This window comes from Actinoplanes sp. NPDC023714 (genome assembly GCF_040639855.1).
In the GTDB taxonomy this organism is placed as follows: Bacteria; Actinomycetota; Actinomycetes; order Mycobacteriales; family Micromonosporaceae; genus Actinoplanes.
Window position 1 is genome coordinate 1,362,681 of sequence record NZ_JBFAAR010000002.1, and the last position, 110,457, is coordinate 1,473,137.

Sequence of the window (110,457 nt, forward strand, 5' to 3'; positions counted from 1 at the left end):
ACGACACCGGAACAGCAGCCGTCACCATCGACGCGGTGCTGGCCGGGCGCCTCGTCCGCCCGCTGTTCCAGCCGATCGTGGAGCTGTCCACCCGTACCGTTGTGGGGTTGGAAGGTCTTGCCCGCGGGCCGGCCGGAAGTGATCTGGAGTTCCCGGATCGGCTGTTCGCCGCGGCCGGCGCCGCGGGTGTCCTCGGCGAGCTGGACATGCTGTGTTTCGAGCGTGCCCTGGAAGGCGCCATGGCCGCGCCGGTAGCCCCGCCGCTGCTGTTCGCCAACGGCGAACCGGCCGTGATGGATCAGCCGCTGTCGCCCAGGTTGCTGGAGCTGCTCGCGAGCGGGCCGTCGTTCCGCACCATCCTCGAGTACACCGAGCGCGCGCTGCCCGCCGTGCCCGGCAGCCTGCTGCGCCTGGCCGGTCAGATCCAGCTGTTCGGCAACGCGGTAGCCCTCGACGACGTCGGCGTGGACCCGATGTCGCTGGCGTTCCTGCCGGTCCTCGAACCCGAAGTGATCAAGCTCGACATGAGCCTGATCCGGGATCCGCACGCGGCGCACACCCGCACGGTCGCCGCCGTGGTCCACGCCGAGGCGCAGCGGACCGGCGCCCTGGTCATCGCCGAGGGGATCGAGACCGAGGACGACCTGGTCACCGCCCGCGACCTGGGCGCGCACTGGGGGCAGGGCTGGCTGTTCGGCCGGCCGGGTCCGCTCGACACCGTGCGGCACCCCTACAACCCGGAGGCCGCCGCCGCCCTGCGCCGTCCCCGGCCCGGCTTCCACCAGCCCGCCGGGACACCGTTCGAGATCGCCGCGGCGCGGGCGCCGCGGCGGGAGGCGACGCGCGAGGCCGTCGTGGCGGAGCTGGCCCGGGTACGCGACATCGCCGCGCGCGACGACGCCACGGTGGTCGTCGCCTCCTGCTCCGAGACGATCGCCGCCCGGCTCGGCGTCCCGCTGTACGAGCTCGCCGGCCGCGCCCGCTCCACGATCATCCTGGACCGCCCGGTCGACGGCGAGCTCGCCGTCGCGATCATCGGCGCCGGCCACGGATACGCCGCGACCCTCGCCGGCGCCGACCTGGTCACCACCGGCGACCTCCCCACGGTCGCCGCCGTCGCCCGGGTGCTGCTGAACCGGCACACGCGCGGCTGAGGAAAGCGGGCACGGTACCCTTTCCGGCCGGAAACACCGTACGGAGGGAGCCGCCACGATGACCGACGAGACGCCCGGCAGCGCACGCCCGGGTGGCACCGTCTACGGGCGTGGCGGCGTCGACGCGCGCCCGGCGCGGCCGGCCGGGCCGCCCCGCGCCCTCACCGCGATCGCCGGGGCCGGGATCGTCGCCGTGATCGGGCTGGCCTTCGTGGCGTGGAACAGCACCGGCGGCAAGGCCGAGACACCCGCCGCGATCCCGGTGCCGGCCTCGGCGGCCGTCTCCTCCCCCTCGCCCTCCGCTTCCCCTTCCCCCGAGGCTCCGCCCACGCTGGCCGCCGGATCGTGGCTGGTGTCCCCGCACGGCGAGCCGGGCGCCTACCTGACCGTCGCCGGCGACTTCGCCACCGTGTCCGCCGAGCCCGCGGCGCTGACCGTGGTGACCGGGCTCGCCGACGACACCTGCTTCTCGTTCCGCACCGGCGACGACCGCTACCTGCGGCACTTCGACTACCGGCTGCGGTTCGCCACGGCCGGCGACTCCGACCTGTTCCGCGCCGACGCCACCTTCTGCCGGGAGGACGGCGCCGAGCCGGGCGCGTTCCTGCTGCGCTCGAAGAACTACCCGCAGCACCTGCTGCACCGCCGCGACGACGGCACCCTCTACATCGACGAGCCGACCGGCGACGCCGCCGCCTTCACCTTCACGGTCCAGCCGGCCGGCTGAGGCCGCTCAGGTCGTGCTGAAGCGCCGCAGCAGCAGCTCGAGGCGCCGCGGGTGGCCGTCGCGGGGCAGCCGGCCGCCGCGGGTCAGCGTCACCAGCCCGTGCAGGCTCGCCCAGAAGACCTCGGTCTCGGCGTCCAGGTCGTCGGAGCCGATCACGGGCCGCAGCGCCTCGCGCAGCTCGCGGAACCCCTCCCGGAGCGGGGCCGGGGTCTCCGGGCTGGCGAAGGTGAGGTCGACCGCGCCGGTGAACATGGTCTCGTAGAGCACCGGCTGCTCCTCGGCGAACCGCACGTAGGCGGCGGCCACCGCGGCCGGCCCGCCGGACGACCCGGCCCGGGCCTCCCGCAGCGCCGCGGCCAGCTCGGCGAAGCCCTCCAGCGCCACCGCCGCCATGATGGCGTCCTTGCCCTTGAAGTGGCTGTAGAGCACCGGCTGGCTGTATTCGATCTGCTCGGCCAGCCGGCGCGTGGTGACCGCGTCCCAGCCCTCGGCCTCGGCGAACTCCCGGGCGGCCCGCACGATCAGCCGTTCCCGGTCCTGGCGTTCGCGCTCCCGGCGCTCTCGAATCGACATGGCAGGGATTCTAGCGGCGCTAGGCATCCTGTCGATGTCATGCTAGCTTCGCTTTCATATCTAGCAGCGCTAGCAACAGGAGTCGTCGTGATCACTGCCCTCGCCTACGGGCTTGCCATCGTGCTCAACCTCTTCATCGTCTTCATCGGCGCCCGGTTCCTGCTGAGCCCGGCGCAGGCCGCGGCCGGCTACGGCGTCCCGTCCGAGCCGAGCGCCTACCTGACCGTCAAGGGCGTCCGCGACCTCACCTACGGGCTCGTCGGCCTGGCGCTGCTCGCCTTCGCCGGAGCGCAGGCCGAGGCGTGGTTCATGCTCGTGGTCGCGATCGCCCCGCTCGGCGACACGCTCATCGTGCTGCGCCACCACGGCAGCCGGGCCATCGCCTTCGGCGTCCACCTCGCCACGGCGGTCGTCGTCCTGATCAGCGCCGCCCTGCTGTTCGCCGCCTGACAGTCCGTCGACAGCGGGCGCCGGCCGCCGCCACCATGACGGACATGACGACGATGACGCGGCTCCACACCGACGCCGACGGATGGGCGCGGTTCCAGGACGTACCCCTCGAGTTCCTCCCGGCGGACCCGCCGCCGGACGTCATGAGCGTGTCGGCGCCGCTGCCCGCCGCGGCCGTGCTGTTCGGACGGGGACCCGCCGGCGGCAGCCATCCGGAGCAGCCCGAACACCGCCGGCAGCTGATCGTCGGCATCGCCGGCACCGTCGAGATCACCGCCACCGGCGAGACGCGCACCTTCGGGCCGGGCGACGTCCTGCTGGTCGAGGACACCACCGGCCGGGGCCACTCGAGCCGGTCCGCGACCGGCTTCACGGCCGCGGTCGTGGTGCTCGCCTGAAGTTTCACACCGAATTCACGACGGTCTCTCTAGTTTGATCACCACGCGGGGCCGGAGCCTCGCGCTGCGTAGTCAACCATGGGGGAACGAATGTCTGTCGTACACACGAGGTGGATGGCGCGGCTCGGCGTGATCGCGCTGGCGGTGACGGGTGCCGGGGTGATCGCGGCGCCGGGCGCCCAGGCGGCGTCCGCCGGTTCGGCCCGGATCATCTGGGAGCGCGACGAGCAGGTGGTGCTGGTGAAGGCGGCCACCGGCAAGGCGAACAGGGTCGTCGTCAGCACCGCGAAACACGGCGTCGTCGTCGACGACAAGTACCGGATCAAGGCCGGTAGGGGCTGCAAGGCGATCAAGGGCGACCGGACGAAGGTCTACTGCGGCGTCGGTGAGTACACCCAGCGGGTCCGGGTCTACACGTACGACCGGAACGACACCGTCACCAACAAGACCCGGCTCGTCCTGGCCGCCTACGGCGGAACCGGCAACGACACGCTCACCGGCGGCCCGGCCGGCGACTTCCTGCACGGCGAGTCCGGCCGCGACACCCTGCACGGCCGCGGCGGCGCCGACTACCTGGTCGGCAACTCCGGCAACGACAGGATCCACGGCGGCGCCGGTGGCGACCGGCTCTTCGGCTACGCCGGCGACGACCGGCTCTACGGCGGCGCCGGCCGGGATGCGCTGAGCGGGGACCAGGGCCGCGACAAGCTCTACGGCGGCACCGGCGACGACATCCTGTCCGGCGACGACTTCGGCAAGCAGGCCGCCGACCTGCTCGACGGCGGCGCCGACGGCACCCCCGGCGGCGATTGGTGCCAGGCCTGGGGCGCCGACGTCAAGAAGGCCTGCGAGCGCTGACCGCAGAGCACTTCTAGATCCAATTCAAGAGCTTTCGGTACGGCCGGAATAGCCTAGGCTTTCCGGCCGGCCACCGAATACGATGTTCTCCCGTATCGACTTCGATCGTGACCAGCTCGAAGGCCGGGGACGCAGCATGAGCGCTAGGGTGCAGCCGGCCGCCACCGAGTCGAGAAAGGTGGTGACCGTCCTCTTTTCCGATGTGGCCGGGTCGACGGCCATCGGGGAAAAGCTTGATCCGGAATCGCTCCGCCGTTTGATGACCCATTACTTCGAAGAAATGAGCGCCGTCGTCGAACGGCACGGCGGGATCACCGAGAAGTTCATCGGCGACGCCCTCATGGCGGTGTTCGGCGTGCCGAAGCTCCACGAGGACGACGCCCTCCGGGCGGTGCGGGCCGCCGTCGAGATGCGCGACGCCCTCGATCAGCTGAACCACGAGTTCCAGCGGCTCTGGGGTGTGCAGATCGCGGCGCGGACCGGGGTGAACACCGGCGAGGTCGTCGCCGGGGACGCGTCGCTGCGCGAGGCGTTCGTGGCGGGCGACGCCGTGAACGTGGCCGCGCGGCTGGAGCAGGCGGCCGCGGCCGGGCAGATCCTGATCGGCGAGTCGACGTACCGCCTGGTCCGCGACGCCGTGACGGTGACCGCGGTGCCCGACGTGGTCGCCAAGGGCAAGACCGCGCCGCTGCGGGCCCTGAGCCTGACCGCCATCATCCCGGACGTGCCGGGGTGGCGACGCCGGCTGGACACTCCGCTGGTGGGCCGGGAGCAGGAGCTGGCGGCGCTCGAGGAGGCCGGCCGCTGGACCGTCCGCCACCGCGGCTGCAAACTCGTCACCGTGCTGGGCGCGGCCGGGGTCGGGAAGTCCCGGCTGGCCGGCGAGTTCCTGAGCAGGTTCGCCGGCGAGGCGCGCGTGGTCACCGGGCACTGCCTGTCGTACGGCGAGGGCATCACGTTCTGGCCGGTAGCCGAGGTGGTGCGCAACGCCACCGGTATCAGCGGCACCGCGTCACCGGACCAGATCCGGCCGAAGATCGCCGAGCTGCTCGGCGGCAGCGAGCACCGGCAGCTGATCTGCGAGCGGATGGCGGCGCTGCTCGGCATGCCGGGCACCACGCCGGGGATCCAGGAGACGTTCTGGGCGGTCCGCCGGTTCCTCGAGGCGCTGGCCGCGGAACGCCCGCTCGTGGTGGTGTTCGACGACATCCAGTGGGGCGAGCCGACCTTCCTCGACCTGCTGGAATACCTGGTCGACTGGATCCACGGCGTCCCGGTGCTACTGCTCTGCCTGGCCCGCGGCGACCTGCTGGACACCCGCGGCGCGTGGATGGCGGGCAAGCCGGACGCGTCGATGATCATGCTGCATCCGCTGACCACGCCGCAGATCGAAGGGCTGGTCGGCAACCTGCTCGACGGCACCTGGCCACCCGACGCGACGTCGGCCCGGCTGGTGGAGACGGCCGAGGGCAATCCGCTGTTCGCCGAGGAGATGCTGCGCATGCTGGTCGACGAGGGCCGGCTGCGCCGGGTGAACGACCACTGGTCGACCGCCGGGCACGACTCCGCCATGGCGGTGCCGCCGACGATCCACGCCCTGCTCACGGCCCGGCTCGACCGGCTCGATCCGCGCGAGCGCGCCGTCGTCGACCGAGCCTCGGTGGTCGGCCTGCGGTTCTCCTGGCGGGCCGTCGCCGAGCTCTCCCCCGTCGACCAGCGCGCCGGGGTGGGCGGGTGCCTGCAGTCGCTGACCCGCAAGGAGCTGATCCACCCCGACCTGGCGGCGCACAGCGACGACGACTGCTTCCGGTTCGCCCACATCCTCATCCGGGACGCGGCCTACCGGCAGATCCCCAAGGCGGTCCGGACCGACCTGCACGAGCGGCTGGCCGGGTGGATGGCCGAGCGGTTCGGCGAGCGCTCCGGAGAGTACGAGGAGATCGTCGGCTACCACTTCGAGCAGGCCTACCGGGGCCTGGCCGACCTGGGGCCGGCCGGTGAGCGGGCCACCGCGCTGGGCCGGCGCGCGGCGGGACCGCTGGCCTCGGCCGGCCGCCGGGCGTTCGCCCGCGGGGACATGCCGGCGGCGAGCAACCTGCTGTTCCGGGTCGCCGGGCTGCTGCCGATGAAACACCCGCAGCGGCTGCGGCTGCTGCCGATGCTGGGCAAGGCGCTGCGCGAGACCGGCCGGCTCGGGTGGGCCGACGACGTGCTCACCGAGGGCATCGAGCTGGGCGGCGCGGCCGGGGACCGGCGGGTCGAGTCGCTCGCCCGCATCGAGCGGGCCTCGCTGCGCGACTACACCAACCCGTCGGGCGAACCCGACGAGCTGCGCCGGGTCGCCGAGCACAGCATCGGCGTCTTCGCGGAACTCGACGACCACGCCGGGCTGGCGCAGGCCGGCAGCCTGCTCGCCGAGGCGCACTGGACGCACGGGGAGTTCGCCGCGATGGAGGAGGTCCTCGAACGGGCCCTGCGGCACGCCCAGCTGGCGAACGACGTGCGCGGCCGGTCCTTCCTGCTGACCTCGCTGGCCCGGGCGGCCCTGCTCGGGCCGGCGCCGGTGGAGGCGGCGCTGCGCCGGTGCGAGGAGATCATGACGGAGGCCGGCGACGACCGCGTGCTGATCGCGGCGGTGCTGCCCCCGGCCGCCGGCCTGCACGCGCTGCGCGGCGACTTCGACCGGGCCCGCTCGATGCACCGCCGTGCCCGGGCCGATTTCACCGAGTTCGGCATGACCTCGGCGCTCGCCGCCCTGCCGCTCTACTCCGGCCCGATCGAGCTGCTGGCCGGGGACGCGCCGGCCGCCGAGCGGGAGCTGCGCCGCGGCTACGAGCTGCTCACCGGCATGGGCGACCGCAGCCGGTACTCGACGGTCGCCGCGTTCCTGGCCCAGGCGCTGTACGCGCAGGACCGGTTCGGCGAGGCCAACGAGCAGGCCCTGTCGGCCGCCGCGACGGCCACGGCCGACGACTTCTACACCCAGACGGTGTGGCGCGGCACCCGCGCGCTGATCCTGGCCCACGCCGGCGACGCGGAGCAGGCGCTCGCGCTGGCCCGGCACGCGGTCGCGCTCACCCAGAACACCGATTCGCTGAACCTCGCCGGCGACGCGCTGCTGGTGCTCGCCGAGGTGCTGGTTGCCGCCGGGCACCGGGACGACGCGGCAGTTTACGCCCGGGAGGCCCTGCGCCGGTACCGCGACAAGGGCAATGCGGTCTCCTCCCGCCGGGCGGAGGATATCGCGAGCCTTGACCGGAACCGACCACCGGCGTAGCGTCCTTAAGCTATCCAAATACTTCAATTCCAGAGGTCATCATGAGTGACGCGGAATCAAACGTACGAATCAATATCAGCCCGCAACAAGCCAGGGAGTTGCTGGACGGGCTGGCCGGCGACGACGATTTCCGGAAGCGGGTCGCCGCGAATCCGGTCGCCGAACTCCGCCGTTTCGGGATCACCGTTCCGGCGGATCTCGTGCCGGAGAATGTCGAGCTGCCCTCCCCCGCGGAGATCCGGCAATTGAACAGCTCGATAAACGCCGAACAGTCGTCGCAGCTCGATCCGACCACCCCATTGATCAAATTCGGCCCGCTCGTGCCCGCGCTGGCGTGGGTCGCGAAGATGCCGAGCTGACGGCGGGTGCCGCGCTTCCGGCGGACCGGGTACGTGTTCCTCCGCTGCGAGGACCGTTCGCTGATCGACGTCGCGGCGCTGCTGCGCGGCCGGGCCGAGCTGGCGACGCATCCCCAGATCACGGCCGTCTCGGCCCTCACCGCCGTCGAGCGTGCGATCTCCCGTACCCAACTGGATCTGATCCTGTCCCTGCCCGCGCGATCGTGGACGCGGCGGGACGCGGACGACGCCGAAGCCCTCCGCCGGCTCGCCACCGACGGCCTGGTGCTCAGCGACGAACCCGACGACCACCTGAGCGAGCTGCGCCGCCGCGACGAGACGCTGACGGCCGGGCAGTGGGACGTGCACGCCGCGCTCTACCACTTCCTGACGCAGTGGCGCGACGTCGACGCCGGCGGATCCCCTGCCGAGGCCGACCCCACCGGCGCGCTGATCGGCGCCCACGGGCCGCCTCCCCCGCACTTCGCCCCCGCCGCCCGCCCCCTCGCCGTCACGGAGCTGGCTCTGGAGGAGCGCCGCGGCGGCCTGTGGGACACCCTGGCCCGGCGGCGCACCACCCGCGTCTTCACCCCCGAGCCGCTGACCGCCGGGGAGCTCTCGCTCGTGCTGCGCTACACGGCGGGCTGCCGCGGCTACAGCCGGATCGCCGAGGACGCCGTGATCCTCAGCAAGACCAGCCCGTCCGGCGGCGCCATGCACCCGACCGAGCTGTACGTGCTCGCCCGCCGCGTCGACGGCGTCGAGCCGGGCCTGCACCACTACGACGCCGGACGGCACACGCTGGAGCTGCTCTCCCGGCACACCCCGGACGCGATCGGCAGCCTCGCCCTCGAACTCTCCGCGGGCCAGGCCTTCACCCGGGACGCGGCCGCGCTGTTCCTGGTCACGACGCGCTTCTCCCGCAACTTCTGGAAATACCGGCAGCACCGGCGGGCGTACGCCGTGCTGCTCATGGACGCGGCCCACCTCGGCCAGACGTTTTCCCTGGTCTGCGCGGAACTCGGCCTCGGCGCGTTCGTGACCGCCGCCGTGAACGGGGCCAACATCGAGGAACGGCTCGGCCTCGATCCGTACAGCGAGGGGGCGCTGGCGCTGTGGGGGTGCGGCCGGCCGGGCCCGGGACCCGACGGCCCGGTCTTCGAGCCCTACATCCCCCGCACGACGACGATCTGAGTCAGTCTCCCCGCAGGGGTGACCGGTCACCGACGAGCCAGAGATGCCCGTACGGATCGAAGAAGCCCCCTTGCCGGTGCTTCCCCCACGGCGCCTCATGATCGCGCACCGGATCGTGGTATTCCGCCCCGGCCGCCGCGGCCGCCTCGGCGAACGCGTCCGGGTCGTCCACGAACACCTCGACCCGCACCGTCGTGGAACCCAGCGCGCCGGGCGTCTCCCAGCGGTTGTTCGCCGGCTCGGCCAGGAAGATCGGCGCGCCGCCCACCTCCAGGCCGATCACCGAGCCGAGGTTCCACAGCTCGGTGGCGCCGAGGGCGCGCTGGTACCAGGCGGAGGCGGCGGGAGCGTCCGGCACCGCGAGCATCAGGGAGATGGCGGTCACGAGCCGGACGATACGCGCGGGGACGGCCTGCCCGCAGCCCCGTGCTCGCCGAGGAAGTCGAGCAGCAGCGCGCCGATCTCGTCCGGGGCGTCGAGCTGCAACCAGTGCCCGGCGCCATCCACCCGCTCGTACCGCCACGGCCCGGTCACGTACTGCGACGACCCCGTCATCCCCTCCTCGATCAGCGCGAAGTCGCCGCTGCTCCACACCCCCATGGCCGGCACCGTGATCGGAGGCAGCGGCGGCCGCGGTCCGACCGGGGACTCCGGCGGCAGGATCGCCCGGTAGAGGGCGAGGCTGGCTCACCCGGCCACTGCGGCGAGCAGTTCGGCCCGGGACGGGCCGGGCAGCGGATAGCGCGGGGCGCCCATGCCGAGCGCCACCACCCGGTCGGCGACGCCGGGACCGCCGAACACCTCGTCCGGGGTGGCGATGAACGCCGTGAGCGAGGTGTACCCGCGGGCCAGGTCCGGGTCGGCGAGGCTCGCCGCGAACAGGGCCTTCGCCATCGACCACCGCGGGTCGTCGGGCTGGTAGGACCGGCCCTCGGCGTCCGCGGCCATCTCGGCGAGCCGGTGCCGGTCCTGCCAGACGGTTCCCCGGTGCAGCGGCTCGACGACCTGGGTGCTCACCTCGTCGAAGCGGCGGGCGACCTTGTCGTGGTCGGCCGGGTCGACCTCGCGCAGCAGGTCGCGCAGCAGCACCGCGTGGATCATCGCCATCGAGGCGCCGCGGCCGACCGACGGGTTGGTGCAGGCCCAGGCGTCACCGACGGCGACCACGCCGGTCGCGACCGGCTCGCCGCCGGCGACCAGGCGCCGGTACCGGTCCTCGATGCCGGCCATCACGTCGACGCCGGAGATCGGCTCGCCGTCCGCCCAGTGCGCGACCATCGGGTAGCGGGCCACGGCCGCGTGCCAGCGGTCCGGTTCGCGCAGGCCCCGCAGCTCCCGGTCGCGGCTCGCGGTGGCCAGCACCACGCTCCACGTGCCGTTGTCGCCGGGCAGCGTGATCGCCGACAGCGAGTCGTGGTTGTGCAGCAGGTTGCCCTTCGCCACCGGCAGCTCGCCGGTGCCCGACCGGAAGTGCCGGCAGTGGTAGACGAACCCGGAGTCGTCGCGTTCCTCGGCCGGGGCCCGGGCGCCCGCCGCCTGCAGCCAGGACGACAGCGCCGACCGCCGACCGCCGCAGTCCACCACCAGGTCGGCCGGGATCGCCGTGCCGCCGGCGGTCAGCACGCCGGTGACCCGCGGCACCCGCGCGCCGCCGTCCGTGGTCAGGCCGGTGACCGCGACACCGCGCCGGATCGTCACCCCGGCGTTCCCGGCGGCGGCCGACAGCACCGCCTCCAGCACCGGCCGCCGGGCGGTCACGGTGTCGAACCGCTCGTCGCCGGGCCGGATCGGGCCGCGCCGGTCGGCCGGCAGCATCGCGATCAGGTTGAGCTCGCCGGCGCCGGCCTTCCGCAGCGCGTCGCCGGCCTCCGGCAGGTGCTCGCGCACCAGGTGCCACCAGCGCGGCAGCATGAAGTGCGGCAGCCGGAACTGGTTGACGCCGCGCCGCTGCCAGTCGTTCCAGGCCGTCTCGGTGTCGGCGGGCGGCGGCGGCCCGGCCGGGTCGCGCTCCACGACCACCACCTCGTGCCGGTCGCCTGCCAGGAGCATCGCCGTGGTCAGGCCGGCCAGCCCCGCACCGAGTACCAGAATCCGTGCCATGTCGTCCCTCCATCGATGTGCCGATGGCGGCATCGTGGTCCGGACGGCTGCCCACTTCCCAGGTCAGTCGGTGCCCAATTCCCGCTCGACCGGGGCGGTGCCGATCTCGACGGCCCAGAGCAGCTCGGTCACCTGCTCGACCGCCCGCGCCAGGTGCCGGCGGTAGGTGCTGAACGGCAGCCCGAGGACCTCCGCGGCGGCCTCCTGGCTCGGGGCGGCCCGCACGAACGTCCGGTTCAGCACGGCCCGCGACTGCTCGCCCTTCGGCGTCCCGGCGAGCCGGCCGATCGCCGCCTCGACGCTGGCGCGCACCTCCCCGGCGCTCGTGCCGAGCCGGCTGCCGGCGAGCGGGCACGCGGCGAGCCGGTCCGGGCGGTGCAGATCGTGCAGCACCCGGCGGACCGCGTCACCGAACGCCGCCCGGCTCAGCGGCAGCGGGCGCAGCGCCGAGTCCGGCGGCGGCCCGGTGCCGCCCTGGTGCTCGCGCTCGCTCATCATCGCGAGCCAGTCCTCGACCGGGAAACGGCGCCAATCCATTCCGTACGCGACGTGCCGCCTGCCGCCGGCCGTCACCTCGACGAGCGGCCGGAACCCGAGGTAGCCGAAGAACGGCCCCCAGTGCTCCGGTTCGACCGACACCACGAACGACCAGGCGAGCGGTTCGGTGCACCAGGTGATGATGGAGGTGACGGTGCCGGCCAGCTGCGCGTACATGTCCCGCTGGCCGTCGCGCACCCCGGCCCAGAACCGGCCGATGTCGACCCGCTCGCCGGGGCGCGTGGGTGCGGTGCTTCCGACGTACTCCAAGATCTTTTTAATGACGGGATCCCGGTTCTCCATCGGAGAACCACAGGGGCAGAAGATTCCGTACGTGAAACCGACGATCCCGTCGCCGGTGCGCACCACGTTCACATGATCGGGTTCGTCGGCGAGCCAGCCCTCGGCCAGCACGGCGCTCTCCCGGCCCTCGGTCCGCTCGATCAGCTCCAGGACCGTGGCGTGCTCCTCGGGCACGGCCGGCAGCACCACGGCCGTGCCCTGGCTGCGCAGGGTGAAGTAGGTGTCGGTGAGCGGGCTGCGGCGATGCAGATAGGCCAGCTGCTGGGCGAGCATCTGCCGGTCCACGCCGGTGGTGGACCGCACCCCGGCCACCGCATGGTCGTGCACGATCCGATGCAGTTCCCGGTAGCGCTCCGGCGACCGCCGCTCGAACTCCGCCTCCAGGATCTCCCGGGTCAGATCGTGCGGGGTCAGCCCGGCCGGCCGGCACTGCACGAACGGCCGCCGCCGCAGCCACTGCCACACCTCGGGCGCGTCCGCGCCGACCGTGCGGCGCAGCAGGTCCTCGGTCGTGAGCCAGGCCCGCGCGCAGGTCGCCAGCCCGGTCATGTGCGCCTCCGACGGCGCGTCGCGCAGCAGCGACTCGAGCAGCACCGAGATCAGATCCGGCACCTCGGCCAGGCTCGCCGGCACCGCCCCACCGCCGGCGACGTCGGCCAGCAGCGCCAGCGTCAGCGGGTGGCCGCGGCCCAGCGCCAGCAGCCGCTGCCGGGCCGTCCCGGTCACACCGGCCCGGGCCAGCAGATCCGCGCTGTCGCCGGCGTCGAGGTGCTCGACCCGGTGCACGGCGACCACCTCCCGCCAGCCCGGGTCGACGCGCCAGGCGGCCGGCGGCGGCTCCCGGCCGGCGAAGACCACGACGCCGTCGGCCGGCAACGCCGGGACGAATGCGCGGCGCAGCCAGACGTCGATGACCCCCAGGTATTCGTACGAATCGACGAGCAGGATCCCGGCTTCCATGGCCGGCACGGCCCGGGCGAATCCGTCCGGTGAGGGGTCGATCTCCCGGCCGTCCAGCAGCACCGGATCCCGCCCGGCCGCCCGGGCCCGCGCCGCCATCTCCAGCAGCAGCGTCGTCTTGCCGATCCCGCCGGCGCCGTGCACGAACAGCACCCGCCGCGGCGACCGCCCGCTCAGCGCGTCGTCGAAGGCCCGCAACTCCGCACGCCGGCCGACGAAGTCCCGCCGCCGCGCCCGCTCGATGACGTCCCCGAGGACGTTAGCCGCCACCGGCCCAGTGTCGACCTCTCCGGCCGTGGCGGGCCAGCACCCGTCAGCGGCCCGACACTCCCCACGCCCCCGAACCCGAACTCAACACACACCGCGAAACCACCCCGCGCGTGTTGAATACGGGCGCGATCCGAACCCGAACTCAACACGCAAAGCTAGGTCGCTCTTAGGTGCGGCCTGGAGTCCCGATCAGCTCGGCGAAGTCGCCAGCCGTGCCCCGGAAGGCGTTGGCGTCGCCGCCCCGCGGAACGCAGATCGTGGTGCCGTCCCGGTCCCTCTCCGGCCGGCCACGACGCGCGCGAACCGATCACGGTCTGGTCACCGAACTGCCAGAAGACCGCGATGTCTCCGGCGTCGCGGCGGTGACGCCCGGATGCTCGAGATCCGTCTGCGGGAGGAACGCCGGATCGGTGCGCCATGGCCGGAACGCCTCGTCAAGGGTCGCCTGGAAGATCGGTCATGACACGACGCTGTCAGGCGACCGCGCCGGTCCGCCGCGATCCGGGATGATCGTCTACCGTCCGTGGCCGGGGAATCAGGCCTTGAGGGAGCCGACCGCCTCGTCGACAGTGGCATAGGTGGGGAACTCCGACGTGAGCCGCATCGTCTCGAGGACCGTGCGCAGGAAGGTCGAGGGCCCGGCGAGCACCAGCTCTCCCGACCGGGTCCGGGCCGCGTTCCGGCCGCGCACCAGCGCGCCGACGCCCGTCGAGTCCACCACCCCGGCGTCGCTGAGGTCGACGACGACGCCGGGCCGCGCCGACACCGCCTCCTCGAGGACCGCCCACAGCTCCACCGCCGTGTCGAGGTCGACGTCACCGGACACGCGGACCACCGCCACCGACGGCTCCAACGTCAACGACACGTGCTCACCGGTCGCCATCTGCCCGCTCCCGCCTCTCGTCCACCGCATCAGCCTTACGCTAGCCGCGCGACGGAGGCCGGTCGCGTCACCTCCCGCCCCGCTGTGATCCGGAACGCCCTTCCGGCGTGACAGCGGGGTCCCGGTCGGGCAGGCCGGCGGCGGGATGCCGGTCGGGCAGGCGGGCGGCGGGGTGCCGGGTCGGCAGGCGGACGGTGAAGGTGGTGACGGCCTCGTCGGGTTCGCTCACCGCGATGGTGCCGCCGTGCTGGTCGACGATGGCGCGGGCCAGGGTGAGGCCGAGGCCGGAGCCGGGCACGCCCTGATGCGCGGCCGCGCCGCCGCGGAAGAACAGGTCGAACAGGTGGGCACGTTCGTCGCCGGGGATCGGCGCGCCGGTGTTGGACACGGCCAGCGAGGTGGTCCGGTCGTCGGCGTGCACCTGGACGCCGACGACGCTGCCGGCGCCGGCCCAGGTCAAGGCGTTGGCGAGGAGTTCGTCGACGACCTGGCGCAGCCGGTCGGGGTCGCCGTCGAGCGGGACCGTGTCGGGGGTGTTGACCTCGATGACGACAGGAATATCCGTTTCATCCCGTGCGGCGTCGACGGCGGCGTGCACCACGGCGGCGAGATCGGCTCGCTGGATGTCCAGGTCGGCCCGGCCGGAGCGCATCCCGGCGACGTCGAGCAGCTTCAGGACGATGGTGTGCAGTTTGGCGGAGTTGCGCCTCACCACCTCGAGCATCTCCCGGTGCTCGCCGGTCAGGCCCGGTTCGTCGAGCATCATCTCGGCGTAGGCCTGCATGCTGGTCAGCGGGGTGCGCAGTTCATGCCCGACCAGCGCGATGTAGTCGTCGCGGGTGCGGTCGAGCTCGGCGACGAGGCGTTCGGCGCGGCGGCGTTCCAGCATTTCGCCGATGTGGGCGGAGATGCCGACGAGCACGGCGGTCCACACGTCGTCGGCAGCCTCGGTGGTCCCGCCGTAGCAGACCAGGACGCCCAGCACCGTGGAGCCGCTGGGAATCGGAACGGCGAGAGCGGCGCCGCCCCGGTCCTCGGCCCAGACGGGTTGGGTGGTCTGCCACGCCCGTCCGGGCAGGCCCTGGCCGTACGACAGCGGTTCGGGGAGGCCCGCGGGCGGGTTCCGGCCGGCCTCGGTCCATCTGGCCATCCGCCGGAGCACACCGGCCACCTCGTCGACGTCCCAGAACTCGGTGGCCGCCCATCCGATCATGCCGCCGATCACCCGGACGGCCTCGTGTATCAGCTCGTCCGCCGGGTCGGGCCGGGACAGCAGGTCGGCGACCGTGAACTCGCATTCCCGGAGCCGGGCCGCGCGGCGGTGCACGGTCACGTCGTGCATGGCGACGACCGCGGCCAGCCCGGGGCGGCCGGTGACCGGACGGCCGTTCACCCGGAAGATCCGCTGCGGCTTCCCGGGCGGGCGCACCACGACCTCGACGTCGCGCACCCGCTCCCCCGCCAGCGCCCGCACCAGCGGCTGTTCCTCCCCGGCCATCGGGCTGCCGTCCGGGTGGTGCAGGTGCAGCCGCCGGGGCCACTGTGCCACCGGCACCCCGTCGAGCCGGTCACCCACCAGCCGGCGGGCCGCCTCGTTGGTGAGGACCGGACGGCCGTCGCCGTCGCAGCCGACCACTGCCACGTCCAGGCTGTCGACCACCGCGGTCAGGGTCTGCTTGTCCTGCTCCAGCCGGCGCCGATCGAACACCGCGGCCTCCAGCAGCGCGCCGGCGCGTTTGTCCCGCATGTAGGCGGTGACGTCCTCGGTGCGGTGCACGATCCATCGGATCTCGCCGTCCGGGCCGAGGATGGGCGCGTTCACCGGCGCCCAGTACCGCGTGGCGAACCCGCCGGTGACCTGGGGGATGTCGTACTTCTGGATCGCCATGACGTCGGTGACGCGCTCGCGCAGCACCCGGCGCAGCGAGGCGCCCCACGCCGCCGGGCCGCCACCGTCCGGATCGTCCGGGTTGTCGGGGAACGCCTCGTCGAACGGCCGGCCGACGAGATCGTCCCGGGACCGCATCGTCGCCGCCAGGTAGGCGTCGTTCGCCTCGACGAACCTCAGGTCCGGGTCGAGGACGACCACCGGTGTCGGTGTGCCGCGGAACAGCGCCTCGTAGTCCAGCCGATCGGACGAATCGCCCATAAAGCCACTTTATCCGTACTCGTCGCATCGGGCAGGTGTTACCGCCCGCTCCTGCCGGCAGGCGTCCAGGCCGATCTGCACGACCCGGGCGAGTCCTTCCCGATCCAGCACGACCAGCCCGGACTCCTCCACGCGCACGAGGCCGATCGCCGCCATCTCCGCGACGCAGCGTTGGGCTCTCCTCCGGCGCCGTTCGTCGAAGAGGGCGTCGAGGTCGACGTCCTCCCTGGTCAGGAGCTCGTGGGCCAGCCTCCTGCCGACCGTGCGCAGCGCCTCCGGCACGAAGCCCCGGGTGGTCAGGTGCCAGGCGAGGCCGCCCGGGCACCGATAGACGGTGACGACGCCGCCGTGCGCTTCCCGATCGCCGGCGGCCGCGGCGAGCGCCGACGCCTCGTCGCGGTAACGCTTCTTGCCGCACCGGCAGTTGTAGCGCCGGCCGGGCATCAGGCGACCAGCCTTCGCAGCGCCAGGCGGGCGAGCGGGAGGTAGAGCAGCACCACCGGCATCGGCCCGCCGACGGTCAGCCCCGTCCGCGTTCCCTCCTTCGTCGCCTCGACGGTGTGCCGCAGCCGCAGCCGGATTCCGGCCATCGAGACGGACCAGGACCACATCCGTACGGGGCCCGAAGCGACCACGTCCAGCACGGCGAAACCGGCCCGCAGACCCCCGGCGGCGCGCACGACGCCGGCGGTCCGCGGTCGCAGTTCCTCGTGCGGGTAGGTGACCGACCGGATCTGCGGCGACCACTCCGGCCACCGGTGCGGGCGCACATAGCGGTCCCACACCTCGTCCGCCGGGCACGGCCCGGTCACTGCCACCCGCATGAACCGTCCTCAGGACCTAGGCGACGTCGATCGCGTCGAGCTCCGCGAACCCGGTGCTCTTCCCGTACGAAATGATGTTGTTCCCGCTCTTGAGGGTGACGACGCGTTCGGTGGTCTGCCAATTGTCCCAGCCGGTGAAGGGGTAATCGACGGTGCCGGACGCGACGCCGTTGACGGTCAGGCTGTGGCTCGCCGCGCCGGAGTCGGTGCCGTTGGCGAAGCGGGTGAAGAGGCGGTAGTCGCCGGCGCGCGGCACGTAGACCGTGAACGACACCCGGCTGTCGGCGAAGTCGATGCCGCCGACCACCACACCGTTGCTCGCGCCGCCCGCCGCATACCGGGCGTTCGCGCGGGCGAAGTCGGCGTCCTCGGCCTCGTACCGGATCTTGGCGCCTTCGACGATGGGCCGGCTGCCCTGCCAGTGGAGCCGCTGCGAGTACACGGCCCGGTAGGTGAAATCGGCGTTCCAGCCGTGGAAGAGGATCCGGTCCCTGCCGTCCGGCCCGGTCACGACGTCCTGGCCGCCGGGTCCCCGGACGGCTCCGGCGAACGCGTCGGTGGTCATCAAGGGCGCAGGAGCCTTCGTGTACGGGCCGCGCAGGCTCGGCGCCGTCGCATAGCTGCTGACGTAGCTGCCGTTGCCGAAGAAGTTCGCCGAGTAGAACAGCACGTACGTGCCCGCCCGCTTGACCAGCGTCGGCGCCTCGACGAGGGTGCCCTCGAACGGCTTGTTCTGCTTGATCAACTGGATCTCGGCGCCGATGCGCCGCAACCCGTCGGCGCTGACCTGCTGCAGGCGCAGCCAGGTGTCCTGGGCGCAGCAGTTGCCGTCGTTCTTCCACAGGATGTAGCGGCGCCCGTTCTCGGTGTACGAGGACGCGTCGATCGCGCCACCGATCTCCGGGGTGCAGACCAGCGCGGTGTCGTGGGGCGTGAACGGCCCGCCCGGCGTGGTGGCGGTCGCCGCGCCGATGCACTGCTTGCCGGACGCGCGGTCGTGCGCCGTGTACCACATGACGAAGCTGCGCGGCCCGGCCTGGAACACCTCCGGCGCCCAGACGCCGTGGTCGTCGGGCCCGCCGGGCGGGAACGACCAGTCCGGGTCGGCCCACGCGCCGAGCTGCGGCAGCGCGTCGGTCTGCTGCACCTGCCAGGTGACCAGGTCGGTGGAGGTGGCCCACTGGATGTTGCGGCCCGCGCTGTTGGTGGCGTAGGCGTAGTAGGTGCGGCCGGCCTTCATGACGTCCGGGTCGGCGAAGTTCTGGTCGATGACCGGGACGATCGGCGAGGGCGCGGCGGTTTTCTCCGTGGTCGCCGGGGCGGCTGGTGCCGCTGAGGTGGCGGCCTGGGAAGGGCCGACGGGCAGGCTCGCGGCCAGGGTGAGCGTTGCGGCGACGGCGGTCACCGAGCGAAGGATCATGTCATCTCCACGGGGGTCGATGGATTCCCAAGCACGATCATGCCCCGGATTCGATGATCGATACTGATGTGGTGCTTCCCGCTTTTGAACTCGCCGTCCAGGACATCCACGGCCTGTCGGTGGCCGCCCGCCTCCCCGTCGACCGGATCGAGCTGTGCGCCGCGCTCGCGGTCGGCGGCCTGACCCCGTCGCTCGGCCTGGTCGAGGCCGCCGCCGGCACGCCCGGCATCCCGCCGGTGCACGTCCTCGTGCGCCCGCGGCCGGGCGGTTTCGACTACGACGCCGAGGAGTGCGATCTGATCGTCCGCGACGTGCGCCACGTGCTGTCGGCGGGCGCGCACGGCGTCGTGATCGGCGGCGTCCGCGGCGACCGGATCGACACCGACCTGCTGAAACGGATCATCGAAGAGGCCGGCGGCGCCGACGTCACCTTCCACCGGGCCTTCGACACGCTCCCCGATCCGGCATCGGCGCTCGACCTTCTGGCCACGTCGGGGGTACGGCGGGTGCTCACCTCGGCCGGCGCCGACGCCGTGGGCCACGCGTTGCCGGCCCTGGCCTCCCTGGTCCGCGCGGCCGCGGGTGGCATCGAGATCATGGCGGGCGGCGGCGTCCACCCCGAACTCGTCCCCGACCTGGTCGCCACCGGCGTCGCCGCGATACACGCCTCCGCGAAACGCACGGTCGCCGACACCGTGACGGTGGGCCTCGGCACCGCCGCCCCGGCCGGCGCCCCCACCCGCGAGACCACCGACGAGGCCCAGGTCGAGCGGATCCTGGCGGCGCTGGGCCGCTGACCCCGGGTCCGGCATCCGACATCGACGCGGGTCCGGGACCGGTGTCTTACTGAGGGGATGGACTGGTCCGGCTGGGACACCGCCCTGAAGGTGCTGCGCGATCCGCTGACCGCGCTCTTCGCCGGCGTCTTCCTTGCCCTCCTCGCCGCCCGCGCGCTGCGCCTGCTGGTCCGCTGGACCCTGATCATCGCGGCGCTGGGGCTGTTCGTCTGGGCACTGATCCGCTACGAGGCGGTCCGGGACGTCACGGTCACCGGGCTCGGCGTCGGGCTCAAGGCGCTGCTGGCGCTCTTCTGCCTGATCGCGGTGGTCGCGGTCGCGGCGATCGTCGCGGTCGTGGTGATGTATCTGCACGCCGAGGCGGCGGGCCGGCCCCGCGACCGCGGCACCCCGCTGCGGCACCCCGCCCCGGAGCCGGACGGCATCGAGGTGGATCCGGGTGACGCCGGCGCGGCCACCGAGTTGGTACGGGCCGCCGAGCAGGTGAACCGGCTGTCGGAGCGGCTCATGGCGATCCTGGAGCGGGTCTTCGAGGGCGCCACCGACACCGACCGGGCCCCGCAGGCCGCCGGGATCCTGCTGCGCGGCTACTTCACCGGCCTGCGCCCCTGGCAGCCGGAGATCCGCCGGATCCACCACGACGGCGACCTGCTGCTGCGCCGGCTCGCCACCACCCTGCCCGGCATCGCCGACCAGGACCGCCGCACCCTGATCGCCATGTCCCGGGAGCCGGTGTGGCTGCCGGACCGGCACTACTGGCAGGAGCTGGCCGACGACGTGCCGGTGCCGTACTTCGCGGTCCGGGTGCTGTGCCTGAACCGCCGGTGGCGGGAGGTCGCGACCGTGCTGTTCAAGACCTACTACGCGGGCTGCCTGATCGCGGAGTACGCCGAGTCCGCCTGATGGCCGGAAAACGCGGGCCTCTAACGGGGAACCCCCGGCGTGTGCGCGAAGAAAAATGCGCAAATCGGCTCTAACGTTCTCGAAACGGCCAGATCACGAGGCCGTTCCGTCACACGAAAGGGAGTCGATCCATGAAGAAGACCACCGTGAAGCGCCCGTACGAGGCCCCCACCGCGAAGGCGCTCGGTGAGTTCCGGACCGAGACCGGCCTGCTCGGGCGGCACGGCAACGACCGCCTCATCCTCTCCAAGAACTGACGTTCGACCCGTCCTCATGTCAAACGTGATCGACATGCTGGGAAACGGCGAGTCCTTCTTCGTGGTCCTTCCGGACCACGACGGGGGCCTCGCCGTGGCCCGGCGTCTGAACTCCCCCGGCATCCGTACCGTCGCGCACGCGTCCGGGCGGCCCTGGCTCGTCGGCCGCTGGCCCGATGACCAGGTCACCGTGGCGCGGGCCGGCACCGCCCGGCTCGCCGTGATCGGCACCTGCGCGACCACCGAACTCGAACTGACCCGCTGCGCCGGGCGGCTCACCGGCGTCACCGGGCTCGACACCTTCGCCGCGGCGCTGAGCGGCAGCTTCCACCTGGTGGCCGCCGTCGACGGCCGGCTGCGGGTCCAGGGCAGCGCCTCCGGGCTGCGGCTCGTCCACCACGCCGTGATCGGCGGCGTCCGGGTGGCCGCCGACCGGGCCGACGTGCTGGCCGCGCTGCTCGGGGCGGCGGTGGACGATCGGCAGGTCGCCGTCCGGCTGCTCTGGCCCACACCGCACCCGCTGCTGGACACGCCGATGTGGCACGGCGTGCACGGCGTCCCGGCGGGCCGCTACCTGCTGGTGCACCGCGACGGCCGGGACGTCGACCTGCCGCAGTGGTGGGAGCCGCCGGAGCCGGTACGGTCGCTGGCCGAGGGCGCCCCGCTGGTCCGCGACGCCCTCGCCGACGCGGTGCGCGCCCGCACCGCCGCCGGCGGCTCGGTCAGCTGCGACCTGTCCGGCGGCCTCGACTCGACCTCCCTGGCCTTCCTGGCCGCTTCCGTCGGCAGCACCCCAACCGGCAGCGGCGGCGCGGCGGGCGGTGGCCGGCTTCGGCTCATCGCCAACACCTGGCCCGGGCTGGACCCGGCCGACGACGACCTGGTGTGGGCGCGGCGGGCGGCGGCCCGGCTGCCCGGCGTCGAGCACGTGGTCTGGCGGGCCGAGGAGTCGCCGCTGGTCTACGAGGGTCTGCTGGACATCGACGACCCCCTGGACGAGCCCACCATCGGGATGATGGACCGGGCCCGCGTCCTCAGCCACCTGCCCCGCCTCGCCGCGGCCGGCAGCCGGCTGCACCTGACCGGCATCGGCGGGGACCACGTCGCCTGGTGCTCGGAGGCCTACTACCACCGGCTGCTGCGCCGGGCCCCGCTCACGGCGATCGGGCAGCTGCGCGGGTTCCGGGCCCTGTTCGACTGGCGGCTGCGCCCGATGCTGGCCGCGCTCGCCGACGGCCGGCCGTACCGCCGCTGGCTCGCCGACGCCGCCCGGGACCTGCGCGAGCCGATGCAGCCGCCGGTCGCCGGCACGCTCGGTTGGAACGCCGCGCCACGGCTGTTCCCGTGGGTCACCTCGTACGCGGCGGGTCTGGCAGCGGACGCGCTGCGCGAGGCGGCCATCACGGCGCGGCCGATCAGCGACGACCGGGGCCTGCACACCGACCTCGAGCAGATCCGGACCACCGCCCGGATCCTGCGGCAGTGGGAGCAGATGAGCGCCCGGATCGGCCTGCCGATGGCCTCGCCGTTCCTCGACGACCGGGTGATCGCCGCCTGCCTGTCGGTGCGCCCGCAGGAGCGGGTCACCCCGTGGCGGTACAAGCCGCTGCTCGTCGAAGCCATGCGCGGGATCGTGCCGGACGAGTGCCTGGCCCGGACCACCAAGGCGCAGGCCGCCCTCGACGCGGCACGGGGACTGCGGGAGAACCGGGCTCCGCTCATCGCGATGTGGCAGGAGTCCCGGCTCGCCGGGATGGGCCTGGTGGACCGTGACCACCTGATCGGGCTGACCGACCGGGGCGACGACCCGGCACTGCGTCACGCCGTCCTGTATTCGACCATCGGCTGCGAAGTGTGGCTGCGCGGGCGCCCGCCCGGCGCCGCACCGGAGAGGAGCCTCGGCGATGTCGCTTCGGCTGCACCCTGACCTGACCACGGCGTCCACCGACTACGGCACGGTCCTGCTCGACGGCCGGGCCGGCCGGTACTGGCAGCTCAACCCGACCGCCTCGGTGATCGTGCAGGTCATCGCGGACGGCGGGGACCGCACGCTGGCCGTCGACGTGCTCTGCGGCCAGTTCGACGTGGACGCCGAGCACGCGGAGCGCGACGTCGACGCGTTGGTCGCCGAGCTCACTGCGGCGGGCCTGGTGATCGGCTCATGAGCACCCCGGCCGCGCTGACCCGGCCGGCGCGGCCGGGGACCCCCGGCCGGCGGCTGATGGCACGCTCCGCCGTCCTGGCCGCGCACGGGCTGGCGACGCTGCCGCCGGCCCGGCTCCGGGCGGTGCTGGCCGTGCTGCGCCGGGGCGCCGGGCCGGCCACGTACGCCGAGGCCGAGGCGGCCCGGAACCTGGTGCTCGCGGTCAGCCTGCGCTGCCTGGGCCCGAAGGGCTGCCTGCCCCGCTCGCTCGCCACCGTCCTGCTGTGCCCGGCCGCCGGGCGCTGGCCCACGTGGTGCGTCGGCGTCCGGGTGGCGCCGCCGTTCGCCGCGCACAGCTGGGTGGAGGCGGAGGGCCGGATGGTCGGCGAGCCGATGCCGGCCGGCTATCTGGCGACGCTGTTCACCCTGCCCCCGCATGTTCGCTGAGTCCGCCCGCGGTCTGCTCGGTCTCGTCGCCGGGCACCGCCGCCGGATCGCGGTGGCGGTGGCGCTCACCCTCGGCGGGTCGGCGCTGGGCCTGGCCCAGCCGCTGCTGGTCCGGGAGATCGTCGAGGCCACCGGCGCCGGCCGTCCGCTCGCCGTCCTGGTGACGGTGCTGGTGGCGCTCTTCGCGGCGCAGGCCGTGGTCCAGGCGGTCGCGAGCTACCTGCTGGCCCGGGCCGGGGAGCACATCGTGCTCGGGATCCGGCTCAACCTCATCCACCACCTGCTGCGGCTGTCCATGCCGTGCCACGACCGGTACCGGACCGGGGATCTGATCTCCCGGGCCGGCACCGACAGCTTCGCCCTGCGCCGGGTCGTCGCCGACGGCTGCGCCGACGCGGTGACCGGTGTGGCCGGGCTGGCCGGCGCCGTGGCCGTGCTGATCTGGCTCGACCCGGTGCTGTTCCTCGTCGTCGCGGTGCTGGTCGCGACCGGCCTGACCACGCTGGTGCCGGTGATGCGCGGCCTCGGGGCGGCCGCGCACGCCGGTCAGCAGGCCGTCGGCGAGATGGCGGGCGACCTGGACCGGGCGCTGTCGGCGCTGCGCACGGTCCGGGCGAGCGGCGCCGAGCAGCGCGAGGCCGAGCGGATCGGGGCCCGCGCCCGCACGGCCTTCGAGCAGGGACTGCGCACGGCACGCCTGAACGCCGCGGTCGGGCCGGCCGGCCACCTCGCCGTGGACGGCTCGTTCCTGACCGTGTTGCTCGTCGGCGGCGTACGGGTCAGCACCGGGCAGAGCACGCTGGCCGATCTGGTCGCTTTCCTGCTCTACATCACCTACCTGGCGGTGCCGATCAGCTCGGTCTTCCAGGCGCTGAGCGCGGTGCAGGAGAGCGGCGGCGCGCTGCGCCGGATCAACGAGGTCCTGGCGCTGCCGGTGGAGGCCGACACGCCCCCGCCGGTGATCGCCGCCCGCCGTCCCGAGCCGGCGCCGATGCTCGAGTTCCGCGACGTGAGGTTCGGCTACGACCCCGGCCGGCCGGTGCTGCGCGGCGTCTCGTTCCGGCTGCCCGAACGCGGGCACATCGCGCTGGTCGGCGGCTCCGGCGCCGGCAAGTCCACGATCTTCGCCCTGGCCGAGCGGTTCTACGACCCGGACAGCGGCGAGATCCTGCTCGGCGGCGCCGACGTCCGCACCCTGCGCCGATCCGCGTGCCGGGCCATGATCGGCCTGGTCGAGCAGCACTCCCCGGTGTTCCACGGCACCCTGCGCGAGAACCTCACCTATGCCGCGCCGGACGCCCCGGACCACGAGATCGACCGGGTGCTGCGCCTGGCCAACCTCGACGACCTCGTCCGCCGGCTGCCGGACGGCACGGACAGCCCGCTCGGCGACCGCGGCGTGCGGCTCTCCGGCGGGCAGCGCCAGCGCATCGCCGTGGCCCGCGCGCTGCTCACCCGGCCCGCGCTGCTGCTCATGGACGAGCCGACGGCCCACCTCGACCCGGACAACGAGCAGGCACTGCGGCGCGCCGTCGCGCAGGTGGCCCGGCACTGCGCGCTGCTCGTGGCGGCGCACCGCTTCTCCACGGTGCGCGACGCCGACCAGGTCGTCGTCCTCGACGAGGGCCGGGTCGTCGCGGTCGGCGACCACGAGGAGCTGCTGACCCGCAGCCCCTACTACCGCCGGCTGGCTAGGGCCGGGGCGCGGGGGTAGACCGCAGCCGGGAGGTGGTCGCGTACTGCAGCAGCGGCCGGTAGACGCGGATCGAGTCGGTGAGGCTGCCGAAGTGCGAGCCGGCGTTGCCGTCGAGGTAGGTGGCCGGGATCGTCACCTCCTCGATCGGCCGGCCGCGTCCCACCGCGTCGAGCAGGACGTTCATCTCGTACTCGAAGCGCTCCCCCGGAATCGTGCGCAGGTGCTCGATCGAGTCCGCCGGGAAGGCTCGCAGGCCGGTCTGGGTGTCCGACACGTCGTGGCCGGTCGCGGCCCGGAACAGCGCCCGGGTGAGCGTGTTGCCGAACCGGCTGCGCGGCGGCATGTCCTCGAACGACCGGACGCCCAGCACGACGGCGCCGCGTCCGGTGCGGGCGGCGATGCGGCCGATGTCGCCGGCGTGGTGCTGACCGTCCGGGTCGGCGCAGATCACGTCGGTTCCCGGGTGCTCCGTCACGGCGTACCCAAGACCGGTTTTGATCGCAACGCCCTTGCCCTGATTGACCTGATGCCGCAGCACGGCACAGCCGAGCCGGCGGAGAACGCCGAGGGCCGTGTCCGCATCCGGGCCGCTGCCGTCGTCCACCACGACGATCCGGGCCGGCGCGAAGCCCTCGGCGAGCAACGCGGTCACCAGATCGTGCAGGGAGGGCTGGGGCCGGAACACCGGCAGCAGCACGACGGGCTTCTCTTCCACACGATCCCCCAATGTCGACATCCGGTCGGCCGCTTCATACCCCGCCGGCGCGACGGTCACGCTGCCCCTACCCCCGATCGGGTGGTCAGCACCAGTGACCTGCCCGGACGGGCTCGGCAGAGTCGGCTCATGACATCGATTCGCTTCATCGCCGCCGCGCTCTGCGGCGCGCTGCTGGCGGGTGCGGCCCCGGCGCCGGTCTCCGCGGGCGGCATCCTTCTCTCCGCCACGACGGTGGCCCGGTTCGACGCCGGACAGGTGGCCGGCTATCTCGACGGTCACGACCTGGACTCCTCGAAGGTCCGCTTCGGCGTCGACGCGTCCCGGATCGTCTACCGGACCGTCGATCCGGCCGGCCGGCCCACCACCGCGAGTGCCCTCGTGGTGCTGCCCCGCCGGGCGCAGCGCACCCTTCCGCAGGCCACCTGGTTGCACGGCACGACGGCCTACCGCGGCTCGGTCGCCTCGGTCGCCGACGGCAGCGACCGGGCCGCGGCGCTGCTGTTCGCCTCGGCCGGTTTCCTCACCACGGCTCCGGATTACCTCGGCCTGGGCGTCGGTCCGGGATTCCATCCGTACGCGCACGCCGCCTCGACGGTCACCGCCTCCGTCGACGCGCTGCGGGCCGCCCGGGAGTTCGCGGCCCGGCACGGTCATGACCCGGCGCCGCGCGTCTTCGTCACCGGCCATTCGCAGGGCGGGCACGCCACCATGGCGCTCGGCCGGGCCCTGCAGCGGGGCGCCGATCCCCGCCTGCGGCTCGGCGGGCTCGCCCCGATCGCCGCGCCGCTGCGCCCGAGCACGCTGATCGCCGACGCGGTGGACGGCGAGATCGCGAACGGGGTCGCCTACCTCGCCTACTGGACGGTCGCCTGGAACCGCATACACGGCTGGTACGGCGCCCCGGCCGAGGCGTTCCGGGACCCGTCCGTGGAGGCGCTCTTCGACGGCGACCACCGCAACGAGGACATCTTCCCCCGGCTGCCCGCCACGGTGGCCGACCTGTTCACCCCGGCCCAGCTCGACCGGGTACGCCACCCCTCCGGCGCAATCCGCGCCGCCCTGGCCGAGGCCGACGCGTTCTGCGACTGGCGCCCCCGCGTGCCGGTCACCCTCTACGCCTCCGGCGGCGACCGCGACGTGCCGATCGCCAACTCGGCCGGCTGCCGCGATCGGCTGCGCGGCCACGGCGCCCGCGCCGCGCTGGTCGACCTCGGCGCCGGCGTCGACCACGGGATGGCGCCCGAACTGGCCCTGCCCCGCATCCTGACCGATTTCCTCCACTCCTGACCCGAATGGTCACGATCGATGGACGTGTGATTTGATGATCGCGAGGCCGGACATCTCCCCCCGTGGATGTCCGGCCTCCCTTCAGGATCGCCGGCATGCCTCTGCTGTGGCGCGACGACGGGGCCGGCAGCTTTGAGGAGACGCCGGAGATCCTCCGCCGGCGGAGTCCGCCCGGTGGGGCGCTCGCGGTGCCGGCGACGGGCCGGTCAGTTCGCCGAGGAAGGCGTTCGGGTCGTACGGCCGCGCCGCGCCGGCCGCCCGCCACGGCCGCGCCCTCACCCCCGGCGAGTCCCCTCGCCGCAGCGCTCCCCGGTGAGATCGTCGCCGTGAGCGACGCCCGGGGGCGCGTGCTCGCCGCGCCGATCCACGCCCGCACGCCCGTACCCGCCTTCGACACCGCGGCGATGGACGGATACGCCGTCGCCGGATCGGGCCCGTGGACCATCACCCGGCAGATCGCCGGCCGTCCCGCCACCCCGCTGCCGGTGGTCGCCGTCACCGGCAGCGCCGCCCTGATGAAGGGCGGCGTCCGGATCGTGCCGGTACGCCACCACGGGGAGGCCGCCCGGATCGTCGCGGTGAAGGGCTCCGCCGGCCTGCGGGCGGCGGCCGTGGCCGACGCTCTCGCCGTGCTGCCCGGCGACTGGGCCGATGACCGGCCCGCCGCGCTGCTGACCATTCCATGACCCGCCGCGGCGGTCCCACGACCTGCCTCGACGGTCCCAAAGCCCGCCCGGCGGTTCCACGACCCGCACCGGCGGTCCCACGACCTGCCGCGGCGGTGACCGGCGGTGCGCCGGCGCGGCGGTGACCGGCGGTCACCGGCGGTGCGCCGGCGCGGCCACCGTCAGCGAGTGGCCGGCGGGCCGAACAGCAGGGTCACCGCGCCCGGCGCGTGGACGAACTCGTCGACGATCGGGAGCCCGCACCGGCGGGCCGCGGCGGCGGTGCGGCCGTACATCTCGGTGTTCCAGATGATGACGGCGACGACTCCGCCGTCGGTCAGGCTGTCCCCGCACCGGCGGACCAGGCGGGCGGCCGCCCGCAGCGGCAGGTAGTAGATCACCTCGCGGAGCAGGATCAGGTCGTAGCGGCCGGTGATCGGGTAGGACACCACGTCGGCGACGTCGTAGGCGCTGTCGGGGCGCCCGAGGGCCCGGGCCCGCGCGATCGCGTCCGGGCTGATGTCGACACCGTGGTAGAGCGCGTAGCCGCCGGCCTCCAGATGCAGGTTCTGGGTCGTGCCGCAGCCCAGATCCAGGATCCTGCCGCCGTCGGCGAACTTGGTGATCAGCGTGTTGGGCAGGTCGTCCTGGCTGGTGTCGAGGAAGTCCCAGCGCCCCGCGGCGTACTCCGAGTCCCAGAGCCGGCGCCGGACCGTGGCCGGCGCCCATCGCTTGACGGTCCGGACCGCGGTGAGGACGATACGGCGCCGCAGAGGCGGCGTCTGCGGGGCCGTCATCGCACCGCCCCATTTTCCGAACTATTCGCCATGCGGCATCCTCCCCCGTTGTGGAATCCCATTCGCATCGACGCTAACGAATCGTGGAAATGCGGGCAACGACGCTTGGACGGGTCACTAGAACCGCAATTCGAGAGGAAGTATCACGCCGGCCGCGGTGGCGCCCCACGGCATCTCCTGCCGGCGCAACCCCAGCAGCAGGGCGAGCGGCCCGGACCGGTGGTGGGGATCGTCGAGGCGGTGCCAGGGGATCTCCACCCGGATCACGTCCCGCCCTTCCTCGCGGTGGGCCGAGGCGGTGGCATCCCGGCCGGCGCCGCCCGCCGGCAGGTCGGCGATCGAGTAGTCGTCGAACTGCACCGGCTGATCCGGGCCGTGGAAGAACACCTCCCACCGGTGATCGCCGAAGTTGCACGAGACGGCGGTCATCCAGCCCGGCTCCGCGGCGGAGACGGACAGCTCGATACTCAGCGCGTGCCGGCCGGCGGACAACTCCACATGGCCGGTGAGAGGCTGGCCGGGCCGCGATCGGTGGATGACACGCGGAGCCCGCGCCCCGCCGTCGCCGGGCACGGCGACCGTCACCGCGGGCCCGCCCACCGGCACCGTCAGCGCGGCCGTGCCCAGCCGGCGCAGGACGTCCAGCGGGCCCTCCCGCCGCACGACCAGCTCGCCGGGGTGCCAGCCCAGGTCCGTCAGGAACCCCTCGACACCGTCCCACCACAGGTCGACCGGGAGTACGGCGGGCCGCTGGAAGGTGCCGAGCGCCGCGGCGAACGGGTCGTGGCCGAGCAGGTCCAGCGAGGCGGCCCGGAGGAAGCCGACGATGTCGGCGCTGCGGGTCACGTCGATCAGCGCGCGCAGGACGGCCGGATCGAACCCCGGCAGCGCGCACATCCGGCGCACGCTCGCCAGCTCGTCGAGGCGAATGGTCCCGGCGGGGAGCGGGAACACCGTCCGGACGTAGTCGCCGAACAGGTGCGCGGCCTGGATCAGCACGGCGGCCTCGGGGCGCAGGACGGCGATGCCGGGGGGCAGCAGGGCGGTGCCGTCGGGCGCGGTGACCGGAGCCGACGGCACCAGGTGCGGGGCGAGGTCGGTGAACCGCACGTGGTGGTGGGGCAGCGCCACCTCGTGGGCCCAGGCTCCCGGATGAGCCGCCGGATCGACGGCGCCCGCCGGCAGCGGGGACCAGTGCGGGACCGGGAAGTAGGAGTGGATCTCGATCATGCCGTGGTCCGGCGCGACCATCCGGGCGTACTCGTCGAGCACCTCGGTGGGACCCTGCACCGCGAAGCCGAGCCCCCGCGCCACCCGGGCCAGGGCCGCCGGGTCGTCCGGGACGACGTCGAGGTCGCCGCTGTAGCGCACCGCGTCGGGATCCCCGGTCAGGGCCATCAGCGTGAACCCCTTGAGCGGGATGAGGGGCTGCGTGCCGCCGTCCTCGCGCAGGGCGGCCGCCAGCCGCCGCGTCAGCTCGGCGCGGCGGCGCACCTGCGTACGGATGTCGCGGATCCGCTCCTCCGCCCGGCGTGCCAACCCGGGGTGGCGCCGGCCGTGCTCGCTGTCCCGGATCCGGGTCCAGAAGCGGCCGTCGAGCCGGTGCGCGTGCAGGGCCGTGAACAACTCGTCCGGATCGACGGCGCCCAGATCGGGTGTCACGTCGTCGCGGCCGGCGGCCCAGAGCAGCGAACTCACCTTCGGGTCGTCGATGGCGCGCGGGGGCGGTGCCGTCACTGTCATCCCGTGGTCCCCTTTACCTCGTCCGAGCGGGCGTCACCGAGCGGCCACGCTAACAGCGGACGGGGCCCGGCCGGCGGTCATCGGCGGGCCGCCACGGGGGATCTGGATGGTCGTCTAATCATCGGCCCATCCGCGCGTCGCCGGCGGATGCCCGCGCGCGATGTGGATAGGTTGCGTTCGATGCGCGCGCCCGTTCCGGGCGGCGGCGCGGACGTGACGATGAAGGGACAGCGCCGGGATGCACGACGACGACCGATGGTTCGGCCGGTTCCGGGAAGTACCGGTGGCGGTGTCGGCCGGGGTGCTGGTCAATGCGGTCTTCACCGGCCTGGTGACGGTCACCCTGCCGCTGGAGCTGGCCGGGCAGGGCGCGAGCAAGGGGCAGATCGCCGCCTTCTTCATCATCGGGGCGCTCACGGCCGCGACCCTGGTGCTCACGGTCGGGCCGGTGGTGCGCCGGATCGGCGTACCCCGATGGAGCTTGACCCTGTGCGCGGTGGTCTCCGCCGGAGGGCTCGTCGTGGTCGCCGCCGGCGGACCGGCATGGCGGCTCCATCCCGCGGCGGCGCTGGTGATGACCATGAGCTTGACGTATCCGCTCTACGTCGCCGTGGCGAGCAACCTGGCCGGCGCGTCCGCGGCGCGGATCGTCGCCGTCCTGCGGACGATCTTCGTGGCCGGGTATCTGGGCGGGCTGGGGGTGTTCTCGCTCGCCGCGGCGGCGGAACAGGCGTTCGGCCCGGTGGCCGCACCGATCCGGTGGGCGATCGGGCTGGCCCTCGGCGCCGCCCTGGTCGCTCAGCTGCCCCGGCCCGCGGCAGCCGGTGGCGCCGCCGCGGCGGACGGGAGCGCGGCGGCCGGCGCCGCGCGGACCACGAAGCTCGTCGTTCTCGCGGCCGCGCTGGCGGTGCTGCTCATGCGGGCCGCCGACAGCCTGCGGCAGGTGTACCTGCCGTTGTACGCGCTCGGCGAGGACATCCCCCAGCCGCTGATCTCCACCCTGTTCGCCGTCACCGTCGCGGTCGAGGTGCTCGTGCTGGCGCCGCTGAGTTCGATCAGCGACCGTTTCGGGAGCCGGTGGACGCTGCTCGGTGTCTGCGTCACCGGCGTGTTGTCCTTCGCGACGGTGGCCCTGGGCGGCGGCTATCCGATGCTGGTGTTCTCCCAGGCGTTGTACGCGGTCTTCGCCGCCGGTTTCCAGAGCATCGGCATGGTGCTGCTGGGCGACTCCCTGAGGTCGGGGTTGAGCGGCGGAGCCGGCGCCTACACCGCGGTGATCCAGGTCGGCGCCACCGTCGGCATCGTCGCCCCACTGGTCGTTCCCGGCTACAGCGTCGCGGTGTTCTGGATCGCGGTCCTGTTCTGCCTGGGGGCGGCCGCGTTGCTGCTGGCGGATCCCCTGCTGCGCGGCCGGCGGCGGCGCCCGGCCCACGACCACGCGCACTGATCGGCTCAGCGTCCGGAGAACAGGATCCGGTCGCCCTCCACGGCCGCCCGGACACCGGTGAGGTCGGCGACCCAGCCGTCGCTGAGCGGCACCGCGGGCGCCCCGCCACCGACCTGGATCCGGTGTGCCCCGGCGCGCGCCGCCGCGAGCAGCCCGACCTCGGCGTCCTCGAAGACCACGCAGTGCCGCGGCAGCACACCGAGCTTCTCCGCGGCCAGCAGATAGCCCTGGGGGTCGGGCTTGCCGGCCAGCACGTCGTCAGCGGTGATCATCAAATCCGGGACCGGCAACCCGGCCGCCTCGATGCGTGCCCGGGCGATGCCGGCGGCGCCGGAGGTCACCACGGCCCACGAGCCCGGCTCGAGCACGTTCAGGAGGTCGGCGGCGCCCGGCACGGCACGCACCTTCGGCAGTGCCGCGACGTCGAGTTCCGCGATGCGGTCCAGCTCCGGGCCCGGGTCGGTGCCCGGCAGGGCCAGCGCCAGGATGTCGGTGTCGCGCCGGCCGTGCGACAACGCGATGACATGGTCCGGGTCGAGGCCCCGTTCCACCGCCCAGGTCCGCATGCACCAATCGATCGCCGCCATGGAGTCGACGAGCACGCCGTCGAGGTCGAATAGGGCGGCGGTAACGGGTCCGATGGTCCACCTGGCCAATGTCGCTCCCGTGTGTCTGCTGTTTCGGATAGGCGCCGGGCAATTCCGGTGACCCGGTCACGGTATCGCCGGAAGGAATTGTGAAACGACATCTCAGCACCCATATTGAACGGTTCACTAAGGCTGGCTTCACCTCGATTCCGGCGCCCCTGAATCGTGTTATGTTCCGTCACCGAATGCTTTCATCGGCAGGAAGGATCGGGAGATGCGCCAGAACGGTGGCACGCCGGTATTCGTGATCCCCCACTACTGCCGGTCGGCCGCCTCCTGGGACCATCTGCACGCCACCGTCGACAGCCTGCTGCGGCAGAGCGACCCCGGCTGGCACGCCGTGGTGGCCGACGACGCGTCGCCCGGACCGGACGTCCAGCACGGCCTCGAGAGGATCCGCGCGATCGACCCGGAACGCATCACGGTCATCCGCGCCGGGAGCCGGGGCGGGCCGGGCGCCCGGCGCAACGACGGCGTGCGGTGGGCGGCGCGGCGGGGCGCCCCGTTCGTGCTCTTCCAGGACTCCGACGACCTGGCGCATCCGGAGCGGCTGCGGCGCACCCGGCGCCTGCTCGACGAACGGCCGGACATCGACATGGTGTACTCCAGTTTCTCGGTCATCGACGAGACCGGCACCGTCGTACCGAGGCGGGAGCTCACCCCCTCGGTGCAGGAGATCCTGGAGTCGCACGAGAATCCCCTGCAGGGGCCGGCGGCGTGGATCCCGATCGGCGTCGAACGCGGTTACACGACGCTGACCTCGACGGTGTCGGTGCGGACCGCGCTGGCAGCCCAGCACCCGTTCCCCGCCACCCATGTCGCCGAGGACGACCACGCCTGGTTCCGGCTGCTGGCCGCGGGCGACGGCCTCGGCTTCCTGCCGGACACCGAGGCCGCCTACCGGATCCCCCGCGCCGGCCAGGGCTCGGCGAGCCGGGACGAGCACGGATCCTCGTTCTATTGGGCGTCCGCCCTGATGGCGGCCGACGGCTTCAGCCGGGCCCTGGCCATCGCGGAACGACGCGGGACGGTCGACGCCGCCGAGAGCGAGTCCCTGCGGCGGCGCTTCCACGACCGCCTGGCGGTGACGATGCACCGGGAGGGTGTCACGGAACTGGCCGCGGCGCTGCGCGCCCTCACGCTGCCCTGAGCGCCCGGCCGGCACCGGGCGTCAGGCCAGTTGGAAGACCATGACGCCGGCGACCACGGCGCACGCCGCCGCGACCCGTCCCGGCGTCACCCGCTCCCGGAAGACGACCGCGCCGATGACCAGGCTCACCACCACGCCGGTCTCGCGGAGCGCGGCGACGGCGGCCAGCGGCGCCATCGACTGCACCACGATGACGGCGCCGTAGCTGAGGGTCGAGATGACGCCCGCGCCCATCCCGGTTCGCCACTGCACGGCGACGGCATCGAGCAACCCGCGTCCGCGCAGCAGCAGCGCCCACCCGATCGCGACCGGCCCGAGCCCGGCGAACAGCCAGGCCGCATAGCCGAGAGGATCGCCGGACAGGCGCACCCCGACACCGTCCAGGATCGTGTACGCCGCGATCGACACCCCGGTCGCCAGCGCCGTCCACGGCCCGCGTGGCCCGCTGCGGGCGGCCGGCACGGCCAGCGCGAGCAGCCCCGCGGTGATCGCGGCCAGGCCGAGCAGCTGCGACCCGCCGAACCGCTCCCCGATCACCGCGATGGCGACGGACCCGCTGAACAGCACGGCGCTGCCGCGTGCCAGCGGATACATCTGCGAGAAGTCGCCGACCCGGTAGGAGGCCGCCAGCAGCGACAGATAGACGACGTGGACGATGATCGAGGCGCCGAGCCAGGGCCACGACGCCGGCGCCGGCGCCGTGACGAAGCCGAGGCACACCAGGCCGATGACCGCCTGGCCGGCGCCGATCAGCGCGAACCCGGCGTACGGATCGGAGGTCGCCTTCGCCAGCGCGTTCCAGGCGGCGTGCAGCGCGCCGGCCGCCAGCACCGTGACGAACGGCAGCCACCCGGTCAGGCGGCGCTCTCCGCGGGCTCGCCGCTCACAACGCCTCCCGCACGATGGCGCGCAGGCGCCCTTCGTCGATCTCCGGGATCGGATCGTTGTCAAGGTTGCCGGACACGGCGGCCAGGATCGCGTCGACGTGCCCGTCCCCGATGCCCGACGCGCGGAGGCCTCCCGTCACCCCGACGGCGCCACGGAACCGGTCCACGAGGTCGTGCACGTCGCCACCGCCGAGCCGCGCCGCGATCTCGGCGAACCGCTCGCCCGCGTGCGGCCGGGCGTGCCGCAGCCATACCGGGTACAGCGCGGCGAGGCCCCGTCCGTGGGAGATCGGCACGCCGAGCCCGCCCATCGCCTGCTGCAGCCGGTGCGGCAGGCAGGTGCTGGCGTTGGCGACGACGATGCCACCGAGAAGCGCGGCGAAGGCCAGGTCGTCGCGGGTCGCCGGATCGTCCGGCGTGCGCAGGATCGCGTCCCGGCGACGTGCCAGCAGCTCCAGCGCACGGCCGGCGCACCAGCGGGTGAAGTCGTCGGACCGGCGTGCCACGTACCCCTCGACGGCGTGCGCCAGGGCGTCGAAGGCGGTGTCCGCGGCGACCGCGGCGGGCACCGATCGGGCGAGCAGCGGGTCGACCAGCGCGAGGCGGGGGAAGAGGTCGTCACCGCGGATGCCGGACTTGAGGCCCCGGCGCGGGTCGGTGAGGATCGCCCCCCGGGTCATCTCGGCGCCACTGCCGGCCGTGGTGGGCACGGCCACCACCGGCACCGGGCCGGGAATCCGGTCCAGCGTCCGGCCCACGAGCGGGCCGACCGGGCCGAGCCGCATCCCGGCGGCGACCGCCTTCGCGGTGTCGATGGCGCTGCCCCCACCGATTCCGATGATCACGTCGCAGCCGGCCCGCAGCGCCGCCTCGACCGCGAGGTCCGCCTCGGTGGCGGTGGGCTCGGGCAGCACCGCGTCGAAGACGGTGGCGGTGATGCCGGCGTCGGCCAGGCTCTTGAGCGCGCCGTCGAGGATGCCGTGCCGGCGTACCGCTCCGCGTCCGCACACCAGCAGCGCCGACGTGCCGAACGGCTGGGTCCGCCGCCCGAGTTCGCCGAGCCGGCCGCGCCCGAAGACCACGCTGGTCGGCAGATCCAAGTTGATGATCATGTGTTGTCCTCGTGCGTCGTGGTGGCACGCAGCTCGTCGATGACGGGGGTGCTGCCGTGGGCCAGGTAGTGCAGTGCCGATCCGCCGCCGGTCGAGGTGGGTCCGTCCCACGGCAGTTCCCGGACCGTGTCGCCGCCCATCAGCAGGGTCTCCGCCCCGGGGCGGCCGACGACGTCGAGGACGGCCTCGCTCGCGGTGCGGTGCCCGTCGAGGTACCGCGACGGTGTCCCGGCGACCACGCAGCGGGCGCCGGCGGCGGCGTGCCCGGCGAGGATGTCACGCCAACGCGGCGGCACCTCGAAGTCGACGATCGCGTGTCCGGCCGGCACGCCGTGCTCGACCGGCACCGCGATGCCGGGGCCGTATCCGGTCCGCCCGCGGCGGGCCACGATGACCCGTTCCGGCAGCACCACCGTGGCCGTGCCGTCGCTGAGCGCCCGGTGCGCGGCCCGCAGGCACCGCTGCGGCTGCTCGCCCAGGTCCGAGTCGGCCACGTCCACGCCACGGGCCCGCAGGATCGTGGTGAGCACCACCCCGCCCGGGACGACCACGTCGTAGCGGCGGCTGAGCGCGGCGAGACCCACCAGCGTCTTCTCCGGCTTGAGCCCGCCGAGTACGGCGATGGACCGGCGCCCGGCCGGGTTCGCCCACGGTTCCAGCCGTGCCAGTTCGCCGAGCACGCCGTCGGTCAGCCAGCCGGGCCGGTACCGCAGGATGCCGGTGCTGGAGGCGTGCGAGCGGTGGGCCTTGCTGAATCCGCCCACCGCCACCAGGTCACCGAGCGCCGCGAACCGGCGGGCCAGCGCGGGATCGCCGGCTTCCTCCCCGGCATGCCACCGGGTGTTGCCGAAGACGACGGCGGTGCCCTCCGGCATGGCGCCGGCGATGGCCGCGGCGTCCGGTGTGTCGTTGTCCGGCAGGTACCCGACCGGGCGGCCGAGCCGATCGGCGAGGTAGCCGGCGACGTGGTCGAGATGTCGCGCCGACCCGTCCCGATGCCGGCCCTGATGCGACAGGATCGCCACCCGGGCGCCCGCCGACAGCAGCCGTGCCAGATCCGCCAGCTCGACGTCGATCCGGCCGGTGCTGGTCAGGCTCTCGTCGACGTTGAACCCGGCGCAGTAGATCCAGCGTTCGCCGTGGCGGATCGGACGGTCGCGCAGCAGCGGCACCCCGGCCGGGGCGACGGTGTCAGAGCGCATACGCGCTGATTCCGGCGGTCTCGGCCAGCCCGGCCATGACGTTCATGTTCTGGATGGCGGACCCCGCCGCGCCCTTGACCAGGTTGTCGGTCACGGCGATCACCTTCGTGATGCCGCGTGCCGGGTCGTGGTCCAGGCCGATGTGGCAGAAGTTGGAGCCGATCACCGCGGCGAGGCTGGGATACAGCCCGTACTCCTTGTCGTTGAGCTTCCCCCTTCGCGGTGTCGTGACGATGTGTACGAAGTGCTCCTTGTCGTGCCCGGCGCCGTAGAACTCCAGGTAGCGGTCGAGCAGCCGGTCCCGGTCGAGAGGCGTCCGCGTCCGCAGGTTGACCTGCAGGTGGATGCCGCGGGCGAAGGTTCCGTGGGTGGTGTTGATGTCGACCTCGACCGGGTTGCCGGCCAGCGCGCCGAAGTGGTGCTCCAGCTCCGGGCCGTGCCGGTGGCCCTGGAGGCTGTAGGCCAGCGGCGAGGTCGCCATCTCGGCGTGCATGATCTCGCGCCGCGGCTTGCTGCCGGCCCCGCTCGTGCCGTTGAGGGCGTGCACGGCGATCGGCCGGTCCGCGTCGACGAGATCGGCCTGCAGCAGCGGGGCGCTCGCCAGGATCGCGGTGATCGCGTAGCAGCCCGGATTCGCCACCAGCCGGGCGCCGCGGATCTTCTCCCGGTTCAGCTCGGTCACCCCGTACACGGCCTCCGCCGCCAGATCGGGAGCGGCGTGCGGGCGGCCGTACGTGCTCTCGTAGAGAGCCAGGTCGCCGAAGCGGAAGTCGGCGCTCACGTCGATCACCCGGGCGCCGTGGTCGAGGAAGTGGCGGGCGCCGTTCATCGCCTCACCGGACGGCGTGCAGAAGAACACCACGTCGATCTCGGCGGCGCGCTCCCTGACCTGCTCGAGGGTGTGGAACCGCAGTCCGGACGCCGCCAGGTTCGGGTGGACCTCGCCGAACGGGTCGCCGGTGCGGGCGCCGGGGATCACCGTGGCCACGTCGGGATGGCCGAGCAGCAGGCGGCACAGCTCTCCCCCGGTGTATCCGCTCGCGCCGAGGACGGCCGCGGTCAGTCGTGCGCCGGTCATCGCTGTTCTCCTGTCGTCGTACGAAGCATCACCTTGCCGACCTGGCCACCGTTGCCGTCGAGGGCCCGCATCGCCGCGTCGGCCTCGGCCAAGGTGAACCGGTGGGTGATCAGGGGCGCCGGGTCGACAGTGCCGTCGGCCAGCCAGCCGATCACGTCGGCGAAGTCACGCGGGGTGGACAGCGCCGAGAAGCGGACGGTCAGCTCCCGGGAGACGAACGGGTTGAGATCGATCTCCTGGGGCCGTTCGAAGTAGCTGACGACCACCACCGTGCCGCCGGGCCGGGTCACGGCGCAGGCGTCGCGGAGGACGCCCGGATGCCCGGAGGCCACGAACGTCACGAACGGCGCGTGACCGAGCCGGCCGGCGATCGCCGACACCGGATCCTCGCGGCCGGCGTCGACGTACCCGGCCGCGCCGAGGCGAGTGGCGATCCGGCCCTTCGGCTCGCCGCGGTCCACGCACACGACCGGCCCGAGACCGGCGGCGCGCGCGGCGATCAGGCAGGACATCCCGATCGACCCGGAACCGAGGACGGCCACGCCCGGGTGCGCGGGGGTGCCGGCCAGCCGGACCGCGTGCAACCCGATCGACAGGGGCTCGGCCAGGGCGCCCTTCTCCGCCGCCAGCCCCGGCGGGAGCCGGAACGTCATGTTCTGCCGCAGGATGACGTAGTCGGCGAACGATCCCTGCCAGCCGTCGTGCGAGAGATTGCTGCGGTCCGAGCACAGATGCGGTTCGGCCCGCCGGCATGCCGCGCAGCTGTCGCACGGCGAGAACGCCGCCGCGCAGACGCTGTCGCCGGCGGCGAGGCCGGTGACACCCGGACCGGTGGCGACGACCGTGCCGGCCAGCTCGTGGCCCAGGGTGATCGGCGCCTTCTTGTACGGGTGGGTGCCGCGGTAGGTGGCCAGGTCGGAACCGCAGATCCCGGACGCGGCGACCCGCACGAGGAGTTCGCCCGGCCCCGGCACGGGGATCTCGACCTCGCGCAGCTCGATCCGTCCGGCGCGGGTCAGCACCGCCGCCGACATGGTGGCGCTCATCAGCAGACCCGGTTCGCGGCGTCGCCGCCGCCGAGCGCGATGCGCAGGTTGTCGACGACCAGACGCCCGATGGCCCGCTGGGCGTCCAGCGACATCCCGCCCAGGTGCGGGGTGAGCACCACGTTGTCGAGGGCGGCGAGTTTCGTCGCGCCGCCCTCGGCCTTGAACACGTCCAGGGCGGCGCCGGCGATGGTGCCGTCGGACAGGGCCGACACGAGATCGTCCTCGTCGACCACGCCGCCGCGCGACACGTTCACCAGCACCGCGGTGCGCTTCATCAGGGCCAGCTGCGGTGCGGCGATCAGACCTCGGCTCCGCTCGTCCAGCGGCAGGGCCAGGCACACCACGTCCGCCCGGGTCAGCAGGTCCGGCAGCGGCATCAGCGTGACCCCGCGGTCCGCCTCCCGGCTGCGCCGTTGCGGGTCCATGCGTACGGCGGTGGCGATGGTGCGCATCGAGAGGCCCTGGGCGAGCTCGGCGACCCGGGAGCCGATGGCGCCGAGCCCGACGATGCCCATCGTGCGTCCGCGCAGTTCCCAGCCGCCGAGCTCGGACTTGCGCCACTGTCCTTCGCGCAGGAAGCGATCGGCCCGGGTGATGTTGCGGGCGAGCGCCAGCAGCAGGCCGAGGACCAGTTCCGCCACGGCGTTCGCCGAGCCGCCCGGGACGTTGAACACCTGCACTCCGGCCGCGCGGGCCGCCGCCAGATCGATGTTGTCGGTGCCGGAGCCGGCGCGGGCGATGACCTTCAGACGCCGGGCCCCGGCCAGCGCCGGGCCGGGCAGGCCGACCCCGCTGCGCAGGATCACCGCGTCGGCGTCGCGGATCGCGGCCGCCACCTCCGCCTGCGCCAGGCCGATCCGCACCTCCACGTCGTACCGGCTGCGCAGGACGGCCAGAGCCTCGTCGTCGATCGGGTCGAGTAGCACCACGCGAGTGGTGGAGACCCTGTCGGGGGTCGTACGCAACGTCTCTCCTCTGCTCGGCCGGTGACCGCGGCGGCCGGTCGGCCCCTTCTGCATTGTCGAGACGGTCACGCACCGATTCCAGGTCGTCCGGCGCCCCTTAGAGAACCGTCTAGGAGCGGCGCCGGCGGCAGCATTAGAGGCGCTTCTAAGGGCCTTCCCGCCTTCGGCGGAAAGGCCCGATGCCCGTGCCATGCTTCGGTCCTGCCCGGCCCACGCGAGAGCTGAAGGGAATCCCATGCTGCAGGAGCCCACCGTGCCACCGGCCGCGTCCACGCTGCTCAACCCCGGACCGGTGAACGTGCACGCGGACGTCCGGGAGGCGCTGACCTATCCGGACATCTGTCACCGCGAGGCCGAGGTCGCCGCCCTGATGCGCCGCGTCCGGCGCAATCTGACCGTGCTGGCCGGCGGTGGCGAGGACGACGACACCGTGCTGCTGACCGGTTCCGGAACCGCCGCTCTGGAGGCGGCCGTGTCCTCGATCGTGCCGGCCGGCGGCCGGATCCTCATCCTCGACAACGGCAACTACGGCGAGCGGCTCTATCGGATCGCCGCGGTCAACCGCATCGCGCACACCCGGCTCGAGTTCGGATGGAACGAGCCGATCGACGTGACCCGGGTGGACCGGGCGCTCGCCGCCGATCCGGCGATCACTCACGTCGCGATGGTGCAGCACGAGACCAGCACCGGCATGCTCAACCCGGTCCGCGAGGTCGGCGCCGTCGTCGCCCGGCACGGCAGGTCGCTGGTGGTGGACGCGATCAGCAGCCTGGGCTGCGAGGAGTTCGATCTGCACGCCGATCATGTCGACTGGTGCGTCGGCACCGCGAACAAGTGCCTGGAGGGGCTGCCCGGGATCAGTTTCGTGACCGCGCCGAAGGCGCGGTTGCGCGCGCTGTCCACCGTCGAGCCGCGCAGCTACTACCTGGACCTGTACGGCCACTACATCTCGCAGGAGGAGCGTGACGCGCCGCTGTTCACGCCGGCCGTGCAGGTGCTGTACGCCTTCGACCGGGCGGTGGACCGCGCCTTGGACGAGACCGTCGCCGGCCGGTCCGCGCGCTACGCGGGCCTGGCCCGGCAGCTGCGCGACGGCCTGCGGTCCCGCGGCCTGCGGCTGCTGCTGGAGCCGGAGCACTTCAGCAACAGCGTCACCAACGTCCACCTGCCCGGCGGCGTCGCCTACGCCGACCTGCACGACGGGCTCAAGGCCGAGGGCTTCACCGTCTACGGCGTGCAGGCGCAGCTCGGTGAGGTGTTCCGGGTCGCCAACATGGGCCAGGTCGACGCGGAGCGCATCGACGCCTTCCTCGGCGCCCTGGACCGGGTGCTGGCGAAACTGGGCTACTCCCCCGCGCCCGTCCGGGTCTGAGCGCAGCGGTGGCGCCGGCCCGCGGGCCGGCGCCACCCACGGCGGTCAGGGCTGCAGGCGCTGAGCCTGCCAGCCGCCGTCCGACAGCTCGTACGCGAGCCGCCGGTGCAGCCGGTCCGGGCTGCCGTGCCAGAACTCGATGCGGTGCGGAATCAGGCGGTAGCCGCCCCACCCGGCGGGACGCGGCACGGGAGCGTCGCCGGCGGCCAGCTCCTCCGCCCGGTCCCGCAGCTCCTGCGGATCGTTCAGCGGACGACTCTGCTGCGAGGCCGCGGTGGTGGCCTGCGCGGCCCGCGGCCGGGCGTGGAAGAGCTGGTCCGACTCCTCGTCGCTGATCTGCTCGATCGGACCGTCGACGGTGATCTGCTGCAGCGTCTCCCGCCAGTAGAAGGTCATGGCGCCCCACGGTGTGGCGGCGAAGTCGCGTCCCTTGCGGCTGCCGCGGTGCGATCCGAACAGCAGGCCACGGTCGCTGACGCCCTTGAGCAGGATCATCCGGCTGGACGGACGGCCGTCGGCGTCGGCCGAGGAGAGGCTCACCACCTTGGGCTCGCGGACCTGGCGCTCGGCGGCGGACTCCAGCCACGCGGTCAGCAGCGCCACCGGGTCGGCCGGCGGGGCGTCGAACTCCGGCAGCTCCAGGCTTGCGTCACCGCTGAGGGTCTGGGCGTGTGCGGTCATGTGTCCTTCCTCTGTTTCTCGTCCGTGCCCGGGGAACGGGCATCGATCACGGGTACGGGAACCAGCCCGGCAGCGCCAGCGCGGTCTGCGGGTCTTCCGATTCACGGACCCAGCCGGGCTCGCCGGGTGTCCGGCCGAGCAGCCAGGCGAGCAGGTCGTGGTCGCGCGTCGCCACGACGTGCTGGGCCGCCGCGTCGCCGGGCACGACCTTCGGATCGCCGGTGGCGTCCACCAGCCAGCTCTGCCGCGTGGTCGCCCCGCGGAGCAGCCAGGTCTGCGCCGGCGGCGCCGCCGCGCGTCGCGGAAGACCGGCGACGACGCCGGGCAGCACGGCGGTGACGTAGTCGTCCGGCCAGTCGGCCGGGCCGTAGCCGATCCCCAGGTCGGCGTGGTGGACCTCGACCTCGGTCCAGCGCGACAGCACCGCGGCGCCGAGCGGGCGCTCGCCGCCGGACGACCGGGTCGGTCGCTGCCAGACGTCCTCGCCCAGTGAGCTCCAGCGCTCGTCGAGGGCTCCCACCGCGTCGGCGAGCTCGCCGGACAGCGCGGAGGCCGGCCGCGTGGCGGCCGCTTCGATCTCCCGGGCCCGGCCCTCCGATCCGCCCGGATACGGATCCACCAGGTCGCCGCGCTCGGCGGCTTCGGTGACCCGGATCAGGCCGCGGGCGTGGGCGGCGAGATGACCGACGACGTGCGCCCGGGTCCAGCCGGCCAGCGACGACGGGCGGCGTATCCGCTCGTCGGTGAGTTCCCGGACGCCGGCCAGCAGGCGGTCCGTCGACCGGCGCAGGGCGGCCAGCTGTGACGGCACGACGATCATGTCCATACCCTTCCATGGATGGTGACGCGGTGGGGCGTCCGGTACGCCGGGTCAGTGTAGTTTTCCGGCGTAACGCCGGTTTCCCCCGACCGGCTCCGCACGCCCGGTGAATTTACCGGCGGACCGGTCCGGAATACGCGGGCGGCCGGAACATTAGTCGGTCGTCCAACACCGCCAACTAGTGCCTCTTCTAATCGGCGGGAACGGGCCCGCATTCACCTTGCCGGATAACGGCGTCGCTCGATAACTTTTCCAGCGTCCGCATCCCGCGGATCCCCCTTTCCCTTTCCGCGTTGGAGGAAACGTGTCCGGCAGCAGCGACGTGACAACGGCGGCCGCACTCGCCACCCGCGCCACCACCCGGCTCCGTGATTCACTGATGCAGCCGGAACTCACCTTTCTCATGGAGGCGCACGACGGCCTGTCCGCCCGCATCGCCGCAGGTGAGGGCTTCCAGGCGCTCTGGGCTTCGGGTCTGTCGATCTCGACTGCACTGGGTGTGCGCGACAGCAATGAGGCGTCCTGGACCCAAATGCTCGACGTCGTGGAATACATGGCGGAGGCCACCGACGCCCCCATCGTCGTCGACGGCGATTCAGGACATGGGAACTTCAACTCGGCACGACGTTTCAGCCGTAAGGCCGAACGCGTCGGGGCGGCCGGCGTGTGCTTCGAGGACAAACTGTTCCCGAAGATGAACTCCTTTGTCGGAAGCGACCATGATCTCGTTCCGGCGGAGGATTTCTGCGCGAAGATCGCGGCCGCCAAGGACGCCCAGACCGATCCGGACTTCCTGGTGATCGCGCGCACCGAGGCGCTGATCGCCGGCCTCGGCCAGGACGAGGCTCTGGAGCGGGCGGAGGCCTACCGCAAGGCCGGCGCCGACGCCGTGTTCATCCACTCCCGGAAGAAGACGTTCGACGAGATCGGCGCGTTCGCCCGGGAGTGGGCCGGCCGGGCGCCGCTCGTGATCGCGCCCACCACCTACGCCGCCACCACGACCGACGAATTCCAGCAGGCCGGCATCTCCGCGGTCATCTGGGCGAACCACAGCATGCGTGCCGCCTTCCACGCGATCCGGGACACCTGCCGGCAGATCCTGCACGGCCGCTCGGTGAACGGTCTCGACCGGCTGGCCACCCTGCCCGAGGTCTTCGGTCTCCTGGACTACGACGAGCTGGACCGCTCGGAACGCCAGTACTACGGCCAGCCGGCCAACTAGGAGAGCGCATGCGACCCCTTCGCCTGGCCATCGTCGGTGGTGGCCCGAGCGCCACCTATGTCATGGAGCGGCTCGCCGCGACCGCCCCCACGCGACCCGCCGGGACGCCCCTGGTGATCGACGTCTTCGACCTGTCCGGCCGGTTCGGGGACGGGCAGGTCCACAGCGCCGAGCAACCCGTGACGAGCTTCCTGAACCGCATCGTCGGGCAGGTCTCGTTCGCGGCCGATCCGACCGTCACCGACGCCGGACCGCTGCTGGACCCGGCACTGCGTCCGACGCTGTACGAATGGTGCCGGCTCAAGTTCGCCGAGACCGGTGACCCGGTCTTCGACGTCACGCCGGAGAGCTGGCCGAAACGCTACGTCCACGGGCTGGCGCTGCGGGAGAGCTTCAGCCGGTACGTCGAGCTGCTGCGCGGCGCCGGCGTCACCGTGAACCTGCGGCACGCCGAGGTGACCGACGTCGAGAAGCACGACGACGCCTACCGGTTGCGGCTGTCGACCGGCGATCCTGTCGCCGCCGACCATGTCCTGTTCCTGACCGGCCACTCGGCCAACGACCCGCGGCGGTTCCCCCGCACCCGCCCGCTGGCCGAGTTCGCCGACCGCCACCCGGTGACGTTCGTGTCGGCGGCCTATCCGCTGGAGCGGCACCTGACCGACCAGGTCGTCACCACCGAGACCACGGTCGGATGCATCGGCATGGGCCTGACCGGCATCGACGTCATCCTGCATCTCACCGAGGGACGCGGGGGCCGCTTCGCCGACATCGGCGGCGGCCGCCTGCGCTACGAGCCGTCCGGCCGCGAGCCACGCTCGATCGCGGTCTTCAGCGAGGCCGGGCTGCTGACCTTCGCACGGCCGTACAACGCCAAGGAGCGGGATCCGCAACGGCTCGAGCACCGCGGGCTGTTCCTCACCGAGGAGACGGTCGACGTGCTGCGGGACGCCGTCGGCACCCCCTGCTCCGTTCCCGGCGCCGGCGTGCGCAACCAGCTCGACTTCGAAGCGCACCTGCTCCCGGTCGTGCTCCTGGAGATGGGGCACCTCTACTACCGCACCCTGCTCGGACCCGGCTTCGCCGATCACCTCGAGCAGCGGGTCCGGCCGGCGTTCGAGCGCTTCGCGCACGGCCGCGACGCCACCTACGCGCGGGAGGACCCGGAACGGCTGCTCGCGCACGTCGACGCGGTCGTCGACACGGCGCAGGACCTGGTGGACGGCGTCTGCACGGCCAAGCTGAGCTGGGCGGCCGCCGAACTGGGCGCGGCCGCCGACGGATGGCAGCTGGAACCCGCACTGCGTCAGTACCTCAGCGTCGTCTTCGGCGCCGACGCCGCGCACGAGGCGATCCAGCGGCTGCGGTCCGCGCGCCGGCCGATCGACGTGGTGTCGGGCCGGCTGTCGCCGTGGCGGCACGCCGGACGGCTGCGCGACAACCGGTTCTCCTGGCCGGCGACGATCGACCCGCTCGGCACGGCGGAGGCCGGCTCGGCGCAGGAGTACCGGGCCGCGCTGCTGGACTTCATCGACCGGGACCACCTGTTCGCCGCGCAGGGCAACGTCGCCAACCCCGCCAAGGCGGCCGCCGACGGTGTCTGGCGGGACCTGCGCCCGGTGCTGGCGCACGCGGTGGACTTCGGTGGGCTCACGGCCGCGTCGCACCGCCGCTTCCTCGACATCTATCTGCGTCACCACAACCGGCTGTGCAACGGGGCCGCGCTGGAGGTCATGGAGAAGATCCGCGCGGTGATCGAATGCGGTCTGGTCGACGCCGCGGCCGGGCCCCGGGCCCGGGTCGCCGCCGACGAGGCGAGCGGCCGGTTCCGTGTTCACGGGCCTCGCACCGGCGCCGACATCCCGGTGGACGTGCTCGTCGACGCCCGGGTCCACGCGTTCGACCCGGAGCGGGACACCCTGCCGCTGTATCCGAACCTGCTGCGCCGCGGCATCGTCCGCAAGTGGCGCAACCCGGCGGTGGACGGGCCGGACTTCGAGCCCGGCGGGCTCGACCTCGATTCCCGGTTCCACCCGGTCGGCGCGGACGGCCGTGCCGACCCGCGGCTGACGTTCCTCGGCCCGCCCAGCGAGGGCGTCATGTTCTTCCAGCTCGGCGCTCTGCGCCCCAACCAGGATCACCACGTCATGCAGGACGTGCTGACCTGGCTCGGCGACTTCTGGCGGAGCGCGCAGAGCTCCGCCGACGTCCGGCACGCCGCCGCGGTGGCGTCGCCGGCCTGACCCGATCACGAGGCGCCGCCCCGGCCCGGGGGCGGCGCCTCACCATTCAGCCTGGAGGACAGATGCTCTTCGCCGTAGTGGGCACCGACGGAGCCGGCAAGTCCACCGTCACGCGCCTCGTATCGGAGGCGCTGGAGAGCGACGGGCAGTCCGTCGCTCACATCGATCGCTGGCACATCGTCGACAACCCGCTGTATCCGGCCACCCGGTTCATGCGCCCCGACGTACCCGACACCCGGTTGTGCGTCGCCGAGATGCCGAACCCGGCCCGGTTCCTGTTCCTGGTCTGGTCCATCGGCATGGCCCTGCTCGGCCGCAAGACCGCGTCCGGTGACGCCGGCCGGCACACCGAGATGCTGGACGGCTACTGGATGAAGCACGCCGCCAGCGAGATCGTCTACGGGCTCGACCGCGTCTGGGTGGAGAACGTCGTGTCGGCGCTGCCGGTCCCGGACGTGACCATCTATCTGCGCATCACGCCGGAGGCCGCCTGGCAGCGCAAGGCGGGTGACGTCGTGCCCTACGAATGCGGGATGGACGAGTCGTGCTCGCGGGACCGTTTCCTGCGTCATCAGCACGCCATCCAGGTTCTTCTCGACGCCTGGGCCGCGCGCCACGGCTGGATGGTCGTCGACGCGGACCGGCCCCTGGCCGATGTGGTGACGCAGGTTCAGGGGGCGATCCGCGCCGCGTCCCGGCCGGCGGCCTCAGCGGGACCGGGCGATCCTGGTGTACGGCTTGACGGGAGCCCAGCGCACCACGGGGTCCAGTAGGAACCGGAGGTCTCCCGCTCCCGGATCGCCCTTCAGGATGAGGCACTCGGCGCCGGCCCCCGCCAGCGCGCCGAGTGCCCTCACCTTGCCGGCCATCGCCCCACTGGTGTCGTGCGGAGCCGCCGGCCACAGGAATCCGGCCACCGCGTCGAGGTCGTCCGGATCGAGATACGGGATGCTGCGGCTGCCGCCCGGGCCGTCGGCCAGCACACCGGGCACGTCGGTGAGCACCGCGACCCGGACATGCCGGCCCGCCCGCGGCCCGCCCAGGAATATTCCGGGCACCCGATCGCTGCCGAAGATCTCCAATCGGCCACTCGGCGTCAACACACAATCACCGGAGAGCACCGGCAGGGCGCCGGCGCGCAGCAACTCGTCGATGACCGTCGTCTGCGGAACGACGACGTCGTCCTGAAGCGCGCAGATCGCGCCCACTTGAACCGGGAAACATCGAACGCCCCGGGACCGGAGCGCCTCGATCCACGCCCATTTCACCGTGAACGTGGCGAACGTCAGATCCAGCGACGCGAAAGGGTCGCCGGGCTCCAGATGCCGGACGGCCCCGTGGCCGATGGCGCCGCCACCGGCGACGAGCGCGACCCGGCCGGGCGCCGCACGCCACAGGTCCGCCACCTGATCGGCGTAACGACCGAGTTCGTCGGTGTCCAGGTGGCCGGCCCGATCCTTCTGGGAAACGAGACTGCCGCCGATCTTGACAATGACGAATTGAGGGGCCGACGCACTGCCGGGAACGTATTCAGCAGCGATTCCATCCGGAACTTTTGGCCACGTAGTGGTCATGAAATTCCTCATCTCCGATTTTGGTCGTCGGCTAGGATGCTAACCGCGCACGACCCCTATCGGAGCACCGCGACTAATGCGTTGGACTCCCGACTAATTGTCATTTCTATTCAACCGGCTTGTAGCCCGGATCCGATTCGGATCGGCAACAGGCCGTTCTCGTACGCCGTCGCCACCAGGGCGGTGCGATTCGGAACCCGATACTTGCTCAGCAGCCGGCTCAGGTGGTAGCTCACCGCCTGCTTGCTGTAGTGCAGCTCGTCGGCGATCTCCGAGGACGACTGGCCGTAGGCGAGCCGGCGGAGGATCTCGCGCTCCAGCCGGGACACGTCGTCCTCGTCACCGGCCACCCGCGATTCGTCGGCCCCCGCCCCCGGCTCCAGCAGCGAGGCGATCACGTCGTGGACCACCATCAGGGAGTACTTGGACATCCGGAGGGCCCGCACCGCGTCCAGGTTGCGCTCGACCGAGGCGACCTGCCGCTCGGTCATCGCCACCACGGCCCGCGTGAGGTCGATCATCGCCGAGCGGGGCAGCCCCATCTCGGCGAGCCTGCGGGCGGCCGACTTGAGCTCGGCGCGCGTCGGCTCGTCCAGGGACCGGCCGGTCAGGCAGCACCGGCGAAGCTGCGGCCAGACGCGGCGGAACACGCCCGAAATGACGTAGCCGGCTTCGTCCACTGTGTTCTGCGGAATCGACCGGAGGGCGACGGTGCGTACCGCGGTCAAGTACAGGTGGTCTACATGGGTGGATGCCGGACGGCGCAGCCGGACACGGTGAGTCAAGATCTAGCCCCCGTTTATCGAAAGATCAACATCGCGTCCACGCCGACGCCCACGGGCGACAGGGCGAGATCGAAAGCGATCTACGCCCGCCCAACCAGCACGACTTTAGCCGCTGACGGCGCGTACGCCAGAGCCGCATGGTTCCGAAAGTTTTAGAACTCGCAACATCCGGGCGTTGACTAGCCACGCAGCCTTCACCTGCGGGCCACCCGATTAGGTGATCGACTAAACCAGGACGCGCCATGGACCGAACACACGTTCGACCGTCTACTGTCGAGAGACGACGAACGGGAGGTCGCGGCATGTCCGTCTCGAGCATCATCGACGTCACGTCCGCCGGCGAACTGCGCGCCATCCTCGGCACACCGCAACAGCGTGTCGCCGAGAAGGACCGCCCTCGCCTGCACGAACTCGATCGGCGATGGCTCGCCGCATCCCCGCTGTGCCTGCTGGCCTCGTCGAATGCCGACGGCAGATGCGACATCTCCCCCAAGGGTGACCCGCCGGGCTTCGCCGTCGTGCTCGACGACACCACCATCGCGATCCCCGAACGACCGGGAAACCGGCGCGGCGACACGCTGTTCAACATCATCGGCAACCCCTACCTGGGAGCGCTGTTCCTCATCCCCGGGCGCGGCGACGCCCTGCGGCTCGACGGACGGGCGCGCATCGTCCGCGAGGCGCCCTTCTTCGACCGGATGACCCTGCGTGGCCACCGCCCCGCCCTGGCCATCGTGATCGAGATCGAGCACGTCTTCTATCACTGCGCGCGTGCGCTGCTGCGGTCCGCGGTCTGGGAGGAGCAGACCTGGGCACCGGACGCCGTCCCGCCGCGCGCGGTGATCGCCAAGGCGGTCGAGCGGCAGAACGAGTCGCTCGCCGACCTCGAGGAGTACTACGGCGAGCGCTACAGGGACACGCTGTACTGAAAGATCTGGGTGGCGGTCGCAAGTTTCAGCGCGGGTGGTCACGATCGGCCGCGGTGTGGTTTGATGATCGTGAGGCCGGACATCTTCCCCCGTGGATGTCCGGCCTCCTTCGTCAGCAGGTCCGCCGGTACGCGAGCTCCGGGATGTACTGCGACCACTCCTCGGCGGTGAGGCCGCGGCCGGTCATGGCGCAGGCGTACGCGTCGGGCTCGGACAGCAGTTCCCGGGGCACCGTGTAGTCCCAGAGCGTGACCGAACGGGTGCCGCCGGCCGCGAGGGTGCGCCCGTCCGGGCTGAACGCCAGGTCGGCGGTCCTGAGCTGGGCGTGCGCGAGCGTGGCGAAGCGGACCGGGGTGGTCCGGTCGGTGACGTCCCAGAGCCGTGCCTCGCCGATCCCGCCGGTCGCCAGGGTGCGGCCGTCCGGGCTGAAGCCCACCCAGCTCGCCGTGTTGTCGGTGGACTGGACGACGGTGACCCGGGTCGGATGCTCCGGATCGGCGACGTCCCAGAGCGCCACCTTCCCGCCGAAGCCGAGACCGGCGGCGAGGGTGCGGCCGTCCGGGCTGAACGCCACCGACATCACGGTCTCGCCGAGGGACGGCTGCGCCAGCAGTCGCGGCGCGGCCCGGTCGGCGAGGCCGTAGAGCGACACGTTGTAACCGGCGGCGACGGCCATGACCTGGCCGTCCGCGCTGAACGCGACAGAGTCGAGGATGCCGCGGTCGGCGACGGCGGCGAGGCGGGCCGGGCGGGACCGGTTGGTCGTGTCGAACAGCGTCGTCGTGCCGTCCGCGCGGCCGACCGCGAGGGTGTGGCCGTCCGGGCTGAACCGGATCGCGTACACCAGGGCCTTGTCGTCGTCGATCGTCGCGAGGGTCTCCCCGCTCGTGTCCAGCAGCCGCACCACGTGGTCGAGGCCGGCGACGGCCAGGGTGCGGCCGTCCGAGGTGGCGTCCATGAGCTGGATCCACCCGGTCGCCAGCGGCTTCGCGGCGCCCTCGACCGGATGGGCGGGATCGGTCAGATCCCAGGACACCGCGGTTCCCGGCGCGTCCGCGGCGAGCAGGGTGCGGCCGTCCGGGCCGAACGCCACCCCGATCACGTCGGCGGGCGCCGGCCGGATCATGGCGGCGACCGCGTCCCGGGCGAAGGCGCCCTTGGCCCGCCACAGCGTGGCCGACCGGCGTTCGCCCGCGGTGATCAGCGTCTTGCCGTCCCGGGTCAGCGCGACGGCCCTGGTCGATCCGTCGCGGCCGGTCACCGTGGTGAACCGGCCCCGCGGCACCGCCTGTCCCGGCACCGCGCCGAGCGTGAAGTTCGTCAGCGTCGTCGTGCCGCCCGAGTCGCTGAGGGCCAGCACGAGACCGTCGGCGCTGAACGCCATCCGGGTCGGGGTGGCGTCGCCGACCGCCGCCTCGGCCGAGATGCCACGCTTCGGCACGGCCGGGTTCCGCAGATCCCAGGGGGCCATCCAGCCGTACTCCTCCTCGACCGCCACCACGGCGAACTTCGGGTTGGCCGCGATGGCGCCGCCGGCCTTGGCGCCGGGGAGCGCGGCGAGCCGGACCGGGTGGGACCGATCGGCCAGGTTCCACACGACGGTCTCCGCGCCGCCGGTCACCGCGGTCTGCCCGTCCGGGGTGAACACCAGCGAGGACGCCGCCGGCACGGTGCTGAGCAGGCCACTCGTCAGGTCCCACAGGGTCGTTTCGGTGTTCCGGTTCGAGGTGGCGACGGTTCGCCCGTCCGGGCTGAACGACACCGCGAGGATCCCTGCTTCATCGTGGAGGGGCTTCATTCGTACGATGGAAGCCGGGTCTTCGATGTTGAGAAGTGTCGCCTCAGCGCCTCCGTCGGAGATCGCGAGGATCCGCCCGTCGGCGCTGGTCGCGAGCGTTTTGTCGCTCGTGCCGGTGGCCGGAAGCCGGGTGAGCCGGACCGGTTTCGCCGGATCCGCCACGTTCCACAGCGACACCGTCCCGCCCGCCTCGGCGGTGGCGAGCAGCCCGTTCGCGACGGCGACCACATCGGTCACGCCGCTGAGCGCGCCCGCGTAGTTCGTCGCCATGACCAGGTGGCCGAGCTGGTCCGCGGTCGCCGCGTCGGCGTGCAGGTGGTGCGCGGCCACGCCGAGCATGAGCGCCTTCTTCGGGTCGTCCGCGATCATGGCGCGGGCGCGGGCCACGAGGCGCTGGTTGGCCACGGTCCGCCGCTGCAGATCGGCCGCCTCACGCTCGCGGCGGGCCTCCGCGGCGGCCTCCTCGGCCAGCAGCTGCTGCTCGCGGGCGATCCGCTCCTGGCGCTTGCGCTCCTCGGTCGCCCGCTCGGCCAGCTCCTGGTGGTGCTTCGCGAGTCGCTCCTGTTCGCGGGCGCGGTCCTCGGCCCGGTCGGCGAGCTCCTGCTGGCGCCCGGCGTTCTCCTTCTGCTTCTCCGCCTCGTTCTCGTAGTGCTCGGCGTTCTCCTTCTGCCGCCGCGCGTCCTCCTCTTTCCGGCGCGCGTCCTCCTCGAACCGCCGGGCGTCCTCCTCGGCCCGCCGGGCGTTCTCCCTCTGGCGGCGGGCGTCCTCCTCGTGGCGGCGGGCGTCCTCCTGCTGCCGGCGCGCGTCCTCCTTGGCGCGGCGGGCGTTCTCCTGCTGGCGGCGGGCGATCTGCTTCTGCCGTTCCGCGTTCTCCTGCTGGCCGGCCGCGTCCGCCGCCGCCTCGTCGGCCAGCGCCCGCTGCTCCGCGGCGAGCCGTTCCTGCCGCTCGGTCTCCGCCGCGGCGCTCTCCGCCCGCTGCTCCTGGGCCGCGGCGTTCTCCTGCTGCCGCAGCGACTCCCGGGTGGCCCGCTCGGCGCTGCCCCGCTGCTCCGCGGCGATCCGCTCCTGCCGCAGCGCCTCCACGGCCGACGCGTTGGCCCGGCCGGCGGCGCGCATCGCCAGGACCCCGGTCATCGACGCCACCAGCACGAGCACCAGCACCGCCGCGGTGGCCGCCGACCACAGCCGGCGGGCGCGCCGGTGCTGGCGGACGTCCTCGCTCTCCAGCTCGTCCTTGCTGACGCCGTGCATCGGCGCGGCAAGCTGCGCGATCGAGTCCCGGAACCGGGCGTGCCGCAGCGTCAGGTGCAGGTCGTCGCGGGCCCACCGCAGGTCCAGGTAGAGCGGCTCCTCGGCGAACACCCCGCGCAGCGCGGCCGGCACCGCCGTGGAGTCCTCGGTGAAGTCGCCGCGCCGCTCGTCCCAGTGCCACTCGCCGTCGGTCAGCACCGGCAGGATCCGCTGCGGCGACTTCGTCGCGACCCAGTGCTCGATCTCCTTGTTCACCCACGGCGAGCGGGCCGCCTCCGGGGAGGCCAGCAGCACGAAATACTGCGAGCCGTCGAGCGCCGTCTGGATCGACGACCACAGCCCCGGCGTCACCGCCAGCCCGGTCTGGTCCCTGAAGATCCACAGTGCCCGGCGCCGGTGCCACGGCCGCGCCAGCCGGTGCAGGCCACGCTGCACGGCGGGCGCGAGACGCCCGTCGGCGGCGTGGCTGTACGAGATGAACCCATCGAAAGGCATGGCCCGGTCCCCGTGGTCGGAATCATCGGCGGCGACCGATTCTGCACGCCGGGACCGGCTCAGTCCAGGCCGGTGTAGGTCCAGTGCAGCGTCGTGCGGCCGGTCTCCCGGCCGTCGTCGTGCACGGTGCGGGTGACGCTGACGCCGAAGCCGCCGTTCCGGCCCGGGCGGCGCGGGCCGGTCGTCGACACCACCTTCCGGTCGCCGGTGTGGCCGTACAGGGCGACCGTCACCGACGTACCCGTGGTCGCCACCCGGATGACCACGGGCGCCTCCGTGTCGTTGCGGATCACCTGGTCGATGTGGCCCCAGTCGAGGGTCGCCTCCCGGCCCGGCGGGTAGCGCGAGATGTACTTGCTGTGCGGCTGATGCTCCAGCACCGGCAGGCCGGCGAACCAGGCGGCGTTGAACAGCGTCGTCGAGAACTGCGAGACGCCGCCCCCGAGTTGGTCCTCCAGCTCGCCCGCGACGATCGCCGGCGCCGCGACGAAGCCCCGCTCCCGGGTCCGCTCGCCCACCTTCGCGTTCAGCGAGAACGTGGTACCGGGCGCGATCACCGTGCCGTCCACCATCGCGGCGATCAGATGGATGTTGGTGACCCGCGGCTCGCAGCAGGCGTGCCGGGTCGTGAAGGTGCCGATCAGCTGATCCACACCGGACAGACCGGCCGGTTCGGTGCCGGGCGGCGCCGGCGTGCGCGGGATCGTCGCCTCGGTGCGGCCGCCGCCGATCGCGGTCCGCAGCACCGGCGCGGCGGCCGCCGAGTCGAGCGTCCAGCCGGCCGTCCCCTCGCTCCGGTCGACCCCGCGCGAGGACGCCGTGAACGACGCGTCGCCCTTCGCTTCGAGCCGCGGCTTCGGCGCGGCGAGCTTCACCGTCGCCGGGCGGGCCGCCCGGTCGTGGGCCGCGAGAGCCGCGCCGAGCTTCGCCGGGTCGATGCGGACCGCCGCCGGGATCGTGCTGTCCGTCGCCGCGAACGCGGCTCGCACGGTCGCCTCGGCGTCGAGCGTGATGCCGGCCGCCGCCGGATCGAGCCGGAACGTCTCGCCGGTTCCGCCGATCCGGACGGTGACCGGCTGCCCGATCCGCGCCCGCACCGAGGACTCGACCGCGGCCCGTACCTCGCTCTCCTCGAGCCCACCGGCCGGGACCCCGGCGATCGTCCGTCCCGCGGGCGTCAGCCGCGGCCGCCGCTCGGTCGCACAGGCCGCCGCCACGGCGACGACGGCGGTCAGGACGACGGCCACCGTCGTTACGATCACGGGTCGCCGGGGCGCGACGGCGTATGTCGTGCCGGTCATAGGGGTTGTGCTCCTTCAGGCGTGTTGATCACGCCATTGCAGCAAGCGGAGGCGCCGCACACCATGAAGAAGTCACGCAGTTCTGCTGTTCTGCTCACTCGACGAGGTTCAGGCCGCGACAGGCGAGGACGAACGCATCCACCACGTGGTGCTCGTCCTCCGCGGTCGCTTCCATCAGCTCCTCGATGAGCCGGCTCCAGGCACCGGCAGCCGGATACTCCTCCATGGTTCGGATCAACTCGGTCAGGTCGAGACCGGTCTCCGCGGGCTCGATGACCAGACGCGGAATCGGGTCGGGCAGCTGCCCGATGATCCATTGCGCACTCGCCAGCTCGGTCATGACGGGGATCGCCATCAGCCGCTCGACGAGATCCTGGACGTCACTGCGACTCAATGCCACGGCATGAGCACCAGGGGCACGAGGTGCCGCCTGCCGGTCGAAGCCGGGATGGCAGGCGTTGAACGCCAGCCACGGTTTCGAACTGTAGGAGGAGCCGTTGAATTCGTCGGTGACCGGTCTCTGACCCGGCGTACGGGGGCGAACCACGTCGATGACCGATGCGGCGGTCAGATGGACCGGGCACGAGTCGTCGACCTTCGCGACGCCTTCCCGCAGCACCTCGGCCAGAGCCGTGCTGAACCGCAGTCGGTATGCCGGCTCGTTGGGCGCGGCCCCGGCGAGAGCCGCGACGTTCTTGGAACCGTGTTTCGCCCGCGCGATCAGGGCGGTCGCCGCCATCGGCAGCGCCTCGCCCGCATGGCAGGTGTCCACGATGACGGCCAGGCTCTCCACCCCGGGCTCGAAGATCGCCTCGTTGAGCAGTTGGCTGACGTTCACGGACTTGCGCAGAACGTCGGGTTCCGAGCCCTGGCACATGAAGTACAGGGCGTTGTCGTCGCCGGTGAAGCCGTGCCCGAGGAACGCGAGGATCAGCGTCGCCGACGAATCCCGGGCACGCTCGATCGCGTGACGGACAGCTGCTTCGACATCGCGTGGTGTCAGTTCTCCTTCGGGAGACGGCTGCGGGTGATCGTCGACGGCGTCGGTGCAGAAACCGAGGCGAGGATCCAGCAGCACCTCACGCAGGTTCCGGGCCGCCTCGTCCAGGTTCTCCAGCCGGCCCATGGGCTCGCACTGCGACGCGACGACGAGCGCCAACCGGTTCATGGGGCCTTCATGGCCTCGGCCACCGGGCCGGCGACGTCGGCGTGGGCGAGGTACTTGATCGCGTCGTGCACCCACAGACCGTCGGAGTCGACCCGGTTGCTGACCGGCAGGACACCGGAGCTGCTGGGACGGACGCGCCTCTCGAGGATCGGGTTGACCGCGATGATGTCGTCACGGTCCCAGAAGTTCAGCCACCGTCCGACGCACTCGGGCGTCCGGGGCGGGCGCGGACGGACCCGGGGCCATACCGCCGAGCGCATCCCGAGAGGCGAGCCGACCGTCACCAGCAGCGGAATCGCCGTGCTCGTCTCGTGCAGGGCTTCCAGGGTGACGACCGAACCCAGCGAGTGCGCGACCACCACCGCCGGCCGGTCGTCGACGGTGTCCAGCAACATCTGCCGGATCCGCACGTCCAGCGCCGCCCCGTCGCGTGGCTCACCGCGGCCGAGATAGCGGGCGACCTGCTGGAAGTCCCAGACCATGGCCTTCGCCGTGAGCCACTGACCCGCGCGGCGCATCGGCGGCACCGCCAGCAGAGTGGTGGCCGCGTTGATCAGGGTGTTCACCGGCGCGCCGACGCCCTGCGGCTGATCGGGCGGATCGAGCCGGGCCGCCACGTCGTCGAGGATGACCCGTTCCCGCGGCGCGGCTTCCTCTCTCCGGGCGGCGACGATCTCGCGGAAGAACTCCGTGGCGATCTCCTGCTCGTCCGGCGGCAGTGTGAGATCGGCTCCCTGGGACTGGTCATCGCGCGTGAACAACGATCCGTACGACACGAACTCCACGTCATGGACGCCGTCGCGCAGGGCCGTGGCGAAGTCACCGTGTCCGGCCCGGGTGGCGCCGTCGGCAAGAGCGTCCACCCAGATGTCCCGGAACTTCGCAGCCTCCCGCGGTTTCCCGATGCCGTGGGTCAGGATCAACCTCGCCATGACACCACCGTCACTTCCGCTCGTCGATGTCGATCGTCTGGCGCAGCTTGAAGAGGGTCGCCGCCGAGTAGAGCCCCTTGCGCAGGGTGGCGTTCGGATAGATGAGCGACCGCGGGCCGACCACGACGCCCGGGTTCAGTACGGCGTTGCACCCAACCTCGACGTCGTCACCGAGAACGGCGCCGAGTTTGCTCAACCCGGTGTCCACCTGCTTTCCACCCGCCGGAATGAGGATGCTCCTGCGCCGGCCGTCCGGCTGCCGGCCACCCACGATCGGAAGGTTGCTCAGCTTGGTGCCGGCGCCCAGATTGACCCGGCGGCCGAGGATGCTGTCACCCACGTAGGCGAAGTGCGGCGCCTTCGCCCCCGGCAGGAACAGCGCGTTCTTGGCCTCGCTGGCGTGCCCCAGCAGGCTCCCGTCGAGGAAGACGCAGGCCTCACGCACGTAGGCGCCGTGCCGGATGGTCACCCCCGGACCGATGTAGGCCGGGCCTTTGACGTAGACGCCCGGCTCGATGGTCGCGTTCTCCGCGATGTAGACCGGCCCGTCGTCGACGACCGCCGTCCGGGCGACCGAGCCCTTGATGATCCTCTGGGACCCGAGCAGGGTGTCCACCAGCTCGGGCAGACTGCCGAGGATCTCCCAGACGGTGGCGAAGTCACCGAGCGGCCGACCCACGTCGATGCCCGCGACATCGAAGAAATTAGCGGGGTGAAACATCGCGCTCCTTTCGATTGTGGCCGACCCACGACTGCACGGCCTGCTCGGCCGCGTGCACGACGACGCGCCGCGGATCCTCGTCGGGTCGGCCGGTGACCAGCTCGTGCACGAAGGTGGCCATGAAGCGGCCCTTCGAGCCGATCCCGTGGGGCGGGGGCGCGCCCTGCCCCGCCACCTCGAACACTTCGCCGCCGAATAGAACGTGCGCCAGCGCCGTGCCGTCGCCAGCCCGGCTGCGGACCACGACGATCTGCGGCGGGGTGCGCTGACGAGCGAAGTAGGTCAGCGCCGCCGCGGGCCCGTTGCGCCGGTCCACCACGAGGCCGCACGCGGACATGAGCTCGCACAGTTCGGCGTCGGTGCACAGGTAGACGTCGACGAGCTGTTCCTCGAAGGCGAGTTGCAGCGCGGCGTTGGCGCTGGGATTCGCCTTCGCCTTGAAGCGTCCGTGCTCCAGGCAGACCAGCAACTTGTAGGGGAATCGCGCCAGCGTCTCGCGGAGATCGACGCAGAGTCCGGTGCGGAAGAAGCCGGCGATGTAGAGCACGCCACCCCGCTGCGCCCGCCGGCCGATGTGGTGCTTGATGTCGGACCAGCTCAGCCGGGCCACCACGCCGGTGTGGGTGAACGTCGTATGGAACTGCCCCTCGTCCTGGATGAGGTGCAGGGAGACCCCGCTCTGCCCGCCGCGATCGATTCGGGGGCGCCGGCCTCGGATCCAGGGTTCGCGCCGGATGATGGCCCGCAGCTGGTCGGACTTGCCCAGCCGGGTGTAGAGGCGGCTCTTGATCCCGGCACGCCGGTACAGCTCCTGGCCGAAGTGCAGAGCCGAGCCACCGCAGCCGACCACCGGAGTGTCCAGGTCGTAGAACTCGTTGTCCTCGAGCTTCGAAACCCGGACCGGGCGGATGCTGATGTCCAGATAGACCCCGCCGACCACCAGAAAGGGCGGTTTTCCCAGCTTGCGGAGTTCGCTGATGCGCCATGCCGCCGAGTAACGACTCCGCGGCCAGCCACTGTCCCGGCGCCAGTCGGGGACCAGGGTGTCGGCGACGGGTCGCAGCGCATCCCGCATCCGCGGCGACGGGCTGAACCACCGGTACAGGGTACTGATCGCCTGGGCCCGGTTGATCCACAGCGCGGTGGCGGACGCTCCGAGGAGCACCAGGAGCGTTATTCCGACGGGAGAGAGAATCGAGGAAGCGTCCATCACTTCCCTATCCACTGGAAGGGTTCGCCGGCGATGACGGCTTGACCGCGCGTCGAGAGCCGGGAGTCACGATCATCCTATCTGGAGTACCCAGGATGGATGACATCCATCGTTCCACCGATAGTCATCTGGTCGACGCGTGCTGGCGGATTCGCCCCGCTGCTGCTCCAATGAGCAGATGCCGCCGAGGACAACTCCGACCGGGGCCCCTGAGCCGACCACTGTGCCTCCTCCTGGCCTGGGCTACCGGTCGACGCCCCACCTGCGTGGCCCGTCGGCCGCGGTGGTGCTGTCATCCCTGATCGCCGGTGTCGTGATCGGCATCCTCGCGATGATGCTCGGCGCCACGCTCGTCGCCGGCGTGGGCATCCCGTCCGGCGCCGCCGGCACCCTCGTCGTTGCCGTCATCTCGGTGGCCTGCGCCTCCGCCGGCACCTGGTGGACGCAGACGACCCTCTTGCGGCGGTTGCCGGCACGCCGGCGCTGAAGCGCGGGCGCGATGCCTCGCCGCTGTCAGGCACTTTCGATCAGGGTGCTGACCAGGCGATCGGTGTCGGCCGGGGTGATGTGCAGGTGCGGGGATATCCGGATGGCGTCGCCGCGGCGGGCCACGAAGCAGTGCGCGGCCTTGAGCGCGGCGGCCGCCCGGTCCGCGCCGCCGCCGGGGACGCGGACGCCGAGCAGGTGCGGGCCCCGCGGTTCGGTGACGCCGAGGCCGGCGGCGGTCAGCCGGCCGGCGATGTCGCCGGTGATCGTGGCGAGGGTGGCGGCGATCCGGGCCGGGTCCCAGGCGAGGATCTGCTCGAGGGCGGCGATCGCCATCGGGGTCAGCTCGAAGAGGGTCCGGGCGCCCTGGTCGTAGCGGCGGGCGCCGGGCAGATAGTCGTCGCGGTAGTCGACGAGCCGGGCGAAGTCGTCCGAGCCGGCCCGCAGGATCCAGTTCTCCTCCAGCGGCCGTCCGTCCCGGTGCTGCTCGGCCACCCACAGATAGCCGCGCCCGAACGGTCCGAGCAGCCACTTGTAGCCCACCGAGATCACGAAGTCGGGCCGTACCACCGCGACGTCGAGCGGCATCACGCCCAGCGATTGGCTGGCGTCGATGACGAGAGAAGAGCCGACCTCATGGGTACGGGCGGAGACCCGCGCCAGGTCGACCACACCTCCGTCGGTCCAGTGCACGTTCGGCACCGACACGATGCCGATCCGCTCGTCGAGGGCGGCCAGCACGGCGTCCGTCCACGTCTGGCCGGGCTCGCGGGTCACGGTGCGGATCTCCGCGCCGGTGCGGCGCCAGGTGTAGATCCCGGACGGATACTCGTCGGCCAGGACCAGGATCCCCTTGCCGGCCGCCAGGGGCAGGTTGGCCGCCGCGACCGCGAATCCGTAGCTGGTCGCCGGCACCAGCGCGATCCCCTCGGCGTCCCCGGCCACCAGCCTCGCCGCGAGCGCCCGCAACCTCTCCACGTCGTCGAACCAGCCGGCCTCGGCGATTCCCCACGGCCGGGCGCGCCGCCGCAGCGCCGAGTCCCCCGCCTCCCGGACCGCGTGCAGCATCGGCGACAGGCTGGCCGCGTTGAAGTACGCGACCTCGTCCGGGACGTCGAACAGCTCCCGCTGAACCCCCCACGTATCGACCATGCCGGATGGTAACCCCGGCCCCGCGGCTCCCCGGCCCGCCGTGTTCTGATCGGTACATGATCTTCGACGTCGCACGTGCCCGGTCCGGCTATCCCGCCCTCGCGGAGGGTTTCGTCCAGCTCGACGGGGCGGGCGGCACCCAACCGGCCGCCGCGGTCATCGACGCGATCGCCGGCGTGATGCGCACCGCCGTGTCGAACCGCGGCACCGCCCACGAACCGGCCCGCCGCTCCGGCGAGATCGTCGCGGCGGCGCGGTCCGCGGTGGCCGACCTCGTCGGCGGCGTACCCGAGGGGGTGGTCTTCGGGCCGAGCGCCACCGCGCTGACCTACCTGGTGGCCCGCACCCTCGCGCGGGGCTGGGAACCGGGCGACGAGGTGGTGCTGTCCCGGCTCGACCACGACGCGAACGTGCGTCCGTGGGTGCAGACCGGCGCGACCGTGCGGTGGGCCGAGGTCGATCCGTCGACCGGTGAGCTCGACCCGCGGCAATACCGGGAACTGGTCGGTCCCCGTACCCGTGTGGTCGCTCTGACCGCGGCCAGTAACGTCGCCGGAACCATGCCGGCGGTGCGCGAGATCGCTGATCTCGCGCACGCCGCGGGTGCGCTCGTCTACGTCGACGGCGTGCACGCCACCGCGCACCGCCCGACCGACATCGCCGCGCTGGGCGCCGACTTCTACGTGACCAGCGCGTACAAATGGTCGGGACCGCACTATGCCGCGGTCGTGGCCGCGCCCGCGCTGTGGGAGACCCTGCACCCGGTCAAGCTGATCCCCTCCCCCGCCCGCGTCCCGGACCGCTTCGAGCAGGGCACGCTCAGCTTCGAACTGCTCGCCGGCATCACCGCGGCCGTCGAGCACCTGGCGTCTCTCGTTCCCGGGGAAGGTGACCGCCGGTCCCGGCTGCTGGCGAGCATGGCGGCGGTTGCCGAGTACGAGGACCGGCTGCTCGACCGCCTGCTCACCGGACTGTCCACGATCGACACGATCACGGTGCTCCCGGCGCCGGCCGGCCGCTGCCCCACCGTCTCCTTCCGCGTCGCCGGCCAGACCCCCGCCGCGACCGCGCAGGCCCTCGGCGCCCAGGGCATCTGCGTCTCGCACGGCGACTACTACGCCGTCGAATACTTCACCGCGGCGGGCCTGCGCGACTCCGGCGGGGCGGTGCGCGCGAGCCTCTACCACTACAACACCGAGGCCGAAGTGGACCGCCTGCTGGGGGCGCTCGGCGGATCCTGATTGGTATTTCGAGGGGTTGGGTACAGGTGGGTCGGCGGGAGAGACCCGCCGACGAAACGGAGCACAGTCATGCTGGTACTCGGACTCATCCTCTTGCTGTTGGGCATCCTGCTGAAGGTGTCGATCCTCTACACGATCGGCATCATCCTGTTGGTGGTCGGCGCGGTGCTCTGGATCCTCGGTGCGGTCGGCCGCCCGGTCGGTGGTCGAAAAGTCTGGTTCTAGCTTCTCCCTCCCCCTGGCTTTCCTGCGACTGGCTTTTCTGCGACGACAAGGGCGGCCCGCTCATCGGCGGGCGGCCCTTTCGCGTTTCTTCAGCAGGTTCGCGACGGCCGGTTCCAGCTCGGGATACTCGAAGCCGAAGCCGGCGTCCTGCAGCCGGCGCGGGACGCAGTGCCGGCCGGACAGCGCCAGCATCGGGTCGGCGCGCAGCACGACCGAGCCGAGCCGGACCAGCGGCGCGGGCGCCGGCAGGCCGACGGTTCGCCCCATCGTGCGGCGCAGCGTCGCCATCAGGTCGGCGTTGCGGACCGGATGCGGCGCGGTGGCGTGCACGACGCCACTCAGGGCCGGGTCGTCGAGGCAGCGGCGGACGATCGCGCACATGTCGTCGATGTGCAACCAGCTGATCCATTGGCGACCGGTGCCCATCGTGCCTCCGAGGCCCCAGCGTACGAATCCCGTCAGCCGATCGAACGCCGGCGTGCCGGGGTCGAACACGATGCCGGTCCGCAGCGTCACCCGGCGCCCCGCCGCGATCCCCGCCGCGGCCTCCTCCCACGCTCGCGCCACCCCGGCCATCTGCGGCGGCCCCGCGGCCGGCGGCGCGCTCTCGTCGAGCACCGCCTCCCCGGCGTCGCCGTAGATCGCCAGCGTGCTCATCTGCACGAGCACCGGAACCGGCCGATCGAGCCCGGCGCTCGCCGCGGCGAGCGCCCTGGTGGGTTCGGTGCGCGAGCGGGTGAGCAGCGCGACGCCGGCCGGCGTGGGCCGCCGGAAGACCAGCTCACCACAGAGATTGACGACGGCAGCACCCACAAGCTCGGCGGCCCAGCCCCCGACGGTCCGCCCGTCCCAGTGCACCTGCCGCCCCCACTCGACCCGCCGCACCGACCGGCTCAGGATCACCACCTCGTCGCCGCGCCCCACCAGGTCCCGGGCGATCCGCTGCCCGAGCGACCCCGAGCCACCCGCGATCACCACCTTCATCGAGCCCACCTCCCCCTCCCGGCGACTTGAGCAGTCGCTCAAGACGGAGGCTACGCGCTCTTGAGCGATCGCTCAAGAGCGCAGATCGGCCTGGTCCGGCGCTGGTACGAGACCGCGGCGGCGACGAGCGCCCAGCCGTACCCGCCGAAGGCGAGCGACGCGGCCCCACCCAGTCCCAGCACGCCGTACTCGGTGAAGAAGGCGTAGACGAGGCTGCCGGTGCCGCACAGCGCCAGGGTCGGCGCGACGCCACCCATCGACCATGCTCGAAGTCTCGGCGACCCCAGCCGTGCTACGGCTGAGCGAGCACGCGGCCTTTGACTTTCCGTCTTGGAATGTGATTGGCTTTCCGTCATGGAAAACGATGCCGCCGCCCAGCTCGCCGCCATCACCGACGCCCGCGCCGCGGTGGCGGACCGGCTGGTCACGCCGTGGTGGTACCACCCGGTGCTGGGCCTCGCGGCCGCTGGCTACGTGGTCGGCTACAGCTTCGGCGGGACCGTGGTGCGGCTGGTCACCGTGGTGCTGTTTGTGGGGGTGGCGTTCGCGCTCGTCAGCGCCTACAAGCGGAAGACCGGCGTGTGGGTGTCCGGGCTCAACGCCGGCCGGGCGAGCCGGTGGGCGATCGCCATGGGCGTGGTGCTGGGTGTCGTCGCGGTGGCCGGGCTGGTCGTCGGGATGTACACCGATCTGCGGTGGCCGGTGTGGTGCCTGGCCGGCGTCACGTTCGTGGCGACCGTCCTGCTCGGCCGGCGGTTCGACGCGGCGCTGCGCGCGCAGCTGCGGGCCGGCGCGTGACCGAACCGCTCCCGGCTGCGGACCGGCGCGGGACCGAACCGTTCGACGAGACCATTCACGCCCCGAACCGGCTGCGGATCTGCGCCTTCCTAGACGCCATGAACAGCGCCGAGTTCAGCGTGCTGCGCGACATGCTGGGCGTGGCTGACTCCGTACTCAGCAAGCACTTGAAGGTCTTGCAGGACGCCGGCTATGCGAGCGTGGCGAAACCGACCGGCCGCGGCCGGGTGAAGACGTGGGTGAGCCTCACGCCGGCCGGGAAGAAGGCGTACGCCCGGCATGTGGCGGCGCTGCGCGCCCTCTTCGACGGCTGACCCTCAGGTTCCAGTTCGGGCAGCCGATTGCAGCGGCCGTGAGCACAGAGACGCTGCTGCACAGCGGCCGGCAGGCGCTCGACGCCGGGCACTTCGCGACGGCGCGGGTGATGGCCGAGGAGGCGGTCCGGACCGCGGGTGACGATTTCGCGCTGGCCGGTGCGCTGACCCTGCTCGCGGCGGCCCTGCACCGCACCGATGCGTACGCGGAAGGGCTCGCTACCGGCACCCGGGCGCTGCGTCTCTGGCATGAGCTGGGCGACCAGCGCGGCGAGTCGCTGACGCGCTCGACGCTCAGCCGGATCCTGGTCCTCGCCGGTGACATGGACGAGGCGCTCGGCGAGGCGATGGCCGCGCTCGAACTGGCCGACCTCGCCGCCGACCTGGACGCCCGCCGGGTGGCGCTGACCGCGGTCGGCATCGTCCACCTGTCGCTGCGCAAGCACGAGAGCGCGATGCAGTACACCGAGCGCGCCGCCGAGACGGCCCGGCTCGACGGTGCGGTCACGGCGCACGGGAACCTGATCGACACGATCGGCTGTGTCTTCCTGAGCATGGCGTACGAGGCCCGGGAGCGCGGCGACTCAGCGGCCGCGACCGCCTACGCGACCCGGGCCGCCGAGGAGTGCCGGCGCGCCGCGGAGATCGCCCGCGGGGCCGGGCACCGCTACTACGAGGGGACCGCGACCGGCAACCTGGCCGAGGCCCTCGCGGTGGCCGGGCGGCCGGAGGAGGCACTCGCCGTCATGGAGTCGTTCCGGGTCGACCCGGCCGTCGACGTGATCTCCATGGTGACCCAGTACCTGGACTGTCACGGCTGCATCTGCGCGGCGCTGGGCCGCTACGACGAGGCGATCGCGCTCTACACCGAGGCGCTGCGGCTGGCGGCCGGCGACAACACCGCGATGTGGTACTGCGAGCACCTCGCCGAGGTCTGCGAGCGGGCGGGTGACCTGCGCGCCGCCCTCGACTACCACAAGCGCTTCCACGCCCTGTTCAAGCAGGTCGCGTCGGAGAACGCCCAGCGCAGCGCGGACGTCGCGGCGATCCGGCTGGAGACGGCGCAGGCGATCAGCCGGGCCGAGGAGCTGCTGCAGCAGAGCCTCGAGGATCCGCTCACCGGGCTGGCGAACCGCCGGTTCCTGGACCATATGCTGGTGGCGGGGCAGCCGGGCCTGGCCGTTGCGATGATCGACGTGGACCACTTCAAGTCGGTGAACGACCGTTTCTCGCACCAGGCCGGGGACGAGGTTCTGCGGCGGCTCGGCGATCTGCTGCGTACCGCGTGCCGGCCGGGCGACACGGCGGCCCGGTACGGCGGCGAGGAGTTCGCGGTGCTGATCGGCGGTGACGCCGGGGAGTTCGCCGATCGGATCCGGGCGCGCGTCGAGGCGTACCCCTGGGCTGAGGTTCATCCGGAACTGGCGATCACGGTGAGCATCGGCGTCGCGGAGAGCACCGAGGCGGCCGGGCCGGAGGCGCTGCTCGCGCTCGCCGACAGCCGGCTCTACGCGGCGAAGCGGGGTGGGCGCAACCGGGTGGTGAGCCGGTCCTGAGATCCGGGCGTGCGAAGATCTGATCATGAGTACGGGCGTCGCCGTGGTCTTCCTCGCCGTCGTCGCGGGGCGGTTCCTGCTGCCGCTGCTCATCCCGTACTTCCCGCTGCCGGCCGTGATCGCCTGCCTCGTGCTCGACGGCGTCGACCAGACGATCTTCCAGGCGTTCGGGTACGACCCGCCCGGCTACCAGTCCTACGACAAGGCGATGGACGTCTACTACCTGGCCATCGCCTACCTGTCGACGCTGCGCAACTGGACGAGCGAGGCCGCCTTCAGGATCTCCCGGTTCCTGTTCTTCTACCGGCTCGCCGGGGCTCTCCTGTTCGAGCTGACGCAGGCGCGCTGGCTCCTGCTGGTGTTCCCCAACGTCTTCGAGTACTTCTTCATCGCGTACGAGACCATCCGGTCCCGCTGGTCGCCGGTCACCCTGCTCACCACCTGGTGGCTCAGCGTCGCCGGGGTGATCTGGGTGGTCGTGAAGCTGCCCCAGGAGTGGTGGCTGCACGTGGCCCGGCTCGACCTCACCGACGAGATCGCCGCCCACCACTGGATTCTCGGGCTGATCGTGGCCCTGCTGGCCGGCCTCGCGATCACGTTCCAGCGGCTGATCCGGCCACGTCTGCGCCCGGTCGACTGGGACTGGCGCATCCGCCCCGAGCCGCTGCCGGAACAGATGGACGAGCCTCATGAGCAGAGCGCCTGGCGTACGAAGAACGACGCGGTCTGGTCCTGGAACACTTTCGAGAAAGCGCTGCTGCTCGGCCTGATCTGCTGCGTCTTCGCGCAGATGCTCCCCGATTTCACGGGGACCACGACCGAGCTGTTCATCGGCGTCGGCATCACCGTCGTCCTGAACGCGGCCATCTCCCTGGCGATGGCCCGGCGCAGCTGGACCATCCGATCCACGGCGCTCGCCTTCGTCGCCCGGCTGCTGCTCAACATCGTCCTGGCGAGCGTCGCGAACCGGCTGCTCGGCCGGCAGCTCGACGGCTACGACACGCTGTTCTTCCTCATCATGATCTCGCTGATCACCACGCTGCACGACCGCTGGCGGCCGGTGCACGGATACCGCGTCATGACCGCACCTGCCGGCGCTGGACCAGCCAGCCGGTAGTGGCGAGCGCCAGCCAGACGACGGTCGTGAGCGCCGCCTCCACCTCGCTCGCCGGATCACGCAGGAAACCCAGCGGGTCCGGGAACGCCCGGGCCAGGCCGCTGAGCACGAGCGCCGCGCCGCCCAGGGCGCAGACCACCGCGAGCGCGCCCCACCGGAACCGCTGCGTCACCAGGCCGCCGATGAACCCGGCCGCCGCCACGAACAGGATCAGCAGGACCACGCTGCCGCCCTCGGGCTGCAGCAGCCCGAACACCTTCGCCCCGATCACCGCGCCGGCCAGCCCGCCGACGAAGAACAGCCCGGCCCGGAAGACGAACCGCGCCAGCAGCAGCGCCACCAGCCCCACCGCGACCGCGACGACCAGCGCCGTCAGGAACGAGGCGCCGAACGGCTCGGTGATCAGCCAGCCGATCGCCAGTCCCGACCCGAACACCGCCAGGTTCAGCGACCGCACGCCGGCGAAGCACAGCAACACCCCGATGAGCAGCACCCCGAGACCCGACGTATTCACGGCTCTCAGGGTCCGCGATCGCGGTGGGCGGCCGCTTCCCTCGCCGGGGATGATTCGCGGCGCACGGGTCAGGCGTCGCCGAGGAGGGCGAGCGGGTACGGCGGCGGGGGCGGGCCGGCACTCACACCGGTGCGGGGCGGGATCGGCCACCCCGGAATGATCGACATGTCGCCGGTGAGTTCGAGGGCGGTGATCGTGGCCAAGTCCTGGGTGGCCTGCACGAAGCCCTCCACCCACATCAGCGTGATGGACGTCGTGCCGTTCCGGCGGTCGAAGAGGGTCCCCGACGTGTTCGGCGCGGTATGCGGATCGTCGCCGTGGGCGAGCCTGTTCCGGACCGCCTTCGCGTCGCGCAGGTAGGCGCTCAGTTGCGGCTCCTGGATGGTTCGCCACAGCCAGCGCCCGCCGCGACCGGGCTCGGGCTGCGATCGCACGCGAGCCCGCCACCGATGAGTCACGTCCGGAACGCCGAGATGCCGAGCGCACCGCTCCCGGATGCGCTCCACAGTGGCGGGAGTGCCCTGCCGGGGTCCTCCGTGGGCGCTGATCAGCTCGTTGAAGAACATCTCGAACGGCGCGTACGCCCGCAGGAACGCGCCGTACCTCATGCTCCGGAACTGAGGGTTTCTTCTGGCCGCGTCCTTGTCGGACCGGTGGATGGCGATCAAGTCCACCGGATCCGACAAACCAGATGCCAGGTTGTCCAGTGCGCCCCGAACCGCTCCCGCGTCCACCACGGCATGAGCGTACTGAACCGCCGCGCCGGCCTCGACTGTCGAGCCGGCCGGCGAGGCGAAGGCGACCGTCGACTACGTGAGCCGCGTCCTCGAGCGGGAGCGCGGCATCGTGATCGCCTCTCCCCCGCTGGAGGCGACCGCCTTCCAGGTCGAGAACGTCCGGTGGGCGTACGTCTTCTACGAGAACGGCCTGTCCGTCAACCGCGGCTCCTACTTCGTGATCAAGCAGGAGCACTGAAGTCCACCCTGGCGGGGTGAGGCCGGGGCCGATGTGGCGCCGTTAGCTTCGGGCTCGATGAGAGCGGCCGGAGCGAGGAGCGTCATGAGTCCACACGAGGTGTTGCCCTTCCCACCGACGCCGTCGGCCAGCACCGCGGGCCGCACGGTGCAGGAGTCCACCTACGAGCGCCGGGCCGAGCCGCGCCGGCTGGCGGAGGACGCTCCGAACATCGTCGTCATCCTGATCGACGACGCCGGGCCGGCGCTGCCGGACACGTTCGGCGGCGAGGTGCGCACCGACACGCTGACCCGCATCCACCGGGAGGGCATCGGGTACAACCGGTTCCACACCACGGCGATGTGCTCGCCGACCCGGGCGTCGCTGCTGACCGGGCGCAACCATCACCGGATCGGGAACGGGCAGATCGCCGAGCTCGCCAACGACTGGGACGGCTACGCCGGCGAGATCCCGAAGAGCAGCGCGCTCGGCGCCGAGGTGCTGCGCCAGTACGGCTATTCCACGGCGGCGTTCGGCAAGTGGCACAACACGCCCGCGGTCGAGACCACCCCGGCCGGCCCGTTCCACAACTGGCCGTCGAACATCGGCTTCGAGTACTTCTACGGCTTCCTCGCCGGCGAGGCCTCGCAGTACGAGCCGAACCTGGTGCGCAACACCGACACGGTGCTGCCGCCGAGGACCCCCGAGCAGGGATATCACCTCAGTGAGGATCTCGCCGACGACGCGATCGGCTGGCTGCGCAAGCACCGGGCGTTCCGGCCGGACAAGCCGTTCTTCCTGTACTGGGCGACCGGCTGCCTGCACGGCCCGCACCACATCATGAAGGAGTGGGCCGACCGGTACGCGGGGCGGTTCGACGACGGCTGGGACGCCTACCGGGAGCGGGCGCACGCCCGCGCGGCCGAGAAGGGCTGGATCCCGCCGCACGCCGAGCTGACGCCGCGCGATCCGAGCCTGCCGGCCTGGGACGACATCCCGGAAGCGGAGCGCCCGTTCCAGCGGCGGCTCATGGAGGTGGCGGCCGGCTTCGCCGAGCACGCCGACGTTCAGGCCGGCCGGCTCGTCGACGAGCTGGAGAGCCTCGGGTACGCCGACAACACGCTGATCTTCTACATCTGGGGCGACAACGGCTCGAGTGGTGAGGGGCAGAACGGCACGATCAGCGAACTGCTCGCCCAGAACGCCATCCCCACCACGATCGACATGCACCTCAGGGCGCTCGACGAGCTGGGCGGCCTCGACGTCCTCGGTTCGCCGAAGGTCGACAACCAGTACCACGCCGGCTGGGCGTGGGCGGGCAGCGCCCCGTACAAGGGCATGAAGCTTCTCGCCTCCCATCTGGGAGGCACCCGCAATCCGATGGCGGTGCGCTGGCCGGCGCGGATCACCCCGGATCCGGCGCCGCGCAGCCAGTTCCACCACTGCAACGACATCGTGCCGACCATCTACGAGCTGGTCGGCATCACGCCACCCCGGACGGTCGGCGGCGTCCCCCAGGATCCGATCGACGGCGTGAGCCTCGCCTACACCTTCGACGAGCCGGACGCTCCCGGGCGGCTGCGGACCCAGTATTTCGAGATCATGGGCAGCCGGGCGATCTACCACGACGGCTGGATGGCCTCGGCGTTCGGGCCGCGCGCGCCGTGGATCCCCGGGCTGCCGGAGGGCATCGCCGACTGGACGCCGGACCGCGACCGCTGGGAGCTCTACCACCTGGACGAGGACTGGACGCAGGCGCACGATCTGGCCGAGGCGATGCCGGAGAAGCTGGCGCAGCTCAAGGAGGTCTTCGCGATCGAGGCGGCCCGCAACAGCGTCTACCCGGTCGGCGGCGGGCTGTGGGTGCCGATCTTCCATCCCGAGCTGCGGATCTCCACCCCGTACCGGGAGTGGAACTTCACCGGCGCGATCACCCGGATGCCGGAGTTCTGCGCGCCGGCGCTGGGCAACCGATCCAATCTGATCACCATCGAGGCGGAGATCCCGATCGACGCCCAAGGAGTTCTGTACGCCCTGGGCGGCGCCGGCGGCGGTCTGACATGCTTCATCGACGACGGCTACCTCTGCTACGAATACAACCTCTTCATCCTCATGCGCACCAGGATCCGCTCATCCCGCCGGCTCGACCCGGGCCCGGCCACCATCGAGATCGAGACCAGCGTCCTCGAGCCGCGCCCGGCCGGCCCGCTGGCGATCTCGCTGACCGTCGACGGCGAGAAGTTCGGCGCCGGGCAGGTCCCGGTCAGCGCCCCGCTGCTGTTCACCGCGAACGACTGCCTCGACATCGGCCGGTGCCTGGGCGGCCCGGTCTCGCTCGACTACTACGACCGCGCCCCGTTCCCCTTCACCGGCCGCATCGACAACGTCAACGTCCGCTACACGACCTGAGAGGCTCGTAGGGCGGGCGCACCAGCGGGTGTCATCCGGAAAGAGATTGATCCGGTTGGTGCTTTTCGTACCCTCCGGTGCCATGATGGGCCGGGGTGCTTCCCATCGGGGGGAAGGGTACGGCGAACAAGTGGTGACCTTCGAGGACAGGACAGACGCGGAACCGGATCGGATCACCGTGGCGTTCGCCGGTGACTGCGATCTCGCCTCCCGCGATCGGCTCACCGCGATGCTGCTGGACGCGGTGGACCGGGCGCCGACGGTTCTGGTCGACATGTCGGCTGTCGAGTTCCTCGACTCCAGCGGCGTGCACGCCCTCGTGACGGCCCACCGCGCGGCCGAGCTGCGCGGCCGGCGGGTGTACGTGGCCGGCGCTACCGGCGCGACCGCTGTCGTGCTCGAGATGACCGGGCTCGACGTGCTGATGCGCGCCCCCACCGAGAGTCCCGGCGAGCGCCGTCATGGCTGAGTCACCCGCGGAAGCCGACAGCATGTCCTACGCCGACCACGGTGACCTGCGCGTGGTCCGCGGCTTCGTGGCCGAGCGCGCCGGGCGGCTGGGCCTGCCGGCGGCCCGCATCGACCTGCTCGTGCTCGCGGTCAGCGAGCTGACCACCAACACGCTGATGCACACCGACGGCGGCGGGCTGGTCCGGGTCTGGGCCGAGAAGGGCAACGTGATCTGCGACGTGACGGACAGCGGTGGCCCGCGGACGTTCGGCCGGTCGATGCCGCCGGCGCAGACGATCGGCGGCCGGGGACTCGCCATCGTGGAACGGATCTGCGACTCGGTGAAGAGCATCGCGGTGCCGGGCGGAACCCTCGTACGCATCTGCCTGGCTCTTTAAACAGTGGCCTGGAGCAGGATCGTGGTGCCGAGGGCGCCGGACTCGATGGTCAGGCGCTCGCATCCCTGCCGCGCGAACCAGAGGCCCCGGCCGCTGACGGCCCGCGGCGGCGGACGGCGGGTCTCATGATCGGCGGGCAGGCCGGGCCCCTGGTCGGTGACCCGGCAGTAGAGGCGGCTCGCCGTGCGCCAGAGCTCGAGACGGCCGTGGCCGCCGCCGTGCCGCACCGCGTTCGTGGTGATCTCGTTGACCGCGACGACGAACCGGTACAGGGCCAGGTCGGTCAGGCCGCTGTCCTGCGCGCTGCGTTCCACCTGGTGACGGAGCTCGACCAGGCCGTTGCCGCCGAAGTCGCGGCGCAGCAGGTGGCGCCCGTCCATCACGGGCTCCGGCCGGCGACGAGGACGCAGGTGTCGTCGTCGGGGTTGGCGCGGCGCAGCCGGGTGAGGAAGGCCTCCATGGGCTCCGGCTCCCCGGCCGCGAGGATGCGGTCGAGCAGGGCGGCCACCTGGGCGACGCCGTCCCGCAGGCTGCGCGACCGGTGCTCGACGAGCCCGTCGGTGTAGAGCACCAGCAGATCATCCGGTTCCAGCGTGCAGGTGGCGGTGGCGTAGGTGGCCCGGCGGGAGGCGCCGAGCAGCGGGCCCTCCGGGCGGGGCAGCTCGGCGGTGGCGCCGCGGCGGGCCAGCAGCGGCGCCGGATGACCGGCCTGCGCCCAGGTCAGCCGGCGGGTGTCCGGCTCGTAGCGGGCCACCACGCCGGTGGCCGTGGCGATGGTGGCGCCCGGCCCGGCCAGGAAGATCAGCTGGTTGAGGTGGGTGAGCAGGCTCGCCGGGTCGCCGGTCGTGGTCACCGCCAGCGCGGCCAGGCCGTGCCGCAGCGTCGCCATCGTGGTGGCCGCGTGCAGGCCGTGCCCGGCGACGTCGCCGATGGCGAGGATGATGCTGCCGTCCCCGCAGGCGGCGGCGTGGTACCAGTCGCCGCCGACCCGGCTGGCCTGCTCGGCCGGCAGGTATCGCACGCCGACCCGCAGGCCGGGCAGCTCGATCGGGGCGTCCGGGATGGGGATGACGATCTGCTGGAGCTGGGTGGCCACCCGGTGCTCGGTGGCGAGGCTCTGCCGGTGCTCGCGGAGCTGCTCCTCGACCTCGGCGAGCTTGCGGCGGCTGGTCTCCCGGACGGTGACGTCCTGGATGATGCCGTAGATCTTGACGGGCCGGCCGTCGGTGTCGCGGACCGCGTCGATCACCGCGCGCAGCCATTTCACCCTGCCGTTGATGACGGCCCGGGTGGTGACGTCGACGGTCTCGCCGCGGCCGAACGCCTCGGCGGCGTGCCGGCGGTGCGCCTCGTCCTCGGGCAGCCCGAGCGCGTCCGACTCCTCCCGCGGCATCGGGCCGTCCGCGGGATCGCGCTCGTAGATCCGGTACAGGCCGTCGGACCAGACCGTGGCGTCGGTGACCAGGTCCCACTCGCCCCAGCCGAGCAGGCCCAGCCGCTCGGTCTGCGCGATCCGGTCGGCGAGCCGGCCCGGCTCGTCCTGCCGGACCCAGGTGTTGAGCAGGCCCGCCCCGACCGGCTGGACGTGCACGGTCAGCACGTGCTCGGTGGCGTGGCCGTCGTCGTGGTGCACGTACGACACCGGCGCGACGGTGCGGGCCTGGCCGTCGGCCACGGCGTCGGACCAGGCCCGCCAGACCGGGCCGCCGACGATCTCCGGGTAGACCGTGCTGACCCGGTCGCCGACCAGCTGCGCGCCGGTGCGCCCGGCCAGGTCCACCATCGACGGGCTGACCGCCGCGAACCGGTAGTCGACGACCCGGCCGTCGTCGTCGCGCTGCGGGCTGACCACGATGTGCCGGCCCGGCAGCACGTCGAGCATCTGCTGCGCGACCGCTGCCCAGCCCGGTAGATCGATCACGTCGTGCGGAGGCGCCGGCCGCCGGGGCTCCGGCTCGGGCCGTTCCTCCGACCGGGTGGTGAACAGCCCGGCCGTGGTCAGCGGCAGCCCGGTCTCGAGGGCGGCGATCACCGAGGCGGCGACCGTGCCGACGTCGGAGCCCTGCTGCGTCGCGAGCAGGCGCATGTGGGAGTGCGCGTCGTCGATCCGGCAGCCGCTGCGCCCGGCGAGCAGCCCGGCCGCCCGCTCGCACACGATCTCCGGGCTGAGCCGAGCCTTCTCGATCTTCGCGCCCAGCTCGGCCAGCCGTTGTGCGTACCCGCGGTTGCCGTCCATCGGCGTGCTCAGCCCGGTGCTCCGGAGACGTTGAACAATTCCAGCAGCCCGCTGATCCGCAGCTGGTCGTAGACCTTGTCGCCGGGGTTCACGACGGCGAACCGGGCCGCGACCTCCTCCGCCGACTGCAGGCCCTGGACCAGCACGCCGACCCCGGACGAGTCCAGGAAGCCGACCCCGGCCACGTCGATGCGGACCGCGGGCGGCCGGTGCCCGGCCACCGCCTCCCGGATCACGGCGGCCACCGTCCCGGCGTTGGTGAAGTCGAGTTCCCCACACAACGTCAGGACCAGCGTGCCATCGGCCTCCTCGCCGAGCGACACGGCCTGCATCGGCTTCCCCCTTCGGGTGTGGCTCGGCTCCGACGCTACGCCCGGGCCGCCCGCGCCGGTATCCCCCGCAGGCGCGCACTACGACTCTGTCCCGCCGGGGTGGTGCGCCCCGAAACTGGTAGCGGTATCGGTGTCGAGGGAAAGGAGGCACGGCGTGAAAGCCCACATCGGTGACCACATCGTGGTCGAGGGGACCCACATCGGCGACCAGCGGCGGATCGGTGTCATCACGGAGATCGAGCACGCCGACGGCAGCCCGCCGTACCGGGTGCGCTGGCTCAACGACGGGCACAGCACCCTGATCTTTCCCGGTCCGGAGTCGAGGATCGAGCCCGGCCAGGAGGCCTGAGCCGCCGTCGTGGGCCGGATCCACCGGACCCGGCCCACGACCGCCGCCCGGTCAGAGGGTCAGGACCACGGTGGAGATGCTGCGTGCCGGAACGTTCACGCTCACCCGTCCCCCGCTGACGCTCGCCGGCCGGCTCGCCGCGTCGGCGTTGATCGAGGTGACGTAGTGCTCGGCGCGACTGACGGCCTGCGGCGCTTGGATCACCGCGCCGTCGACGGCGTTCGTGGAGCGGTTCAGAACCACCAGGGTGATCTTCCCGCCGCCCAGGTAGGCGGTCACCTCCAGCGGTGCGGCCTTGGTGCTCCTGGTCAGGGCGACGCGCTGATAGCCGGGGCGGACGTACTTCGCGTACTGCGCGAACGCGTAGCCGCGTTTGAGCGGGACGCCTGCGGCGGTTCCGTACGCGGCCTCGCCGTCACCGATGAACGAGTAGTACCGCTTGCCGTACCACCAGATGTAGGCACTCCAGTTCGACTCCATCGACCGGTGCACCGTGCGCATGACGTCGTCGAGCGTCTCGTCCCACACCGCCTGGTTCGCGGGGTCACCCCAGATCCTCGCGCCGCTGCCGTCGGCCTCGTGGAAGTTCCACTCGGTCATCCACACCGGTTTGCCGTTCTGCTCGGCCAGCGGATACGCCTTGAGCCGTCCCGCGGCCTCGGTACCGTAGAGGTGACCGCCGATGTAGCCGACGGTGTTGCGCGCCGCGGCGTCGTGGAGAGCCGGATCGGTGTATCCGTAGTTCAGGTTCACCGCCTCGGCGACCATCAGCTTCGTGTTCTGCACCTTCGCGCCCTGGTCGCGGAGGAAGTCACGCAGCTCGGCGCCGCTCCAGTCCATCGAGTCGTAGTCCGGGTGCCAGTCCGGTTCGTTCTGCACCGAGGTGACGTCGATGGGCACGCCCTGGCCGCGCATGTACTGCACGTAGGCGTTCAGGTGACCGGCGTAGTCGTCGTAGAACTCCGGCTTCAGCTTGCCGCCGTTGATCCGGCTGTTGTTCGTCTTCCACGCCGCGGGAGCGGTCCACGGGGAGGCGAGGATCTTCACCCCCGATCCGTACGATTTGGCGGTCTTCAACGCGTTGACCTGCGTGGACCATTCGCCGGCGACCGGGGAGACGCCGGTCCGGACGATCGACAGGCCGAGCTGGCCCGCGCCGAGCCCGACGAGCGTCCGCGTCTCGGCCGCCGACCAGGCGCTCCCCCAGATCGACACGGCGGCCCCGAAGCCGTCGACCGTCTGATAGCGGGACGCGCTGTTCACCGTGATGTCCGGCGGCGTGCCCGGCGTGCTGCTCGGCGAGGTGGACGGTGTGCCGCTCGGCGAGGTGACCGGCCCTCGGCGCCGAATCCGCCCGGCCACTGCGACGACACGGCGTACTTCACCGCGCAGCCCGCGGCCGCGGCGCCGGCGGGGAGGGCGACGGCGGCCGCCGCCGTGGCGAGGAGGACCGCGCCGGCCGAGATCGGTCTTCGCATGCCGGTCTCCTCAGCCCGCGGTGCAGGACGGGGTGGCGGTGGGCCCGGTGCCGGTGCCCTGGAAGCCGAACTCGGTGGAGCCGCCGGCCGCGATCCGTCCGTTGTAGTCGACGTTGCGGAAGGTGACCTGCCCGCTGGTCCCGGTGGTGGCGGCGTTCCAGGTGTTGGTGACGGCGCCACCGGCGGGCACGGTCACGCCGACGCTCCAGCCGGTGACCGGGCTCGATCCGGCGGTGACCCGGACGGTCGCGGTGTAGCCGCCGTTCCAGGCGTTCAGCGTGAGCCGCGCGGTGCAACCGCCGGGAGCCGGCGGGTTCGAGGTGGTGGGCGAGGTGGGTGCCGTCGGTCCCGCCGCGTTCAGGGCGTCGAGTACGGCGGTGTACGCCGCCTTCCGGTTGCCGTTCGCGTCGAACAGCAGCGGGTTCTGCCCGGTACGCCAGGAGTCGGAGTCGCGGACACCCCAGACGGTGATGCCGGTGCAGCGGGCCACGGCGAGGCAGGCGCGGGTGACCGCGGCGAAGATGTTCGCCTGGTTGCCGCCCTGCTGCACGTCGAGCTCGGTGATCTGCACGTCGACGCCGAGGTCGGCGAACCGCTGGATGTTCTGCTGGTAGGTCGGATCCAGCGTGGTGCCCAGGTGCGACTGCAGGCCGACGCAGTCGATCGGGACGCCGCGGGCCTTGAAGTCGCGGACCATGTTGTAGATGCCCGTCGACTTCGCGTTGACGCCGTCGGTGTTGTAGTCGTTGTAGCAGAGCTTCGCGCCGGGGTCGGCGGCCCGGGCGGCGCGGAAGGCGGCCTCGATCCAGTCGTTGCCGGTGCGCTGCAGGTTGGAGTCGCGGCGGCCGCCGCTGCCGCCGTCCGCGAACGCCTCGTTCACCACGTCCCAGGAGTGGATCTTCCCGCGGAAGTGGGTGGCGACCTGGGTGACGTGGTTGATCGCGGCGCTGCGCAGGGCGGTTCCGGACAGGCCCTGCGCCCAGGAGGGCTGCTGGGCGTGCCAGAGCAGGGCGTGGCCGCGTACGCTCATGCCTCTGCTCTGGGCGTGGCTGACCAGCCGGTCACCGTTGGTGTAGGTGAAGCGCCCCTGCTGCGGTTCGGTGGCGTCCCACTTCATGTCGTTCTCGGGCACGAGCGAGGTGAACTCGCGGTTCAGGATCGTCATGTACGGGGTGTCGGAGAACTTGAACGCCGAGGTGGCGACGCCGAAGTAGCGGCCGGTCTGGGCGGCGGAGGCGCCGAGCGTGGTGGCCGCCTCGGCGGAACCGGTGACGGCGGCGCTCGCCGCGGCGACGACGCTCACGACGGCCGCCGACAGCAGGGCGAGGCGACCCTTTCGGGGAATGGGCATGGCTGAGGGACCTTTCCGGGGGACGGCGGTCTTTTCCCGGACCCTACGGGAGCGCTCCCATGGGCTCAATGAAAGCCGATCCCGACCATTTGAGAGGGGATCGGATAACGCATTCTCCAACCGCGCCGACATTGTCGCCGGCCGAACGCATCACCAGGACCCGGCGGGGTATCAACCGGGCGACCCCACGGCGACAGGAGGCAGCGCCATGCCCGACAAATCCGATGAAGGCGACACGGCCCGCGGTTTCGGCGGCAGCACGGACCAGCACGTCACCGGCGCCGAGGAGACCGGCGACTTCATCACCGACGAGGAGCCGCGCACGCTCGCGCCGGCACACGGCAGCAGCAACGCCGGCATCAACGCCACCGGCGCCAACCGGGCACAGCAGGACACCGACGACTGATGGCGTCCGACGAGCGGGTGGTGCTGATCACGGGCGCGTCGAGCGGGATCGGCCGCGCCACCGCGAGGGCGTTCGCCGAGGGAGGCGCCCGTCTCGTCCTCGCCTCCCGCGGCGAGGAGGCGCTCGCCGCGGTGGCGAAGGAGTGCCGGGACCGCGGCGCCGACGTGCTGACCGTGCCCACCGACATCACCGATCCGGCGGCGGTCGACCGGCTGGCCCGCTCGGCGACGCAGCGGTTCGGGCGCATCGACGTCTGGGTCGAGGCCGCCGCGGTCGGTGTCGCCGGTCCCCTCGGCTCCGAATCGGTGGACGAGCTGCGCCGCCTGGTCGACACCAACGTCTTCGGCACGACGCTCTGCGCCCGCACCGCCCTGACCACCTTCCGGGCGCAGGACCACGGCACCCTCATCCTGATGGGGTCGCTGCTGTCGCTGTTCCCGAATGCGCAGATCCCGCTCTACTCGATGAGCAAGTTCGCGATCCGCGGCCTGGCGCTCAGCCTTCAGCAGTCGGTGGCCGGCCATCCCCGGATCCGGATCTCCTTGATGATGCCCGGGCCGGTCGACACGCCCTTCTTCCAGCGGGCGGCCAACCATTCGGGATTCCGACTTCGAGCAATTCCCCCCGCGTACGCATCCCAGCGCCTCGCCGCCGGAATCCTGGCTCTCGCCCGCCGCCCGCGCCGGCAGGCGACCGTCGGATTCGTCTCGCACCTCATGCTGGCCGGTCACCGCCTCGCACCCCGCACCGCCGAGGCGCTGGTCGGCCGGTGGGGTGCCGCGACCGTGACCGGCCCGGAACCGGCCGCCCCCACGTCGGGGTCGCTCTTCGAGCCGCCCGCCACCGCGGCGGTCACCGGCGGTTACCGCCGTGGCCGTCTCCGCCGCCGCCTCGGCGACTGGCTGGGCGAGGCCCGGTCCCGCGCGAACCGCCCGGCCGCCCGGTGATCGCCGGTCCTGGGCGCCGTCCGGCCGATTCGTGAAAAATCCCGTCCGTTTGCCGTCGGGCAGGACGGGAAGCCGGGACGTCCCCGCGGAGAGGACGTCCCCATGCCGACGTACGGACAACAGTGCACCCGCTCGTGAACCCGGCCGGCGAGGCCGCGCCCCCGGCCGGGCGGGTGATGTGCCCGGACAGCGTCGGGCGCACCCTGCTCGAGATGGCGGTGCCGCCGGACGAGCGCCGGGGTGACGGCCTCGCCCGCGTACCCGTCCTCGGCCGGCGCGGCGAGCTACCGGAGGAACTGCGCCGGGCCGCCCTCGCCGCCGACGCCGCCGAGGACGCGCTGCCGGAGACGCAGGTGGGACAGGTGGACGCCGAGGCGGTCGCCCGGTGGATCACCGGCCACCATCGGTCGCCGTCCTATCCGGCCGTGGTGCTCGGATCGCCGCACGGCGCGGCCCTGCACCTGGCGGCGGCCCTCGGCGCCGCCTGGCTCCCGGCGTCGTTCACGGTCACCGTGCCGTGGCCGGGCGGCTCGCCGGAGAACTGGCAGGCGGCGCGGGAGTACGGGACCCGGCTCGCGCAACGGCTGATGGCGGGCAACCCCGGCGTCAGCGTGCGGCAGGTGCACGACCCGGTGCTGCGCGGCTCGCTGTGCGGTGCGACGGTGTCGCTGCACGTGCGGTGGTGCACGCTGCCCGGCGCATACCGGTCTTTCCTGCGCGAACGGCTCGTCCCCGGCGGCGCCTCCATCCTGGTGCGCGACCTGCGCACCTGGCCCATGCTCGGCGGCCCGCCCGGATACACCTTCCAGATCGGTACGCCGACCAGCGGCTGGACGGCGAACGACCACCGCGGCGACAGCGACGCCTTCATCCGGCTGCTGCACACGATCGGCGGCGCGGACTGGACGGACCCGCCGGAGGGCCGGCCCCTGCACTACGCCGAGACCAGCGGCGAGCCGGACCTCGAACCGGAACTCCTCGAGTTCGCGGCGAAGACCGGGACGGCCGGGCACCGGATGCTCTACAACGATCCGCAGGCGTTCAGCGCCGCCGTCGCCGACCTCTACCGCAGCCGGCTGCGGCCCCGGCACGGCGACGGGCACGCGCTGGTGACGGCCGGCCGGATGATCGACCCGTGGCAGGTGCTCGACGCCGGGCTGGTGCCGTACTGGTGTGAGTCGTCGTCCCGGGCGGCCGCCGAGGCGGCCGAGCTGTGGCTGGCCGGCAACCCGCCGTTCGAGCGGGTCAGCGTGCTGCCCGATCCATCCGGGACACGCCACGGCCGGCTGGCCTCGTCGGCGCACTGGCGGTCGATCGCCAGGTTCGGCCGCGGCGGTGGCATGGTGGACGGTCTCGTCGCCGGCCGCTATCCGATGCTGCCGGCCGCGGCCGGGCACGCGAGCCGATTCGTACGGCAGGCCGCCCCGGCCTCGCCCCGACCGGATCCGATCCCGGTCGCCGCATGCGTGCGGCACCTCGCGCGCGGCTCGCTACCCGGCTTGGTGGTCGCCTGACGAACGCCGGGCCGCGCAGCCCGGCAAGCGCCGAGCCGGGTGGTTTCACCGGCGCCGGCGTGGGGAACGCACGCCGGCCGGCAGAGGGCGGCAAGCCCGGGATGGGAGACGAATGGCTCGGCGCGACCTGATCGTGATCGGCGGCTCGGCGGGGGTGCACACCGCGCTGAGCAATCTGCTGTCCCGGCTGCCCACCGACCTGCCGGCCGCCGTCCTGGTGGTCACCCACCTGATGCCCGGGGTCCGCAGCACGCTCGCGCAGATGCTCGGCAAGGACTGCGCAATGCCGGTCAGCGCCGCCACCGACGGCGAGCGGATCCGGCCCGGGCACGTGTACGTGGCGGTGCCGGACCGTCATCTCGTCATCGCCGACGACGACCGGCTGCGGCTCACCGCCGGGCCGCGGGAGAACCGGGCACGGCCTGCCGTCGACGCGCTGTTCCGGGCCGCCGCCCGATGGTGCGGTCCCCGGGTGGTCGGGGTCGTGCTCTCCGGCAGCCTCGACGACGGGGCAGCGGGGCTGGCCGCCATCGTCGAACACGGCGGGGCCGCGCTGGTCCAGGACCCGGACGAGGCCCGGTTCCCGGGCATGCCGCAGGCCGCCCTGGCCGCCGTTCCGCCGGCCGTGACGGCCCCGGCCGCCGGCCTCGCCCGGCTCATCGCCGAGATGGCCGGCCGGCCGGTCCAGAACGGCGGGTCGTCGGATGCCGCACTCATCTGGGAGACGGACATGATCGTCGAGGGCCGTGCCGGCGGGTCGCCGGGCAAGCCGGTAGCGCTGGGCTGCCCGGAGTGCGGTGGCGGCATGTACGAGATCCGTACCGGGAAGGCCGTGCACTACGCGTGCCACGTCGGCCATTCCTGGTCCCCGCAGTCGTTCATCGCGGCCAGCGACAACGGCATCGAGGAGGCGCTGTGGACGGCGGTCAGCGCCATGCAGGAGAAGGTCACCATGCTGCGGAGCCTCGCCGCGAACGCCGAGGAGGCCGGTGAACAGGATGCCGGCCGGGCCTACCAGGAGGAGGCCGATCGGGTTTGCCGGGACGCCGACCTGATCCGCACCAGCATCCTCGGCAGCGATCCGGCCGGCGGGTAGCGGCCGGGTCCCCGTACCGAAGAAGGCTTCCTGAAGCGGTAAGGTCGGAATCCGAAGGCCTTCAAAAACGAGGGACGACACCGACCCGCGCCCGTTGGAGCCTTTCATGCCACAGTCCGACCATTCGCTGCCCCGCCTGGCGATCGACGACGCCGAACCCGCCGAGGACGGCTCGGTGCCCGTCATCCTGGCCGGTGAGTTCGACCGCGACGAGACCGGCCGCTTCGAGACCCACATCGCCGGCCTGGTCCGGCAGCACGCGCCGGCGCCGATCCGCATCGACGCCACCGCGGTGAGCTTCCTCGACTCGGCCGGCATCAACGCGCTGCTCGTCTGCCGGGACCTCGCCGAGCGGGCCGGTTCCGCGCTGTCGATCCCGGTGGCGAGCCCGGTCGTGTTCCAGGTCCTGCAGATCACCGAACTGCTGAGCCTGTTCCACGTCGGCGAACCGGAGCGGCAGGCCTCGTGATCAGGCCGGTGAGTCCGGGGCCGGCATCGGCGTGGGCGGTCATCCCCCGGCGTGGGAGAGGGCGAAGGCGGTGAGGAAACCGGCCACGGTGACCAGGCCGATGAGCAGGTGGGCGTCCTCGAAGGCCTCCGGGATCATGGTGTCGGCGACCATCGCGAGGATCGCGCCGCCGGCCAGCGCGGTGATGCCGGCCAGGACGGCCGCCGGGGCGCCGCCGAGCAGGGTGTAGCCGGCGACCGCGGCGAGGCCGCTGACCAGGGCGATTCCGGTCCACAGCCCGAAGACGTAGCGGGGGCCGCGGCCGGCGTTGCGCATCCCGGCCGCGCTGGACAGGCCCTCGGGCACGTTGCTGATGAAGACGGCGGCGACCGTGACGACACCGACCGAGCCGCCGCCGAGCAGGCCCGCGCCGATCACGATGGACTCCGGGATGCCGTCGAGGAGGGCGCCCAGCGCGATGGCCGTGCCGGAGCCGGACTGCTCCTGCTCGGACGGCTGCTGGCCGCCGGAGCGTTTGCGGTGCCGGGCGCCGCGCCGGGCCAGCAACACGTTGCAGCCGGTGTAGACCACCGCGCCGGCGACCGCGCCGGTCACCGTGGGCAGCAGGCCGGCCTGCTCGTGGGCCTCGCCGAGCAGTTCGAACGCGACGGCGGAGAGCAGCACGCCGGCGCCGAAGCCCATCACCGTGGCGACCACGCGCCGGGGCACCCGCACCAGGTAGCCGGCGGTGGCGCCGACGAGCAGGGCCGAGCCGGCCAGCAGACCCCATCCACCGGCTTGCAGCCATTCCGGCATCGCGAACCGTCCTCACCGCGTACTGATCAAGGGTCTCGGAATGCCCGGGAGCCGCTGCGGGAAACGTGCGCGTCAATGTCGTGGTTTGGTCGCGAATCGCAGGCGGACGACGGTGCGGCCGGGTTCGGCGATCGTGGTGACGTCGTCGCAGAGCATCTCGACGATGGCCAGCCCGCGCCCGCGCTCGGCGTCCGGGGCCGGCATGGCGCGCGGGAACGACGGCACGGCCCCGCCGTCGGCGACGTCGCAGAACACCGCGGCGTGCTCGGCCCAGACCCGGACCTGACCGCCCCCGGTGGTGTGCTGGAGCGTGTTGGTGACCAGTTCGCTGACCGCGATCGCCAGGGCCTCGATCGAGCCGGGGTCCAGACCGGACGCCTCCGCCTGCTCGCGGACGAAAGCCCGCACCGACGGCAGGTCGCCGGCCTCGCCGTAGGGCATCACCGCGGGGTTGCTCATGGCGTCCCAGGCGTGGCGGGTGGCCGCAGCAGCTTCAGCACCCCGGTCATCTCCAGCACCATGGCGACCGTGCCGGTGGCGTTGACGACCCACACGGTCCCGTCGCGCCGGGTCGCCGCCTGCCGGGCCGAGATGAGCGCGTGCAGGCCGCTGGAGTCGAGGAAGCGCACGGCCGCCAGGTCGACGACCACCTCCGGCGCGCTGCGCACGGCCGCCTGCAGCGAGTCGGTCATCTCGTCGCGGTGGCGCAGGTCGACGTCCCCGGCCACGGACACGACGATCCGCCCCGCCTGCGGGGCCGTGCTGATCTGGAAGTCCGTCATGGCACCTTCCTCTACGCCCCTGCCAGCATCTTCGGCTCCGGTGACGGGTGTCAACCGCCTCGGCGGGTGACCTGGGCGCCGTCGCCGGCCGCCGCCGCGGTGAACCGGACACAGAGGATCACCGTGTCGTCACCGAGGGTCTGCTCGCTGATCATGTGGCGCATGAGGTGGGACCGCAGCGTGTGGGCGTCGCCGGCGCCGTGCCGGCCGGCCTCGTCGGCGAGCCGGCGCATCGACGTGGCGATGTGCTGACCCTGCCGTTCCACCAGGCCGTCGGTGTACCAGACGACCACGGCCCGGTCGGCGACGACGCGTTCGCCGTGCTGCCGGCCGGTCTCACCGACGCCGAGTGGCATCGAGCGCCCGTCCCAGAGGTACTGCGCGTCGTTGCCGGTGAGCAGCAGCGGCGGCGGGTGCCCCGCGCAGGCGAACCGCAGCAGCCGGGTCGCCGGGTCGTAGTCGGCGAACCCGACGGTGGTCATCATCGAGTCGGGGATGACCGCGCCGGCCCGGTCCAGTTCCTCGAGGACCCCGGCCGGATCCCCGGCGGTCTGCGCGGCGAACCGCAGCGCCGACTGGAGGCGGGCCATCGCGGCGGCCGCCGTCACGTGATGGCCGACCACGTCGCCGACGGCGAACCCGATCCGGCCGCCGGGCAGGGCGAACACGTCGTACCAGTCGCCGCCCACCTGGTGGGCCAGGTCGGCCGGCCGGTAGTCGGCGCTGACCTGGACGCCGGCGAGGCCGTCGGTCGCGACGGCCGGCAGCAGCGCCCGCTGCAGCTGGTGGGCGGCACTGATCTCCCGCTCGTAGCTCTGCGCCCGGCGCAGGGCCTGCCCGCTCAGGCCCGCCAGCGCGTCGGCGAACGCCAGCACGTCCGCGTCGACCCGGTGCTCCCGGTGGAAGCCGAACGCCAGCGCCCCGAGCGGCCGGCCGCCGTCGCCGCGGATCGGCACGCAGACGCTGCTGAGGATGCTGAGCGTCCGGTGGTCGTGGGCCAGGTGCGGGAAGTCGGCCTCGAGCTGCTGCCGGGTCTGGTGGATCACCGGGCGGCGGTCCCGGATCGCGGCGGTGTACGGCGTGTCCGCGTCCAGCGCCACCCGCAGGTTCACCGGCCGGACCGGGGTGGTCCACAGCACGATCCCGCCGCCGTCGGCCGCCACGATCGCGGCGCTGCCCTGGTCGGCGATCAGCCCGATGCCCTCCCGGACGATGGCCTGGGCGATCGCGTCCGAGGTGGCCGCCTTCGCCAGATCCGTGGTGAGCACCTGCAACGCGTGCAGCCGCAGCCGCGCCGCCCGCTCCACCGAGGTGGTGCGGCGGGCGAGGTCGCGCTCGGCCACCCCGACCGAGAGCAGCAGCGCCCCGAGGATCGAGGTGACCAGGAAGATCTGCAGCGTCAGTGTCCGCCACTGATCGGAGGTCTCCGCCGCCGCCCACGGGCCGTGACCGGTACTGGTCATCAGGTTCGCCGTCACGGTGGTCGCCAGCGCCGCGGTCATGGTGATCGGCAACGGCTGGGTGAACGCCAGCGCGAACAGCACCGGGATCGGCAGGTAGAACAGCGGCACGTGCTGCGGCCAGAAGCCGGCCACCGTGGCGACCACCGTGAGCGCCACCCACAGCAGACGTCGCGCGCCGATCGGACGGCTGTGCGGCCGGTACCGCCAGGCCAGCACGCAGCCCGCCACCACCAGCACGCCGGTGGCATCCCCGGCCCAGAACGACACGACCGACTGCGGCCACGGCAGACCGATACTGATCGTCAGCATCGTCGCGCCGATCAGCGCGCCGACCGCCGGTCCGGCCCCGGCCCCCGAGATCAGGAACGCGGTCAGGTGACGCCTCTTCAAAAGATCCACATCACCGGGTACGGAGTGACGCAGCAGCACCGCGCCGACGAGCGGCTCGGCCGTGTTCGCCAGCGCGAAGCCCCACACCCAGCGGGATGACATGCCATGCGTCACGTCCACCACGACCTCGGTGACCGCGACCGCCAGCAGGATCCACGGCCACCGTCCGCGCGGGTTGAGCACCAGCGCCGACAGCGTGACGCCGGCCGGCAGGAACAGCACGACGACCGACGGCGCGCCGAAGCCGAGGAAGGCCAGCGAGGCGCCCGCCGCGTACAGGACCACCACGATGGCGAGTACCTGCCACAGCGGGGCCGAACGGGTCCTGCGCGCCATCGTGGACTCCTCCGCCGGAGGACTACGCACCCGACGCTACGGGACTTCCGGGGCTCCGGACATCGGCGATCCGGTGCGGGGTACCGCGCGCAGGTTGTAGAGGTAGCGCCCGTCCCGCAGGAACGCGATCAGCGGGTGCACGCCGTCCTCCTTCTGCACGGCGACGAACCGCTCCCCGCCGGCGTGGACGAAGCGGGCCGTCCGGGACGGCTCCCCCGGCGGGCTCACGGTGATCTCCAGCCCGGCGTCGTCCGCCGTCACCTCGAAGACGCCCTGCGGCGCCGCGTAGGTACCGGCGCAGACCTCCGGCCGGAACGGCGCCGGCGTCTCCGGCGGCAGCACCCGCGACGGCAGGCGGAGCCCGGCCGCCGACGCGAGGATCTGCGCCAGCACCTCGTCGAGGAACGCCCCGGCGTGCCCGCCGTTCGCGCCGGCCGCGATCACCAGGCCGCAGTCCGGCACGATCCGCCAGGCCGCGGTCTGCCCCGGCGTGCCGCCGTCGTGGCCGACCACCCGGCGGCCGTCCCAGTCGAAGAGCATCAGCCCGAGACCCCACGCCGCCGGGTACCGCTCCCCCAGCCGCGGCAGCGTGACCTGCGGCCGGCACATCGCCGCGAACGTCCCGGCCGGCAGCACCCGCGTCCCGTCCGCGGCCACGCCGTCGGCGAGCAGCATCCGCCCGAACCGGACCAGGTCGCGCGGCGCGGCGGCCGGCGTGGACCCGGCCGGCGCGTTCGACTGCGGAAGCTCCCGCCGGGGCGCCGGCCGCAGCGGCTCGCCGACGTGCCCCACCGCGGCCCGGAACATGATCGCCTCCTCGGCGTAGAGCGCCATGTGCTCCGCGCCGAGCGGCTCGATCAGCAGCTCGCGCATGGCCGCCTCCCAGGTGCCGCCGCGCAGCCGGGCGACCAGGGCGCCGAGCGCGCAGAAGCCGGCGTTGTTGTACGAGAACAGCTCCCCGGGCGCGCTGACCTGCCGGGCGTTCTCCCGCATGAACGCGACCAGCTTCAGCACCGCGTCGTCGCCGCGCCCGGTGTCCTCGAACAGGTCCCCGTCGAAACCGCCGGTGTGCGTCAGCAGATGCCGTACGGTGATCCGCTCCGAGGCGGCGGCGTCCAGCACCCCGAACTCCGGCAGATAGCGCCGCACCGGCTCGTCGAGGCCGGCCAGGCCCTCCCCGGCGAGCTGCATGACCAGGGCGCTGGTCCACACCTTGGTGACCGACCCGATCTGGAACAGGCTGTCGGTCGTCGCGGCCACCCCGGTGGTCAGGTTGATCACCCCGGTGGCGGCCTCGGCCAGGTCGTCGCCCATCCCGGCCGCCACGGCGGCGCCGGGCACGCCGTGCCGCGCGGCGGCTCCGTCGATCCACTGCTGAAGATCAGGAAGAAAGGTCACATCGACGACCGTACCGATGCTCCGCTCAGACCTTCCGCAGCAGCGCGTCGTAGACCTCGCCGAAACGCAGCCGCCGCTCCGCGTAGTACGCCGCGGACGACGGGCTCGGCTCGTACACGGCCCCCACGCCCCTCCCCGCCCGCGGGACGTCCGGCGCGAGCACGTCGAGCGCCAGCAGCGCCGTCCCCCGCTGGGTGGCGCGCCGCCGGGTCACGTGCGTGACCGGCCTGCTGAGCACGTCGGCCAGGATCTGCAGCCATTCCGGCTGGTCGTTGCTGACCCGGCCGGACGCGGCGACCTCGACCACCTGCGGGGCGGCCGGATGCAGCTCGTCGGCGACCCGGGCGTAGGTCAACGCGACACCCTCGACGATCCCCCGGAACAGGGTGTCGGCGTCGGTGGCCGCGGACGCCCCGGCGAACACGGCGCGGGCCTGTCCGTTCCAGCCCGGTGCGCGTTCCCCGGTGAGGTACGGCAGCACCAGCGGCGTGGCCTCGCTCGGCGGCGCGGTGAGCACGGCGCCGAGGGCCGGGCTGAGCCGCAGCGTCGCCTGCGCCCAGCTGACCGCGCGGCCGACGTCGTTGATCGCCCCGCCGAGCAGGGTGCGGCCGGCGTCGACCCGGTAGTTCCAGAGTCCGAAGGGCAGCGGGTCGGCGGGCCCGCCGAGCAGCACCCGCAGCGCGCCGCTGGTCGCGGTCGCCGCGGTGAGGACTGTCGCGTCGGTGGCGCCGGCGCCGATGTTGCTGGCGTAGCCGTCGGTGATCACCGGGAACCAGGCGGCCCGGGCCAGGGCGGGCCACCGGGCGGGCGCGGGCGAGAGTACGGGCTGCGCCATGTCCCGGGGCGGGGACAGCCGGTCCGGGCCGATGCCGGCGGCGGCGAGCAGCTCGGCGTCGTACTCGCCGGTGCGCCGGTCGAGCAGGCCGGTCCACGCCACCGTGGACGTGCCGGCCAGCGGCTGCCCGATCAGCCGCTGCCAGACGTACTCGCCCAGCGACCACCAGCGGGCGGCCGGCACGCCGGCGAGCAGGCGCAGGCGCGGCGCGTGGTAGCTGGTGTGCAGCCGGGTGCCGGTGCGCTGCTGCACCGCGCGCTCGTCGAGCTCCTCGCGCAGCGCGGTGACCTGCCCGGCGCTGCGCGAGTCGGCGTAGGTGAGGCACGGGGTGAGCGGGCGCCCGGCCGGGTCGACGCCGATCAGCGAGGCGGCGAAGGTGTCCATCGCGACGCCGGCGATGCGGGTGCCGAGCCGCGGGTCGGCGGTGACGGCGTCGAGGACCTGCCCGACCTCGGCGGTGACCTGCTCCGGGTCGATGATCGAGGTGCCGTCCGGGGCGACCGTGAAGGCGTGCGGCACCTTGTGCTGCAGGCCGCGGACCCGGCGGCCGGCGGCGTCGTGCACACCGCCGCGGGTGGCGGTGGAGCCGATGTCCAGCGCGAGAACGAGAGGATCCAGGGCCCCGTCGAGGGCGACGTCGTCATCGGTCCGGGTCATCGTCCTGCCATTCCCCGCGGACGGCCGGAGCTAACCGACCACGACGCGACCGGTGCCGGTCCGCTTCGCCCGGTACATCGCCAGGTCGGCGTCGCGCAGCAGGTCGTCCGCCGTGACCTGGCGGGCCGCGCCCGCCGCGATGCCGATGCTGGCGCCGACGCACACCGACCGGCCGGCGATGCGGAACGGCTCGGCGACGCTGTGCACGATGCGTTCGGCGACCGTTCGGGCGTCCTCGGCGGAGACGTCCTCCATGAGCACGGCGAACTCGTCGCCGCCGAGCCGGCCGGCGACGTCACCGGTGCGCAGCTGCCCGCGGATGCGGTCGCTCACCGCGGCGAGCAGCTCGTCGCCCGCGTGGTGGCCGAGGGTGTCGTTCACCGACTTGAACCGGTCGAGGTCGATGAACAGGGTCACGACGGTGTCCACCCGGCCGTCGTTCAGGGCCTGGTCGAGGCGTTCGGCGAAGAGCTTGCGGTTGGGCAGGCCGGTGATCGGGTCGCGGTACGCCTCGCGCACCGCCTCGACGGTCCGGGCGTCGGTGAGCGCCATGCTGATCTGCTGCCCGAACGCGGTGATCACATCGATGCCGGCATCGACGCCGGCCGGCCCCAGAGCGACCAGGCTGCCGGCGACGTCCCCGCCGGCGTGCACCGGCGTGGCCACCAGCAGATCGCCGGCCGGGATCCGGCGCCGCACCGTGTCCCCCTCGGCGATCGCGGCGGCGGCCGGAGCCAGCGCCGAACCCGGCGACGGCCAGTGCAGCTGGGACGCGACGATGAGCTCGCCGGCCGACGACGGGTCGCACAGCACCAGCGCCACCGGCACCCCGCCGAGCAGCCCCGACGCCCCCTCGGTGATGGCGTCGAGGACGGACTGCAGCGGTTCCCGCCGGGAGATCGAGCGCTGCACCGCGAGCAGCGTCTCGAGCAGCGCCTGCCGGGCCCGTTCGGTGGCCAGGATCCGCAGGTTGCGCAGCGCCAGCCCGAGCACCTGGGCCATGCCGTGCAGCATCTGCCGTTCCTCGGCGCCGAAGTCGTCGTCGAGGCGGGCCGCCACGAGGCCGCCGTCGATGCCGCTGGCCAGCGCCGCGTACACGACATCGACCTCGCCCAGCAGCGGCAGCTCGACGGTCGGCGCGCCGGCGGCGGCCGGCAGCCACAGCGCGGCCGGGCTCTCGCCGGGCAGGCCGGTGAGCCCCCGGACGACGGCCTCGCCGGCCATCACGACCGCGCCGGCGTCGGCGTCCAGGGCCTCCAGGGCGCTCCGCACCGCGACCCGCACCGCCGCCTGCTCGTCCTCCGCGGCGCTGACCGCCGCGAAGAACTCGGTGAGCTGGTGGATCGACCAGTGCAGGGGCACCGTCAGGCGACCGCTAGCGTCACGACGGTCAGGTAGTGCATGCCGCGGGCGCCGCGGGTGCGCGCGAACTCCCCGTACGTGTAGAAGCCCGCCATCGGCACCCCGGGGACGGTCCGCTCCATCGCGGCGATCTCCTGCTCGACGCCGCCGGGGCCGAGCCGGGCCCGGCGGATGCCGCAGTCGAACACGAGCAGGCCTGCGGCATCGGCGCCGTCGATCCCCTCGATGGCCTGCCGGCACGACTCGGCGCCGGCCGCGACCAGCGCCTCCTCGTCGGTGGCCATCTCCCACACCAGCGCGCCCTGCGGCACGTCGGCGATGAAAACGAGCGAGCCGTCCTCCAGGTCGGCGGCGTGCGCGGTGCGGATGTCCTCCCCGGTACGCCGGGACAGGCCGAGCGGTTTCGCGAAGGCGGCGTCCTGGAACGCCTGCGGGTCGGCGGCGAGCGACCGGTCGGCGCCGATGCGCTGCAGGTAGGCGTCGAGGGCCGGGGCGTCGTCGAGTTCGTACAGCCGGCCGCCGTCGCTGTGCGTCACGATCATCGGCTCGCCCTGCTTCTGCCAGCCGTGCGCGATCCCGACACCGATCTTGGCGTCCGAGCCGAGGCTCACCCCGACGACGGCGTCGCTGAGCACCTCGACGCCGTTCCGGTCGCCGTGGAACTGATAGGTGCGGGTGAACGTCATGTCGTCGCCGGCGCACCCGCCGACCAGCGGCACCACGGCGCTGACCACCGAGTAGGCGCCGCGCACCACCTCGTGCTGGGCGCCGGTGAGCCCGTCGCAGAGCAGCAGGCCGGCCCGGTGCTCCTTGGTGAGGCCGGCCATCCCGGCGGCGGCGTCGGCGCCGGCCTCCTGCGGGCGCGCCGCGGCGTTGCGGCCGACGGCGGTGCGCACCTCCAGGCCCGGGCCGCCGAGCGCGGTCACGACGACGCCGGCCCGCGCGGCGTCCGGTCCGAGGGCGATCGCGCCGGTGGTCGTGCAGCCGACGATGGCGGTGTGCTCGCCAGCCTCGCCGCGGACGCCGTCCAGCAGTTGCCCGTAGTCGTACCGGGTCGAGGCGAAGACGATCAGCAGAGCCGGATCGCGGCCGCCGACCGCCTGCGCCGCTGCCGTCTTGCCGGCGGTCCCGGCGTCGTCGCTCGCGCTGTGCCCCACGCCCATCCAGCGCGACGCCTCACCGTCCCGACTGTGCATATCCGTCCCATCGGCAGCCGTCCGGAGCTGCTGAGGGCGGGTCACTCCGAGGCTCGCCGCCGTCACCAGCACCAGAGCGGCGATCGGGACCGGCCCGAGACGCTGGTCCAGGATCAGCAGCCCGGCGATCGCGGCGGCCGCCGGCTGCAGGCTCATCAGCACCCCGAACACCCGCGTCGGCAGCCGGCGCAGCGCGATCAGCTCGAGCGCGTAGGGCACCACCGACGACAGCACCGCCACCGCGACCAGACCCGCCACCAGCCACGGATGACGCCACACCCGCACCGTCACTTCGGCGCCGACCGGCAGCACCAGCAGCGCACCGACGGCGAAGGAGACCATCAAACCCCCGAGGCCGGGTACGACCTTCCCGACGCGCGCGCTGCACACGATGTACCCGGCGCCGCACGCCCCGGCCGACAGAGCCAGCAGCAGTCCCGCGAGCGGAACATCGTGCCCGGCCCGCACGCCGAGCAGCACCACGCCGGTTCCCGCCGTCAGCGCCCAGAGCAGGTCCGCGGGCCGGCGGCTCTGCGCCAGCGACAGCAGCAGCGGCCCGGCGAACGACGCGGTGACGACGACACCCTGCGGCGCGATGGACAGGGCCAGGTAGGCGAGCATGTTGAGCCCGGCGGAGAAGACGCCGAGCAGCACGGTGGCCCGCCACGCCGCGGCCGTCCAGGACCACACCGCCGGGCGGGCCACGACCGCGAGGACCATCGCCGCGATCGCGAGCCGGGCGAGGAGCACCCCGGGAGGATCAAGAGCTTCGAACAGGGTACGGGCGACCGCCCCGCCCGTCTGGGCGCACACGACCGACAGCACCACGAGCAGCGGCGTCGTCCTCATCGCCTTCGACGGTAGGGACGCAGCCGGATCCGGTGGAACAACCCCGCACCGGCGGCGGCCGTCGTTACGGTCGATCACGAGACCACGCCTGACGGGGGAACGGCGCTGCTCAGACCACCTATCGAGCCGAAACGGGCCGTCCCGACCGGCGACCTGCTGGAGCCGCACACCCGTGGCACACCCCAGTACGAGGTGAAGTTCGACGGCTGGCGCTGCCTCGCGTTCACGGCCGGCCCGATCCACCTTCAGTCCCGGCACGGCAAGGACCTCACCCGGCACTTCCCGGACGTCCGCGCCGGCCTCGACGCCGCCCTGCTGCCGGACGCGGTCCTCGACGGCGAGCTGATCGTCTTCGACCCGGCCCGGGGCCGCACGTCGTTCGGGGCCCTGCAGGACCGGGTCCGTACCGGCCGGCGGCCCCTCGCGGTCTCCTACGTCGTGTTCGACCTGCTCCAGCTCGACGGCATCGAGCTGCTGGACCGGCCCCTGCTGGAGCGCCGCATGCTGCTCGAGGAACTGCTCGACGGTGTACCCGTCCCGGTCCTCTGCCCGGCCACCCGCGACCCGGACGAGGCCCGCCGCTGGTTCGACGACTACGCCGTGACCGGCGCCGAAGGCATCATGATCAAGGACCTGTCCAGCCGCTACCGGCCCACCGGACCCGGCTGGTGGAAGTGGAAGCGGCGCACCACCACCGAGGCGATCATCGCGGGCGTGCAGGGTGTCCCGGAGACGCTGCTGCTGGGCCGGCGCTCACCGTCCGGCCGGCTGCACTACGTCGGCCGCACCGTGCCGCTGAGCGCCGGCCAGGCCGCGGCGCTGCGGCCCCGGCTCACCCCGGCCGGCCCGGACCACCCGTGGCCCCGCCCGCTCCCCCGCTCCTGGTCCGGCGGCTTCGACCAGGCCCCGGCCGACTACGTCCCGGTGCTGCCCGACCTGATCGCCGAGATCGCCGCCGACGCCGCCCACGACCACGGCCGCTGGCGCCACCCGGTCCGCTTCCTGCGCCTGCGCGACGACCTCGGCCCGGCGCACCTGCCGCTGTGGACCCCGGAGCCGGCGGCTCAGCGCCCGGCGTCGTAGGCGCGGCGGGCCTCGCCGACCTCGCCGAGGTGGGTGTCGGCCCAGGTGGCGAGGTGTGCGAAGAGCGGGCCGAGGCTGGCGCCCAGCGCGGTGATCTCGTACTCGACGCGGGGCGGCACCTCGGCGTGGTACGTCCGGGCGACCAGGCCGTCGCGTTCGAGCTGCCGCAGCCGCTGGGTGAGCACCTTCGGCGTGATGGTCGGCAGCCGGCGTTCCAGCTCGACGAACCGCTGCCGGCCGTATTCGTTCAGCGCCCACAGGATCGGCGTGGTCCACCGGCTGAACACGATGTCGACCACCGGCCCGACCGGGCACGCCAGCTCGGGATTCGACGATCTTCGCACTGTGGCCCCCGTCACGAATCCATTACTTTCCTCTAGGTACCTACTATCCCCAGGCTACTAACGTCCTCCCCGGCCGCGCGAACGACGCGGCCGAACGGGGGAACAGACATGTTCGTCGTGACAGGCGCAACCGGGAACGTCGGCCGTACCCTTGTCGCGGTCCTGGCTTCGAGAGGCGCCGCGGTGACCGCGGTGTCGAGAGGACGGCGGCCCGTCGCGGTGCCGGAAGGAGTCCGCCACCACCGCGCCGACCTGACGATCCCGGACAGCCTCGGCCCGGCACTCACCGGCGCCGAAGCGCTGTTCCTGCTGGTGGAGGGCGCCGGGGCCGATCTCGACACGCCCGCGATCCTGCGTGCCGCCACCGCCGCCGGGGTGAAACGGATCGTCCTCCAGTCGTCGCAGGCGGCCGGCACCCGGCCCGGCTCGGTGTCGCACACGCCGCTCGCGGCCATCGAGGACCTGGTCCGCCGGTCCGGCCTCGGCTGGACGATCCTGCGGCCCGGCGGCTTCGCCTCGAACGCCCTCGCCTGGGCCGAGCCGATCCGCGCCCACCGGGCCGTGGCCGCGCCGTTCGCCGACATCGGCCTGCCGGTGATCGACCCGGACGACATCGCCGAGGTGGCCGCCGCCGTCCTGCTGCACGACGGCTACGACGGCCGCACGCTGGAGCTGACCGGCCCGGAGCTGAGCACGCCCCGCCGGCGGGCCGCCGACCTGGCCGCCGCCCTCGGCGAGCCGATCGCCTTCGCCGAGCAGACACCCGAGCAGGCCCGCGAGCAGATGACGCGCTTCATGCCGCCGCCGGTGGTCGAGGGCACCCTCGCGATCCTCGGCACCCCGACCGCCCGCGAACAGCGCATCAGCCCGGACGTCGCCGCCGTGCTGGGCCGCCCGCCGCGCCCGTTCGCCGCGTGGGCGGCCCGCAATGCCGCCGCATTCCGTTGATAAGAATCGTCGATATAAATGGTCGGACCGATGGAGATCCGGAATAGCCGATCATCCGGGTTCCGATGACCATCCGGATATGTCCGGTGTCAAATAGCTTGCTCTGCGGAAACGCGCCCAGGAATGCGGATCGAGAATTCCAGGATGGAAGACCGGGCGCTCGCAAGGCTCCGCACCCTGGCCGTCATGGCGCTGGTGGCCGTGCTGGCGGGCGCCGTCGTGGCGCTGACGCCACTGCTCGCCGGCGCGATGCGGACGCAGCGCACCGACGTCGACGTGGTGAATCTCCGGGATCTGCGGAATATCGACGACGGCACGCTGCTCCGGGAATTGGACGACGCCCGCAAATCCGCCGGGGTATTGCTCGTGATCCCGCCGGACGGACGCTTCACCGGGCAGCCGTTCGAATGCCCGAGAGACCGGTTGCCGGAATCCTGCCGGGTGATCGACACCTTCGACCGGCAGGTGGTGCTGGCCGATCCGGGCGTCGCCGGCGAGCTGCTGGACGACCTCTACGGCGCGGGTGCGGCGGACGACGACCACGACGGCTATGTGCGGTCCGGCCGGCAACCGCTGGGCGGCGTGTTCGGGTGGGGCGCGGCCATGAAGGTGGGGTTGGGGATGAGCGTCGTCGCTGCGGCTGCCTTCTTCGTGCTGCTGTGGGCCGGGCCGCGCCTGTTCAAGGTGGGCCCGAGCGGGCCGGAGCCGTACCCGGTGCCGCCGCCCGGCCGGCCGGGCGGCGGGTATCCGCCGGTCACCGGGCCGCCGCCGGTGCAGCGCCGGGCCCCGGCCATCCCGCAGCCGCGGCCGCCGTCGACCCCGCCGGCGCGCGGGCCGTCGCCGCCGCCGGCCGAGCCGCTGGCGAACGACGTCTTCCCGCCCTCCGGCGCCCGGGTCGTCGCCCGCACCCACTTCGGCGCGTACGGCGGCTACGTCGACGCCGCTGGGGTGCTGCTCTGGGCCAGCCTGGCCGAGCCGGTCGGCCGGGCCTACCCGGGCCAGCCGCTGACCGTGGTCGGCCCGGACCACGGCCGGCAGAGCCTTGTCGTCTCGCATCACGTCATCGAGGAGGTGCGGCCGTGACGGTCGACGCCCTGCCGGTCCGCCAGGCCCGCAATCGGACCCTGATCACCCTGGTTCTCGACACGTCCTCGTCGATGCGGCAGACCGGCGCGATCGACGAGCTCAACGACGCGCTGCGCAAGTGGTGCGAGGAGCTGCGCGGCAACGACTCGCTGCAGATGTCCGGGGAGATCGCGATGATCACCTTCGGGAAGGACCACGTGCAGGCCGTCGACCCGAGCGGCCGGGTCAGCGGCAGCACGCCGCATCCCTACGTACCCTTGCGCGATTTTGATCCTCCGCGGCTGGAGGCCGATGGCGTGACGCCGATGGTGGAGGCGATCCAGTACGCCCTCGAAGTGCTCAGCATCCGGCGCAACGAGCTGACGAGCGAGGGGGTCGGGCTGGCCTACCGGCCGATGCTGCATCTGATCACGGACGGGGTGCCGACCGATCCGCACGGCAACCGCACCGACCGGTGGCGCGACGTGGCCGCGATGCTGCGTCAGCACGAGGCCGGCAAGCACCTGCTGTTCTTCGCGCTCGGCGTGCGCGGCGCCGACCAGGAGGTGCTCACCGGGCTCGCCCCGAAGGCCTGGTACCTGCTGGAGGACACCGACTTCAGCAAGGTGCTGCGGCTGGTGTCGACGAGCATCGGCTCGGCGCAGGCGGAGTCGCGGGACGCGCCCGCCGAGGTCATCTACGAGAAGTTCCAGCACGACAACCGCAAGAACGAGGAGATGCGGCGCTGGCTCGAGCGGGAAGGCGCGGCCGACGATGGCTGACAGCCGGATGGAGCGCGGCTGGCGGGTCGTCTCGGCGTCGGTCGCCGGGCCGAACCACGCCAGCGTCGGCGTCGAGAACCAGGACAGCATGCGCACCGGCGTGGTCGGCGACGCGCTGCACCTGCTCGCGGTCGCCGACGGCGCCGGTTCCCAGCCGCGGGCCGCGCACGGCTCCCGGCTGTCCATGGAGGCCGCCCGGGACGCCGCCAACCGGGTGTTCGCGGCCGCCCCGCGCACGCTGGGCGAATGGCGGCGGGCCACCGAGCTGTTCGCCGGCGAGTGCCTCGCGCAGTTCGACGAGCACGTCGAGCGGGCCCTCACGCCGCTGCGCGCCCGGCCGACCGCGACCGGGGCGAACACGGCGGCCCGCGCCGAGTTCGCGACCACGCTGCTGGCGGTGGTGGCCGACCCGCCGTACTTCGCCTACGTCTGCGTCGGCGACGGCTTCCTCGTCGCCGAGCGCGCGCCGGGCGGATCCCACCTGGTGCTGTCGCCGCCGTCGGGACGGCAGACGGCCAGCGAGACGGTGTTCATGACCTCGCCCGGCCGCGACGCCGACCTGCGCTGCGGGGTGCTCGTCGACCCGGCGGTGGTCGGCCTCGCGCTCTGCACCGACGGGCTGATCGACGGCATGCTCGACGTGGCCGCCGGGCCGGACGGCGTGCGGCTGCTGACCGCGCCGGCCGACTTCGACGCGTACTTCGCGGCGTTCCGCGCCCCCGGCGTGGACGGCACCGAGCTGAGCCGCAAGCTGCAGTCCCGGGAGTTCGCGGCCTCCTCCGGCGACGACAAGACGATGGTGCTGGCGGTGCGGCGGTGACCACGCTCAGCCTGCACACCACGTCCGGCCGCAAGGTGCAGATCCTGGTCGACCAGGAGATCGGCAGCGGCGCCGAGGGAGCGATCTACCCGGTCGCCGACTCCCCGCACGTCTGCGCCAAGATCTACACCGATTTCGACCGGGCCGCGGCGCTCGGCGAGCGGATGGACGCGCTCACCCGGATGCCGCCGGTGACCTGGGGCGGCGATTGCCCGGAGCACCTGCACACCGCCTGGCCCCGCGCCTCGCTGCGGGACGGGCACGGCGACCTGCGCGGCGTCGTGATGCCCCGGATCGAGGGCACCCCGCTGCTGCGGCTGCGCGATCCGCTGCGCCGGGTGGAGATCCTCGACGAGCCGACCTGGCGGACCACGTTCGCGATCGCCGCCCGGGCCGGCCGGCTCTTCGACATGCTGCACTCGGCCGGCGTGGTGGTCGGCGACGTGAGCCCGTCGAACGTGCTGGTCGACCGGCACGGCCACGTCACGCTGCTGGACTGCGACGGCGTGCAGTTCACCGACCCGCTGACCGGCACCCTGTACCGCGGCGAGAAGTTCACCCCGGAGTACGCCGCTCCGGAGGTGCTCCGCGGCACCGGCCTGACCCGCGAGCACGACCTGTTCGGGCTCGGCGTGATGGTCTGCGAGCTGCTGATGGAGGGCGAGCACCCGTTCGGCGGGGTCTCCACCGAGCGGCCGCCGTCACTGAGCGTCGAGGAGAACATCAAACGGCAGAACAACCGGGTGACCCGGGCCGAGCGGCTGGTGGCCTCGCCGGACGCGCTGACCGCGGAGATCCTGCCGGCCCGCATCCACGACCTCATCCGCGGCTGCTTCGAGGACGGATTCCTCGACCCGGCGCGCCGCCCCGGTGGTCAGGCCTGGGCGCACGAGCTCGATCAGGCCGGGTACGAACTGATGGGGTGCCGCTACAACCCCCGGCACGCCTACCACCGGTCGGCGCCGTCGTGCATCTGGTGCGCCCGGATCCTGGCGGGCTACGGCGATCAGTTCCCGCCGCCGCCGGGGTGGGTGACGGCGCCGCCGCCCGTCATGGCCTCCGTACCCTCCGAGGCCGCGGCCTATCCCGCGCCACCGGCGCCCGTCTCTCCTTCTCCGGCGCGCTCCTTCGCGGTCCCGACCTGGGCCTATGCGCTGATCGCGCTGGTCGTGGTGCTGATCTGCGCGGCGGTGCTCTCGTGACGTCGCTCCGGGTCGCCGCAACCCACCCCCGCTGCACGGTCCTCGGGCCGGGGACCCGGTTCGCGATCTGGGTGCAGGGCTGCCCGCTGCGCTGCCGCGAGTGCGTCAGCCCGCAGTGGATCCCGACGGCCGGCGGCGCCGACACCCCGGTCGACGAGCTGGCCGGCCGGGTCGCGGAGGAGGCCGCCGACGGCCTGACGATCTCCGGTGGGGAGCCGTTCGCGCAGGCCGAGGCCGTCGCCCGGCTGATCGAGCGGGTCCGGGAACGCCGTGACCTGTCGGTGCTCTGCTACACCGGCTTCACCCTGGAGCGGCTGCGCCGGCACGCCACGGTGGCGCAGGAGCGGCTGCTCGGGCTGCTGGACCTGCTCATCGACGGTCCGTACCTGGTGGAACGGCACGCCGACCTGCTCTGGCGAGGGTCTGCCAACCAGCGGATCCATCTTCTCAGCGACCGGCATGCCGGCCTCGCCGTGGACGGGGCCGGGGTGGGCCTGCAGTTCGAGATCGGCGCGGCCGGCTCGCTGACCTGGCTCGGGGTGCCGCCGACGCCCGGTTTCCGAGGGAAATTGGAAAAGGCGCTCGGGATGGCGGCTCCATGAGCAGCTCCCCCAAGTACAGCTTCGCCCAGCTCGGCAAGCAGGTGCACGAGCGGCTCCGGCGTGAGCGGGCCGACCGCCGGCGGCAGCGGGACGAGGCGATCGACCAGCAGCGCAGGAAGGCGATGGCCCGGCGCCGGGCCGCCGCCGCGGAACGGCAGCGGGAGCTGACCGGCCGGGCCGCGGCCATCCCGGACGTCCGCGCCGCCCTCGCCGACGTGCTGCCCCAGATCGACCGGGCGCCCACCGAGACCGCCCTCGCGGCCGCCGAGGACCGCCTCGACGACGCGGAGCTGCGCATCGCCCGGCACCGCGCCCAGGCCGGCCGCGACGACCGGGTCGCCGTGCTCACCGCCCAGCTCGCCGAGTTCGGCACCGAGCGGCTGCGCCTCGACCCGGCCGGCGCCGCCGTGGTGGAGACGGCGCTGGCCCGCCTGCGCACCCACGAGCAGCCCGCCCCCGGCGCCGTGGACGAGGTCGAGACCACCGTGCGTCAGCACCTGCAGCGCGCCCTCGCCGAGCGCCGTGAGCAGGAGAGCAGGCGGCGCACCGCGGTCGCGCGCATCGACGAGCTGGACGCCCGGCTGGCGGCGCTGCGCCATGATGCGCACGAGGCACGGGTACGAGTCCAGGACGGCGACCGGGCCGCCGACGCCCTCGGTGTGCTGCGCAAGCAGATCGCGGCCGGCGACGTCGCCGACGTGCTGCGGCTCAGCGTGCGGCTGCGGGAGCGGATCGACGCGAGCGAGGCGGCCCTGGACGCCACCATCGACCAGATCGGTCAGCGCCGGGCGATCCTCAGCTCGCTGATCACCGCGCTGCCCGACGTCGGCTTCGCGGTGGACCGCGCCAGCCTCACCCAGAACACCGACGGCGCGGTGGCGCTGCGCGCGCGGCGGACCAGCGGCGACACCATGGCCGTCGTGGTCGAGCCGCACGACGGCGAGCACCGCGTGCTGTTCGACTCCGACCGGCTGGTCCGCGAGCAGCGCCGGGGCCGCGGCGACGCGGCCTGCGCCCAGCTGGTCGAGGTGATCGACGAACTGCAGTCCCGGGCCGTGCGCGACGGCGTCGTGCTCGGCACGGTCGGCTGGGACGGCCAGGAGCGGCCCGGTGTCGTGGTCCGGCGCCAGTCCGCCGAACAGGTCAAGCAGCAGAAGGGGCAGCCATGGGCACGCTGAGCGCACCCCGCGGCGCCCCCTGGCTGGTCCGCGCCTACCACGAGCTGCAGCGCCGCCGGCACCTGGTGATCCACGGCAACGTCGACGACCTGGTCCGCTGGCACGACCGGTACCAGCCGTTCACCGACACGCTGACGGACTTCCTCGCGGTCGCCGGGTTCGACGTGATCGTCCGGTACAACATGGTCGACGGCCTGACCTACCACGACGACGCGAGCCGCGACTTCGTCCGCCACCAGCTCAGCGACAACACCCGGCCGCCGCGGGCCCGGCCCCGGCGCGACGGCGTCATCACCTCGGCCGACCTGCTCGAACAGCAGCTGCTGGCGGCCGGGCAGGCGCAGCCCCGTACCCCGGTCGACGTGCTGGCGCTGACGTTGCGGCTGATGTCGCAGCCGGAACGGCCGTGCGTGGTCGTCATCGAGTCGGCCGACCTGATCGTCGGGCCGGCCGCCGAGCTCAGCGCCGACCGGGTGACGCAACTGGCGTACGTGCGCCGGCTGCTCGCCTCGGGCGCCGCCGCCCCGCCCGGCGAGCAGCGCCACCACAACACCGTCGTCTTCGTGGTCCGCGACCTCGGCGAGCTGCCGGCCTGGCTGCGCCGCGACAACCCGCACGTCGCCACGGTCCTGGCCGACCGGCCCGGGATCGCCGAGCGGGCCGCGTTCCTGCGCGAGAACCTGTCCGCCTACCACCAGGCCGACGTGCTCACCGCCGAGGCGCGCGACAACGCCGTACGCGTGCTGGCGAACCTGACCGACGGCATGACCATCGTCGACATCGGGGCGCTCAGCGTCACCTCGCAGGTCGCGCTGATCCCGCCGTCGATGCCGCGCCGGCTGGTGGCCCGGCACCGGTTCGGGCTGCGCGACGACCCGTGGGAGCAGCTCGACCTCGCGAAGATCACGTCGGCGGAGGAGCTGCTGTCGCGCCGGGTCATCGGTCAGCTGCCGGCCGTCCGCGCGGTCACCGACGTGCTCGTGAACGCCCGCGTCGGCCTCGACTTCGTCTCCGACGGCCAGCAGGCCGGCACCCGCCCGAAGGGCGTCTTCTTCTTCGTCGGCCCGACCGGCGTCGGCAAGACCGAGCTGGCCAAGGCCCTCGCCGAGCTGGTCTTCGACGACGAGTCCGCGCTGCGCCGCTTCGACATGAGCGAGTACAGCGAGGAGCACGCCAGCGAGCGGCTCACCGGGGCGCCGCCCGGGTTCGTCGGCCACGACCACGGCGGCACGCTCACCAACTGGGTGCTCGACCGGCCGTTCAGCGTGCTGCTGTTCGACGAGATCGACAAGGCGCACGAGAAGATCCTGGACAAGTTCCTGCAGATCATCGACGACGGCCGGCTGACCGACGGGCAGGGCCGCACCGCGTACTTCACCCACTCGCTCGTCATCTTCACGTCCAACATCGGCGCCGGCGACCTGCGGCGCACGTTCAGCGATCCGGCCATGTCGTACGAGGCGATCAAGGAGCACTTCAACCAGGCCGTCGCCGACTTCTTCACCACCCGGCTGCGCCGCCCGGAGCTGCTCGGCCGGCTCGGCAGCGGCATCGTCGTGTTCGACCTGCTGCGGGAGAACGTGATCGTCGACATCTGCGACAAGTTCCTCGACCAGATCGTGACGGCGGCCCAGGCCCGCGGCTACGACCTCGCCTTCGACCGGGCCGCGATCGGCCGCGCCGTCGTCGACGAGGTCACCCGGCACGGCGCCGCCCTCGGCGCCCGGCAGATCCGCAGCCCGCTGCTCGAGCAGTGGGTCCGGATCCCGCTCAACCGCTGGATCCTGGAACACCAGCCGCCGCCCGGCACCCGGATCTTCGTGCACCGCACCGACACGTCCCCGCCGTTCGTGATCGACGCGCTGAGCGGCTCGTCATGACCACCCCGCCACCCGCGTCCGACCTCGACGACTTCGCCACCCTGCTGGCCGAGGTCGGCTACTACGAGAATCTCGACCGCCTGGACCGGGACGACTTCGATCGGTACGTGCGTGCCGAAGCCGGACTGGAGGACATCATCAGCGCCGAGGCGGCCCGGCGGCAGAAGGAGTTCGGCTTCGACGCGGCCGGCACCCTGCTCGGTCAGTTCGTCGCGCTGAACACCACCCAGCGCGGCATCGCCGAACGGGAACTGGCCCGCACCGGCCTCGACGAGGACTACCGGCGGCAGCTCACCTACGTGCGGGCCGCCGCGGCCGGCAACGTGCTGCTCGCCGAGGGCCAGCAGCACGTCAACCGCGCCGAGCGCCGCCGCCTCGCCGGGGACTTCGAAGTGGCCCGGGACCGGCTCGCCGAGGCGAAGCGGTGCTTCCGGCAGCTCGCCGACAGCGACCTGCCGCTGCAGCCGGTCGGCCAGCTGCGCTGGACGCTGGCCGAGAGCACCCGGCAGATGCTGGCCGGGCTCGCGCAGATGCGCACCGGCGACTTCAAGGGCGCCTACCAGAGCTTCGACCGCACCCACGTGGCCCTCGACGAGCTGCTCGCCGACGTCGAGCAGCAGCACGGCCGCGCCCCCGACCGGATCGACGCCACCTTCGAGGACCTGCGCCAGGACCTCGCCGACGGCATCCGCTACGTGCAGGCCGTGCAGAGCTTCAACGAGACCCTGCGCGACGCCCAGAACGGCTACTACGGCGACGCCGTGGTCTCCGGCCGGGACGCGGTCGGCTACTTCCAGCGCATCGTCGACGAGGCCGTGGCCCGCCGCACGTCCCGCAACGCCCAGGCGCTGCACGAGACCGAGCTGGCCCGGGTCAACGGCTGGCTCAGCTGGGTGAACGCCGAGCTCGCCGTCGACGAGTGCCGGTGGACCGCCTGCCGCGAGCACGTCCGGGCCGCCCGCGGCCACTGGAACCGGGCCGCCCGGCTGGCCGCCCGCAACGCCTACCTCGGCATCGTCACCCAGCGCTCCGACGACGGCAACACCGACCTGCTGCTGCAGAACACGCTGCGGCGCTGCGACCGCGAACTGGCCTTCCGCAAGGAGATCGACGGGCTCAACGCGAGGCTCGCCGGCATCAACCAGATCACCGTAGGAGTCAACGCCATGCCATCCAACTACAACTTCAACGCCCCGGTCAGCTCCAACATCATCGGCGACAAGGCCCGCATCGAGAACGCCGCCGCCCAGCAGAACGCCGGCACCGACCTCCACGACCTCGCCACCCAGCTGATGGAGCTGCGCAACGCCCTCGGCGAGACGGCCCGCTCCCCGCAGGAACACGAGAGCGTCGCCGCGGTCGCCGCCGCCCAGGAGGCCGCGAGCCGCAACGACGAGGAGGGCGTGCGCCGCCACCTGGCCCGGGCCGGCCGGTGGGCGCTCGGCATCGCCGAGCAGCTGGGCATAGCCGCCGCGAGCGCCGCCATCAAGATGGCGATCGGCGGCTGACCCCGGCCACGATCAGCAGAAACGCCGTCATCGTGACGGCCGCGACCAGGGCCGGCATCGGCTGCGGCATCGCGAGTGAGGGCGTGATCAGGTCCCAGCCGAACAGGCCCGGATCGCTGCTCACGCGGTACGGCAGCTCGGTCGCCGCGATCCCGGAGTCGATGGCCGGCAGCGCGACGACGGCCAGCAGGACCGCCCCCGCCGCGGCCGGCCGGCGCCCGTCGCGAACCAGCACCGCCGCCAGGCCGGCCGCGGCCAGGCCGAGAACGACCGCCGGCAGGACGGCACCGGCCGTGAAGGCGAGATAGTCAGGACCGATTCCGATCACCCGGAACAGCGCGTAGCCGACGATCGGCACGGCCGCCGCCAGGACCGCGGCACCGACGCGGCCACCCTTCGCGCTTCGCGCGGTGACCAGCAGCAGCACGACCGCGACCAGCGGCGCCCACCAGGCGGCGACGGCCGACGCGAACCCCGAGGTTACATCGCCGGCGTCGCCCGGCGTCAGCACCTGCCACCCGTACCCATGGGGGTTGGGCTCCGCAGGAAGCGTCCGGACCGCATCGACCAGCAGAACCCCCAGGGCGGCCGGCACCGCCCAGCGCGGCGCGGGAAGCCCTCGCAGCACCGCGGAGGCGAGCAGCGCCGCCCAAGCCGCAAGTTCCGCGAACCGCCACACCGGGTCGGCGAGCAGCACCCCCAGGGCGTGGGTGGCGGCGAACAGCACGGCGACGGCGAGGAGAAGGCGGGGCACGATCGCCTATTCTTCGATGTCGTGGCCGACGCGTACACCGTTTTCTGGGCGAGCCATCTCACCGCCGCCGCCCGGACCCCGATCGAGGCCGGTGTGCCACTGACCGTCCTCTTCGGCGGCGTGCACCAGTCGATGCCGAGCTTCACCAGGGCGAAGGTGACCGCCGGCGACCTCGTCTACCCGATCGCCGTGCACGCCGGGACGGTCTTCGTGCTCGGCCGCATGCGGGTCGCGGACCTGAGCACGTCCCCGCACGAGCACATGGACGCCAACCCGCACTGGCGTTTCCTCGCCGGCACCTGCATGACCGAGGCGGTCACCGGCACCGGCGGCACCGTGCTCCGCCTGGACGCCGCCATGCCGGTCGACACCCTGCGCCGCCTCACCTACCGCTCTCAGCGCGGCACCCGCACGGTCAAACACCTCGGCGACGACGGCCGGCTGCTGCGACCGTTGAGCCTGCGCGGCATCTACCGCCTCGACGCCCCCTGCGTCGCCGACCTCGACGCCGTCCTGGCCCAGCCCTCGTCGTCGCTGACCTGCGCTCCCCGCAGCAGGCGCCAGGAGAGGGACGCCGTGACCAAGGCCGCCGGCGACGCCGCCTTCTGGCGTGCCTTCAGCAACTGAGCAGTTCCCGGAGCCGACCGCGCCTCGGCCATCGGCCGGGCATCGGGCGGGTCATTCCGTCTTCGAGGCCTCGACCTCCGCGTCCGGCACCACCGGCGGGAGATCCTCCTCGCGGGTGCTGCCCCACTCCCCCGCGGCCTGCGGCGCCGCCGACTCGCCGACGTGCTGGCCGCCGTCGTCCTCGTCCGGGATGTTCTCCTGCGTGGTCATGACCCGCTCCTTCCGCCAAACCTGCATCCTCGCAGTCCAGGCCGCTGCTCCGGGTGGAAACGGCGCGGGTCGGGCTCGCTACAGCATCGAGTCGATGACATAGATCGTTGCGTTCGTGGTGACGATGTTCCCGCACAGGACCGTGGCTCGCCCATTCAGCGTCAGCCGGCCACCGTCCGCGGTGGCCGTGATGTCGCTGCCGGCGATCGACCGGTGTGTTCCGAGCAACTGCTGCGGATCGAGGCGCTCGCGGAGAACGTGCCTTTCGATCAGTTTCTTCATTTCCTCGGGACTGTCGTAGAGAGCATCCGGCATGCTGCCGAAAGCAACCTCGGAGGGAATGATGATCGTCAGGCTCGCGGCCTCATCGAGCTCTTCTCTCAGTCCGTTCCTGTTCAGCGCGTACGACATCGACGGCATCCCGAGATTGGTGGCGATCGCGGAGCCGGCGGGCTGGGTCGCCATCTCCGCCAGCCTCGCGGGATGTCCGGCGTCGAGGGGAAGCGCTGCGCAGTCGCCGATCACCGGGGGACGCGAGACCGACGGACTCGGCCCCGGAGAAAGATCCGTTGATGTCGCCCAGCACCCTTGCAACGCGGCCACGGCCACCACGGCAGGGACCAGCATCCGGGGACGCATCACTCGGTTTCGACGGCCAGCACGAGAAGGTTCTCGCGCACTTTTTTCAGCAGGTCGATCAGCGTATCCTGTTCGTCTTTCGCCATTCCTGCCGTCGCCGTCTGGGCGAGGGTCCGCCAGGCCGCTTCGATCTGCGCGATGCCGGCCCGGCCCTTGCCGGTCAGGACGATCCGGGTGGCACGCCGATCACCCGGCACGGCCTCCCGGGTGAACCAGTCGCCCTGCTCCAGGCGGTTGAGGCTGCGGGTCACCGTCGGCTGTTCCACCCCGAGGCGAGCGGCGATCTCGGAGACCGTCATGCCTTCGGGCTCCTGACCCAGCATCCACAGCAGGACGTCCTGGCCCGGGTGGAGGGTCAGCCCGGCCAGCACGCCGGCCTGCGCGCTCCGGTACAGCTTGGCCACCTTGACCAGGGCCTTGTTGGTCGCCAGCACATCCGAGAGCTCCACCAGCGAAGTGTACGGGTTGACGTGCCGCCGCCCGCCAGTACATAGTCGGCTAACTGATAGCCGACTATGGAGATGATGATGGACACCGGTCTGTCGAAGAAGGTCGCCCTCGTCACCGGCGCTTCCGGCGCCATCGGGCGGGCCACCGCGCTGCATCTGGCTGCCGAGGGCGCCGCGGTCGCCGTGTCGTGGCACGCCAACGAGGACGGCGCCAGGAACGTCGTCGACACCATCACGCGAGCAGGCGGCCGAGCCTGCGCCGTCCGGCTGGATCATGGCGATCCCGGCGCCGCGCGGCATGTCGTCGACGAGGTCACCGAACGCCTCGGGCCGGTCTCCGTCCTGGTCGCCAACGCCGTACAGTGGCCGTCCTTCGACGCCGACGAGATCGGCGGGCTCACCACGTCGCTGGCCGTCAACACCATCGGTCCGGCGGCCCTGATCGACGCGGCCCTGCCGGGCATGCGCGCCGCCCGCTGGGGCCGCATCGTCGCCGTGTCGACCGATATCGTCGAGCAACCCATGGCGGGACCGCTCGCGTACGCGACGGCGAAGGGCGCCCTCGAGACCGCCGCCCGGGTGCTCGCCGTGCGCGAAGCCCGGAACGGCATCCTGACGAACGTCGTGCGCCCCGGCTTCACGCTGACCGACAAGGCTCTGAACGCTCCCTTCCTGGGACCGGAGGCGATCGCGGCGGAATCGGAGAAGACCCCGACCGGCCGCATCTGCACGCCCGAGGACGTCGCCACCGCGATCACCTATCTGGCCTCCGCGGCCAATGGGCATGTCAACGGGCAGACCCTGTCGCTGGCGGGTGGTCGCGAACTCGTGCGCTGACGGGCTCATAGGATCACCCGGATGCGAGGACTGCCGCTGGAGAAGCTCACCGCGCTCCGCCTCGGCCGCCGCCTGGCCGTCGAGGTCCCCGCCACGCGTCCGGACCGGCGCGCCTTCGTCGACATCACGCCGGGCCGGGTCGAGGAGGATGGGCGGGCTCGCCGCGAAGGCTGGACGCATCGGAGCACGGCCCGCGCGTTCCGGGTCGAGCACTGGGAGTACGACGCCGACCGGATCGACGGCTACGACTACGACATCGGCGCCGTCCTGGTGCGCAGCGGCGCCGCGGCCGACGAGTCCGAACTCCTGGCGGTCCTGCGGGACTGGCAGCTCGACCCCTCCGCCTTCCGCTACGCCTGGGACACCGCCGATCCGCGCTGACCGGCGCCCTCGCAGCGCCGCCCCAGCCGGGCGAACGCCTCCACCAACTCCGGCGGCTCCACCACGTCGAAGTCCGCGTCGAAACGGGCGAAACCCGCGGCCAGGCTCATCCACGACCACGACCCGAGGGTCAGCCGGCACCGTCCGGGACCGAGTTCCTCGAGGACGCCGTCACCGACGTACGGAAGGATCTCGGCCGCATCCAGGGCGAGAATGACGGTCCCGGTGCACGCGACGCCCCGGAATCGCGCCGTCACGAACGCGCCCACGTCACCTCCCGGCACCCGGCGCGGCGCGAATCGCGGGCCGTTGGGGGTGCGCAGGCGCAGGCGGTCGGCGCGGAAGACGCGCCAGTCGTGCCGGCCCAGGTCGTAGGCGACGAGGTACCACCGGCGGTCCCAGCTCACGACGGCGTGCGGTTCGGCGTGGCGCGGTGGCCGGTCGAGGCCGGACGTGCCGTAATCGAAGGAGACGGTCTCGCGAGCCTTGACCGCGGCACTGAGCGCGAGCAGCACGCCGCCGGGCGTGGGAGCAACCGGCCGGGGCGCGACCGCGGTGACCTCCAGGGCCTCGACGCGGCGGCGCAGCCGGGCCGGCATCACCTGACGGATCGTCGTGAGCGCGCGCCCGGCGGCGTCGTCGCCCACGGCGGCCACCTGCAGCGCGACCGTGACGGCCACGGCCTGCTCGTCGTCGAAGAGCAGCGGCGGCAGTTCGGTGCCGGCGCCGAGCCGGTAGCCGCCGTCCGGGCCCTTCGCCGCGGCGATCGGATAGCCGAGTTCGCGCAGCCTGTCGACGTCGCGGCGCACCGTGCGCAGGCTGACGCCGAGACGGTCGGCCAGCAGCGCGCCCGGCCAGTCACGGCGGGACTGCAGCAGCGACAGCAGGGCCAGGAGCCGGGAAGAGGTGGTGGTCACCCCAAGAAGGTGACACACCCTGTCACCTACTGCTGCGAGTCTGACTACCAACGAAAGGGAGAGACAACCATGAGCGTCACCACCACCGTCCACCTCAACTTCAAGGACCAGGCCCGCGAGGCGCTGGAGTTCTACCGTTCGGTCTTCGGCGGCGAGGTCGTCGCGTTCACGAATGCCCAGGCCGGGACCGTGGCGCATCCGTCCGACGCCGACCGCATCTCGTGGGGCGAGGTCCGCACCGGCAACGGCTTCCACGTGATGGCCTTCGACGTACGTGAGGAGCAGACCTACGACGCCGGCGACAATCCCTTCTTCGTCTCGGTCCGCGGCGACGACGCCGACGAGATCACCGGCTACTGGAAGGGCCTCTCCGAGGGCGCCACGATCCTGGCCGATCTGGGCCCGGCGGGCTGGTCGCCGCTCTACGGCATGCTGCGGGACCGTTTCGGCGTGATCTGGACCCTCGATATCGCGGCCGCCTAGGGTCAAGACCTTTCGGGGTACGAGGGGAAGCCCCGAACCCTTGCCGAAAACGTTTTCGTAGTTCAGGGTGGGTGTCCATAGATAACGGGCTATCCCTGTGACCTCCCCCGAAAGGTCACGGCCGGCCCGCACATCCCCGATGCGCCCGCGCCGATCCCCGTCGGCGCGGCGCGCAGACCTGGAGGGCATCCCCCATGCAGCTTCTCCATGCCCGGACACCGCGGAAATGGCTGCTCGCGGCCGTGACCGCCGTGCTGATCGTGGCGAGTCTCGTCGCGCCGCAGACGATGCAACCAGCGGAGGCGGCGGCCAAGTCGGTGTATCTGCCGGCCCGCTGGACCCAGACCGGCGAGGTGCCGTGGGCGTCGAACCGGACCCGTGAGTCGGCGAACTTCATCCTGCTCTGGGGTGAGAAGTCGGGCACGAATCCGGCCTCGGCGCCGTCGCCGTACAACTTCGACCCGAACAGCATCATCACGCAGCTGGAGAACCTCTACTCCTTCTACGTCAACACGATGCGGTTCACGCCGGAGACCGGCAAGCTCGCGCAATACAAGATCGTCGTCATCGTCACGAACACCTGGAACCGGACTGAGCTGAACGCCTGGGCCACCGGCGGGCAGGTGGACAACCAGGTCGGCGTCATCAACATCGACCCGAAGGCGGCGCTGCCCGGCTCGTGGGGACTCGCCCACGAGCTCGGTCACGTCTTCCAGTGCTACACCACGATGAACCGCCCCGGTAACGGGCTCATCGACGCGACCGCCGGCACGTTCTGGGAGACCAGCGCCGAGTTCATGGCGATGCAGGCGCTGCCGGCCACCGCGGCCGGCGACCTGACCCGCTGGCTGCGCTCGGAGAACCTGTACTACAGCTCGAGCCGGCACCACTACGGCAACTGGATGCTCGCGCAGTACATCAAGGACCGGGATGGCCTGGCGATGTTCAATCGCATCTGGAACGAGGCCGCCGGCAACGAGCACCCGCTGGAGACGTACCGAAGAACTTCCGGAATCTCGCAATCGGAACTCAATCGGCGGATGGGTGAATACGCGACGCGGACCGTCACCTACGATTTCGGCAACCGCGCCACGCTCATGCCGTTCATCACCAACGTGTACGGGGCCGGGTTCCTCAACAACGCCTACAACGGCGGCAACGTCGAGGCCGTGAACCAGAGCCTCGGCCACTACCGGATCAACACCCGGCAGGCGCCGTCCGACTACGGCTTCAACAAGATCAAGCTGGTGCCCTCGTCGGCCGGCTCCGTGATCAAGGTACGGCTCAAGGGCCACAGCGAGACCGGCGCGACCGGCTGGACGTTCGGCCTGGTCGCGAAGCGCTCCGACGGCACCGCCCGGTACTCCTCGCTCTACACCGGCGTGGACGGGCAGATCGACTTCCCGCTGCAGTCCGGCGAGTCCGAGGCGTGGCTGGTCGTCACCGGCACCCCGAACGCCGTGCCGCACTACGCCTTCCTCGACGGCTACACCAAGGCCCGCCGCTTCCCGTACGAGTTCCGGGTCTCCGGCGCCACCCCGTCCGGCTTCGAACCCGGATACGTCAAGCCGGCCGCCACGAACGGCGGCCGCTGGCACGCCAACGGCGGCGGCTGGGTGGCCGGCAACGCGAACGTCGCGTCCACCGCCTACGTCGGCCCGAAGGCGGCCGTCTTCGCCGGCACGGTCAGCGGCAACGCCCGCATCGAGGGCCTGGGCTGGGTCAACGGCGGCAGCGTCGGCGGCAACGCGGTGGTCAAGGACAACGCCATCATCCAGTCCGGCGCCAACCTCTCCGGCACCGTCGTGGTGGGCGGCGACGCGGAGTTCGCCGGCGCCTGCAGCGCGGGAACATACCTGCAATTCAGTACGTCGCGCGGCTGCGACGGCGGCGCCGGGGAGGCCGACGTCAACCCGGCGCACGGCACGTTCGCCAGCGACGAGCTGACGATCGGCGGCGCCACGACCCCGGTGGAGACCAACCTGGCCCGCACCGCGACCGCGTCGGCGTCCTACACCTCACCGTGGGAGTCGGTGGCCGCGATCAACGACGGCGCCGAGCCGGCCTCCTCGAACGACACCGCCGGCCCGCGCTGGGGCACCTGGCCCGAGTCGGGCGCGCAGTGGGCGGAGCTGACCTGGCCCGCGCCGGTGCGGGTGAGCCGGGCCCAGGTCTACCTGTTCGACGACAACGGCGGCGTCCGGCTGCCCTCGTCGTGGAAGCTGCAGTACTGGACCGGCTCGGCGTACGCCGACGTGGCCGGATCGAGCGGCTATCCGGCCGTGGCGGGCGCCTACAACACGGTCCGCTTCACCGCCGTCGACACGACGCGGCTGCGGGTGGCGCTGCAGTCCAGCGGCACCTCGTCGGTCGGGTTGCTGGAGGTGAAGGCCTTCACGTCCTGACCGGGTGGACGGGTGCGCCGCCTTCGCTACGGGAGGGCGGCCCGCCGGACGGCATACGCCCGGTGGGCCGCCACCACCGCGTCGAGGAGGAGGGCGGCCATCTCCCCGGGCGTGACCACCCGGTTCGTCGCGACCTCGTAGTCCTCGATGTCGTGGGCGTTCGCGCACACCGCCGGACTCTCGCACATGCCGGCCCCGGCCGGCGCGTCGACCTGGCCGGTGGCCGAAAAAGCGGATGAGGCCGATCGGCCCGCCGCGGGCATCCGGCAGGAGATCAACGCCGCTCGTCCGCCACCAGCTCCCGGACCGCCGGCGCCACCTCGGCGGCGAACTCCTCGATCGCCGCCGGGTCGTCGCTCGCCAGGATGAACGCGCTGATCCCGTGCTCGAGGGTCAGCCCGGCGAGATCCTCGGCCCACTGTTCGGCCGGGCCGTCCAGGAAGGACCGGCCGAGCACGCTGAACCGGCCGTTGATGTTGAGAAGCCGGCGTACGGCCCGCGGGTCCCGGCCGGCCTCGGCCGCGCTGTCGTCGATCGCCCTGTTGATCCCGGCGTAGTCGGCCGGGCCGCCGGGCAGGTAGGACAGCGACGGCAGCA

111 protein-coding genes and 1 pseudogene (2 of these 112 running past the window's edge) are annotated in these 110,457 nt (G+C 72.7%); 56 read left to right on the top strand and 56 right to left on the bottom strand.

All coding sequences use genetic code 11. From position 1 onward, the window contains the following. A protein-coding gene (locus AB0G10_RS14525; RefSeq protein ID WP_360920226.1) for an EAL domain-containing protein crosses the window boundary here: on the top strand, nt 1–1,154 show its 3' portion. It extends 13 nt beyond the left edge of the window; only the last 1,154 of its 1,167 coding nucleotides appear in the window; the start codon falls outside the window, past its left edge; it ends in the stop codon at nt 1,152–1,154. A gap of 58 nt (nt 1,155–1,212) precedes the next feature. Next, nucleotides 1,213–1,881, top strand: coding sequence for an AbfB domain-containing protein (locus AB0G10_RS14530; protein ID WP_360920229.1), 669 nt, complete (start codon nt 1,213–1,215; stop codon nt 1,879–1,881). Nucleotides 1,882–1,887: 6 nt separating this feature from the next. On the opposite strand, the gene AB0G10_RS14535 is transcribed toward AB0G10_RS14530, so the two are convergent. After that, nucleotides 1,888–2,454: a TetR/AcrR family transcriptional regulator gene (locus tag AB0G10_RS14535; protein ID WP_360920232.1), complete on the bottom strand. Its 567-nt coding sequence runs from the start codon at nt 2,452–2,454 to the stop codon at nt 1,888–1,890. Between the two features lie 87 nt (nt 2,455–2,541). On the opposite strand from AB0G10_RS14535, the gene AB0G10_RS14540 reads away from it, so the two are divergent. The 6 genes from AB0G10_RS14540 to AB0G10_RS14565 all read left to right on the top strand — a co-directional run bounded on the left by AB0G10_RS14540 (nt 2,542) and on the right by AB0G10_RS14565 (nt 8,969). Continuing rightward, nucleotides 2,542–2,904, top strand: a complete 363-nt coding sequence (locus AB0G10_RS14540; protein WP_360920235.1) for a DUF4267 domain-containing protein — start codon at nt 2,542–2,544, stop codon at nt 2,902–2,904. Nucleotides 2,905–2,948: 44 nt separating this feature from the next. Then, nucleotides 2,949–3,302 carry a hypothetical protein gene (locus tag AB0G10_RS14545; protein WP_360920238.1) on the top strand — a complete coding sequence of 118 codons (354 nt, stop codon included), beginning with the start codon at nt 2,949–2,951 and terminating at the stop codon, nt 3,300–3,302. Nucleotides 3,303–3,392: 90 nt separating this feature from the next. Beyond that, nucleotides 3,393–4,160, top strand: coding sequence for a calcium-binding protein (locus AB0G10_RS14550; RefSeq protein ID WP_360920241.1), 768 nt, complete (start codon nt 3,393–3,395; stop codon nt 4,158–4,160). A gap of 136 nt (nt 4,161–4,296) precedes the next feature. Further along, nucleotides 4,297–7,437, top strand: a complete 3,141-nt coding sequence (locus tag AB0G10_RS14555) for an adenylate/guanylate cyclase domain-containing protein (protein ID WP_360920244.1) — start codon at nt 4,297–4,299, stop codon at nt 7,435–7,437. Nucleotides 7,438–7,478: 41 nt separating this feature from the next. Further along, nucleotides 7,479–7,796, top strand: coding sequence for an NHLP-related RiPP peptide (locus AB0G10_RS14560; RefSeq protein ID WP_360920246.1), 318 nt, complete (start codon nt 7,479–7,481; stop codon nt 7,794–7,796). Between the two features lie 6 nt (nt 7,797–7,802). After that, a complete protein-coding gene (locus AB0G10_RS14565) occupies nt 7,803–8,969 on the top strand; it encodes a putative peptide maturation dehydrogenase (protein ID WP_360920249.1) in 1,167 nt (388 codons plus the stop codon). 1 nt (nt 8,970) lies between these two features. On the opposite strand, the gene AB0G10_RS14570 is transcribed toward AB0G10_RS14565, so the two are convergent. From AB0G10_RS14570 to AB0G10_RS14610, 9 genes are all read right to left on the bottom strand, one after another. Further along, on the bottom strand, nt 8,971–9,354 hold the full coding sequence (locus AB0G10_RS14570; RefSeq protein WP_360920252.1) for a VOC family protein: 384 nt from the start codon (nt 9,352–9,354) through the stop codon (nt 8,971–8,973). After that, nucleotides 9,351–9,569, bottom strand: a complete 219-nt coding sequence (locus AB0G10_RS14575) for an alpha/beta hydrolase (RefSeq protein WP_360920255.1) — start codon at nt 9,567–9,569, stop codon at nt 9,351–9,353. Before AB0G10_RS14575 ends, AB0G10_RS14570 begins: the two co-directional genes overlap by 4 nt. Before the next feature lie 87 nt (nt 9,570–9,656). Next, nucleotides 9,657–11,069 (bottom strand): FAD-dependent monooxygenase, encoded by a 1,413-nt coding sequence (locus tag AB0G10_RS14580; RefSeq protein WP_360920257.1) that lies wholly within the window; start codon nt 11,067–11,069, stop codon nt 9,657–9,659. A 63-nt stretch (nt 11,070–11,132) separates the two neighbouring features. Next, nucleotides 11,133–13,139 carry an AAA family ATPase gene (locus AB0G10_RS14585; RefSeq protein WP_360920258.1) on the bottom strand — a complete coding sequence of 669 codons (2,007 nt, stop codon included), beginning with the start codon at nt 13,137–13,139 and terminating at the stop codon, nt 11,133–11,135. A gap of 535 nt (nt 13,140–13,674) precedes the next feature. Then, nucleotides 13,675–14,052, bottom strand: a complete 378-nt coding sequence (locus tag AB0G10_RS14590; protein WP_360920261.1) for an STAS domain-containing protein — start codon at nt 14,050–14,052, stop codon at nt 13,675–13,677. A gap of 37 nt (nt 14,053–14,089) precedes the next feature. After that, entirely contained in the window at nt 14,090–16,171 is a 2,082-nt protein-coding gene (locus AB0G10_RS14595) for an ATP-binding protein (RefSeq protein WP_360920263.1), read from the bottom strand. Between the two features lie 9 nt (nt 16,172–16,180). Beyond that, the gene (locus AB0G10_RS14600) at nt 16,181–16,615 is read right to left on the bottom strand and encodes a hypothetical protein (protein ID WP_360920266.1); all 435 of its coding nucleotides are present in this window, start codon (nt 16,613–16,615) and stop codon (nt 16,181–16,183) included. Further along, nucleotides 16,615–16,995 carry an SRPBCC family protein gene (locus AB0G10_RS14605; RefSeq protein ID WP_360920268.1) on the bottom strand — a complete coding sequence of 127 codons (381 nt, stop codon included), beginning with the start codon at nt 16,993–16,995 and terminating at the stop codon, nt 16,615–16,617. Before AB0G10_RS14605 ends, AB0G10_RS14600 begins: the two co-directional genes overlap by 1 nt. Before the next feature lie 16 nt (nt 16,996–17,011). After that, nucleotides 17,012–18,415 carry a family 43 glycosylhydrolase gene (locus AB0G10_RS14610; protein ID WP_360920271.1) on the bottom strand — a complete coding sequence of 468 codons (1,404 nt, stop codon included), beginning with the start codon at nt 18,413–18,415 and terminating at the stop codon, nt 17,012–17,014. A gap of 53 nt (nt 18,416–18,468) precedes the next feature. Here AB0G10_RS14610 and AB0G10_RS14615 point away from each other — a divergent pair, with 53 nt between their 5' ends. The 7 genes from AB0G10_RS14615 (at nt 18,469) to AB0G10_RS14645 (ending at nt 24,676) form a co-directional block, all read left to right on the top strand. Continuing rightward, nucleotides 18,469–19,212 (top strand): copper homeostasis protein CutC, encoded by a 744-nt coding sequence (locus AB0G10_RS14615; protein WP_360920273.1) that lies wholly within the window; start codon nt 18,469–18,471, stop codon nt 19,210–19,212. A 57-nt stretch (nt 19,213–19,269) separates the two neighbouring features. Next, on the top strand, nt 19,270–20,115 hold the full coding sequence (locus tag AB0G10_RS14620; protein ID WP_360920276.1) for a hypothetical protein: 846 nt from the start codon (nt 19,270–19,272) through the stop codon (nt 20,113–20,115). 131 nt (nt 20,116–20,246) lie between these two features. Next, entirely contained in the window at nt 20,247–20,372 is a 126-nt protein-coding gene (locus AB0G10_RS14625) for a keywimysin-related RiPP (RefSeq protein WP_360920278.1), read from the top strand. 34 nt (nt 20,373–20,406) lie between these two features. Next, the gene (locus AB0G10_RS14630; protein WP_360920756.1) at nt 20,407–22,299 is read left to right on the top strand and encodes a lasso peptide isopeptide bond-forming cyclase; all 1,893 of its coding nucleotides are present in this window, start codon (nt 20,407–20,409) and stop codon (nt 22,297–22,299) included. Beyond that, the gene (locus AB0G10_RS14635) at nt 22,277–22,537 is read left to right on the top strand and encodes a lasso peptide biosynthesis PqqD family chaperone (protein ID WP_360920280.1); all 261 of its coding nucleotides are present in this window, start codon (nt 22,277–22,279) and stop codon (nt 22,535–22,537) included. Before AB0G10_RS14630 ends, AB0G10_RS14635 begins: the two co-directional genes overlap by 23 nt. Further along, nucleotides 22,534–22,962: a lasso peptide biosynthesis B2 protein gene (locus tag AB0G10_RS14640; protein ID WP_360920283.1), complete on the top strand. Its 429-nt coding sequence runs from the start codon at nt 22,534–22,536 to the stop codon at nt 22,960–22,962. Before AB0G10_RS14635 ends, AB0G10_RS14640 begins: the two co-directional genes overlap by 4 nt. Then, nucleotides 22,952–24,676 carry an ABC transporter ATP-binding protein gene (locus AB0G10_RS14645; RefSeq protein WP_360920285.1) on the top strand — a complete coding sequence of 575 codons (1,725 nt, stop codon included), beginning with the start codon at nt 22,952–22,954 and terminating at the stop codon, nt 24,674–24,676. Before AB0G10_RS14640 ends, AB0G10_RS14645 begins: the two co-directional genes overlap by 11 nt. Here the strand turns inward: AB0G10_RS14645 and AB0G10_RS14650 are convergent. Further along, nucleotides 24,654–25,373, bottom strand: a complete 720-nt coding sequence (locus AB0G10_RS14650) for a glycosyltransferase family 2 protein (protein WP_360920287.1) — start codon at nt 25,371–25,373, stop codon at nt 24,654–24,656. The genes AB0G10_RS14645 and AB0G10_RS14650 overlap by 23 nt on opposite strands. A gap of 129 nt (nt 25,374–25,502) precedes the next feature. Between AB0G10_RS14650 and AB0G10_RS14655 the strand changes: the two genes are divergently transcribed. Both AB0G10_RS14655 and AB0G10_RS14660 read left to right on the top strand, forming a co-directional pair. Continuing rightward, nucleotides 25,503–26,663, top strand: coding sequence for a lipase family protein (locus tag AB0G10_RS14655; RefSeq protein WP_360920290.1), 1,161 nt, complete (start codon nt 25,503–25,505; stop codon nt 26,661–26,663). A 95-nt stretch (nt 26,664–26,758) separates the two neighbouring features. Beyond that, nucleotides 26,759–27,349, top strand: a complete 591-nt coding sequence (locus AB0G10_RS14660) for a hypothetical protein (RefSeq protein ID WP_360920291.1) — start codon at nt 26,759–26,761, stop codon at nt 27,347–27,349. A gap of 161 nt (nt 27,350–27,510) precedes the next feature. On the opposite strand, the gene AB0G10_RS14665 is transcribed toward AB0G10_RS14660, so the two are convergent. Together AB0G10_RS14665 and AB0G10_RS14670 are read right to left on the bottom strand one after the other, a co-directional pair. Continuing rightward, the gene (locus AB0G10_RS14665; protein ID WP_360920294.1) at nt 27,511–28,125 is read right to left on the bottom strand and encodes a class I SAM-dependent methyltransferase; all 615 of its coding nucleotides are present in this window, start codon (nt 28,123–28,125) and stop codon (nt 27,511–27,513) included. Between the two features lie 117 nt (nt 28,126–28,242). Beyond that, nucleotides 28,243–29,868, bottom strand: coding sequence for a nucleotidyltransferase family protein (locus AB0G10_RS14670; protein ID WP_360920296.1), 1,626 nt, complete (start codon nt 29,866–29,868; stop codon nt 28,243–28,245). 238 nt (nt 29,869–30,106) lie between these two features. On the opposite strand from AB0G10_RS14670, the gene AB0G10_RS14675 reads away from it, so the two are divergent. Further along, the gene (locus tag AB0G10_RS14675; protein WP_360920300.1) at nt 30,107–31,315 is read left to right on the top strand and encodes an MFS transporter; all 1,209 of its coding nucleotides are present in this window, start codon (nt 30,107–30,109) and stop codon (nt 31,313–31,315) included. A gap of 5 nt (nt 31,316–31,320) precedes the next feature. On the opposite strand, the gene AB0G10_RS14680 is transcribed toward AB0G10_RS14675, so the two are convergent. Beyond that, complete coding sequence (locus tag AB0G10_RS14680) at nt 31,321–31,971, bottom strand: HAD-IA family hydrolase (RefSeq protein ID WP_360920301.1); 651 nt, start codon at nt 31,969–31,971, stop codon at nt 31,321–31,323. A 205-nt stretch (nt 31,972–32,176) separates the two neighbouring features. On the opposite strand from AB0G10_RS14680, the gene AB0G10_RS14685 reads away from it, so the two are divergent. Beyond that, the gene (locus AB0G10_RS14685; RefSeq protein WP_360920304.1) at nt 32,177–33,112 is read left to right on the top strand and encodes a glycosyltransferase; all 936 of its coding nucleotides are present in this window, start codon (nt 32,177–32,179) and stop codon (nt 33,110–33,112) included. Nucleotides 33,113–33,133: 21 nt separating this feature from the next. On the opposite strand, the gene AB0G10_RS14690 is transcribed toward AB0G10_RS14685, so the two are convergent. The 6 genes from AB0G10_RS14690 to AB0G10_RS14715 are packed head-to-tail and all read right to left on the bottom strand — an operon-like array spanning nt 33,134 to nt 39,405. Then, complete coding sequence (locus AB0G10_RS14690) at nt 33,134–33,943, bottom strand: hypothetical protein (RefSeq protein ID WP_360920307.1); 810 nt, start codon at nt 33,941–33,943, stop codon at nt 33,134–33,136. A 52-nt stretch (nt 33,944–33,995) separates the two neighbouring features. After that, nucleotides 33,996–35,111, bottom strand: coding sequence for an iron-containing alcohol dehydrogenase (locus AB0G10_RS14695; protein WP_360920310.1), 1,116 nt, complete (start codon nt 35,109–35,111; stop codon nt 33,996–33,998). Next, nucleotides 35,108–36,313 carry a phosphoglycerate kinase gene (gene pgk, locus AB0G10_RS14700; RefSeq protein WP_360920313.1) on the bottom strand — a complete coding sequence of 402 codons (1,206 nt, stop codon included), beginning with the start codon at nt 36,311–36,313 and terminating at the stop codon, nt 35,108–35,110. Before pgk ends, AB0G10_RS14695 begins: the two co-directional genes overlap by 4 nt. Next, on the bottom strand, nt 36,303–37,391 hold the full coding sequence (argC, locus tag AB0G10_RS14705; protein WP_360920316.1) for an N-acetyl-gamma-glutamyl-phosphate reductase: 1,089 nt from the start codon (nt 37,389–37,391) through the stop codon (nt 36,303–36,305). Before argC ends, pgk begins: the two co-directional genes overlap by 11 nt. Next, nucleotides 37,388–38,437 (bottom strand): alcohol dehydrogenase catalytic domain-containing protein, encoded by a 1,050-nt coding sequence (locus AB0G10_RS14710; protein WP_360920319.1) that lies wholly within the window; start codon nt 38,435–38,437, stop codon nt 37,388–37,390. The genes argC and AB0G10_RS14710 overlap by 4 nt, the downstream gene beginning before the upstream one ends. Continuing rightward, on the bottom strand, nt 38,437–39,405 hold the full coding sequence (locus AB0G10_RS14715; RefSeq protein ID WP_360920322.1) for an NAD(P)-dependent oxidoreductase: 969 nt from the start codon (nt 39,403–39,405) through the stop codon (nt 38,437–38,439). The genes AB0G10_RS14710 and AB0G10_RS14715 overlap by 1 nt, the downstream gene beginning before the upstream one ends. Before the next feature lie 235 nt (nt 39,406–39,640). Here AB0G10_RS14715 and AB0G10_RS14720 point away from each other — a divergent pair, with 235 nt between their 5' ends. Further along, nucleotides 39,641–40,777 (top strand): aminotransferase class V-fold PLP-dependent enzyme, encoded by a 1,137-nt coding sequence (locus AB0G10_RS14720; RefSeq protein WP_360920325.1) that lies wholly within the window; start codon nt 39,641–39,643, stop codon nt 40,775–40,777. A gap of 45 nt (nt 40,778–40,822) precedes the next feature. On the opposite strand, the gene phzG is transcribed toward AB0G10_RS14720, so the two are convergent. Next, the gene (gene phzG / locus AB0G10_RS14725; protein ID WP_360920328.1) at nt 40,823–41,458 is read right to left on the bottom strand and encodes a phenazine biosynthesis FMN-dependent oxidase PhzG; all 636 of its coding nucleotides are present in this window, start codon (nt 41,456–41,458) and stop codon (nt 40,823–40,825) included. Between the two features lie 46 nt (nt 41,459–41,504). Then, a complete protein-coding gene (locus AB0G10_RS14730; RefSeq protein WP_360920331.1) occupies nt 41,505–42,278 on the bottom strand; it encodes a maleylpyruvate isomerase family mycothiol-dependent enzyme in 774 nt (257 codons plus the stop codon). Between the two features lie 304 nt (nt 42,279–42,582). Between AB0G10_RS14730 and aepX the strand changes: the two genes are divergently transcribed. From aepX to AB0G10_RS14745, 3 genes are all read left to right on the top strand, one after another. After that, nucleotides 42,583–43,500 (top strand): phosphoenolpyruvate mutase, encoded by a 918-nt coding sequence (gene aepX, locus AB0G10_RS14735; protein WP_360920333.1) that lies wholly within the window; start codon nt 42,583–42,585, stop codon nt 43,498–43,500. A gap of 8 nt (nt 43,501–43,508) precedes the next feature. Next, complete coding sequence (locus tag AB0G10_RS14740; RefSeq protein WP_360920336.1) at nt 43,509–45,743, top strand: FAD/NAD(P)-binding protein; 2,235 nt, start codon at nt 43,509–43,511, stop codon at nt 45,741–45,743. A gap of 62 nt (nt 45,744–45,805) precedes the next feature. Then, entirely contained in the window at nt 45,806–46,516 is a 711-nt protein-coding gene (locus AB0G10_RS14745; RefSeq protein ID WP_360920339.1) for a hypothetical protein, read from the top strand. Here the strand turns inward: AB0G10_RS14745 and AB0G10_RS14750 are convergent. Continuing rightward, on the bottom strand, nt 46,451–47,329 hold the full coding sequence (locus tag AB0G10_RS14750) for a hypothetical protein (RefSeq protein WP_360920342.1): 879 nt from the start codon (nt 47,327–47,329) through the stop codon (nt 46,451–46,453). The two genes, AB0G10_RS14745 and AB0G10_RS14750, sit on opposite strands and share 66 nt — an antisense overlap. 98 nt (nt 47,330–47,427) lie before the next feature. Further along, a complete protein-coding gene (locus tag AB0G10_RS14755; RefSeq protein ID WP_360920345.1) occupies nt 47,428–48,045 on the bottom strand; it encodes a LuxR C-terminal-related transcriptional regulator in 618 nt (205 codons plus the stop codon). A 359-nt stretch (nt 48,046–48,404) separates the two neighbouring features. Between AB0G10_RS14755 and AB0G10_RS14760 the strand changes: the two genes are divergently transcribed. Continuing rightward, complete coding sequence (locus AB0G10_RS14760; protein ID WP_360920348.1) at nt 48,405–49,031, top strand: MSMEG_1061 family FMN-dependent PPOX-type flavoprotein; 627 nt, start codon at nt 48,405–48,407, stop codon at nt 49,029–49,031. Nucleotides 49,032–49,143: 112 nt separating this feature from the next. Here the strand turns inward: AB0G10_RS14760 and AB0G10_RS14765 are convergent, their stop codons facing one another. The 6 genes from AB0G10_RS14765 to AB0G10_RS14790 form a co-directional block, all read right to left on the bottom strand. Next, nucleotides 49,144–52,575 (bottom strand): TIR domain-containing protein, encoded by a 3,432-nt coding sequence (locus AB0G10_RS14765; RefSeq protein WP_360920351.1) that lies wholly within the window; start codon nt 52,573–52,575, stop codon nt 49,144–49,146. Between the two features lie 59 nt (nt 52,576–52,634). Next, nucleotides 52,635–53,876, bottom strand: a complete 1,242-nt coding sequence (locus tag AB0G10_RS14770; RefSeq protein WP_360920354.1) for a VanW family protein — start codon at nt 53,874–53,876, stop codon at nt 52,635–52,637. A 94-nt stretch (nt 53,877–53,970) separates the two neighbouring features. Continuing rightward, a complete protein-coding gene (locus tag AB0G10_RS14775; protein WP_360920357.1) occupies nt 53,971–55,035 on the bottom strand; it encodes a caspase family protein in 1,065 nt (354 codons plus the stop codon). A 5-nt stretch (nt 55,036–55,040) separates the two neighbouring features. Beyond that, nucleotides 55,041–55,976, bottom strand: a complete 936-nt coding sequence (locus tag AB0G10_RS14780) for a hypothetical protein (protein WP_360920360.1) — start codon at nt 55,974–55,976, stop codon at nt 55,041–55,043. Nucleotides 55,977–55,986: 10 nt separating this feature from the next. Then, nucleotides 55,987–56,697, bottom strand: a complete 711-nt coding sequence (locus AB0G10_RS14785) for a hypothetical protein (protein ID WP_360920363.1) — start codon at nt 56,695–56,697, stop codon at nt 55,987–55,989. Continuing rightward, a complete protein-coding gene (locus AB0G10_RS14790) occupies nt 56,681–57,862 on the bottom strand; it encodes a hypothetical protein (protein WP_360920366.1) in 1,182 nt (393 codons plus the stop codon). Before AB0G10_RS14790 ends, AB0G10_RS14785 begins: the two co-directional genes overlap by 17 nt. A gap of 268 nt (nt 57,863–58,130) precedes the next feature. Here AB0G10_RS14790 and AB0G10_RS14795 point away from each other — a divergent pair, with 268 nt between their 5' ends. Beyond that, complete coding sequence (locus AB0G10_RS14795) at nt 58,131–58,394, top strand: hypothetical protein (RefSeq protein WP_360920369.1); 264 nt, start codon at nt 58,131–58,133, stop codon at nt 58,392–58,394. Between the two features lie 26 nt (nt 58,395–58,420). On the opposite strand, the gene AB0G10_RS14800 is transcribed toward AB0G10_RS14795, so the two are convergent. Next, on the bottom strand, nt 58,421–59,545 hold the full coding sequence (locus AB0G10_RS14800) for an aminotransferase class V-fold PLP-dependent enzyme (RefSeq protein ID WP_360920372.1): 1,125 nt from the start codon (nt 59,543–59,545) through the stop codon (nt 58,421–58,423). Between the two features lie 56 nt (nt 59,546–59,601). Between AB0G10_RS14800 and AB0G10_RS14805 the strand changes: the two genes are divergently transcribed. Next, a complete protein-coding gene (locus AB0G10_RS14805; RefSeq protein ID WP_360920375.1) occupies nt 59,602–60,786 on the top strand; it encodes a cysteine desulfurase-like protein in 1,185 nt (394 codons plus the stop codon). Nucleotides 60,787–60,855: 69 nt separating this feature from the next. Beyond that, on the top strand, nt 60,856–61,011 hold the full coding sequence (locus AB0G10_RS14810; protein ID WP_360920378.1) for a hypothetical protein: 156 nt from the start codon (nt 60,856–60,858) through the stop codon (nt 61,009–61,011). Between the two features lie 60 nt (nt 61,012–61,071). On the opposite strand, the gene AB0G10_RS14815 is transcribed toward AB0G10_RS14810, so the two are convergent. Both AB0G10_RS14815 and AB0G10_RS14820 read right to left on the bottom strand, forming a co-directional pair. Continuing rightward, nucleotides 61,072–61,995: a TIGR01777 family oxidoreductase gene (locus AB0G10_RS14815; RefSeq protein ID WP_360920381.1), complete on the bottom strand. Its 924-nt coding sequence runs from the start codon at nt 61,993–61,995 to the stop codon at nt 61,072–61,074. 50 nt (nt 61,996–62,045) lie between these two features. Further along, nucleotides 62,046–62,252, bottom strand: a complete 207-nt coding sequence (locus tag AB0G10_RS14820; protein ID WP_360920383.1) for a hypothetical protein — start codon at nt 62,250–62,252, stop codon at nt 62,046–62,048. Between the two features lie 97 nt (nt 62,253–62,349). Here AB0G10_RS14820 and AB0G10_RS14825 point away from each other — a divergent pair, with 97 nt between their 5' ends. The 4 genes from AB0G10_RS14825 to AB0G10_RS14840 are packed head-to-tail and all read left to right on the top strand — an operon-like array spanning nt 62,350 to nt 65,780. Beyond that, on the top strand, nt 62,350–62,793 hold the full coding sequence (locus AB0G10_RS14825) for a hypothetical protein (protein ID WP_360920386.1): 444 nt from the start codon (nt 62,350–62,352) through the stop codon (nt 62,791–62,793). Further along, the gene (locus AB0G10_RS14830; protein WP_360920389.1) at nt 62,790–63,107 is read left to right on the top strand and encodes a transcriptional regulator; all 318 of its coding nucleotides are present in this window, start codon (nt 62,790–62,792) and stop codon (nt 63,105–63,107) included. The genes AB0G10_RS14825 and AB0G10_RS14830 overlap by 4 nt, the downstream gene beginning before the upstream one ends. 38 nt (nt 63,108–63,145) lie before the next feature. Then, a complete protein-coding gene (locus tag AB0G10_RS14835) occupies nt 63,146–64,663 on the top strand; it encodes a tetratricopeptide repeat-containing diguanylate cyclase (RefSeq protein ID WP_360920392.1) in 1,518 nt (505 codons plus the stop codon). A 25-nt stretch (nt 64,664–64,688) separates the two neighbouring features. Beyond that, the gene (locus AB0G10_RS14840; protein ID WP_360920395.1) at nt 64,689–65,780 is read left to right on the top strand and encodes a hypothetical protein; all 1,092 of its coding nucleotides are present in this window, start codon (nt 64,689–64,691) and stop codon (nt 65,778–65,780) included. On the opposite strand, the gene AB0G10_RS14845 is transcribed toward AB0G10_RS14840, so the two are convergent. Next, on the bottom strand, nt 65,740–66,294 hold the full coding sequence (locus AB0G10_RS14845; RefSeq protein WP_360920398.1) for a hypothetical protein: 555 nt from the start codon (nt 66,292–66,294) through the stop codon (nt 65,740–65,742). The two genes, AB0G10_RS14840 and AB0G10_RS14845, sit on opposite strands and share 41 nt — an antisense overlap. A 68-nt stretch (nt 66,295–66,362) precedes the next feature. Beyond that, nucleotides 66,363–66,902 (bottom strand): hypothetical protein, encoded by a 540-nt coding sequence (locus AB0G10_RS14850; RefSeq protein WP_360920400.1) that lies wholly within the window; start codon nt 66,900–66,902, stop codon nt 66,363–66,365. A 205-nt stretch (nt 66,903–67,107) separates the two neighbouring features. Here AB0G10_RS14850 and AB0G10_RS14855 point away from each other — a divergent pair, with 205 nt between their 5' ends. The 4 genes from AB0G10_RS14855 to AB0G10_RS14870 all read left to right on the top strand — a co-directional run bounded on the left by AB0G10_RS14855 (nt 67,108) and on the right by AB0G10_RS14870 (nt 70,505). Beyond that, complete coding sequence (locus AB0G10_RS14855; protein ID WP_360920403.1) at nt 67,108–67,269, top strand: hypothetical protein; 162 nt, start codon at nt 67,108–67,110, stop codon at nt 67,267–67,269. Nucleotides 67,270–67,353: 84 nt separating this feature from the next. Beyond that, complete coding sequence (locus AB0G10_RS14860; RefSeq protein ID WP_360920406.1) at nt 67,354–69,657, top strand: arylsulfatase; 2,304 nt, start codon at nt 67,354–67,356, stop codon at nt 69,655–69,657. A gap of 130 nt (nt 69,658–69,787) precedes the next feature. After that, on the top strand, nt 69,788–70,126 hold the full coding sequence (locus tag AB0G10_RS14865) for an STAS domain-containing protein (RefSeq protein WP_360920409.1): 339 nt from the start codon (nt 69,788–69,790) through the stop codon (nt 70,124–70,126). Next, the gene (locus AB0G10_RS14870; protein WP_360920412.1) at nt 70,119–70,505 is read left to right on the top strand and encodes an ATP-binding protein; all 387 of its coding nucleotides are present in this window, start codon (nt 70,119–70,121) and stop codon (nt 70,503–70,505) included. The genes AB0G10_RS14865 and AB0G10_RS14870 overlap by 8 nt, the downstream gene beginning before the upstream one ends. Here the strand turns inward: AB0G10_RS14870 and AB0G10_RS14875 are convergent. From AB0G10_RS14875 to AB0G10_RS14885, 3 genes are read right to left on the bottom strand one after another with little or no spacing between them, the layout of a single operon-like run. Then, nucleotides 70,502–70,885, bottom strand: coding sequence for an ATP-binding protein (locus AB0G10_RS14875; protein ID WP_360920415.1), 384 nt, complete (start codon nt 70,883–70,885; stop codon nt 70,502–70,504). The two genes, AB0G10_RS14870 and AB0G10_RS14875, sit on opposite strands and share 4 nt — an antisense overlap. Continuing rightward, complete coding sequence (locus AB0G10_RS14880) at nt 70,885–72,741, bottom strand: SpoIIE family protein phosphatase (protein ID WP_360920418.1); 1,857 nt, start codon at nt 72,739–72,741, stop codon at nt 70,885–70,887. The genes AB0G10_RS14875 and AB0G10_RS14880 overlap by 1 nt, the downstream gene beginning before the upstream one ends. Before the next feature lie 8 nt (nt 72,742–72,749). Beyond that, on the bottom strand, nt 72,750–73,073 hold the full coding sequence (locus AB0G10_RS14885; RefSeq protein WP_360920421.1) for an STAS domain-containing protein: 324 nt from the start codon (nt 73,071–73,073) through the stop codon (nt 72,750–72,752). Nucleotides 73,074–73,227: 154 nt separating this feature from the next. On the opposite strand from AB0G10_RS14885, the gene AB0G10_RS14890 reads away from it, so the two are divergent. Then, the gene (locus tag AB0G10_RS14890) at nt 73,228–73,422 is read left to right on the top strand and encodes a DUF1918 domain-containing protein (protein WP_360920424.1); all 195 of its coding nucleotides are present in this window, start codon (nt 73,228–73,230) and stop codon (nt 73,420–73,422) included. Between the two features lie 51 nt (nt 73,423–73,473). Here the strand turns inward: AB0G10_RS14890 and AB0G10_RS14895 are convergent. Further along, nucleotides 73,474–74,900 (bottom strand): annotated as a pseudogene (locus tag AB0G10_RS14895) (glycoside hydrolase). Between the two features lie 10 nt (nt 74,901–74,910). Further along, nucleotides 74,911–76,251 (bottom strand): endo-1,4-beta-xylanase, encoded by a 1,341-nt coding sequence (locus tag AB0G10_RS14900; RefSeq protein WP_360920427.1) that lies wholly within the window; start codon nt 76,249–76,251, stop codon nt 74,911–74,913. 208 nt (nt 76,252–76,459) lie between these two features. Between AB0G10_RS14900 and AB0G10_RS14905 the strand changes: the two genes are divergently transcribed. From AB0G10_RS14905 to AB0G10_RS14925, 5 genes are all read left to right on the top strand, one after another. Beyond that, on the top strand, nt 76,460–76,657 hold the full coding sequence (locus tag AB0G10_RS14905) for a hypothetical protein (RefSeq protein WP_360920430.1): 198 nt from the start codon (nt 76,460–76,462) through the stop codon (nt 76,655–76,657). Beyond that, nucleotides 76,657–77,604 (top strand): SDR family NAD(P)-dependent oxidoreductase, encoded by a 948-nt coding sequence (locus AB0G10_RS14910; protein ID WP_360920433.1) that lies wholly within the window; start codon nt 76,657–76,659, stop codon nt 77,602–77,604. The genes AB0G10_RS14905 and AB0G10_RS14910 overlap by 1 nt, the downstream gene beginning before the upstream one ends. 122 nt (nt 77,605–77,726) lie before the next feature. Next, on the top strand, nt 77,727–79,118 hold the full coding sequence (locus AB0G10_RS14915; RefSeq protein ID WP_360920436.1) for a hypothetical protein: 1,392 nt from the start codon (nt 77,727–77,729) through the stop codon (nt 79,116–79,118). 112 nt (nt 79,119–79,230) lie between these two features. Then, complete coding sequence (locus AB0G10_RS14920; protein WP_360920439.1) at nt 79,231–80,214, top strand: chemotaxis protein CheB; 984 nt, start codon at nt 79,231–79,233, stop codon at nt 80,212–80,214. Between the two features lie 106 nt (nt 80,215–80,320). Next, nucleotides 80,321–80,683, top strand: coding sequence for an STAS domain-containing protein (locus tag AB0G10_RS14925; RefSeq protein ID WP_360920442.1), 363 nt, complete (start codon nt 80,321–80,323; stop codon nt 80,681–80,683). Nucleotides 80,684–80,722: 39 nt separating this feature from the next. On the opposite strand, the gene AB0G10_RS14930 is transcribed toward AB0G10_RS14925, so the two are convergent. From AB0G10_RS14930 to AB0G10_RS14965, 8 genes are all read right to left on the bottom strand, one after another. Further along, nucleotides 80,723–81,478 (bottom strand): ZIP family zinc transporter, encoded by a 756-nt coding sequence (locus tag AB0G10_RS14930; protein ID WP_360920445.1) that lies wholly within the window; start codon nt 81,476–81,478, stop codon nt 80,723–80,725. Nucleotides 81,479–81,550: 72 nt separating this feature from the next. Next, nucleotides 81,551–81,937 carry an ATP-binding protein gene (locus AB0G10_RS14935; RefSeq protein ID WP_360920447.1) on the bottom strand — a complete coding sequence of 129 codons (387 nt, stop codon included), beginning with the start codon at nt 81,935–81,937 and terminating at the stop codon, nt 81,551–81,553. Further along, the gene (locus AB0G10_RS14940; RefSeq protein ID WP_360920450.1) at nt 81,934–82,260 is read right to left on the bottom strand and encodes an STAS domain-containing protein; all 327 of its coding nucleotides are present in this window, start codon (nt 82,258–82,260) and stop codon (nt 81,934–81,936) included. The genes AB0G10_RS14935 and AB0G10_RS14940 overlap by 4 nt, the downstream gene beginning before the upstream one ends. A gap of 50 nt (nt 82,261–82,310) precedes the next feature. Beyond that, the gene (locus AB0G10_RS14945) at nt 82,311–84,449 is read right to left on the bottom strand and encodes a SpoIIE family protein phosphatase (protein ID WP_360920453.1); all 2,139 of its coding nucleotides are present in this window, start codon (nt 84,447–84,449) and stop codon (nt 82,311–82,313) included. A 36-nt stretch (nt 84,450–84,485) separates the two neighbouring features. Continuing rightward, nucleotides 84,486–85,847, bottom strand: a complete 1,362-nt coding sequence (locus tag AB0G10_RS14950; protein WP_360920456.1) for a serine hydrolase domain-containing protein — start codon at nt 85,845–85,847, stop codon at nt 84,486–84,488. Between the two features lie 25 nt (nt 85,848–85,872). Further along, on the bottom strand, nt 85,873–87,339 hold the full coding sequence (locus tag AB0G10_RS14955; protein ID WP_360920459.1) for a gluconokinase: 1,467 nt from the start codon (nt 87,337–87,339) through the stop codon (nt 85,873–85,875). Nucleotides 87,340–87,369: 30 nt separating this feature from the next. Next, entirely contained in the window at nt 87,370–88,701 is a 1,332-nt protein-coding gene (locus AB0G10_RS14960) for a GGDEF domain-containing protein (RefSeq protein ID WP_360920461.1), read from the bottom strand. Between the two features lie 2 nt (nt 88,702–88,703). Then, on the bottom strand, nt 88,704–90,746 hold the full coding sequence (locus AB0G10_RS14965; protein WP_360920463.1) for an FIST N-terminal domain-containing protein: 2,043 nt from the start codon (nt 90,744–90,746) through the stop codon (nt 88,704–88,706). Between the two features lie 156 nt (nt 90,747–90,902). On the opposite strand from AB0G10_RS14965, the gene AB0G10_RS14970 reads away from it, so the two are divergent. Further along, nucleotides 90,903–91,829 (top strand): ATP-dependent DNA ligase, encoded by a 927-nt coding sequence (locus AB0G10_RS14970; protein ID WP_360920762.1) that lies wholly within the window; start codon nt 90,903–90,905, stop codon nt 91,827–91,829. Here the strand turns inward: AB0G10_RS14970 and AB0G10_RS14975 are convergent. After that, a complete protein-coding gene (locus AB0G10_RS14975) occupies nt 91,811–92,173 on the bottom strand; it encodes a helix-turn-helix domain-containing protein (RefSeq protein WP_360920466.1) in 363 nt (120 codons plus the stop codon). The two genes, AB0G10_RS14970 and AB0G10_RS14975, sit on opposite strands and share 19 nt — an antisense overlap. 108 nt (nt 92,174–92,281) lie before the next feature. On the opposite strand from AB0G10_RS14975, the gene AB0G10_RS14980 reads away from it, so the two are divergent. The 9 genes from AB0G10_RS14980 (at nt 92,282) to AB0G10_RS15020 (ending at nt 102,158) form a co-directional block, all read left to right on the top strand. Next, nucleotides 92,282–93,121, top strand: coding sequence for an NAD(P)H-binding protein (locus AB0G10_RS14980; RefSeq protein ID WP_360920469.1), 840 nt, complete (start codon nt 92,282–92,284; stop codon nt 93,119–93,121). 144 nt (nt 93,122–93,265) lie between these two features. Continuing rightward, on the top strand, nt 93,266–94,204 hold the full coding sequence (locus AB0G10_RS14985) for a hypothetical protein (protein ID WP_360920472.1): 939 nt from the start codon (nt 93,266–93,268) through the stop codon (nt 94,202–94,204). After that, nucleotides 94,201–94,968, top strand: coding sequence for a VWA domain-containing protein (locus AB0G10_RS14990; RefSeq protein WP_360920475.1), 768 nt, complete (start codon nt 94,201–94,203; stop codon nt 94,966–94,968). Before AB0G10_RS14985 ends, AB0G10_RS14990 begins: the two co-directional genes overlap by 4 nt. Next, entirely contained in the window at nt 94,961–95,788 is an 828-nt protein-coding gene (locus AB0G10_RS14995; protein WP_360920477.1) for a protein phosphatase 2C domain-containing protein, read from the top strand. Before AB0G10_RS14990 ends, AB0G10_RS14995 begins: the two co-directional genes overlap by 8 nt. Continuing rightward, nucleotides 95,785–96,990, top strand: a complete 1,206-nt coding sequence (locus AB0G10_RS15000) for a protein kinase (RefSeq protein ID WP_360920480.1) — start codon at nt 95,785–95,787, stop codon at nt 96,988–96,990. The genes AB0G10_RS14995 and AB0G10_RS15000 overlap by 4 nt, the downstream gene beginning before the upstream one ends. Beyond that, nucleotides 96,987–97,592, top strand: a complete 606-nt coding sequence (locus tag AB0G10_RS15005) for a 4Fe-4S single cluster domain-containing protein (protein WP_360920483.1) — start codon at nt 96,987–96,989, stop codon at nt 97,590–97,592. Before AB0G10_RS15000 ends, AB0G10_RS15005 begins: the two co-directional genes overlap by 4 nt. Further along, entirely contained in the window at nt 97,589–98,770 is a 1,182-nt protein-coding gene (locus AB0G10_RS15010; RefSeq protein ID WP_360920486.1) for a hypothetical protein, read from the top strand. Before AB0G10_RS15005 ends, AB0G10_RS15010 begins: the two co-directional genes overlap by 4 nt. Next, entirely contained in the window at nt 98,758–100,650 is a 1,893-nt protein-coding gene (locus tag AB0G10_RS15015; protein ID WP_360920489.1) for an AAA family ATPase, read from the top strand. The genes AB0G10_RS15010 and AB0G10_RS15015 overlap by 13 nt, the downstream gene beginning before the upstream one ends. After that, on the top strand, nt 100,647–102,158 hold the full coding sequence (locus AB0G10_RS15020; protein WP_360920492.1) for a hypothetical protein: 1,512 nt from the start codon (nt 100,647–100,649) through the stop codon (nt 102,156–102,158). Before AB0G10_RS15015 ends, AB0G10_RS15020 begins: the two co-directional genes overlap by 4 nt. Here AB0G10_RS15020 and AB0G10_RS15025 read toward each other — a convergent pair. Next, entirely contained in the window at nt 102,136–102,912 is a 777-nt protein-coding gene (locus AB0G10_RS15025; RefSeq protein WP_360920495.1) for a hypothetical protein, read from the bottom strand. The genes AB0G10_RS15020 and AB0G10_RS15025 overlap by 23 nt on opposite strands. A 21-nt stretch (nt 102,913–102,933) precedes the next feature. Here AB0G10_RS15025 and AB0G10_RS15030 point away from each other — a divergent pair, with 21 nt between their 5' ends. After that, entirely contained in the window at nt 102,934–103,539 is a 606-nt protein-coding gene (locus AB0G10_RS15030) for a hypothetical protein (protein ID WP_360920498.1), read from the top strand. A gap of 51 nt (nt 103,540–103,590) precedes the next feature. Here the strand turns inward: AB0G10_RS15030 and AB0G10_RS15035 are convergent, their stop codons facing one another. The 3 genes from AB0G10_RS15035 to AB0G10_RS15045 all read right to left on the bottom strand — a co-directional run bounded on the left by AB0G10_RS15035 (nt 103,591) and on the right by AB0G10_RS15045 (nt 104,822). Further along, nucleotides 103,591–103,749, bottom strand: coding sequence for a hypothetical protein (locus tag AB0G10_RS15035; RefSeq protein ID WP_360920501.1), 159 nt, complete (start codon nt 103,747–103,749; stop codon nt 103,591–103,593). A 78-nt stretch (nt 103,750–103,827) separates the two neighbouring features. Next, a complete protein-coding gene (locus AB0G10_RS15040; RefSeq protein ID WP_360920504.1) occupies nt 103,828–104,274 on the bottom strand; it encodes a fasciclin domain-containing protein in 447 nt (148 codons plus the stop codon). A gap of 113 nt (nt 104,275–104,387) precedes the next feature. Continuing rightward, the gene (locus AB0G10_RS15045; protein ID WP_360920506.1) at nt 104,388–104,822 is read right to left on the bottom strand and encodes a MarR family transcriptional regulator; all 435 of its coding nucleotides are present in this window, start codon (nt 104,820–104,822) and stop codon (nt 104,388–104,390) included. 93 nt (nt 104,823–104,915) lie between these two features. Between AB0G10_RS15045 and AB0G10_RS15050 the strand changes: the two genes are divergently transcribed. Both AB0G10_RS15050 and AB0G10_RS15055 read left to right on the top strand, forming a co-directional pair. Continuing rightward, the gene (locus tag AB0G10_RS15050) at nt 104,916–105,674 is read left to right on the top strand and encodes an SDR family oxidoreductase (protein ID WP_360920509.1); all 759 of its coding nucleotides are present in this window, start codon (nt 104,916–104,918) and stop codon (nt 105,672–105,674) included. 21 nt (nt 105,675–105,695) lie between these two features. Then, nucleotides 105,696–106,055 (top strand): hypothetical protein, encoded by a 360-nt coding sequence (locus AB0G10_RS15055; RefSeq protein WP_360920511.1) that lies wholly within the window; start codon nt 105,696–105,698, stop codon nt 106,053–106,055. Here AB0G10_RS15055 and AB0G10_RS15060 read toward each other — a convergent pair. Continuing rightward, nucleotides 106,025–106,972 (bottom strand): WYL domain-containing protein, encoded by a 948-nt coding sequence (locus tag AB0G10_RS15060; protein ID WP_360920514.1) that lies wholly within the window; start codon nt 106,970–106,972, stop codon nt 106,025–106,027. The genes AB0G10_RS15055 and AB0G10_RS15060 overlap by 31 nt on opposite strands. Before the next feature lie 69 nt (nt 106,973–107,041). Between AB0G10_RS15060 and AB0G10_RS15065 the strand changes: the two genes are divergently transcribed. Further along, the gene (locus AB0G10_RS15065; protein WP_360920517.1) at nt 107,042–107,455 is read left to right on the top strand and encodes a VOC family protein; all 414 of its coding nucleotides are present in this window, start codon (nt 107,042–107,044) and stop codon (nt 107,453–107,455) included. A gap of 194 nt (nt 107,456–107,649) precedes the next feature. Then, nucleotides 107,650–109,860: a DUF6055 domain-containing protein gene (locus AB0G10_RS15070; RefSeq protein ID WP_360920520.1), complete on the top strand. Its 2,211-nt coding sequence runs from the start codon at nt 107,650–107,652 to the stop codon at nt 109,858–109,860. A 26-nt stretch (nt 109,861–109,886) separates the two neighbouring features. On the opposite strand, the gene AB0G10_RS15075 is transcribed toward AB0G10_RS15070, so the two are convergent. Continuing rightward, entirely contained in the window at nt 109,887–110,030 is a 144-nt protein-coding gene (locus AB0G10_RS15075; protein ID WP_360920523.1) for a hypothetical protein, read from the bottom strand. Nucleotides 110,031–110,134: 104 nt separating this feature from the next. Then, nucleotides 110,135–110,457 carry the 3' end of an LLM class flavin-dependent oxidoreductase gene (locus tag AB0G10_RS15080; protein ID WP_360920526.1) on the bottom strand. 574 nt of this gene lie beyond the right edge of the window, so only the last 323 of its 897 coding nucleotides appear in the window; its start codon lies beyond the right edge, outside the window; its stop codon occupies nt 110,135–110,137.

What these genes read in the sequence shown, in the direction of transcription:
- AB0G10_RS14885 (WP_360920421.1), bottom strand. Translation starts at nt 73,073, where the DNA reads ATGCAGGCCGTGTCGCTCGGCGAGGAGGCCGATGGCACGCTGGTCCTG.
- AB0G10_RS14710 (WP_360920319.1), bottom strand. Translation starts at nt 38,437, where the DNA reads ATGAGCGCCACCATGTCGGCGGCGGTGCTGACCCGCGCCGGACGGATC.
- AB0G10_RS14610 (WP_360920271.1), bottom strand. Translation starts at nt 18,415, where the DNA reads ATGATCCTTCGCTCGGTGACCGCCGTCGCCGCAACGCTCACCCTGGCC.
- AB0G10_RS14560 (WP_360920246.1), top strand. Translation starts at nt 7,479, where the DNA reads ATGAGTGACGCGGAATCAAACGTACGAATCAATATCAGCCCGCAACAA.
- AB0G10_RS14815 (WP_360920381.1), bottom strand. Translation starts at nt 61,995, where the DNA reads ATGAAGGTGGTGATCGCGGGTGGCTCGGGGTCGCTCGGGCAGCGGATC.
- AB0G10_RS14590 (WP_360920261.1), bottom strand. Translation starts at nt 14,052, where the DNA reads ATGCGGTGGACGAGAGGCGGGAGCGGGCAGATGGCGACCGGTGAGCAC.
- AB0G10_RS15015 (WP_360920489.1), top strand. Translation starts at nt 98,758, where the DNA reads ATGGGCACGCTGAGCGCACCCCGCGGCGCCCCCTGGCTGGTCCGCGCC.
- AB0G10_RS14630 (WP_360920756.1), top strand. Translation starts at nt 20,407, where the DNA reads ATGCTGGGAAACGGCGAGTCCTTCTTCGTGGTCCTTCCGGACCACGAC.
- AB0G10_RS14850 (WP_360920400.1), bottom strand. Translation starts at nt 66,902, where the DNA reads ATGAGGTACGGCGCGTTCCTGCGGGCGTACGCGCCGTTCGAGATGTTC.
- AB0G10_RS14685 (WP_360920304.1), top strand. Translation starts at nt 32,177, where the DNA reads ATGCGCCAGAACGGTGGCACGCCGGTATTCGTGATCCCCCACTACTGC.
- AB0G10_RS14660 (WP_360920291.1), top strand. Translation starts at nt 26,759, where the DNA reads ATGCCTCTGCTGTGGCGCGACGACGGGGCCGGCAGCTTTGAGGAGACG.
- AB0G10_RS14595 (WP_360920263.1), bottom strand. Translation starts at nt 16,171, where the DNA reads ATGGGCGATTCGTCCGATCGGCTGGACTACGAGGCGCTGTTCCGCGGC.
- AB0G10_RS14905 (WP_360920430.1), top strand. Translation starts at nt 76,460, where the DNA reads ATGCCCGACAAATCCGATGAAGGCGACACGGCCCGCGGTTTCGGCGGC.
- AB0G10_RS14730 (WP_360920331.1), bottom strand. Translation starts at nt 42,278, where the DNA reads ATGATCGTCGTGCCGTCACAGCTGGCCGCCCTGCGCCGGTCGACGGAC.
- AB0G10_RS14875 (WP_360920415.1), bottom strand. Translation starts at nt 70,885, where the DNA reads ATGGACGGGCGCCACCTGCTGCGCCGCGACTTCGGCGGCAACGGCCTG.
- AB0G10_RS14805 (WP_360920375.1), top strand. Translation starts at nt 59,602, where the DNA reads ATGATCTTCGACGTCGCACGTGCCCGGTCCGGCTATCCCGCCCTCGCG.
- AB0G10_RS14760 (WP_360920348.1), top strand. Translation starts at nt 48,405, where the DNA reads ATGTCCGTCTCGAGCATCATCGACGTCACGTCCGCCGGCGAACTGCGC.
- AB0G10_RS14980 (WP_360920469.1), top strand. Translation starts at nt 92,282, where the DNA reads ATGTTCGTCGTGACAGGCGCAACCGGGAACGTCGGCCGTACCCTTGTC.
- AB0G10_RS14920 (WP_360920439.1), top strand. Translation starts at nt 79,231, where the DNA reads ATGGCTCGGCGCGACCTGATCGTGATCGGCGGCTCGGCGGGGGTGCAC.
- AB0G10_RS14825 (WP_360920386.1), top strand. Translation starts at nt 62,350, where the DNA reads ATGGAAAACGATGCCGCCGCCCAGCTCGCCGCCATCACCGACGCCCGC.
- argC (WP_360920316.1), bottom strand. Translation starts at nt 37,391, where the DNA reads ATGACCGGCGCACGACTGACCGCGGCCGTCCTCGGCGCGAGCGGATAC.
- AB0G10_RS15020 (WP_360920492.1), top strand. Translation starts at nt 100,647, where the DNA reads ATGACCACCCCGCCACCCGCGTCCGACCTCGACGACTTCGCCACCCTG.
- AB0G10_RS14765 (WP_360920351.1), bottom strand. Translation starts at nt 52,575, where the DNA reads ATGCCTTTCGATGGGTTCATCTCGTACAGCCACGCCGCCGACGGGCGT.
- AB0G10_RS14995 (WP_360920477.1), top strand. Translation starts at nt 94,961, where the DNA reads ATGGCTGACAGCCGGATGGAGCGCGGCTGGCGGGTCGTCTCGGCGTCG.
- AB0G10_RS14770 (WP_360920354.1), bottom strand. Translation starts at nt 53,876, where the DNA reads ATGACCGGCACGACATACGCCGTCGCGCCCCGGCGACCCGTGATCGTA.
- AB0G10_RS14675 (WP_360920300.1), top strand. Translation starts at nt 30,107, where the DNA reads ATGCACGACGACGACCGATGGTTCGGCCGGTTCCGGGAAGTACCGGTG.
- AB0G10_RS14530 (WP_360920229.1), top strand. Translation starts at nt 1,213, where the DNA reads ATGACCGACGAGACGCCCGGCAGCGCACGCCCGGGTGGCACCGTCTAC.
- phzG (WP_360920328.1), bottom strand. Translation starts at nt 41,458, where the DNA reads ATGACCGCACACGCCCAGACCCTCAGCGGTGACGCAAGCCTGGAGCTG.
- AB0G10_RS14740 (WP_360920336.1), top strand. Translation starts at nt 43,509, where the DNA reads ATGCGACCCCTTCGCCTGGCCATCGTCGGTGGTGGCCCGAGCGCCACC.
- AB0G10_RS14695 (WP_360920310.1), bottom strand. Translation starts at nt 35,111, where the DNA reads ATGATCATCAACTTGGATCTGCCGACCAGCGTGGTCTTCGGGCGCGGC.
- AB0G10_RS14870 (WP_360920412.1), top strand. Translation starts at nt 70,119, where the DNA reads ATGGCTGAGTCACCCGCGGAAGCCGACAGCATGTCCTACGCCGACCAC.
- AB0G10_RS14600 (WP_360920266.1), bottom strand. Translation starts at nt 16,615, where the DNA reads ATGCCCGGCCGGCGCTACAACTGCCGGTGCGGCAAGAAGCGTTACCGC.
- AB0G10_RS14555 (WP_360920244.1), top strand. Translation starts at nt 4,297, where the DNA reads ATGAGCGCTAGGGTGCAGCCGGCCGCCACCGAGTCGAGAAAGGTGGTG.
- AB0G10_RS14635 (WP_360920280.1), top strand. Translation starts at nt 22,277, where the DNA reads ATGTCGCTTCGGCTGCACCCTGACCTGACCACGGCGTCCACCGACTAC.
- AB0G10_RS14745 (WP_360920339.1), top strand. Translation starts at nt 45,806, where the DNA reads ATGCTCTTCGCCGTAGTGGGCACCGACGGAGCCGGCAAGTCCACCGTC.
- AB0G10_RS14670 (WP_360920296.1), bottom strand. Translation starts at nt 29,868, where the DNA reads ATGACAGTGACGGCACCGCCCCCGCGCGCCATCGACGACCCGAAGGTG.
- AB0G10_RS14965 (WP_360920463.1), bottom strand. Translation starts at nt 90,746, where the DNA reads ATGAGGACGACGCCGCTGCTCGTGGTGCTGTCGGTCGTGTGCGCCCAG.
- AB0G10_RS14800 (WP_360920372.1), bottom strand. Translation starts at nt 59,545, where the DNA reads ATGGTCGATACGTGGGGGGTTCAGCGGGAGCTGTTCGACGTCCCGGAC.
- AB0G10_RS15010 (WP_360920486.1), top strand. Translation starts at nt 97,589, where the DNA reads ATGAGCAGCTCCCCCAAGTACAGCTTCGCCCAGCTCGGCAAGCAGGTG.
- AB0G10_RS15070 (WP_360920520.1), top strand. Translation starts at nt 107,650, where the DNA reads ATGCAGCTTCTCCATGCCCGGACACCGCGGAAATGGCTGCTCGCGGCC.
- AB0G10_RS15035 (WP_360920501.1), bottom strand. Translation starts at nt 103,749, where the DNA reads ATGACCACGCAGGAGAACATCCCGGACGAGGACGACGGCGGCCAGCAC.
- AB0G10_RS14575 (WP_360920255.1), bottom strand. Translation starts at nt 9,569, where the DNA reads ATGGGGGTGTGGAGCAGCGGCGACTTCGCGCTGATCGAGGAGGGGATG.
- AB0G10_RS14930 (WP_360920445.1), bottom strand. Translation starts at nt 81,478, where the DNA reads ATGCCGGAATGGCTGCAAGCCGGTGGATGGGGTCTGCTGGCCGGCTCG.
- AB0G10_RS14750 (WP_360920342.1), bottom strand. Translation starts at nt 47,329, where the DNA reads ATGAGGAATTTCATGACCACTACGTGGCCAAAAGTTCCGGATGGAATC.
- AB0G10_RS14620 (WP_360920276.1), top strand. Translation starts at nt 19,270, where the DNA reads ATGGACTGGTCCGGCTGGGACACCGCCCTGAAGGTGCTGCGCGATCCG.
- pgk (WP_360920313.1), bottom strand. Translation starts at nt 36,313, where the DNA reads ATGCGCTCTGACACCGTCGCCCCGGCCGGGGTGCCGCTGCTGCGCGAC.
- AB0G10_RS14615 (WP_360920273.1), top strand. Translation starts at nt 18,469, where the DNA reads ATGATCGATACTGATGTGGTGCTTCCCGCTTTTGAACTCGCCGTCCAG.
- AB0G10_RS14860 (WP_360920406.1), top strand. Translation starts at nt 67,354, where the DNA reads ATGAGTCCACACGAGGTGTTGCCCTTCCCACCGACGCCGTCGGCCAGC.
- AB0G10_RS14910 (WP_360920433.1), top strand. Translation starts at nt 76,657, where the DNA reads ATGGCGTCCGACGAGCGGGTGGTGCTGATCACGGGCGCGTCGAGCGGG.
- AB0G10_RS14535 (WP_360920232.1), bottom strand. Translation starts at nt 2,454, where the DNA reads ATGTCGATTCGAGAGCGCCGGGAGCGCGAACGCCAGGACCGGGAACGG.
- AB0G10_RS14810 (WP_360920378.1), top strand. Translation starts at nt 60,856, where the DNA reads ATGCTGGTACTCGGACTCATCCTCTTGCTGTTGGGCATCCTGCTGAAG.
- AB0G10_RS14955 (WP_360920459.1), bottom strand. Translation starts at nt 87,339, where the DNA reads ATGACCCGGACCGATGACGACGTCGCCCTCGACGGGGCCCTGGATCCT.
- AB0G10_RS14550 (WP_360920241.1), top strand. Translation starts at nt 3,393, where the DNA reads ATGTCTGTCGTACACACGAGGTGGATGGCGCGGCTCGGCGTGATCGCG.
- AB0G10_RS14945 (WP_360920453.1), bottom strand. Translation starts at nt 84,449, where the DNA reads ATGGCGCGCAGGACCCGTTCGGCCCCGCTGTGGCAGGTACTCGCCATC.
- AB0G10_RS14645 (WP_360920285.1), top strand. Translation starts at nt 22,952, where the DNA reads ATGTTCGCTGAGTCCGCCCGCGGTCTGCTCGGTCTCGTCGCCGGGCAC.
- AB0G10_RS14625 (WP_360920278.1), top strand. Translation starts at nt 20,247, where the DNA reads ATGAAGAAGACCACCGTGAAGCGCCCGTACGAGGCCCCCACCGCGAAG.
- AB0G10_RS14880 (WP_360920418.1), bottom strand. Translation starts at nt 72,741, where the DNA reads ATGGACGGCAACCGCGGGTACGCACAACGGCTGGCCGAGCTGGGCGCG.
- AB0G10_RS14780 (WP_360920360.1), bottom strand. Translation starts at nt 55,976, where the DNA reads ATGGCGAGGTTGATCCTGACCCACGGCATCGGGAAACCGCGGGAGGCT.
- AB0G10_RS15065 (WP_360920517.1), top strand. Translation starts at nt 107,042, where the DNA reads ATGAGCGTCACCACCACCGTCCACCTCAACTTCAAGGACCAGGCCCGC.
- AB0G10_RS14940 (WP_360920450.1), bottom strand. Translation starts at nt 82,260, where the DNA reads ATGACGGACTTCCAGATCAGCACGGCCCCGCAGGCGGGGCGGATCGTC.
- AB0G10_RS14545 (WP_360920238.1), top strand. Translation starts at nt 2,949, where the DNA reads ATGACGACGATGACGCGGCTCCACACCGACGCCGACGGATGGGCGCGG.
- AB0G10_RS14840 (WP_360920395.1), top strand. Translation starts at nt 64,689, where the DNA reads ATGAGTACGGGCGTCGCCGTGGTCTTCCTCGCCGTCGTCGCGGGGCGG.
- AB0G10_RS14935 (WP_360920447.1), bottom strand. Translation starts at nt 81,937, where the DNA reads ATGAGCAACCCCGCGGTGATGCCCTACGGCGAGGCCGGCGACCTGCCG.
- AB0G10_RS14785 (WP_360920363.1), bottom strand. Translation starts at nt 56,697, where the DNA reads ATGTTTCACCCCGCTAATTTCTTCGATGTCGCGGGCATCGACGTGGGT.
- AB0G10_RS14900 (WP_360920427.1), bottom strand. Translation starts at nt 76,251, where the DNA reads ATGCCCATTCCCCGAAAGGGTCGCCTCGCCCTGCTGTCGGCGGCCGTC.
- AB0G10_RS14720 (WP_360920325.1), top strand. Translation starts at nt 39,641, where the DNA reads ATGCTGCAGGAGCCCACCGTGCCACCGGCCGCGTCCACGCTGCTCAAC.
- AB0G10_RS15050 (WP_360920509.1), top strand. Translation starts at nt 104,916, where the DNA reads ATGGACACCGGTCTGTCGAAGAAGGTCGCCCTCGTCACCGGCGCTTCC.
- AB0G10_RS14820 (WP_360920383.1), bottom strand. Translation starts at nt 62,252, where the DNA reads ATGGGTGGCGTCGCGCCGACCCTGGCGCTGTGCGGCACCGGCAGCCTC.
- AB0G10_RS14665 (WP_360920294.1), bottom strand. Translation starts at nt 28,125, where the DNA reads ATGACGGCCCCGCAGACGCCGCCTCTGCGGCGCCGTATCGTCCTCACC.
- AB0G10_RS14925 (WP_360920442.1), top strand. Translation starts at nt 80,321, where the DNA reads ATGCCACAGTCCGACCATTCGCTGCCCCGCCTGGCGATCGACGACGCC.
- AB0G10_RS14605 (WP_360920268.1), bottom strand. Translation starts at nt 16,995, where the DNA reads ATGCGGGTGGCAGTGACCGGGCCGTGCCCGGCGGACGAGGTGTGGGAC.
- AB0G10_RS15055 (WP_360920511.1), top strand. Translation starts at nt 105,696, where the DNA reads ATGCGAGGACTGCCGCTGGAGAAGCTCACCGCGCTCCGCCTCGGCCGC.
- AB0G10_RS14655 (WP_360920290.1), top strand. Translation starts at nt 25,503, where the DNA reads ATGACATCGATTCGCTTCATCGCCGCCGCGCTCTGCGGCGCGCTGCTG.
- AB0G10_RS14640 (WP_360920283.1), top strand. Translation starts at nt 22,534, where the DNA reads ATGAGCACCCCGGCCGCGCTGACCCGGCCGGCGCGGCCGGGGACCCCC.
- AB0G10_RS14985 (WP_360920472.1), top strand. Translation starts at nt 93,266, where the DNA reads ATGGAAGACCGGGCGCTCGCAAGGCTCCGCACCCTGGCCGTCATGGCG.
- AB0G10_RS14580 (WP_360920257.1), bottom strand. Translation starts at nt 11,069, where the DNA reads ATGGCACGGATTCTGGTACTCGGTGCGGGGCTGGCCGGCCTGACCACG.